Source organism: Arthrobacter sp. 2RAF6 (assembly GCF_052115205.1).
In the GTDB taxonomy this organism is placed as follows: domain Bacteria; phylum Actinomycetota; class Actinomycetes; order Actinomycetales; family Micrococcaceae; genus Arthrobacter.
This window is the reverse complement of sequence record NZ_JBFRGF010000006.1, coordinates 1-105,799: the sequence shown is the minus strand read 5'-3', so window position 1 is coordinate 105,799 and position 105,799 is coordinate 1. Positions and strand designations below refer to the sequence as shown.

At 63.0% G+C, this 105,799-nt stretch carries 122 protein-coding genes and 1 pseudogene; 61 read left to right on the top strand and 62 right to left on the bottom strand.

The features are described 5' to 3' along the window. Positions 1-24: 24 nt before the first annotated feature. The 22 genes from AB4Z38_RS06965 to AB4Z38_RS06860 all read right to left on the bottom strand — a co-directional run bounded on the left by AB4Z38_RS06965 (position 25) and on the right by AB4Z38_RS06860 (position 7,012). The gene (locus AB4Z38_RS06965; protein ID WP_441429041.1) at positions 25-384 is read right to left on the bottom strand and encodes a hypothetical protein; all 360 of its coding nucleotides are present in this window, start codon (positions 382-384) and stop codon (positions 25-27) included. After that, positions 381-752, bottom strand: coding sequence for a hypothetical protein (locus AB4Z38_RS06960; RefSeq protein ID WP_441429040.1), 372 nt, complete (start codon positions 750-752; stop codon positions 381-383). The genes AB4Z38_RS06965 and AB4Z38_RS06960 overlap by 4 nt, the downstream gene beginning before the upstream one ends. Positions 753-939: 187 nt before the next feature. Continuing rightward, the gene (locus AB4Z38_RS06955) at positions 940-1,275 is read right to left on the bottom strand and encodes a hypothetical protein (protein ID WP_441429039.1); all 336 of its coding nucleotides are present in this window, start codon (positions 1,273-1,275) and stop codon (positions 940-942) included. Positions 1,276-1,300: 25 nt separating this feature from the next. Next, positions 1,301-1,594, bottom strand: a complete 294-nt coding sequence (locus AB4Z38_RS06950) for a hypothetical protein (protein WP_441429038.1) — start codon at positions 1,592-1,594, stop codon at positions 1,301-1,303. Beyond that, the gene (locus tag AB4Z38_RS06945) at positions 1,591-1,773 is read right to left on the bottom strand and encodes a hypothetical protein (RefSeq protein ID WP_441429037.1); all 183 of its coding nucleotides are present in this window, start codon (positions 1,771-1,773) and stop codon (positions 1,591-1,593) included. The genes AB4Z38_RS06950 and AB4Z38_RS06945 overlap by 4 nt, the downstream gene beginning before the upstream one ends. A 3-nt stretch (positions 1,774-1,776) precedes the next feature. Then, positions 1,777-1,929, bottom strand: coding sequence for a hypothetical protein (locus AB4Z38_RS06940; RefSeq protein ID WP_441429036.1), 153 nt, complete (start codon positions 1,927-1,929; stop codon positions 1,777-1,779). Positions 1,930-1,990: 61 nt separating this feature from the next. Continuing rightward, the gene (locus AB4Z38_RS06935) at positions 1,991-2,146 is read right to left on the bottom strand and encodes a hypothetical protein (RefSeq protein ID WP_441429035.1); all 156 of its coding nucleotides are present in this window, start codon (positions 2,144-2,146) and stop codon (positions 1,991-1,993) included. Then, complete coding sequence (locus tag AB4Z38_RS06930; RefSeq protein ID WP_441429034.1) at positions 2,146-2,634, bottom strand: single-stranded DNA-binding protein; 489 nt, start codon at positions 2,632-2,634, stop codon at positions 2,146-2,148. Before AB4Z38_RS06930 ends, AB4Z38_RS06935 begins: the two co-directional genes overlap by 1 nt. Before the next feature lie 3 nt (positions 2,635-2,637). Then, positions 2,638-2,910 (bottom strand): hypothetical protein, encoded by a 273-nt coding sequence (locus AB4Z38_RS06925; protein ID WP_441429033.1) that lies wholly within the window; start codon positions 2,908-2,910, stop codon positions 2,638-2,640. Between the two features lie 183 nt (positions 2,911-3,093). Next, positions 3,094-3,627 carry a hypothetical protein gene (locus AB4Z38_RS06920; RefSeq protein ID WP_441429032.1) on the bottom strand — a complete coding sequence of 178 codons (534 nt, stop codon included), beginning with the start codon at positions 3,625-3,627 and terminating at the stop codon, positions 3,094-3,096. 11 nt (positions 3,628-3,638) lie between these two features. Continuing rightward, positions 3,639-4,466 (bottom strand): lambda exonuclease family protein, encoded by an 828-nt coding sequence (locus AB4Z38_RS06915; RefSeq protein WP_441429031.1) that lies wholly within the window; start codon positions 4,464-4,466, stop codon positions 3,639-3,641. Further along, entirely contained in the window at positions 4,463-4,669 is a 207-nt protein-coding gene (locus tag AB4Z38_RS06910; protein ID WP_441429030.1) for a hypothetical protein, read from the bottom strand. Before AB4Z38_RS06910 ends, AB4Z38_RS06915 begins: the two co-directional genes overlap by 4 nt. A 145-nt stretch (positions 4,670-4,814) precedes the next feature. Next, entirely contained in the window at positions 4,815-5,129 is a 315-nt protein-coding gene (locus tag AB4Z38_RS06905; protein ID WP_441429029.1) for a hypothetical protein, read from the bottom strand. Then, a complete protein-coding gene (locus AB4Z38_RS06900; RefSeq protein WP_441429028.1) occupies positions 5,126-5,302 on the bottom strand; it encodes a hypothetical protein in 177 nt (58 codons plus the stop codon). The genes AB4Z38_RS06905 and AB4Z38_RS06900 overlap by 4 nt, the downstream gene beginning before the upstream one ends. After that, positions 5,299-5,514 (bottom strand): hypothetical protein, encoded by a 216-nt coding sequence (locus tag AB4Z38_RS06895; RefSeq protein ID WP_441429027.1) that lies wholly within the window; start codon positions 5,512-5,514, stop codon positions 5,299-5,301. The genes AB4Z38_RS06900 and AB4Z38_RS06895 overlap by 4 nt, the downstream gene beginning before the upstream one ends. A gap of 119 nt (positions 5,515-5,633) precedes the next feature. Next, positions 5,634-5,762 carry a hypothetical protein gene (locus tag AB4Z38_RS06890; RefSeq protein WP_441429026.1) on the bottom strand — a complete coding sequence of 43 codons (129 nt, stop codon included), beginning with the start codon at positions 5,760-5,762 and terminating at the stop codon, positions 5,634-5,636. Further along, complete coding sequence (locus AB4Z38_RS06885; RefSeq protein ID WP_441429025.1) at positions 5,759-5,974, bottom strand: hypothetical protein; 216 nt, start codon at positions 5,972-5,974, stop codon at positions 5,759-5,761. Before AB4Z38_RS06885 ends, AB4Z38_RS06890 begins: the two co-directional genes overlap by 4 nt. Further along, a complete protein-coding gene (locus AB4Z38_RS06880) occupies positions 5,971-6,102 on the bottom strand; it encodes a hypothetical protein (protein ID WP_441429024.1) in 132 nt (43 codons plus the stop codon). Before AB4Z38_RS06880 ends, AB4Z38_RS06885 begins: the two co-directional genes overlap by 4 nt. Beyond that, on the bottom strand, positions 6,102-6,371 hold the full coding sequence (locus AB4Z38_RS06875) for a hypothetical protein (RefSeq protein ID WP_441429023.1): 270 nt from the start codon (positions 6,369-6,371) through the stop codon (positions 6,102-6,104). The genes AB4Z38_RS06880 and AB4Z38_RS06875 overlap by 1 nt, the downstream gene beginning before the upstream one ends. Before the next feature lie 9 nt (positions 6,372-6,380). Continuing rightward, the gene (locus AB4Z38_RS06870) at positions 6,381-6,533 is read right to left on the bottom strand and encodes a hypothetical protein (protein ID WP_441429022.1); all 153 of its coding nucleotides are present in this window, start codon (positions 6,531-6,533) and stop codon (positions 6,381-6,383) included. Then, positions 6,530-6,757, bottom strand: coding sequence for a hypothetical protein (locus AB4Z38_RS06865; RefSeq protein ID WP_441429021.1), 228 nt, complete (start codon positions 6,755-6,757; stop codon positions 6,530-6,532). The genes AB4Z38_RS06870 and AB4Z38_RS06865 overlap by 4 nt, the downstream gene beginning before the upstream one ends. A gap of 9 nt (positions 6,758-6,766) precedes the next feature. After that, entirely contained in the window at positions 6,767-7,012 is a 246-nt protein-coding gene (locus AB4Z38_RS06860; protein ID WP_441429020.1) for a helix-turn-helix domain-containing protein, read from the bottom strand. A 308-nt stretch (positions 7,013-7,320) separates the two neighbouring features. On the opposite strand from AB4Z38_RS06860, the gene AB4Z38_RS06855 reads away from it, so the two are divergent. The 4 genes from AB4Z38_RS06855 (at position 7,321) to trhO (ending at position 10,658) form a co-directional block, all read left to right on the top strand. Beyond that, positions 7,321-7,791, top strand: coding sequence for a hypothetical protein (locus tag AB4Z38_RS06855; RefSeq protein ID WP_441429019.1), 471 nt, complete (start codon positions 7,321-7,323; stop codon positions 7,789-7,791). A 291-nt stretch (positions 7,792-8,082) separates the two neighbouring features. After that, a complete protein-coding gene (locus AB4Z38_RS06850; protein ID WP_441429018.1) occupies positions 8,083-8,352 on the top strand; it encodes a hypothetical protein in 270 nt (89 codons plus the stop codon). A 49-nt stretch (positions 8,353-8,401) separates the two neighbouring features. Continuing rightward, complete coding sequence (locus tag AB4Z38_RS06845) at positions 8,402-9,604, top strand: tyrosine-type recombinase/integrase (RefSeq protein ID WP_441429017.1); 1,203 nt, start codon at positions 8,402-8,404, stop codon at positions 9,602-9,604. Between the two features lie 148 nt (positions 9,605-9,752). Further along, positions 9,753-10,658: an oxygen-dependent tRNA uridine(34) hydroxylase TrhO gene (gene trhO / locus AB4Z38_RS06840; protein ID WP_441429016.1), complete on the top strand. Its 906-nt coding sequence runs from the start codon at positions 9,753-9,755 to the stop codon at positions 10,656-10,658. 9 nt (positions 10,659-10,667) lie between these two features. On the opposite strand, the gene AB4Z38_RS06835 is transcribed toward trhO, so the two are convergent. After that, entirely contained in the window at positions 10,668-11,204 is a 537-nt protein-coding gene (locus AB4Z38_RS06835; RefSeq protein ID WP_441429015.1) for a hypothetical protein, read from the bottom strand. Positions 11,205-11,247: 43 nt separating this feature from the next. Then, the gene (locus AB4Z38_RS06830; protein WP_441429014.1) at positions 11,248-11,685 is read right to left on the bottom strand and encodes a hypothetical protein; all 438 of its coding nucleotides are present in this window, start codon (positions 11,683-11,685) and stop codon (positions 11,248-11,250) included. 86 nt (positions 11,686-11,771) lie between these two features. On the opposite strand from AB4Z38_RS06830, the gene AB4Z38_RS06825 reads away from it, so the two are divergent. The 9 genes from AB4Z38_RS06825 to proC all read left to right on the top strand — a co-directional run bounded on the left by AB4Z38_RS06825 (position 11,772) and on the right by proC (position 21,929). After that, the gene (locus tag AB4Z38_RS06825) at positions 11,772-13,445 is read left to right on the top strand and encodes a DUF7059 domain-containing protein (RefSeq protein WP_441429013.1); all 1,674 of its coding nucleotides are present in this window, start codon (positions 11,772-11,774) and stop codon (positions 13,443-13,445) included. Positions 13,446-13,481: 36 nt separating this feature from the next. Continuing rightward, positions 13,482-14,123, top strand: coding sequence for an ArsR/SmtB family transcription factor (locus AB4Z38_RS06820; RefSeq protein WP_441429012.1), 642 nt, complete (start codon positions 13,482-13,484; stop codon positions 14,121-14,123). Positions 14,124-14,320: 197 nt separating this feature from the next. Continuing rightward, complete coding sequence (gene topA, locus AB4Z38_RS06815) at positions 14,321-17,047, top strand: type I DNA topoisomerase (RefSeq protein WP_441429011.1); 2,727 nt, start codon at positions 14,321-14,323, stop codon at positions 17,045-17,047. 116 nt (positions 17,048-17,163) lie between these two features. Continuing rightward, complete coding sequence (locus tag AB4Z38_RS06810) at positions 17,164-17,658, top strand: SseB family protein (protein WP_441429010.1); 495 nt, start codon at positions 17,164-17,166, stop codon at positions 17,656-17,658. 71 nt (positions 17,659-17,729) lie between these two features. After that, positions 17,730-18,794, top strand: a complete 1,065-nt coding sequence (locus AB4Z38_RS06805) for a Ppx/GppA phosphatase family protein (RefSeq protein ID WP_441413202.1) — start codon at positions 17,730-17,732, stop codon at positions 18,792-18,794. Between the two features lies 1 nt (position 18,795). Further along, positions 18,796-19,632, top strand: a complete 837-nt coding sequence (locus AB4Z38_RS06800; RefSeq protein ID WP_059389509.1) for a sugar phosphate isomerase/epimerase family protein — start codon at positions 18,796-18,798, stop codon at positions 19,630-19,632. Between the two features lie 353 nt (positions 19,633-19,985). Next, complete coding sequence (locus AB4Z38_RS06795; protein WP_441429009.1) at positions 19,986-20,261, top strand: excisionase family DNA-binding protein; 276 nt, start codon at positions 19,986-19,988, stop codon at positions 20,259-20,261. Beyond that, positions 20,221-20,817, top strand: a complete 597-nt coding sequence (locus AB4Z38_RS06790; RefSeq protein WP_441429008.1) for a PIN domain-containing protein — start codon at positions 20,221-20,223, stop codon at positions 20,815-20,817. The genes AB4Z38_RS06795 and AB4Z38_RS06790 overlap by 41 nt, the downstream gene beginning before the upstream one ends. A gap of 281 nt (positions 20,818-21,098) precedes the next feature. Continuing rightward, positions 21,099-21,929, top strand: a complete 831-nt coding sequence (proC, locus tag AB4Z38_RS06785; protein ID WP_441429007.1) for a pyrroline-5-carboxylate reductase — start codon at positions 21,099-21,101, stop codon at positions 21,927-21,929. A 15-nt stretch (positions 21,930-21,944) separates the two neighbouring features. On the opposite strand, the gene AB4Z38_RS06780 is transcribed toward proC, so the two are convergent. Continuing rightward, positions 21,945-22,583, bottom strand: coding sequence for a potassium channel family protein (locus tag AB4Z38_RS06780; protein ID WP_171983496.1), 639 nt, complete (start codon positions 22,581-22,583; stop codon positions 21,945-21,947). A 40-nt stretch (positions 22,584-22,623) separates the two neighbouring features. Beyond that, entirely contained in the window at positions 22,624-24,057 is a 1,434-nt protein-coding gene (locus tag AB4Z38_RS06775) for a TrkH family potassium uptake protein (protein ID WP_441429006.1), read from the bottom strand. A gap of 112 nt (positions 24,058-24,169) precedes the next feature. On the opposite strand from AB4Z38_RS06775, the gene AB4Z38_RS06770 reads away from it, so the two are divergent. Both AB4Z38_RS06770 and AB4Z38_RS06765 read left to right on the top strand, forming a co-directional pair. Beyond that, complete coding sequence (locus AB4Z38_RS06770) at positions 24,170-25,381, top strand: acetoin utilization protein AcuC (RefSeq protein ID WP_441429005.1); 1,212 nt, start codon at positions 24,170-24,172, stop codon at positions 25,379-25,381. A gap of 99 nt (positions 25,382-25,480) precedes the next feature. After that, positions 25,481-26,062: an ArsR/SmtB family transcription factor gene (locus AB4Z38_RS06765; protein ID WP_441429004.1), complete on the top strand. Its 582-nt coding sequence runs from the start codon at positions 25,481-25,483 to the stop codon at positions 26,060-26,062. A gap of 154 nt (positions 26,063-26,216) precedes the next feature. On the opposite strand, the gene AB4Z38_RS06760 is transcribed toward AB4Z38_RS06765, so the two are convergent. Beyond that, positions 26,217-27,521, bottom strand: coding sequence for an alpha-hydroxy acid oxidase (locus AB4Z38_RS06760; RefSeq protein WP_441429003.1), 1,305 nt, complete (start codon positions 27,519-27,521; stop codon positions 26,217-26,219). 79 nt (positions 27,522-27,600) lie between these two features. Between AB4Z38_RS06760 and AB4Z38_RS06755 the strand changes: the two genes are divergently transcribed. Further along, positions 27,601-28,305 (top strand): FadR/GntR family transcriptional regulator, encoded by a 705-nt coding sequence (locus AB4Z38_RS06755; protein ID WP_441429002.1) that lies wholly within the window; start codon positions 27,601-27,603, stop codon positions 28,303-28,305. Here AB4Z38_RS06755 and AB4Z38_RS06750 read toward each other — a convergent pair. Next, the gene (locus AB4Z38_RS06750; protein WP_441429001.1) at positions 28,295-29,308 is read right to left on the bottom strand and encodes a LacI family DNA-binding transcriptional regulator; all 1,014 of its coding nucleotides are present in this window, start codon (positions 29,306-29,308) and stop codon (positions 28,295-28,297) included. The two genes, AB4Z38_RS06755 and AB4Z38_RS06750, sit on opposite strands and share 11 nt — an antisense overlap. 323 nt (positions 29,309-29,631) lie before the next feature. Here AB4Z38_RS06750 and AB4Z38_RS06745 point away from each other — a divergent pair, with 323 nt between their 5' ends. From AB4Z38_RS06745 to AB4Z38_RS06735, 3 genes are all read left to right on the top strand, one after another. Then, on the top strand, positions 29,632-30,774 hold the full coding sequence (locus AB4Z38_RS06745; protein ID WP_441429000.1) for a 3-deoxy-7-phosphoheptulonate synthase: 1,143 nt from the start codon (positions 29,632-29,634) through the stop codon (positions 30,772-30,774). A 158-nt stretch (positions 30,775-30,932) separates the two neighbouring features. After that, positions 30,933-31,145, top strand: coding sequence for a helix-turn-helix domain-containing protein (locus AB4Z38_RS06740; RefSeq protein ID WP_184738709.1), 213 nt, complete (start codon positions 30,933-30,935; stop codon positions 31,143-31,145). A 172-nt stretch (positions 31,146-31,317) separates the two neighbouring features. Then, positions 31,318-31,416 (top strand): 30S ribosomal protein bS22, encoded by a 99-nt coding sequence (locus AB4Z38_RS06735; RefSeq protein WP_003792170.1) that lies wholly within the window; start codon positions 31,318-31,320, stop codon positions 31,414-31,416. A 208-nt stretch (positions 31,417-31,624) separates the two neighbouring features. On the opposite strand, the gene AB4Z38_RS06730 is transcribed toward AB4Z38_RS06735, so the two are convergent. Then, the gene (locus AB4Z38_RS06730; RefSeq protein WP_441428999.1) at positions 31,625-32,443 is read right to left on the bottom strand and encodes an HAD family hydrolase; all 819 of its coding nucleotides are present in this window, start codon (positions 32,441-32,443) and stop codon (positions 31,625-31,627) included. Between the two features lie 77 nt (positions 32,444-32,520). Here AB4Z38_RS06730 and AB4Z38_RS06725 point away from each other — a divergent pair, with 77 nt between their 5' ends. Both AB4Z38_RS06725 and AB4Z38_RS06720 read left to right on the top strand, forming a co-directional pair. Continuing rightward, positions 32,521-32,775 (top strand): glutaredoxin family protein, encoded by a 255-nt coding sequence (locus tag AB4Z38_RS06725; protein ID WP_441428998.1) that lies wholly within the window; start codon positions 32,521-32,523, stop codon positions 32,773-32,775. A gap of 51 nt (positions 32,776-32,826) precedes the next feature. Continuing rightward, positions 32,827-33,534, top strand: coding sequence for a redox-sensing transcriptional repressor Rex (locus AB4Z38_RS06720; RefSeq protein ID WP_268818795.1), 708 nt, complete (start codon positions 32,827-32,829; stop codon positions 33,532-33,534). Between the two features lie 94 nt (positions 33,535-33,628). Here AB4Z38_RS06720 and AB4Z38_RS06715 read toward each other — a convergent pair whose 3' ends face one another. From AB4Z38_RS06715 to AB4Z38_RS06705, 3 genes are all read right to left on the bottom strand, one after another. Then, on the bottom strand, positions 33,629-34,450 hold the full coding sequence (locus tag AB4Z38_RS06715) for a hypothetical protein (protein WP_441428997.1): 822 nt from the start codon (positions 34,448-34,450) through the stop codon (positions 33,629-33,631). A gap of 234 nt (positions 34,451-34,684) precedes the next feature. Continuing rightward, entirely contained in the window at positions 34,685-35,155 is a 471-nt protein-coding gene (locus AB4Z38_RS06710) for a hypothetical protein (RefSeq protein WP_441428996.1), read from the bottom strand. A 388-nt stretch (positions 35,156-35,543) separates the two neighbouring features. Next, positions 35,544-36,092, bottom strand: coding sequence for a YceI family protein (locus AB4Z38_RS06705; RefSeq protein ID WP_441428995.1), 549 nt, complete (start codon positions 36,090-36,092; stop codon positions 35,544-35,546). A 203-nt stretch (positions 36,093-36,295) separates the two neighbouring features. Between AB4Z38_RS06705 and AB4Z38_RS06700 the strand changes: the two genes are divergently transcribed. The 5 genes from AB4Z38_RS06700 to ccsB are packed head-to-tail and all read left to right on the top strand — an operon-like array spanning position 36,296 to position 41,196. Beyond that, on the top strand, positions 36,296-36,958 hold the full coding sequence (locus AB4Z38_RS06700) for a histidine phosphatase family protein (RefSeq protein WP_441428994.1): 663 nt from the start codon (positions 36,296-36,298) through the stop codon (positions 36,956-36,958). Positions 36,959-36,960: 2 nt separating this feature from the next. Then, entirely contained in the window at positions 36,961-37,611 is a 651-nt protein-coding gene (locus AB4Z38_RS06695) for a TlpA family protein disulfide reductase (protein WP_441429100.1), read from the top strand. 14 nt (positions 37,612-37,625) lie between these two features. Next, a complete protein-coding gene (locus tag AB4Z38_RS06690; protein WP_441428993.1) occupies positions 37,626-38,381 on the top strand; it encodes a cytochrome c biogenesis CcdA family protein in 756 nt (251 codons plus the stop codon). Beyond that, the gene (resB, locus tag AB4Z38_RS06685) at positions 38,381-40,132 is read left to right on the top strand and encodes a cytochrome c biogenesis protein ResB (RefSeq protein WP_441428992.1); all 1,752 of its coding nucleotides are present in this window, start codon (positions 38,381-38,383) and stop codon (positions 40,130-40,132) included. Before AB4Z38_RS06690 ends, resB begins: the two co-directional genes overlap by 1 nt. Then, positions 40,132-41,196: a c-type cytochrome biogenesis protein CcsB gene (gene ccsB / locus AB4Z38_RS06680; RefSeq protein ID WP_441428991.1), complete on the top strand. Its 1,065-nt coding sequence runs from the start codon at positions 40,132-40,134 to the stop codon at positions 41,194-41,196. Before resB ends, ccsB begins: the two co-directional genes overlap by 1 nt. 226 nt (positions 41,197-41,422) lie before the next feature. Here the strand turns inward: ccsB and AB4Z38_RS06675 are convergent, their stop codons facing one another. Next, a complete protein-coding gene (locus tag AB4Z38_RS06675; RefSeq protein ID WP_284983379.1) occupies positions 41,423-41,800 on the bottom strand; it encodes a PLD nuclease N-terminal domain-containing protein in 378 nt (125 codons plus the stop codon). Positions 41,801-41,881: 81 nt separating this feature from the next. Here AB4Z38_RS06675 and AB4Z38_RS06670 point away from each other — a divergent pair, with 81 nt between their 5' ends. Further along, positions 41,882-42,190, top strand: a complete 309-nt coding sequence (locus AB4Z38_RS06670; RefSeq protein ID WP_441428990.1) for a DUF4229 domain-containing protein — start codon at positions 41,882-41,884, stop codon at positions 42,188-42,190. A gap of 189 nt (positions 42,191-42,379) precedes the next feature. Here AB4Z38_RS06670 and AB4Z38_RS06665 read toward each other — a convergent pair whose 3' ends face one another. The 5 genes from AB4Z38_RS06665 to AB4Z38_RS06645 form a co-directional block, all read right to left on the bottom strand. Next, entirely contained in the window at positions 42,380-43,261 is an 882-nt protein-coding gene (locus AB4Z38_RS06665; protein ID WP_441428989.1) for a 1,4-dihydroxy-2-naphthoate polyprenyltransferase, read from the bottom strand. A 60-nt stretch (positions 43,262-43,321) separates the two neighbouring features. Beyond that, complete coding sequence (locus tag AB4Z38_RS06660; RefSeq protein WP_441428988.1) at positions 43,322-44,455, bottom strand: AMP-binding protein; 1,134 nt, start codon at positions 44,453-44,455, stop codon at positions 43,322-43,324. Positions 44,456-44,464: 9 nt separating this feature from the next. Continuing rightward, positions 44,465-45,418 carry a 1,4-dihydroxy-2-naphthoyl-CoA synthase gene (locus tag AB4Z38_RS06655; protein WP_441428987.1) on the bottom strand — a complete coding sequence of 318 codons (954 nt, stop codon included), beginning with the start codon at positions 45,416-45,418 and terminating at the stop codon, positions 44,465-44,467. Between the two features lie 21 nt (positions 45,419-45,439). Continuing rightward, positions 45,440-45,877: a VOC family protein gene (locus AB4Z38_RS06650; protein ID WP_441428986.1), complete on the bottom strand. Its 438-nt coding sequence runs from the start codon at positions 45,875-45,877 to the stop codon at positions 45,440-45,442. 140 nt (positions 45,878-46,017) lie between these two features. Continuing rightward, a complete protein-coding gene (locus AB4Z38_RS06645) occupies positions 46,018-46,746 on the bottom strand; it encodes a CPBP family intramembrane glutamic endopeptidase (protein WP_441428985.1) in 729 nt (242 codons plus the stop codon). Between the two features lie 201 nt (positions 46,747-46,947). Here AB4Z38_RS06645 and AB4Z38_RS06640 point away from each other — a divergent pair, with 201 nt between their 5' ends. Continuing rightward, entirely contained in the window at positions 46,948-48,426 is a 1,479-nt protein-coding gene (locus AB4Z38_RS06640; RefSeq protein WP_441428984.1) for an amino acid permease, read from the top strand. A 145-nt stretch (positions 48,427-48,571) separates the two neighbouring features. Here the strand turns inward: AB4Z38_RS06640 and AB4Z38_RS06635 are convergent, their stop codons facing one another. Beyond that, positions 48,572-49,297, bottom strand: coding sequence for a dienelactone hydrolase family protein (locus AB4Z38_RS06635; protein ID WP_441428983.1), 726 nt, complete (start codon positions 49,295-49,297; stop codon positions 48,572-48,574). 73 nt (positions 49,298-49,370) lie between these two features. Between AB4Z38_RS06635 and AB4Z38_RS06630 the strand changes: the two genes are divergently transcribed. The 6 genes from AB4Z38_RS06630 (at position 49,371) to AB4Z38_RS06605 (ending at position 54,414) form a co-directional block, all read left to right on the top strand. Continuing rightward, positions 49,371-49,829, top strand: a complete 459-nt coding sequence (locus tag AB4Z38_RS06630) for an SRPBCC family protein (protein ID WP_441428982.1) — start codon at positions 49,371-49,373, stop codon at positions 49,827-49,829. Continuing rightward, on the top strand, positions 49,829-50,485 hold the full coding sequence (locus AB4Z38_RS06625; RefSeq protein ID WP_441428981.1) for a pentapeptide repeat-containing protein: 657 nt from the start codon (positions 49,829-49,831) through the stop codon (positions 50,483-50,485). The genes AB4Z38_RS06630 and AB4Z38_RS06625 overlap by 1 nt, the downstream gene beginning before the upstream one ends. A gap of 148 nt (positions 50,486-50,633) precedes the next feature. Then, on the top strand, positions 50,634-51,857 hold the full coding sequence (locus AB4Z38_RS06620; RefSeq protein ID WP_441428980.1) for a thiolase family protein: 1,224 nt from the start codon (positions 50,634-50,636) through the stop codon (positions 51,855-51,857). Further along, complete coding sequence (locus AB4Z38_RS06615; protein WP_441428979.1) at positions 51,857-52,663, top strand: enoyl-CoA hydratase/isomerase family protein; 807 nt, start codon at positions 51,857-51,859, stop codon at positions 52,661-52,663. Before AB4Z38_RS06620 ends, AB4Z38_RS06615 begins: the two co-directional genes overlap by 1 nt. Further along, a complete protein-coding gene (locus tag AB4Z38_RS06610; protein ID WP_441428978.1) occupies positions 52,660-53,523 on the top strand; it encodes a 3-hydroxyacyl-CoA dehydrogenase family protein in 864 nt (287 codons plus the stop codon). The genes AB4Z38_RS06615 and AB4Z38_RS06610 overlap by 4 nt, the downstream gene beginning before the upstream one ends. Before the next feature lie 345 nt (positions 53,524-53,868). Beyond that, the gene (locus AB4Z38_RS06605; RefSeq protein ID WP_441428977.1) at positions 53,869-54,414 is read left to right on the top strand and encodes a hypothetical protein; all 546 of its coding nucleotides are present in this window, start codon (positions 53,869-53,871) and stop codon (positions 54,412-54,414) included. Here the strand turns inward: AB4Z38_RS06605 and AB4Z38_RS06600 are convergent. From AB4Z38_RS06600 to AB4Z38_RS06590, 3 genes are all read right to left on the bottom strand, one after another. Further along, the gene (locus AB4Z38_RS06600) at positions 54,411-54,605 is read right to left on the bottom strand and encodes a helix-turn-helix transcriptional regulator (protein ID WP_441428976.1); all 195 of its coding nucleotides are present in this window, start codon (positions 54,603-54,605) and stop codon (positions 54,411-54,413) included. The two genes, AB4Z38_RS06605 and AB4Z38_RS06600, sit on opposite strands and share 4 nt — an antisense overlap. Further along, the gene (locus AB4Z38_RS06595) at positions 54,602-55,018 is read right to left on the bottom strand and encodes a hypothetical protein (RefSeq protein ID WP_441428975.1); all 417 of its coding nucleotides are present in this window, start codon (positions 55,016-55,018) and stop codon (positions 54,602-54,604) included. The genes AB4Z38_RS06600 and AB4Z38_RS06595 overlap by 4 nt, the downstream gene beginning before the upstream one ends. 178 nt (positions 55,019-55,196) lie before the next feature. Continuing rightward, a complete protein-coding gene (locus AB4Z38_RS06590; protein ID WP_441428974.1) occupies positions 55,197-56,141 on the bottom strand; it encodes an endonuclease domain-containing protein in 945 nt (314 codons plus the stop codon). Between the two features lie 416 nt (positions 56,142-56,557). On the opposite strand from AB4Z38_RS06590, the pseudogene AB4Z38_RS06585 reads away from it, so the two are divergent. Both AB4Z38_RS06585 and AB4Z38_RS06580 read left to right on the top strand, forming a co-directional pair. After that, a pseudogene (locus tag AB4Z38_RS06585) lies at positions 56,558-57,544 on the top strand (IS110 family transposase); the annotation flags it as partial. A 77-nt stretch (positions 57,545-57,621) separates the two neighbouring features. Beyond that, the gene (locus tag AB4Z38_RS06580) at positions 57,622-58,215 is read left to right on the top strand and encodes a GNAT family N-acetyltransferase (RefSeq protein ID WP_441428973.1); all 594 of its coding nucleotides are present in this window, start codon (positions 57,622-57,624) and stop codon (positions 58,213-58,215) included. A gap of 32 nt (positions 58,216-58,247) precedes the next feature. Here the strand turns inward: AB4Z38_RS06580 and AB4Z38_RS06575 are convergent, their stop codons facing one another. From AB4Z38_RS06575 to AB4Z38_RS06545, 7 genes are all read right to left on the bottom strand, one after another. After that, the gene (locus AB4Z38_RS06575; RefSeq protein WP_441428972.1) at positions 58,248-59,099 is read right to left on the bottom strand and encodes an SGNH/GDSL hydrolase family protein; all 852 of its coding nucleotides are present in this window, start codon (positions 59,097-59,099) and stop codon (positions 58,248-58,250) included. A 168-nt stretch (positions 59,100-59,267) separates the two neighbouring features. Beyond that, positions 59,268-60,425: a Gfo/Idh/MocA family protein gene (locus AB4Z38_RS06570; protein WP_441428971.1), complete on the bottom strand. Its 1,158-nt coding sequence runs from the start codon at positions 60,423-60,425 to the stop codon at positions 59,268-59,270. Next, the gene (locus AB4Z38_RS06565; RefSeq protein WP_441428970.1) at positions 60,422-61,189 is read right to left on the bottom strand and encodes a ThuA domain-containing protein; all 768 of its coding nucleotides are present in this window, start codon (positions 61,187-61,189) and stop codon (positions 60,422-60,424) included. Before AB4Z38_RS06565 ends, AB4Z38_RS06570 begins: the two co-directional genes overlap by 4 nt. A 116-nt stretch (positions 61,190-61,305) precedes the next feature. Beyond that, entirely contained in the window at positions 61,306-62,211 is a 906-nt protein-coding gene (locus AB4Z38_RS06560) for a carbohydrate ABC transporter permease (protein ID WP_441428969.1), read from the bottom strand. A 7-nt stretch (positions 62,212-62,218) separates the two neighbouring features. Continuing rightward, the gene (locus AB4Z38_RS06555) at positions 62,219-63,229 is read right to left on the bottom strand and encodes a carbohydrate ABC transporter permease (RefSeq protein ID WP_441428968.1); all 1,011 of its coding nucleotides are present in this window, start codon (positions 63,227-63,229) and stop codon (positions 62,219-62,221) included. Positions 63,230-63,239: 10 nt separating this feature from the next. Then, positions 63,240-64,475 (bottom strand): sugar ABC transporter substrate-binding protein, encoded by a 1,236-nt coding sequence (locus AB4Z38_RS06550; protein ID WP_441428967.1) that lies wholly within the window; start codon positions 64,473-64,475, stop codon positions 63,240-63,242. A gap of 161 nt (positions 64,476-64,636) precedes the next feature. Further along, a complete protein-coding gene (locus tag AB4Z38_RS06545; RefSeq protein WP_441428966.1) occupies positions 64,637-65,650 on the bottom strand; it encodes a LacI family DNA-binding transcriptional regulator in 1,014 nt (337 codons plus the stop codon). 325 nt (positions 65,651-65,975) lie between these two features. Here AB4Z38_RS06545 and AB4Z38_RS06540 point away from each other — a divergent pair, with 325 nt between their 5' ends. Together AB4Z38_RS06540 and paaZ are read left to right on the top strand one after the other, a co-directional pair. Then, positions 65,976-66,701 carry a tyrosine-protein phosphatase gene (locus AB4Z38_RS06540; protein WP_441428965.1) on the top strand — a complete coding sequence of 242 codons (726 nt, stop codon included), beginning with the start codon at positions 65,976-65,978 and terminating at the stop codon, positions 66,699-66,701. A 244-nt stretch (positions 66,702-66,945) separates the two neighbouring features. Continuing rightward, the gene (paaZ, locus tag AB4Z38_RS06535; protein WP_441428964.1) at positions 66,946-69,048 is read left to right on the top strand and encodes a phenylacetic acid degradation bifunctional protein PaaZ; all 2,103 of its coding nucleotides are present in this window, start codon (positions 66,946-66,948) and stop codon (positions 69,046-69,048) included. Between the two features lie 188 nt (positions 69,049-69,236). Here the strand turns inward: paaZ and AB4Z38_RS06530 are convergent, their stop codons facing one another. Continuing rightward, positions 69,237-69,557, bottom strand: coding sequence for a GYD domain-containing protein (locus tag AB4Z38_RS06530; protein ID WP_078107704.1), 321 nt, complete (start codon positions 69,555-69,557; stop codon positions 69,237-69,239). Between the two features lie 210 nt (positions 69,558-69,767). Between AB4Z38_RS06530 and AB4Z38_RS06525 the strand changes: the two genes are divergently transcribed. Continuing rightward, positions 69,768-70,175, top strand: a complete 408-nt coding sequence (locus AB4Z38_RS06525) for a VOC family protein (RefSeq protein ID WP_441428963.1) — start codon at positions 69,768-69,770, stop codon at positions 70,173-70,175. Positions 70,176-70,374: 199 nt separating this feature from the next. On the opposite strand, the gene AB4Z38_RS06520 is transcribed toward AB4Z38_RS06525, so the two are convergent. From AB4Z38_RS06520 to AB4Z38_RS06510, 3 genes are read right to left on the bottom strand one after another with little or no spacing between them, the layout of a single operon-like run. After that, positions 70,375-70,977, bottom strand: a complete 603-nt coding sequence (locus AB4Z38_RS06520; RefSeq protein WP_078107744.1) for a TetR/AcrR family transcriptional regulator — start codon at positions 70,975-70,977, stop codon at positions 70,375-70,377. Positions 70,978-71,030: 53 nt separating this feature from the next. Further along, positions 71,031-72,371, bottom strand: coding sequence for a phenylacetate--CoA ligase PaaK (paaK, locus tag AB4Z38_RS06515; RefSeq protein ID WP_441428962.1), 1,341 nt, complete (start codon positions 72,369-72,371; stop codon positions 71,031-71,033). Between the two features lie 7 nt (positions 72,372-72,378). Continuing rightward, a complete protein-coding gene (locus AB4Z38_RS06510; RefSeq protein ID WP_441428961.1) occupies positions 72,379-72,861 on the bottom strand; it encodes a hotdog fold thioesterase in 483 nt (160 codons plus the stop codon). A gap of 118 nt (positions 72,862-72,979) precedes the next feature. Here AB4Z38_RS06510 and AB4Z38_RS06505 point away from each other — a divergent pair, with 118 nt between their 5' ends. The 5 genes from AB4Z38_RS06505 (at position 72,980) to AB4Z38_RS06485 (ending at position 77,273) form a co-directional block, all read left to right on the top strand. Continuing rightward, positions 72,980-73,534: a GNAT family N-acetyltransferase gene (locus AB4Z38_RS06505; RefSeq protein WP_441428960.1), complete on the top strand. Its 555-nt coding sequence runs from the start codon at positions 72,980-72,982 to the stop codon at positions 73,532-73,534. 144 nt (positions 73,535-73,678) lie between these two features. Continuing rightward, positions 73,679-74,761, top strand: a complete 1,083-nt coding sequence (locus AB4Z38_RS06500; protein ID WP_441428959.1) for an ABC transporter substrate-binding protein — start codon at positions 73,679-73,681, stop codon at positions 74,759-74,761. A 25-nt stretch (positions 74,762-74,786) separates the two neighbouring features. Next, positions 74,787-75,620 (top strand): ABC transporter ATP-binding protein, encoded by an 834-nt coding sequence (locus AB4Z38_RS06495; RefSeq protein WP_441428958.1) that lies wholly within the window; start codon positions 74,787-74,789, stop codon positions 75,618-75,620. Between the two features lies 1 nt (position 75,621). Continuing rightward, positions 75,622-76,485, top strand: a complete 864-nt coding sequence (locus tag AB4Z38_RS06490; protein WP_441428957.1) for an ABC transporter permease — start codon at positions 75,622-75,624, stop codon at positions 76,483-76,485. Then, positions 76,482-77,273, top strand: a complete 792-nt coding sequence (locus AB4Z38_RS06485) for an ABC transporter permease (RefSeq protein WP_441428956.1) — start codon at positions 76,482-76,484, stop codon at positions 77,271-77,273. The genes AB4Z38_RS06490 and AB4Z38_RS06485 overlap by 4 nt, the downstream gene beginning before the upstream one ends. On the opposite strand, the gene AB4Z38_RS06480 is transcribed toward AB4Z38_RS06485, so the two are convergent. Further along, a complete protein-coding gene (locus tag AB4Z38_RS06480; RefSeq protein ID WP_441428955.1) occupies positions 77,268-78,161 on the bottom strand; it encodes a DMT family transporter in 894 nt (297 codons plus the stop codon). The genes AB4Z38_RS06485 and AB4Z38_RS06480 overlap by 6 nt on opposite strands. 197 nt (positions 78,162-78,358) lie before the next feature. Here AB4Z38_RS06480 and AB4Z38_RS06475 point away from each other — a divergent pair, with 197 nt between their 5' ends. From AB4Z38_RS06475 to AB4Z38_RS06465, 3 genes are all read left to right on the top strand, one after another. Next, positions 78,359-79,009 carry a TetR/AcrR family transcriptional regulator gene (locus tag AB4Z38_RS06475; RefSeq protein WP_441428954.1) on the top strand — a complete coding sequence of 217 codons (651 nt, stop codon included), beginning with the start codon at positions 78,359-78,361 and terminating at the stop codon, positions 79,007-79,009. A gap of 106 nt (positions 79,010-79,115) precedes the next feature. Beyond that, positions 79,116-79,931, top strand: coding sequence for a response regulator transcription factor (locus AB4Z38_RS06470; protein WP_441428953.1), 816 nt, complete (start codon positions 79,116-79,118; stop codon positions 79,929-79,931). A gap of 82 nt (positions 79,932-80,013) precedes the next feature. Beyond that, complete coding sequence (locus AB4Z38_RS06465; protein ID WP_441428952.1) at positions 80,014-80,181, top strand: hypothetical protein; 168 nt, start codon at positions 80,014-80,016, stop codon at positions 80,179-80,181. 187 nt (positions 80,182-80,368) lie between these two features. Here the strand turns inward: AB4Z38_RS06465 and AB4Z38_RS06460 are convergent, their stop codons facing one another. The 6 genes from AB4Z38_RS06460 to AB4Z38_RS06435 all read right to left on the bottom strand — a co-directional run bounded on the left by AB4Z38_RS06460 (position 80,369) and on the right by AB4Z38_RS06435 (position 87,938). After that, positions 80,369-82,024: an ATP-binding protein gene (locus tag AB4Z38_RS06460; RefSeq protein WP_441428951.1), complete on the bottom strand. Its 1,656-nt coding sequence runs from the start codon at positions 82,022-82,024 to the stop codon at positions 80,369-80,371. Between the two features lie 64 nt (positions 82,025-82,088). Then, positions 82,089-84,323, bottom strand: coding sequence for a S9 family peptidase (locus AB4Z38_RS06455; protein ID WP_441428950.1), 2,235 nt, complete (start codon positions 84,321-84,323; stop codon positions 82,089-82,091). A 66-nt stretch (positions 84,324-84,389) separates the two neighbouring features. Next, the gene (locus tag AB4Z38_RS06450; protein ID WP_441428949.1) at positions 84,390-84,884 is read right to left on the bottom strand and encodes a hypothetical protein; all 495 of its coding nucleotides are present in this window, start codon (positions 84,882-84,884) and stop codon (positions 84,390-84,392) included. A gap of 58 nt (positions 84,885-84,942) precedes the next feature. After that, positions 84,943-85,980 (bottom strand): signal peptidase I, encoded by a 1,038-nt coding sequence (locus AB4Z38_RS06445; RefSeq protein ID WP_441428948.1) that lies wholly within the window; start codon positions 85,978-85,980, stop codon positions 84,943-84,945. 90 nt (positions 85,981-86,070) lie between these two features. Next, positions 86,071-86,691: a TasA family protein gene (locus tag AB4Z38_RS06440; RefSeq protein ID WP_441428947.1), complete on the bottom strand. Its 621-nt coding sequence runs from the start codon at positions 86,689-86,691 to the stop codon at positions 86,071-86,073. 203 nt (positions 86,692-86,894) lie between these two features. Beyond that, positions 86,895-87,938: an LCP family protein gene (locus AB4Z38_RS06435; RefSeq protein ID WP_441428946.1), complete on the bottom strand. Its 1,044-nt coding sequence runs from the start codon at positions 87,936-87,938 to the stop codon at positions 86,895-86,897. 419 nt (positions 87,939-88,357) lie between these two features. Here AB4Z38_RS06435 and AB4Z38_RS06430 point away from each other — a divergent pair, with 419 nt between their 5' ends. From AB4Z38_RS06430 to AB4Z38_RS06370, 13 genes are all read left to right on the top strand, one after another. Beyond that, positions 88,358-89,320, top strand: a complete 963-nt coding sequence (locus AB4Z38_RS06430) for a plastocyanin/azurin family copper-binding protein (RefSeq protein ID WP_441428945.1) — start codon at positions 88,358-88,360, stop codon at positions 89,318-89,320. Between the two features lie 201 nt (positions 89,321-89,521). Then, complete coding sequence (locus AB4Z38_RS06425) at positions 89,522-90,187, top strand: PAS and ANTAR domain-containing protein (RefSeq protein ID WP_441428944.1); 666 nt, start codon at positions 89,522-89,524, stop codon at positions 90,185-90,187. A gap of 99 nt (positions 90,188-90,286) precedes the next feature. Further along, positions 90,287-93,136 (top strand): PEP/pyruvate-binding domain-containing protein, encoded by a 2,850-nt coding sequence (locus AB4Z38_RS06420; RefSeq protein WP_441428943.1) that lies wholly within the window; start codon positions 90,287-90,289, stop codon positions 93,134-93,136. A 483-nt stretch (positions 93,137-93,619) separates the two neighbouring features. Then, positions 93,620-93,865 carry a Flp family type IVb pilin gene (locus AB4Z38_RS06415; RefSeq protein WP_441428942.1) on the top strand — a complete coding sequence of 82 codons (246 nt, stop codon included), beginning with the start codon at positions 93,620-93,622 and terminating at the stop codon, positions 93,863-93,865. A gap of 80 nt (positions 93,866-93,945) precedes the next feature. Then, a complete protein-coding gene (locus AB4Z38_RS06410) occupies positions 93,946-94,191 on the top strand; it encodes a Flp family type IVb pilin (RefSeq protein WP_441428941.1) in 246 nt (81 codons plus the stop codon). Between the two features lie 124 nt (positions 94,192-94,315). Beyond that, positions 94,316-94,690, top strand: coding sequence for a TadE/TadG family type IV pilus assembly protein (locus tag AB4Z38_RS06405; protein ID WP_441428940.1), 375 nt, complete (start codon positions 94,316-94,318; stop codon positions 94,688-94,690). Further along, on the top strand, positions 94,678-95,706 hold the full coding sequence (locus tag AB4Z38_RS06400) for a pilus assembly protein TadG-related protein (protein ID WP_441428939.1): 1,029 nt from the start codon (positions 94,678-94,680) through the stop codon (positions 95,704-95,706). Before AB4Z38_RS06405 ends, AB4Z38_RS06400 begins: the two co-directional genes overlap by 13 nt. Before the next feature lie 33 nt (positions 95,707-95,739). Next, complete coding sequence (cpaB, locus tag AB4Z38_RS06395; protein ID WP_441428938.1) at positions 95,740-96,510, top strand: Flp pilus assembly protein CpaB; 771 nt, start codon at positions 95,740-95,742, stop codon at positions 96,508-96,510. Beyond that, positions 96,507-97,700 carry an AAA family ATPase gene (locus tag AB4Z38_RS06390; RefSeq protein WP_441428937.1) on the top strand — a complete coding sequence of 398 codons (1,194 nt, stop codon included), beginning with the start codon at positions 96,507-96,509 and terminating at the stop codon, positions 97,698-97,700. The genes cpaB and AB4Z38_RS06390 overlap by 4 nt, the downstream gene beginning before the upstream one ends. After that, complete coding sequence (locus tag AB4Z38_RS06385) at positions 97,701-99,221, top strand: CpaF family protein (RefSeq protein WP_441428936.1); 1,521 nt, start codon at positions 97,701-97,703, stop codon at positions 99,219-99,221. A 7-nt stretch (positions 99,222-99,228) separates the two neighbouring features. Beyond that, entirely contained in the window at positions 99,229-100,161 is a 933-nt protein-coding gene (locus AB4Z38_RS06380) for a type II secretion system F family protein (protein ID WP_441428935.1), read from the top strand. A gap of 8 nt (positions 100,162-100,169) precedes the next feature. Further along, positions 100,170-101,054 (top strand): type II secretion system F family protein, encoded by an 885-nt coding sequence (locus AB4Z38_RS06375; protein ID WP_441428934.1) that lies wholly within the window; start codon positions 100,170-100,172, stop codon positions 101,052-101,054. 127 nt (positions 101,055-101,181) lie between these two features. Then, the gene (locus AB4Z38_RS06370) at positions 101,182-101,637 is read left to right on the top strand and encodes an Hpt domain-containing protein (RefSeq protein WP_441428933.1); all 456 of its coding nucleotides are present in this window, start codon (positions 101,182-101,184) and stop codon (positions 101,635-101,637) included. On the opposite strand, the gene AB4Z38_RS06365 is transcribed toward AB4Z38_RS06370, so the two are convergent. After that, on the bottom strand, positions 101,634-102,476 hold the full coding sequence (locus tag AB4Z38_RS06365; RefSeq protein ID WP_441428932.1) for a response regulator transcription factor: 843 nt from the start codon (positions 102,474-102,476) through the stop codon (positions 101,634-101,636). The two genes, AB4Z38_RS06370 and AB4Z38_RS06365, sit on opposite strands and share 4 nt — an antisense overlap. Before the next feature lie 250 nt (positions 102,477-102,726). On the opposite strand from AB4Z38_RS06365, the gene AB4Z38_RS06360 reads away from it, so the two are divergent. Beyond that, the gene (locus AB4Z38_RS06360; protein ID WP_441428931.1) at positions 102,727-104,427 is read left to right on the top strand and encodes a sensor histidine kinase; all 1,701 of its coding nucleotides are present in this window, start codon (positions 102,727-102,729) and stop codon (positions 104,425-104,427) included. A gap of 114 nt (positions 104,428-104,541) precedes the next feature. On the opposite strand, the gene AB4Z38_RS06355 is transcribed toward AB4Z38_RS06360, so the two are convergent. Continuing rightward, on the bottom strand, positions 104,542-104,934 hold the full coding sequence (locus AB4Z38_RS06355) for a hypothetical protein (protein WP_441428930.1): 393 nt from the start codon (positions 104,932-104,934) through the stop codon (positions 104,542-104,544). Positions 104,935-105,799: the final 865 nt, after the last annotated feature.

The following is a 105,799-nucleotide window of genomic DNA, read 5'->3' as shown; positions in this document are numbered from 1 at the left end:
CACTGAAACTTTTTCGGGACAAAACTACGGCCTCTTACCAGTCAACAGGGCCACCAAATCAGCCAAGGTCATAGTCACCCACTGATCCTCAGGCCGGCCCTTACCGTGCCGCTTGTGCACGATCACACCAGCCAAAGCCCCATCATTCAGACGCTCAGCCTCGGCCTCACCAGCCCACGAACCAAGAGCCAGCTTCACGCAGTTCTTCGCCTCGAACACAACCCGCTGACCATGCGCCCGGACCCCGGCAATGTCGCCTTTGTCTTTCGCCCCGGTCTTCACGCGCCGGTCAATCCGGTCATCCACGGTCTCGGCTAGGTAGTCGGCAACGAGCCTCTCGAACGACGCCCCAGCAGCCTTGGCGCTGGCCCTGGACCTGCTCACGCGCCTACCCCAGCCGCGGACGCCCCTGAGCATTCGTGGCAGATCCAGACGCCGCGTGCCACTTCGGTCATGTCGGTCACGGCGTGTTTGCGGGCTGGGTCGCATTGGGCGCATAGGCGGGTGCCGGTCATGTTGGGTGTCTTGGCTTCGGTGGTCCAATGTTCGGGCCACATGATGGCGGCGGGTGTGAGGGCTTTTTTGTTTTGGGTGGATTTTTCCGCCGCCGTCGTTACCTGCCCGAGTGTAGCGCCGGCTTCCGCTGCTTGCTGTAGTGATTTCATGATGCCTTGGTGTGTCCATTCTGGTCGTCTGCGGCGGATCATTCGGGAGAGGTCTGTGGCGTCGTGTTCGTCGAACTTGTAGGGCATTTTTGTGAGACCTTCACACGTAAGTTAAGTGACGTTGGCGGCGGAAAGCAGCCCAATCTTTTTTAGAAGCCCGGAAGGGCTGGAAGGTGAGTTAAGTACTTGGTCTTGGTCTTGGTCTTGGACACTTGTACGTACAGCGTTACTACAGGCGTTACGAACGGTGTTTGTAACGCCGTTACACGTGGCGTTACTGACCATGTTTCTTGGTGGCACGCCAGTCGGCCAGCCTCTGCCGCCCCTTAGCCCTGTCTTCGAGGACTTTCTCTTTCGTGCGCTGGTATTCGTCCCATGAAAGGAACTGGTAACCGTCCGGGGCGTGCTCCCAAAAACCCGTCTTGACGAGCTTGTCCGCGAGATGCTTACCTTTCGGCCATGAGAGGACGTACCAGGACGGAACTTGCCCGTCTGTGAGGTAGTCGGTGCAGTATGTTCCGCAGACCACCCAGAGCCCGATAGCTTCGAGGCCGGCTGTTCTGACTTTCGGGTGCCCGTGCATTTTGTCGTCGGCGTTGAACCATGGCACTTTTAGTTCTCCTTCGGGTGTGCGCTCACGCGGCGGTCCTTTGTCGACGTTGGCGGTGCCATTGGGCGATTTCGTTGGTGGCCCGTTTGAGTCCGAGTGGTCCGCCGTGGATGGGTTCAGGTTGCGCTGGGAGTGGCGTGGTGAGTTGGCGGGCGCGTTGTTGGGTGCGGAGGATTTGTGCTTGGAGTCGTTCGTTTTCGCGGGCGAGTTTTTGGGCGGCTTTGTAGGTTTCGCGGGCTGCTTGGAGTTCGGCTTGGAGTTCGGATTGGCGGGCTTGGGCGGCTTCGATGGTGTCTTTCCCGCCGTACTGGTAGGTCACTGCTGGTCCTTCCGTTGGTAGTGGCGGCAGTCTTTGCAGTGGGTTTGTCGGGTCCAGATGGATCGGGAGTTGGAGGGGAAGTCGATGCCGCAGCGGTGGCAGACCCGGTAGCCGCCTTGGGTGCGTGGTGGTCGGATGCGGTAGCCTGCGTGGCTGGTGTGGGTGGTGGGTTGGATCAAGGGTTACTCCCAGTCCACGAGTTCGGCTACATCCGTGGTGAGTTCTTCGAGAACTTCCTCCGGAAAGTCGCTTAGGTTATCTGGCACGTCGAAGTCGTCTTCGACCTCGACGACATGCGTCGAACGCCATGTGCATGTGATGGTTATTTCTTTCATGGGTGGCTCCGGGTGGTTGTGGTGTGCCCCGCCGTGTTGACGGGGCACACCGGGGCGGGGGTTATTTGTGGAAGAACTGAACAGCGTCTTGGAGCACGACGTTGACGTTCGACTCATAAATGGCTGTCCCGATAACGTGGAGTGCGTCGCTGCCCTTGACGCGGATCAGCACCTCTACTTCAAGGGGTACGCGGACCGTAAGCGGCATATTCGCCATCAGAACGGCACCTCTTCGGTCTGGGGGCCGGTTCCCCATCCGCCCGCGTTGCTTACGCCCGGGGTCGCCCAGGGGTCTTCGGCGGGTGCGGCTGCACGAGCCGCAGCCTGCCCGGAGCCGCCCTTCTGCGTGCGGGTCACTTTCGCGTTGGCGTACTTGAGTGACGGCCCGATTTCCTCGACTTTCAGCTCAATTACGGTGCGCTTCTCGCCTTCCTTGGTCTCATAGGAACGCTGCTCCAGGTTGCCGGATAGGATGACACGCATGCCTTTGGTCAGGGTCTCGGCTACGTTCTCGGCTGTTTCCCGCCAGACGGAGCAGCGCAGGAAGAGCGATTCCCCGTCCTTCCACTCGTTGCTGTTCTTGTCGAACGTGCGCGGGGTGGATGCGACGGTGAAGTTAGCCACCGCCGCGCCAGCCGGAGTAAAACGAAGTTCCGGATCGTTGGTGAGGTTGCCGATCACTGTGATCGTGGTTTCGTTCGCCATGGTTTAGAGTCCTTCTTCGAAGCGGTCGGTTGGTGAGATTTCAAACTGCGTGTGGGTTGTATAGCTGCCGCCGCCGAATGCCCCATGCTGTTCATGGGTCAGCTCATCGAAAGTCACAGTTATGACGAGTGCGCGCCGGGATTTCTTGCCTTCCTGGTAGCTCCTTACTCGGGCGTCGAGCGTGCGGAGCGTTCCCGCAACCATCGCCCCGGTCGGGAGCCATAGGCGTATCTTTCGGTCAACGTGATACGGGGTCAGATCTACTGCAAGTGCCATGGTTATGCTGCCCATTTCTTTTTGATGTTGTAGGAGTTGCTAGTCAAATGCAGTTGCCCGCAGTCCGGGCATTTGTATGGGGCTTGGCCGTGGACGCGCCGGCCTTGGAGACGCTCAACCCGTTGCATGCGCTTGACTACACGCAGCGCGTCAGCCCAAGACTGGTACGCGTCCTTATGGCACCTAGACGGCTTGCTCATGTGGCATGGCCATGGCTTGGATGGTGTCCAAGTGTTCCTGTGGTTCCTTGGCTGCTACGGCTGCTTTCCACAACGCCCGGAGTAGGTCCACGTCACCGTTCGCTTGTTCGGCCTCTGCCAGGAAGTCACGCTTCACAGGCTCGGTCAGGGGTTGCACGGTGAACATGGCGCTTCTGCCCTGCCTGATGAGCAACGGCACCTTGAGCGGCTTGTCAATGCCGGACATGTGGCTGATACGGGAACCACCAACGGCAGCACCGCCGAACTCTACGGACGGGTCACAGTAGAGCGTGAGGCGCTTGCCGACGTAGTTCGCACCTTTTGAACCCCATGCGGCCACGATGACCCGGCGCATTGATTTGCCGGGGCGCCAAACACGTGGGAATTCTTTGAAGTGGAAGTTGAATGGTTGCTCAGCGTTGTGCTTGCTGACATTCTCGATCGTGAACGTCCGTGGCCCGCTAAGCAGGTCCACGGCGTCTAGCTGGTCACTCTTCGGGGCCAGGCTGTCTGTCATGTCGAGGTCCATCAGAAGATCTCCATTGCTGGGAAGTGGTCTATGCGTTCGGTCATGGGCAGGTCAGCGGTGGTGTAAAGGTAGGTGTTCACCATTTCGGTGGCTGTTGCCTCGAATTGCTCAACAGCGTCGATGATTGCGGCGTGCCAGTCGGGGTCAGGGTAGACGCGCTTTGTCCATAGCTTCATGCCGCCCGAATAGGAGACGTAATCGCACCAGGAGCGCCCCGATACGAGTAGTCCTGCCTGTATCTGTGCCATGTTCTCGGCGGGCACTTCATTGGCGAGGACCGTCTTTAGCTGGATCTTCTGGGCGCGGCTCTTTATCTCAATCAAGCCGTTCTCGTTGACCAGCCCATCCGGCGAAAACCCGATCTTGAAGCCATCGAACTCACGGATCATGAAACCCATCTCATTGACCGGTGCGTAATTTTCGGCGTACTTCTCTCGGGCATACGGCTCATCCAGGGTTCCGCGTTCCATCGCCCGTGATGGCTGGACGGGTTCAACGTGGCCGGTGATCCGTTCGGCTGCGAGGGTCATGGTGAGTCCGCGGGCGGTGTCGTTGGTCGTGTCCGCGGCGATCACATGGTCTAGATCGCGTGCCGCTGCTGTACGGGCCGGGTGGAGTGTTTTGAGCGGGCCGGGCGTGCGCTTCCCGGTGCAGGGGTAGACCGCTTCCGCGCCGCATTCCGGGCAGTCAGTTTCTATGGCTGATGGCTGGCGTGAAGTCACGAGTTGCCCGACAACTGATGCGGTGACGATCCCGCAACGTGCGGCCAACCATTCGTCAGTTCCTTGTTCGAGGTCAGGGAAGACTTGCAGGCTAATGGTGCTCATTTGGACGCCGCCGAAACGTACTGGCCGTCCTTCATGTGGGAATCATCTGCGTCCCACACGTCAACGCCGTCAAATTCTGCGAATGCGAAGTCGGTTTGAGGGGCATTATCGATAGCCCGCTCAACGGCTTCCTCATAGCTGTCTGCTTCGACATCGACAGCAGCAGATACGGTGCCGCTCAAATATATGGTGTAGCTGCTCATGGTTATTCGGCTTCTTTCTGGTTGATGGGTTCGGTTAGTGCTTCGTCTCTGCCGCAGGGACACTCGGGGTCGTGTTCTTGGCGGACTCGTTTGAGGCTGGCTCCGAGCAACGCCCGGTACTCTTCCGCAGCCCACTCAGCCCCGGTCACGGTGCTTGCTCCGGTTCGTACAGGACTGTTGCGGGGCCGTGTTGCACGACGTGGTGGAAGCCTTTGGCGGTCAGGATCCGGTGGGCGCGGTAGATGGTTACGGCGTGTCCGAAGCAGGTTCGGATGATGCTCCCGTCAGGTAGCGCGTCTACCTCGTCCGTGGTGGTGATCGTGCGGTGCTTGACGTAGCCAGCGGCGATGAGGGCGTCTGCTAGCTTGTAGTCCTGTGTTGCTGGCCCGAAGTCGCGTGTGCCGAAGATGCGGTCAAGGCTGGCGGCAACAACCCCAGCCAGTTCGTCACGGGCACTCATGCCGCTACCCCCAGGATCATGGCGCGCAAATCCGGTGCGTGCTTGGTGAGGTAGCGGGTCGCTGCGGCCCGGTCCACGAAGGGGACTGTCACGTTGTCCAACAGTGTGAAGTTCCGGTCAAACACGGGCGCGTTACCAAGCAGGTCATTCGAGGGAATCAGTTCGGTGCTCATTTTGTGCTCATTTCATGGTCTTTCAGGCGCTCAAGGTAGGGGTTGACTCCGAAGTCGGGATCGCTGGGGCTGAAGTTTTCGCGGTAGTGCGTCCACCCTTCGTCCCATGCCGAGGCAAGGTTGCGGAGGCGTGTCCCTTCCGCCCACTTGGCTTGCCGCTTACGGGCATCGGCTTCCGTAGTCCGGTAACAGCCGTGGCATCGCCCAGACATCCACGACTCCGGGGCCGTGTCGCGACAGAAGAGGCAAATACGCTCACGGCATTGTGGGCAGTGATTGTTAGCCTCGGTGCCTTGGTTAGTGAACTCTTCGCGGGGGTGTGTGCATTTGCTCATCGCCGGTCCTCGCAGTCGGGGCAGTTGGTCAGGTGGATCAGGTGGTAGTCGTCCCGGTCGGCCCGGACGGCCCACGGGATCAGACAGCCGCTGATGACGGCGAGAGCCAGGACGAGGGCGATCATGCTGCTTCCTCGGTGGCCGGGTAGTCCACGGCCAGCTCGTACGCCTTCTTGAGGGCTTCGGCATGGGATGGGCATGCGTGGGTTATCAGTCGCCCGCGTTCGTCAATGACATCCGCGAACCATGTGTTCAAGAACTTGACTACGGCTGGCTTGCGGGGGTTGGTGCGTCTGCGCTGTGCCTTCGGGTCAGGGGTAGGAATGTACTTGCTCATGACTCTCCTTTGCGGTACTGGTCTGCTGCTTCTTCTGTGGCGGTTTGGAATTCGTTGTCTAGTTGTTCGCGCTCGTCGTCGGTGAGTCCGTCAGCACCGAACTCCACATACCGGTCCCAGGCGCCCATCAGACCCACCCGAGTTCCACAACGCCGTAAGAGAATGCCCCGTACTTCCCGTCGATGCGGTTGCGCCGGTTGGTGGTAGCGCGGTGCTCACCGAACCCGCCAGTGATCCGACGCCCGTTCTCCACATAAGCGATGTACTCCGCATCGAACCGTGCCGGGGTCCACGGGGCGACGTGCTTGTTCTTCGTGTTGTACCCAAGCCGGCAATAGGCCGCCGCCAACTCGTCCTCAGTAACGACGGGCCGCTTGTGAACGATGATCGTGCTCATGGGTTGCTCCTAGTAGCTTTCGTTGCTGCATGCTTTGTGGAGGTCGGCGTACCAGTACTCCTGGGTTGCGCCGTCCGCTGTGGTGATCTGGACCTTGTCCGGGCTGATCCGGTCGAAGGTGATGGGCTGCGTGTGGGTGGTTGACCAGATGGTCGTGCTCATGGGTTCGGCTCCCCGATGAACCGTGCGTAAATGTCGTGGAGTCGGGGGTGCGTGGATACCGACACGGTGCGGGTCTGCAAGCCACGCCTTTTCCATGTGGCGACATGACCGGAGGAAACTCCCGTGGCGACCAATGCCCAGTTGCCGGGATTGGCTCGAAGTTCTGCGGCCATGGCATCGATGGGCTTTGTGGGTTCTTCCCAAATCATTTCAAGGTGGCTCATGGGTTGCTCCTAGGCTGCGTCGGGGTCGATGAATCGAGGGTCAAGACCAAGGATTTTGGCGAGTGGTTCGACGCGATCTTCGGGGAGTGTGCGCCGGCCTGATTCGTAGTTCGAAAGGGTTGGGTGCTTGCAGTCGATGGCGGTAGCGAGTTCCGCGAGGGTGAGGCGCTTGCGTTCACGTTCGCGTTTGATGATGTGCCCGATGCGGATGTCTGTGACTGCTGAGACGTTCCTCCGGGTTGTTGTGGTTTCCATGTACTGAAGCTTACTGAAACAAACTGAAACACGCAAGAGGGAATCACTGAAACACAACGAAGAAATGCACCAGAACGCCGGAAATCCGCTGAAAAACAGTGTAATTACAAGGCGTGGTAGCAACGAAACAGGCCAACCCGCCCCCCAAATAACTTTTGTTGTTTCAGTCGAAGGTGCGGAACGATGAAGCAAGTAGCACCGCAAGGGGCAGTCAAGTACACCAAGTAGCAGTGGCTAGCAAGCGGCCCGTAAAAGACGAGTACGCACGCGTCTATGCAAGACACTGAAAGAAAGGGAAAGTAAGGCACATGAGCGAAAAGAACACCGCCGAACTGGTGCGGCTCATACAAGCGCATCTGAGCGACAAGAGCATTGGCCCGGAGGCGTTCACCAGGGACTGGCCTGCAAGGGATAAGCGGTCGTATTACAACTGGACCCAGAAAGGCATGGTGCCGCGGAATGAATCGCGGGGCCTGCTAGAGGACGCTTTGGGGTGGAAGCGCGGCTCCGTGACGGAGGTGCTTGAGTCTCCGATCACGAGGACGTTCACACTGTCTGAGCTGAGGGACTGGGAGAAGGTTGACGAGCCACGCGTGACCAAGGCGTCTGAGTTGTCCACGGATGAACTGTTGATTGAGTTGACTCGGCGTGTGGGTGCGTTGCAGACCGAGGTCACTGTCCTGCGGGAGGGTGCCGCGCCGACGAAGCCCATGCTTCGTTTGGCGGCTGACCGTGACGGTGAGGGGTGGGATTCCGAGCACCTGGAGAACGGCGAGTGACCGTTACCGTTACGTGACCGTTTTTGGTATGAACCTGCAATGGTTAACTAGTCCATTACCCCTCTAAAAAGTCAGACCAGGACCGTACTCTTACCATCAATCGCTGCTAATTAAAAGCACGAGTTGATAACAGGGTCTCGTATGGGGGAGTGTTTTGTGGTCAAAGTTGTAAGGGTGCGGCTCGAAGACGGTTACGCGGGTTGCACGGACGGGGAAACGATTTGGCTTGACGATCGGTTGAATGCCGTCCAGATGTTGTGTGCTCTGCTTCACGAGTTGGTGCACATCGAAATGGGTCACACATCCCACCAGCCTGGCGCGGTGGAGATGGCCGTCAGGTACGAGGTAGCTAGGAGGCTCCTGCCCTTGGACCGGATCGCCGGGGTGTGCAAGGACAAGCCCCTCAAGGCGTTGGCCGAAGAGTTAGGGGTTACCCAGCGGGTACTGACGGACAGGGCGGCGACACTCACGGACAAGCAGGCCACTGCTGTGGGGTGCTGGGCTTGCCTGAAGTGCCCGGCCATCGCGGCACGATTCGCCAGCCACGCCCTAGCAGCGTGACAAAGGACTTGCGCTCATGGGATACTTGGGTGTATAAGGGGAGGTTTCAATGCCACGACCACAACTAGGCATCGGTGAATACGGGCACATCAGCGCAACCCGTGAAGGCAAAACATGGATGGCGCTCGCCCGATACCGTGACCTTGACGGGGAAACCCGCCGAGTCAAAGCAACCGGCAAATCCAAATCCGGGGCCGAAGCTGCGCTACGGGAAAAACTAGCCCAACGCTCAAACCGTGGACAAGGTCCGGACATCTCAGCCGAATCAAGAGTCACGGAACTAGCGGAGGCCTACTACACGGCCAAACTGTCCGATGACCTTGCCCCCAACACGTACTACAACATGCGGCGCGCAATCGATAATCACATCATCACGCGCATGGGCAAGCAGCGGATCCGGGAGGTAACCCCGCAACGGATCCAGAACGTTGTCACGGCGGTGACGCAAGAGAACGGACCCGGCACGGCCATGGTCGTAAGGAACACCATCTCCGGAATGTTCAAGCTGGCCGCAAGGTGGGGGGCTGTCGGGAACAACCCCGTGGCATTCACGGAACGCCCGAAACTGGAAGAGAAACCCATCCGGGCACTGACGCTGGATGAGTTGCTGGCGATGCGCAAATACGCTGCCACCGTCTTCCAGCCCTTCACCCCTGAAGAACGGTTGGTGCGGGCTGGTGGTGACCGTTCCAAAATGGGCGGGAAGAACCGCAACCCCGTCACACTGGACGTGATTGACTTCCTTCTCGGCACCGGGGCGCGGGCCGCGGAACCGGCAGGACTGTACTGGGAAGACGTACACCTGGATTCCCCGGTGCCATGGGTGCGGATCCATCAGCAAGTGCAAAGGGTGGTGGGTGAGGGGTTGCAGCGCACAGCCACCAAAGAGCACGACGTAAGGAATCTGCGGTTGCCGGCGTTCCTGGTGGAGATGCTTCGTCGCCGGTTGACTACGGCGCAGGGTCCGTTGGTGTTTCCGTCCGAGCGTGGCGGGTTGCTGGGTCCGCGGCAGGTGTTGATTTCGTGGAAGAAGGCGTTTGCCGGGTCGGAGTGGGATTGGGTGACGCCCAAGACGCTGCGGAAGACCGTTGCCACGCTGGTGGATGCTGAGCACGGTTCGGTGTTGGCGTCGAAGCAGCTTGGGCACGCATCGGATGGGGTGACGCGGCGGCACTATATTGCGCCGTCCGGGGTTCCTATCGATTCGGGGTCGGTGTTGGAGTTGTTCGAGGTGTTGGAGTTGGAAGCGTGAAACCGTCCCCTGCGGCACTGAAACGGGACGGTTTGGGGAAGCCCCTGTTTCTTGCGGCGAAAGACACTGTAACCGGGGATCCGAAGTTTCAGGGCAGTCCCAGCGTGTTGATGAAAGTTACTGAAAAGATTGGCAGGAAAGTTTCACCATGCTTCGCACGCCTATTCTAAACAGAATTGTGCTCTTCTATGGCTTTACTCCGATCGCGGACCCGGACGCCGTCCGGCTCTGGCAGCGCGCCCTGTGCGAGAAGCTCGGCCTGACCGGGCGCATCCTCATTTCGCGGGACGGCATCAACGCCACCGTTGGCGGGGAACTGAACAACGTCAAGCAGTATGTGAAGACCACCAAGGAATACAAGGGCTTCCACGGTATCGACTTCAAATGGTCCGAAGGCGGCGCTGACGACTTTCCGAGGCTCAGCGTCAAGGTTCGCGATGAGATCGTGTCCTTCGGCGCCCCCGGCGAACTGAAGGTGGATGAGAACGGCGTCGTCGGCGGCGGCACGCACCTTCAGCCTGAAGAGCTCCACGCATTCCTGGAGGAAAAGAAGGCGGGCGGGCAGGATGTGAAGTTCTTCGACGGACGCAACGCCTTCGAAGCCCAGATCGGCAAGTTCAAGGACGCAATCGTTCCCGACGTCGCCACGACCCACGACTTCATCAAGGAACTCGACTCGGGAAAATACGACGACCTTAAGGACCAGCCCGTCGTCACGTACTGCACCGGCGGAATCCGTTGCGAAGTCCTTTCCAGCCTCATGGTGAACCGCGGTTTCAAGGAGGTTTACCAACTCGACGGCGGAATTGTCCGCTACGGCGAAACCTACAAGGACCAGGGCCTGTGGGAAGGCTCCTTGTACGTTTTCGACAAGCGGATGCACATGGAATTCAGTGAGGACGCCAAGACCATTGGCCAATGCGTCCGCTGCCAGGCGCCCACCAACAAGTTTGAAAATTGCTCCAATCTGAGCTGCCGCAACCTCACCCTGTATTGCGCCGAATGTGCCTCGAGCCCGGAAACGTTGCGTTGCCCGGAAGGCTGCGCTGCCTAGCTCCGGTCATTAGATCCGGCTCACCCGGTACGCGAAGTTCGCCGGTGCATTGCCGGTGATCGTGATACCCAGGACGGCGTCCGTCTCCAGCTGCAGGACCTTGACCCGTGTGGTGCCGCACCGCAGCATCACCTCGATGAGGACTTCGCTCCCGTTTCGCACCGTGAATTCAGCGCTCCGGGCACCACGGCAAGCCAGCGTCACCGCGTACGTTCCCCCCGGAAGCTGGGTAGTCTCTTCGTCGCGGGATTCGCCGGCGGACAACAGGCCGAAGCTGCCATAGAAGGACAGCCCGTTCACGTCCGGAAGCACGTCCTGCGCCCAAGCCTTCAGCGCATCGCCCGTGACGGTTTGTCCCAGCGCCGGGTCACGGGTCAGTACCGGATCCGTGATGACCGGCGACGGCGGACTGCTCACCGGCGCACGGCCGTCGTCGTAGGTGTATTCGCACGAAGCCATGGCGCCGCACGCGAGCACACTGCAAAGCACGACGGCGGGAATCGCCGACCGCGTCGTCGGTACCTTCAGGGCGCGCACCCACCCCATAATCCGACTCTACGCCGCGCTGTAGCCCCGAACGAGGGTGCGGTTACGAAGCCGGTACCAGTTGGTACGCGTAGATCACCGGCGCATCGACGCTGCTTGCGCTGATGCTCAGCGGACCGGTCGAGGGAATCTTGATACGGGACGTTTCTCGGCTGCCATTGCATGCGGCCCCGGCCTCGGTGATCTGCGTACCGCCCGAGGAAACGTCGAAGAATGCCTTCCCGCCGCCGTCGCAGGCAACAGTCAAGACGTAGCTTCCCGCAGCGACGCTGGCAAAGCTCTTGAGCACGGGGTCGCGGTTCGGGATCTTCCCGGAGTCCTCCAGGACAACCCCGGCTGCCGAGGGCATGGTGGTCGCCTTCCACGCGGGGACGTCGGCGTTGGAGACCGATCCCCCGGAGGAGCACGCCGTCATCGCCAGGGTGGCTGCGCCAATGACCAAAGGTGCAGCGCGACGCCAAGTGGAGGGGTGAAATGCCATGATTCAACGCTACCTGCTCGAACGCCTCCCCGCCGACGCAGCCGCCGACGCAGGCGCCAGCCACCACCCCCCAATAGACTTGCACGGTGACTGATCCCGCAACGCCCGCCATCTTTGGTACCACCCCAACCGCCCTCGACGCTCCCCGCAGCGACCTTCCCGAACTGCTCACAGGGCTTGCCGACGACCTGCGGAACGTTGGCTACACCGTGGACGGAGTGGCTGGACTTCTGGGGGAGTCCGCGCACGCGGCCCTCGCCCGGGATCAGCTCATCCCTGCGCTCATCGTCACCGAACCGGCTGCCTTCACCGGAGACCCGGCGACGGACCGCGCGAAAGCCGCGCTCGCCGTCGTCGTGCGTTTGTGGCTTCTCGCTGTCCCGCAGACCGAAGACGACGTTGACACCGCCCTGCCGCACGTCCGCACCTCGGGCCTGATGGAGCTTGGCTTGGTGGAGAAGAACGACGGCGGTGCTGTCGCCGCCAAAGTGGATTTGCGGCCGTACGGCTGGGAAGGCGACTCCGGAGCAGACAGCAGTGGCAGCGGCGGCGTCGAACTGTGGGTTTCCAGCGATCTCGCCGCCCACCAGCAGCCCGGCGTGCTCCGGCATGACCATGTGCTGGGCATCGGGCAAGCTTCCACCACACTTGTCCAGACCACCATCCGCCGGCATTCGAAACGCGCCCTTGACCTCGGGACGGGCTGTGGAATCCAGACTTTCCACCTCCTGCACCACAGCGAGCACGTCACGGCCACCGACATCTCCGAACGGGCCCTTGCGTTCACCCGCTTCAACCTGATGCTCAATGCGGAGGCCCTGCACCTTGACCCGGCCGATCTCGAGTCCAGGGTGAGCTTGCGGCTGGGCTCGCTCCTGGAACCCGTGGCCGGTGAGGCTTTCGATCTGGTGGTGTCCAATCCGCCTTTCGTGATTACCCCGCGAAGCGCCGGTGAGCACTCTTCGGATCAATTCACCTACCGCGACGGAGGGCTGCCCGGCGACGACATTGTTGCCAACCTCGTCCGCACGCTGCCCGACGTCCTCGCACCCGGCGGCACGGCGCAAATGCTCGGCAACTGGGAGATCCCCGCGGGCAGCGGATGGAGCGAACGGCCCGCGTCGTGGCTCGCAGGTTCCGGCACGGAGGCGTGGTTCATCCAGCGGGAACAAGTGAGCCCGGAGCTGTACGCGGAGACCTGGCTGCAGGACGCATCCGAAGGCCGCGACCGTGAGCTCTACCGTGATGCCTACGCCGCCTACCTGGAGGATTTCGCGTCCCGCAATGTAGAGGCCATTGGCTTCGGAATGATCTGGCTGCGCCGGCCGCAGGACGCGCGTCCAGGAGCTGCGCCAGTCCGTTTCGAGGAAATAACGTACCCCATCGAGCAGCCGATCGGCCCGCACCTTGCCGCCGCCGTCGAACGCGCCGACTGGCTGGATGCCCACGAGCTTGCCGACGCCCACCTGGTGGTGGCCGAGGACGTGACTGAGGAACGCCACCAGCGGCCCGGCGCCGAACACCCTGGCGTCATCTTGTTGCGCCAGGGCGCGGGGCTGCGGCGGACGAACCTCTTGAGCACCGAGCTGGCCGGCTTCGTGTCGGCATGTGACGGCGAGCTGTCCGTCCACCAGCTGATCGGCGCCTTGGCCGCCTTGTTGGGTGGAGGGGACGACTTCGACGACGACGCTTTCCGCGCCGGGTTGCTCTCCGACGTGGGGAACCTGGTCCGCGATGGCTTCCTGCTTCCCGCGGCATAGGACAATTGCGGCGGCACTGGCGGATAAACTGTTCCGGTGAATGAAAACAACGGGGTATCCACCGGGCTGGCATCCCCGAAGCGCCGGAAACGGCCCGGGAAGACGGTGGAGATCACCGACCCCAAAGCGATCCGTGCGCTTGCGCATGCCGCCCGGCTCGAGGTCATCTCGGAGCTGTATTCCACACAGCTGAGCCGCACGGCCACGGAGCTCGCCGCGCAGACCGGGCTCACGCCGAGCGCCATGAGCTACCACCTGAGGGCCCTCCAGAAATGGGGGATTGTGACTGCTGCGGACAACGAGGGCGATGCGCGCGAACGCCGTTGGAAGGCCGCGGGTTCCGACTTCACCATCAAATCCGGCGGCAACGCTCCAAGCCCGGAGATCGCCGTCGTCGAACTCGAGCTGGACGCCTTCCGGCGTCGGGCGACCGCCTTCACCCGGGCCCGTGGTGAGCGGCGCCAGCGCGGCGAGGCCGCGAACGAGGCAGCCGCCATGGTGTTGTCCAGCGATCTGCTGTACTTGACTCCGGATCAGCGGACGGATCTCAAGGCCAAATTCCAGGACCTCATCAGGTCATATGAACTCGAAGATCCCACGCGGATTCCCGAAGGAGCGGTGCGAATCGCTACGATGTGGTCAATGATTCCGGACGACCGGACGCCGTCTTCAAGCTAGTCCCCACCGGCTCCCAACCTTCGCAAGCTCAGGTCGGGGCCCTCGCCGGCGTGGGCCCACCCACCGCCACCCTAGCCTCGCAAATCCCCACAGGCTCACAGCACTTGTGCACATGTAAACGCACGATTCTGCAAAATATGGTGAACTAGGCCAATATGGGCACGAGCCCAAGCAATTCATTTTTCTGTAGGAGAACCGTGCCCAGCAAGGCAAAAACCGGCAAGAAACTCGTGATCGTGGAGTCTCCGGCCAAGAGCAAGACCATCGCCAAGTACCTGGGCGAAGGCTTCATTGTCGAGGCCTCGATCGGTCACATCCGCGACCTTCCACAGCCCTCGGACCTCCCTGCAGAACTGAAGAAGACCTCGGTAGGCAAGTTCGCCGTCGACATCGAGAACGACTTCAAACCGTATTACGTGGTGTCCCCGGACAAGAAGAAAAAGGTTGCCGAGCTCAAGGCCCAGCTGAAAGACGCTGACGCGCTCTATCTCGCAACCGATGGGGACCGCGAGGGCGAGGCCATCGCGTGGCACCTCCTGGAGGTCCTGAAACCCAAGGTTCCCGTCTACCGCATGACCTTCGGTGAAATCACCAAGGAAGCCATCCACCGCGCCATGGACAACCTGCGCGACGTCGACAGCGCCCTCGTCGACGCCCAGGAAACGCGCCGCATCCTGGACCGCTTGTATGGTTACGAAATTTCCCCCGTGCTGTGGCGCAAGGTTGCCCGTGGCCTGTCCGCCGGCCGTGTGCAGTCGGTCGTGACCCGCATGGTGGTCGACCGCGAACGCGAACGCATGGCGTTCAAGTCCGCTTCGTACTGGGACCTGACCGGCCAGTTCGGCACCGGCTCCGTGACTTTCAAAGCAAAGCTCGCTGCCGTCGACGGCGCGAAGGTAGCCAGCGGCCGTGACTTCAACGACGACGGCGTCCTCACCTCCGCGAACGCGGTGCACCTCAACGAGGAACTCGCGACGTCGTTGGCCGCCGGGCTGGAGAACGCGGACTTCCGGGTCCGCTCGGTCGACACCAAGCCTTACACGCGCCGTCCCGCCGCGCCGTTCACGACGTCGACCCTTCAGCAGGAGGCCGGCCGTAAGCTGCGTTTCACCTCCAAGAGCACCATGCAGATCGCCCAGCGCCTGTATGAAAACGGCTACATCACCTATATGCGTACTGACTCGTCCGCATTGAGCGACGAAGCCCTCACGGCCGCCCGCCGCCAGGCTGCTGAGCTGTACGGTCCCGAATACGTGCCGCAGTCTCCCCGTGTCTACGCCAACAAGGCCGCCAACGCGCAGGAAGCCCACGAAGCCATCCGCCCCGCGGGTGACTCCTTCCGTACCCCGGCCCAGGTGGCCAGCCAGCTGACCGGCGACGCTTTCCGCCTCTACGAACTCATTTGGAAGCGCACCATTGCCTCCCAGATGGGCGACGCCAAGGGCTCCACCGCCACCATCCGCCTCGGTGCGGTGGCTAACGATGGGCGCGACGCCGAATTCTCGGCCTCCGGAACGGTCATCACCTTCCCGGGCTTCCTCGCGGCCTACGAAGAAGGCAAGGACGAGAGCCGCGGCGACGACGACTCCGACGAAGCCCGACGCCTGCCCAACGTGGCCAAGGACGATTCCCTTACAGCCTCGGACATCGTTGCCGTAGGTCACGAGACCTCGCCACCGCCGCGGTACACGGAAGCATCGCTGACGGCGGAGCTGGAAAAGCGCGGCATTGGCCGTCCGTCCACCTACGCGTCCACGATCTCGACCATTCAGGACCGCGGCTACGTCCGGAAACAGGGGTCTGCGCTGGTTCCCAGCTGGATCGCTTTCTCGGTAATCCGCCTGCTGGAGCAGCACTTCACCGACTACGTTGACTATGAATTCACGGCCGACATGGAAGGCGACCTGGACAAGATCGCCAACGGTCAGGCTGTCGGTGCCGCCTGGCTCAAGCACTTCTATTACGGTGAAGACGCCGATCCCGGCCTGCTGAGCATCGTCAACAACCTCGGTGAAATCGATGCACGCGAAATCAACTCGGTGCCGATTGCCGAGGGGATCACCCTGCGCGTCGGCAAGTTCGGACCGTACCTCGAGAGCTCGATCCCCACCGTCGACCCCAAGACCGGCGAGGTCGTTGAGTCGGCGCGTGCCAACGTCCCCGAGGACCTTGCGCCGGACGAGCTCACTGCAGCCAAGGCTCAGGAGCTGATGGAAACGGCTGCCCCCGAGGAGCGCGTCCTGGGCGCGGACCCGCACACGGGCCATACCGTGGTTGCCAAGAACGGCCGCTACGGCGCCTATGTCACCGAGATCATCCCGGAGATGACGGAAGAGCAACTGGCAAACCAGCCGGTGGAATACTACAAGAACGGCAAACCCAAGCCGCCGAAGAAGCCGGTCAAGGCCAAGCCGCGTACGGGCTCGCTCTTCAAGTCAATGTCCGTTGACTCGGTCACGCTCGACGAAGCCATTCAGCTCATGAGCCTGCCCCGCGTTCTCGGCGCGGACGCCGAAGGCAACCCCATCACGGTGCAGAACGGCCGCTTTGGGCCTTACTTGAAGAAGGGCACGGACTCGCGGTCCATCGGATCCGAGGAAGAGATCTTCACGATCACCCTGGAACAGGCACTGGAGATCTACTCCCAGCCGAAGCAGCGCGGTGCCCGTGCTGCCGTGCCGCCCCTGGCTGAGTTCGGTCCGGACCCTGTTTCGGAGAAGAACATCGTGGTGAAGGAAGGCCGTTTCGGTCCGTACATCACCGACGGCGTCACCAACATCACGGTTCCGCGCGCCACCTCCTTGGAGGAGCTGACCCGGGAGCAGGCAATCGAGTTGCTTGCCGAGAAGCGCGCCAAGGCCCCCGTCAAGCGGACCGCCTCGGCCCGCAAGGCGCCTGCGAAAAGGGCTGCTGCGAAGAAGTAGTTCTGGGGACGCACAGACGCGGGAAATATCGGTGTCCTCGGTGCAGGCCGCGGCGGTTTCGACGGCGAGCGGGCCGGGAATTGCTTCGAGCCGGGGAACCGTGATCGAGTGGAACCATGACTGATCAGCCTGCAGCCCCGGAATCCTTGCCATTGAACGACCTCGAATCCAAGCTCGCAAAGGCCGGGCAACCCGACGCGAACCCGGTTGACGTCATCCTGGCCTTCCTGAACAACGAGGTTTACATCCTGAGCACCGACTCCTTGGATAAGCCTGACGCCGCCGTGGAGCCACTTGTCCTGGCCAACTCGGAGGGCCAGCCTGTCCTCGCCGTGTTCAGCCACCCGAGCCGGGTGGAATCACACTTCCTCGAGGCCGCGCCCAACGTCCTGGGCACCCACGGTTCTGCGATTCTGGACAGCATCGGCGACGAGCTGGGCCTGGTGATCAACCCTGGCAGCGAGCACGGCTTCGAGATGGGCCCGGAAGGCATCGCCAGCGTTCGCCGCGACTTCACCCGCGCCGATGAAGCCGACCCGGCCGCCGACGAAGCGGCCGACCCGGCCGCCGATGCGGCAGTAGAAGCAGGCACCGACGGACCCCGAGGCTAATTGACTAGCTGCCGGCACGAATCGGCGGTCGAACTTGCTTCACACGCTTCGAATCGGGGAATAATGGCAGAATGCGTCTTGGCGTCCTAGACATCGGTTCCAACACCGTCCATTTGCTTTTGGTGGACGCGCATCCAGGCGCACGCCCGGTCGCGTTTGCCTCCCACAAACGACCACTTTCGCTGGTTCAGTTCCTGGACGCCGAGGGTAACATCAACGACGCCGGACAACACGAGTTGATTGAGTTCGTCCTCGAAGCCTGGGAGTTCGCGGCCCGCCACAAGGCCGAGGACCTCCTGGCTTTTTGTACTTCAGCCATCCGCGAGGCGACGAACGGCGTCGAGGTCCTTGCCCGGGTGAAGCACGAGACCACCGTGACCTTGCAGGAACTGACCGGCAGCGAAGAAGCCTCCATGACGTTCTTCGCGGTTCGACGCTGGTACGGCTGGGGGGCCGGGCCGATCCTGGACCTGGACATCGGCGGCGGCTCTTTCGAAATGGCGTTTGGCCAGGACGAACTGCCCGAGCTCGCAGTGTCAGTACCGCTTGGCGCCAGCCGTTTGACTAGGGACTGGCTCCACAATGACCCGCCCACGGCCAAGAGCGTCAAAGAGCTCCGCAAGTACATCCGCCACACACTCAAGCCCGTCGTGCGTGAGTTCAAGCAATTGGGCCGGGCCAACCTGGTGGCCGGAACCTCCAAGACTTTCCGTTCGCTTGCACGCATCGCAGGCGCGGCCCCGAGCGGCGCCGGTCCGTACGTCAAGCGCGAACTCCACGCCACGGACTTGGGACTCTGGGCGCAGCGGATTTCCGCCATGACCGTCGAGGATCGGCTGTACCTCCCGGGCGTCTCGGATGCACGGGCGGCGCAGATCCTTGCGGGTGCCCTCGTGGCCGAGGCCGCATTGGAAATGTTCGAGTTTCCCAGCATGGAGATCTGCCCTTGGGCCTTGCGCGAGGGATTGATCCTGCGCCGGCTCGACCAGCTGATCTTCGACGGCCCGCTGGCCCCGGCTCCGCATGTCGGGCTTGGGGGTGCGGTACCGGTACCACGCCTGGGCGCCAACACCGGAACGGCCGCGCCCGCGGCAGTATCTACACCAATCCCCATCGCCGGGAGGCAGGCCAACTAACATGAGCACCGACGTCGAGCACTCCGAAGAAGACACGCCGAGGATCCCGGTGGCGCTATCCAGCGCTTCTGTCTATCCGCTCAGCGTCCATGACGCCTTTGCCGTGGCCCAGGACCTGGGTTACGACGGTGTCGAGGTGATGGTGACCAACAATGCCACCAGCCAGAACCCGGATGCCCTCATCCAGCTCAGCCATCGCTACGACCAGCAGATCGTCTCCATCCACGCGCCCACCCTGCTGCTGACCCAGCAGGTTTGGGGTCCGGCGTGGAACAAGATCGAGATGTCCTGCCAGATGGCGCGCGAGGTCGGCTGCAACACTGTCGTGGTCCATCCGCCGTTCCGTTGGCAGTCGAACTACGCGGAGAACTTCGCCGCCGGCGTGCGCGAGATTGCGGCGATGTACCAAGTGCACATCGCGGTAGAGAACATGTACCCGTGGCGTGTGCGCGGGCGGGAGGCGCTCGCTTACCTGCCGCACTGGGATCCGATGGGCCAGGATTACGACGACGTCACCTGGGACTTCTCGCACGCGGCCACCGCGGGGGCCAACAGCCTTGAGGCGATACGGGCGCTCGGGAGCAAGCTGCGTCACGTCCACCTGACGGACGGTTCGGGCTCGGGTAAGGACGAACACTTGATCCCCGGTTACGGGACCCAACAGTGCGCCGAGGCGCTGCAGTATCTCGCGTCCAACGGGTTCGAGGGCACCGTGGTTGCCGAGATCTCCACGCGCAAGGCCAAAGCTGCCGGTGAACGCGAGGAGTGGCTCGCCGAAACGCTGCGCTTTGCGCGCCAGCACTTGGGGGCGCCGCTCGTGGGAGCCTTCGAGATCTAGGTTGGAGAGCCAGGGCCCGACGACGTCGGGCGGCTGAGTCGCGCGGTCGTCTAATTCAGCCAGTCCCCTCTGCTTCGATTGCTTCTTTTATTTCGTTTGTTTCGATTGTTTCGTTTGTGGGGTAGCGTAAATACATACACAGATACAGGCGTCGACAAAAGGGGAACGCGACAATGGCGACTCAACTACCATCCCCGGCCTATCCTCACGGAAATGATTCTGAGCTAGCGAGGGAGGCACTGAAGACGCTGCGTCGTGCCGTTGAGGCGCACTCAGATCCGCGGCAGCCGGTGGAAATGAAGGTTACCGACGGGGGCCAGCTAGAGATGCCTCGCGCAGCTGCGGATCTAATGATGAGAATCCTTGGGAAGATGGCGGCCGGGCAAGGGGTCACGGTGGTTCCCATGAATGCCGAACTCACGACGCAGCAAGCAGCCGATCTCTTGAATGTGTCGCGCCCCTATCTGGTGGGGCTCTTGGAGTCGCAAGAAATCAAGTACCGAAAAGTCGGAACGCACCGACGGGTACTCGCCGAATCGCTCTACGATTACAAGCGCCGCACGTCCGTTGCTCAGAAGGACGCCGCCGATGAGCTGTCAGCGCTCGGTCAGGACATGGGGATTATCTAGAGTGGTTTTCACGGTCATTTACGATGCAAATGTCTTGTATCCAAGCATGCTCCGCGATCTCCTCCTACGAGTTGGTCAAGCGGGATTAGTTCGAGCCCGCTGGACAGAAGCCATACTTGACGAAACATTCCGAAATCTGAAGGAGAACCGGCCAGACCTGGATCCGTTGAAGCTCGACCGCACTCGCGAGTTGATGTGCGGCGCGATACCGGATTGCATCGTGGACGATTACCAGCCTCTGGAACAGATCTTCGGAGACCTTCCGGACCCGGGGGACGCGCACGTAATGGCGGCCGCCCTGAAGGTGCAGGCTCAAGTAATCGTCACAAACAACCTCAAGCATTTTCCAGCGGAATCGCTCAGTCCTTGGGGCGTGGCGGCAAAACATCCCGACGATTTCCTCATGGATCAGTTTTACCTGGATTCTGTAGAACTCCACGTTGCCGTGCGCAACATGTCCGAGGCCTACAGGAATCCACCGCTGGATGTTAACGACGTCTTGGACCGGCTCGATTCCGAAGGAATGCCTCAAATTGCGGCAGCTCTTCGCAGATAGGCGATAGTCACTGCCCGTATCTGCCAGCACCCCTTTAAACGAGAAAGCACCGGCGGTCGATACGGGAAAATGGGGGGAAACCCGTTCGACCACCGGTGCTTGTGGCGGACATCCCCATGCCCGCCTCATCACTCGCACCCTCAATGAGGTAACTACTAAGTTACGGAGCGATTTTGGGTGCAGCCTGCAATAACCTTGGGAACTAGCTGGGAATCCTGGGCCCTCCAGGGAACCCCGCATCTGGTTCTGCAGCGGCGGAGCTGAACTGGCATTATGGAGCCATGAGCAACCGAATCGCATTCCTTGGCTGTGGGTCCATGAACGAGGCCATTCTGGGCGGCCTGCTGGCCGCCGGCACGGATCCCTCGGACGTCGTCGCCACCGTACGTCGAGCAGAACGCGCCGCCGAACTGGCTCAGCGCCACCACGTGATGACCATCGCCGGAGCCGAGGAACCAGACAACAACAAGCTGGCCACGAAGGGCGCTTCGGTTGTCATCCTGGGTGTCAAGCCTGTGGGCATTACCGATCTCGCCCGGGAGATCTCGCCGTCGCTGGCCAAGAACACCATTGTGATCAGCGTTGCCGCGGCCGTGTCCATCGCCCAGCTGGAGGCTGCCCTGCCGGCGGGCCAGCCTGTCATTCGCACGATGCCCAACACGCCTGCCAGGCTCGGACGTGGAGTCGTCTCCGTTTCGCCCGGAACCAACTGCACTCCCGAGCAGCTCCAACAGGCCAAGGACATCCTCGCCGCCGCAGGCACCGTCGTGGAAATCCCCGAGGAACAAGTGGATGCCCTGTCCGCCATCAGCGGCTCGGGCCCCGCGTACGCGTTCTACCTTGCCGAAGCCATGGCGGCCGCCGGTGTCGAACTTGGCCTTGATCCTGAGCTCTCCCTCATGATTTCCCGCGAGACCGTGGCAGGCGCGGGTTTCATGCTTGCCGAACCCGGAGCCGACCCCACTGCACTCCGCATCGCAGTGACCAGCCCCAACGGCACCACGGAACGCGCCATCGCGGCATTCAACGACGGCGGCATACCCGCGATCATCGCCGACGGAGCCCGGGCAGCCGCGGCCCGGGCCGCGGAAATCACGCAACAGCTCGCCTAGTTCCTCCCGGGGGAACTACGGCCGCGCCGCGAACCGTTCCAGCAGGTCCACGTGCCCGGACACAATCAGCATGTCGCGGCCGGAAACCTTCGTGTCCGGCCGGGCGTAAGTGAAGTCCTCGCCCGGGGACTTCACGCCGACAATGGTCACGCCGTACTTGGAACGGACCTTGGACTCATCCAGCGTGAAGCCCACGGTTTCCTTGGGCGGGTACATTTTCACGATGGCAAAATCGTCGTCGAACTCGATGAAGTCCAGCATGCGCCCGGACACCAGGTGTGCTGCACGGACGCCCGCGTCGGCCTCGGGGTAGATGACATGGTTGGCGCCGATGCGCGTGAGGATCTTGCCGTGCGAGGCCGTGATCGCTTTCACCCAAAGGTGTTCGATGCCCAGATCCACGAGGTTCACCGTGATGAGCACCGAGGACTCGATTGACGTTCCCACACCCACCACGGCAGAGCTGAATTCCTGCGCGCCGAGTTGACGGAGGGCATCGATGTTGGTGGCGTCCGCCTCGACGACGTGGGTCAGCACGGAAGCCCAATTCTGGACGAGCGTGCGGTCCCGCTCGATGGCCAGGACTTCGCGCCCCTGTTTGACGAGCTGCTCGGCGGTGGCTGCACCGAATCGGCCCAAGCCGATCACCAGCACGGGCGCGTTGTGCGCCGGCCGGTTGGGGGCGCCTGTTGAATTAGCCAATGATCGGCCTCTCTTCCGGATAATGGAATAGCTGCCTGCGCTGGCGGAGGGCCAGGGCGGAGGCAAGGGTTATGGTGCCGATGCGGCCGGCGAACATGAGGGCGGCGAGGACGTAGACCCCCGACGGCGGCAGTTCCGCGCTGAGGTTCGTGCTGAGTCCCACGGTTGCAAAGGCCGAAATGGTTTCGAAGAGTACCCGGTCCAGGCTGGCGCCGCTGATAGCCAAGAGCAAGAATGCGGATGCGCACACCAAGGTGGCGCCGGCGACGATCACCGAGATGGCTACCCGCATGGTGCCTTCGGGGATCGTGCGGCCGTAGACCTTGACGTCGTCGTCGCCCCGGGCCTCAGCGACGATGGCGAGGAACATGACCGCGATGGTGGTCACCTTGATGCCGCCCGCCGTCGACGCCGATCCACCGCCGGCGAACATGAGCGCGTCCGACAACAGCCTGGTGGTTGAATCCATATGGCCCTGGTCGACCAGGTTGAAGCCACCGGAGCGCGTCATGACCGAGGCGAAAATGGAATGCGTGATCTTGTCCCCAAAGCTCATGTTGGCGATGGTGTTGGTGTTGTCCCACTCCATCAAGGCCCAGAGGACCGCACCGGCGACGAGCAGGATCAGGGAAACCTGGATGGTCAGCTTGGTGTGGAGGCTCCACTTCTTCCAATTGAGGCCGTGCCGTCGGAGCACAAGCATCACCGGGAAGCCGAGGCTGCCGAGGAACACGCCAAGCATGAGCGGCACAAGAATCCACAGATCGGTCTCGTACGGCACGATTCCGTCGGAATGGGGTGTGAAACCGGCATTATTGAAGGAAGAAATCGAGTAGAAGACCCCGTGCCAGACGGCCTGCCAGAAATCCTCGCCGAGTGTCAGGAACCGGGGAATCATCGCGACGGCCAGTATGGCCTCGATGGTCACGGACGTCGAGATGACGATCCGCAACAATGTACCCACTTCGCCCAAGCGTCCGGCGTTGTTCATGGCCTCCTGGGCAATGAGCTTGCCCCTCACGCCCAGCCGTTTGCTGACCATGAGTGCCAGGAGGGATGCGAGTGTCAGGGTTCCCAATCCACCCACGAAGATGCCGACGAGAATCACGAGCTGGCCGAAGAAGGTCCAGTGCGTCGCTGTCGACACAACCGTCAAGCCAGTGACGCAAACGCTGGAAACAGCTGTGAACAAGGCCTGGTGGATGGGTGTGACCGCACCGTCGGCCGATGCCGCTGGCAGGGAAAGCAGGCCGGTGAACAAGAGAATCGCGAAGACGTACGCCGTCAGCGCCAATCGCGCCGGTGAGGAGTTGGCGATGTTGTCGATGAAGTCGCGGATACCCGTGAAAATCCACAGGCCTCCCCGCTCCGGCTGGACGGTTTGCCAGCTGGCCGGGTCTCGGGACCTCGACTGGCTCTGAGTCATGGCAGTGCTGTTCGCTTCTGGTCGATTGATTCTGCTTTCCTGAGTAGTAAACCACTAATCGCCCGCCGTAACGGGGCAGGTGCGTTCCCGCCGCTCGGGTAGCCTGTCATTGATGACTTCCTGGGCAGGCCTCCGTCCGTCCCCGCTGCCAACGACGGTGGCGTGGGACCCCGCCATGACCGCATACAATTTCGGTCCCTCGCATCCGATGGCCCCCGCGCGGCTGGAACTGACGGCCAGGCTCGCAGCGGCGCTCGGACTCTTCGACCTGGAGCATGTGTCCGTCCAGGCGCCCGAGGTCGCGTCCGACGTCGAACTCCAGGCAGTTCACAGTGCCGAATATGTCGCCGCAGTGCGGCGTGCAAGCGAAGACCCGACGACGCCGGACCCCGAACGCGGTCTCGGCACCGAGGATGATCCCGCTTTTGCCGGAATGCACGAAGCCAGCGCCCGGCTTGCCGGAGGGTCGTTGCTCGCGGCCGAGGCGATCCTGTCCGAGACCGCGGTCCGCGCCGTCAACTTCGGCGGCGGCATGCATCACGCCTCCCGTGGGCGTGCCAGCGGCTTCTGTATCTATAACGACGCCGCACTCGCCGTGCAGAGGCTGCTCGACGGCGGTGTCCGCCGGGTCGCGTACATCGACGTCGATGCCCACCACGGCGACGGCACCCAGAGCATCTTCTGGAACGACCCGAGGGTCCTGACGATTTCCCTGCACGAAAGCGGCCTCTCGTTGTTCCCAGGAACGGGTTTCGCCAACGAGATCGGCGGCCAGGATGCGCTCGGCACAGCCGTCAACGTCGCACTGCCTGCGTGGACGGGCGACGCCGGGTGGTTGCGGGCCTTCCACGCCGTGGTGCCGCAACTCGTGCAGGCCTTTGAACCGGAAGTCATCGTGAGCCAGCATGGCTGCGACTCCCACAAACTCGATCCCCTCACGCACCTCAACCTCAGCGTGGACGGCCAACGCGAGGCGGCCACCGCCGTCGCGGGCCTCGCCGCCAGGTTCTGCCAAAACCGTTGGATCGCCACCGGGGGTGGAGGGTACGACATCACGGGAGTGGTACCACGCACGTGGAGCCACTTGATAGGCATCGTGGCCCAACATCCCGTCCAGCTGACGGCTCCGGTCCCGGAGGCTTTCCGGAGCCATGTCGCGGAGAAGTACGGGGAATCGGTACCGGAACTCATGGGCGACGGCGTCGACACGTGGTGGCGTTCGTGGGAGGTCGGGTACGACCCCGCGGATGCCGTGGACCGCACGATCATTGCCACCCGCAAGGAGATTTTCCCGCTCTACGGACTGGATCCCTGGTTCGACTGATGCGTGTTCGTCCAGCTGGCGTGAGGCTGGGGGGCAACGGCACGCACATGTGCGAAATAGTTGATGCCTTTTGGCGTATATGTCGCTAGGGTGGGAGGCATGGTGACTGACGACGTATTTGCCGTCATTGCTGAGGCAACCCGGCGTGACATTCTGGTTTCCCTCCGCTCTGGGGATAAGGCTGTGGGGGAACTGGTGGAGGAGCTCGCCGCGAGCCAGCCCACCATTTCAAAGCATTTGAAGGTTCTCCGCGAGGCGGATCTCGTCAGCATGCGCGCGCAGGGGCAGAAACGCTATTACGCGTTGAACCCGAAGCCGCTCGCCGGGGTTGCCAGCTGGCTGGAGACGTTCGACGTCGGTTCCGCCAAGCCTGCGGCCGAAGCCGCTACGCCGGCTCGCAGCCCCCGCGCACGTCAGGGTGGCCAGGGTGCCGGGGGCCAGGGCGCAGCGCGGACGCAGCCCGACGGCGAGGCAAACGGCACGTCTCCGGCGAGCACCGACGTCGAGCGCTCGCCTGAAACCGTTCCCGCCTCCGGAACTGTTGCCTCCGCCGCAGGACTCGACGACACCAGGCCGCAGCAGATCGGCCGTTCGGTTGGGCGTGCCGCCACCAAGGCAGCGGACCTCTTGGCGAACCTGCCGAACCTACCCAACCTGCCGAAGTTCGGGCGGAAGAAGTAGCGGCACTTTGGGTTGATCCCGGTCACGCCGCGATTCGGTCCTGCTCAGGTCGGGCGGGAGACTGAACTTCGAAGCCCTGCTAGGCCCAACTGACTGACAGTAGGTGTCGTTTTGAGGGCTCAAAACGACACCTACTGCTAGCTAGTTGGGGACTTTAGTGCTGCAGGAGGCGCACGTGGTCCGGGTTCAGTTCCGAAATCCGGGTGACTCCGAGCAGGGCCATGGTGCGGGCCATGTCCTTCTCCAGGATCTGGATGGTGCGGTCCACGCCCGCGCGCCCGCCGGCCATGAGCCCGTAGAGGTAGGCGCGGCCGATCAACGTGAAGTCGGCGCCGAGGGCCAAGGCTGCCACGATGTCGGCGCCGCTCATGATGCCCGTGTCCAGGATGATGGCGGCGTCGCTGTTGTCCGCCTTCAGCGCCGCGGAGACCTCCGGAACGAGGTGCAGTGGAATCGGTGCCCGGTCCAGTTGGCGCCCCCCGTGATTGGAGATTACGACGCCGTCCGCGCCGTGGTCCACCACCTTGCGGGCGTCTTCCACCGTCTGGATGCCCTTGACTACCAGCTTGCCCTTCCAGGTTTCGCGCAGCCAGTCGAGGTCGTCAAAGGTCAGGGTGGGATCGAACATGGAGTTGATGAGGTCGGCCACGGTTCCCGTGTAGCGGGAGAGCGAGGCGAACGTCAGTGGCTCGTGCGTGAGGAAGTTGAACCACCATGCGGGCCGGTACGAGGCATCCAGGACGGTCTTCACCGTGAGGGCCGGCGGAATGGTCATCCCGTTGCGGACGTCCCGCAGCCGGGCGCCCGCGACGGCGGTGTCCACCGTGACCATGAGGGTGTCGTTTCCGGCCTTGGCGGCACGCTCGATCAGTTCCAGGGAACGGTCCCGGTTTGTCCAGAGGTACAGCTGGAACCAGTTGCGGCCGTTCGGAGCCGCGGCCGCCACGTCCTCGATGGAAGCCGTGCCCATCGTGGAGAGAGTGTACGGAATGCCGGCCGCTTCGGCCGCCTGCGAGCCCGCGTACTCACCCTCCGACTGCATCATGCGGGTGAATCCCGTAGGCGCGATGCCGAACGGGAGCCGGGATTCCTTGCCCAGGATCCCGGTCCTGAGGTCGATGCTGGAGACGTCGCGCAGGATTCCCGGCCGGAACTCGATGTCCTGGAAAGCCTGGCGGGCCCGGCGAAGCGTGATTTCCGCCTCTGCTGCCCCGTCGGTGTAATCGAACGGCGCCTGGGGAGTGCGTCGCTTCGCCATGTCCCGCAGTTCCCAAATGGTGGATGCGCGGCGCAGCTTCGCCCCGTTGCTGAACTCGGGCTTCTTGAACTTCATGAGCGGCGCCAGGTCGGCGTATTTGGGAACCCGGCGCTTGAGTGCTGCGGGGCGCCCGACGGCGGCGGGGACGTTCGCGGGCACCTCAAGGGAAGGGGCGTTGCTCGGCTGGACGGTCTGCGTCATGGTGCTGTCTCCCGTGTGCTTCTGTGGTTAGACCACACTCTATGCCATGTGGTCCAACCACATCAACTACTATTTATCCATGCGAACGCACGAGCTCGTCCTGAGTTGGATCGAAAAGCAATTGTCCGACGGGCACTTGGTGCTGGGTGGACGGCTTCCCGCCGAGCGGGCGCTGGCCGAACAGTTGGAGGTCTCAAGGACATCGGTCCGCGAAGCCATCCGGATCCTGGAAGCCATGGGCCTGGTACGGGCAAGTGTCGGTTCCGGCAAAGACGCCGGGACCGTAGTCATCGCGGAACCGGCCACGGCGCTCGGCTCCGCGCTCCGCCTCCACGTTGCCACGCAGCATTTGCCCGTCGCCGACATCGTGGAAACACGCGTCCTGCTCGAATCGTGGGCGGTATCCCGCGCCAAGGCCGACGCCCCCGAACTCGGGGAAGCAGCGAGGCTCCTGGACGAAATGGACGCGAGTGCCGCCGTCGACGACTTCCTCGCGCTGGACGTCGCCTTCCACCTGGCACTGGCGGAAGCCGCCGGAAATGCCGTGGTGAGCACCATCATGGGATCGCTGCGAGAAGCGATTGAGGGTTACGCCGCGGCGCTCACGGCAAACCTGCCGGATTGGGATAGCACCGCCCAGCGCCTGCGGTCCGAGCACCACGCCATCTTGGAGGCAGTGAACGACGGCGACGGCGGCCGGGCAGCGACGCTCGTTGCCGCACACATCGAGGGGTACTATCGTGAAGCCGGGCTGGGGCTGGCCCCAGTCAAACCTAGGCCTTGACGGGCCCGGTGCTGCCCCTGAGCTCAATCCGTGGCGGGAAGTAGTTCGTGGGGGAAGCGGCGTCCTTGGTCTGGATCTGCTCCCGCATGCGGCGCCACGCAAGGTCCCCGAGGTCGGAGATCGGCACGGCTGCGGTGGTCAAGGGAGGCATGGTGTACCGGGCGAAGGGCATGTCGTCGAAACCGGTGAGCGACAGGTCTTCCGGCACGCGGATCCCGCGCTGGCTTAGTCCGCTCAAGAGCCCCATCGCCGCGACGTCGTTGAAGACGAGGATCCCGGTGGCGCCGCATGAGGCGACCGCATCGCTTGACTCGAATCCGGCGTCGAACGTGTTGCCTCCGGGCAGGAACTGCAATTCGACGTTCGGGAATTCGGCCGTGAACTTCTCGAGCCCGCGGAGGCGCTGCACGTTGGACGCGCTGCGGTCCGGTCCCGTCAGGTAGGCCAGTTTGCGATGGCCCAGCTCCACCAGGTGGGCGGCGAGCTCCTGGATGCCTTGGCCGTAGTCCACCACGAGGCTGGGAGTCGGCACCGACTCGGTGGTCCGGTTGATGAGGACGAGCGGATAGAGCGTGGGGACGAGTTCTTCCAGTTCCGCGTCGCTCATGCGGGGGGCGCAAAGAACGACGCCGTCGCATCGCCTCCGCGCTTCCCCGGCGAGGATCGCTTCTTCGCTGGAGACTTCTGACGAGTCCGCGATCAACACGCGGTAGCCGTCGCGGGCCGCGGCAATACTCAGTCCGCGGAGAATGGCCTGGAACGTGGGGTTGGACAGGTCCGGCACCACGATTCCGATAGTGTCGGTTTTTCCCAGGGCCAGGCTGCGGCCTACCGGGTTCGGCTTGTACTTCAGCTCCAAGGCGGCCGCGCGCACGCGAGCGGCAATGTCCGCGTCCACGGTCGTATTTCCGTTCATGACGCGGGAAACCGTGGCATGCGAAACACCGGCCATGGATGCCACATCTGCGATGCCCACCCGCCGGGTGTTCCTTCTGCCTGGCATGGTTTCCTTCCCTGAGCTGCGGCCGCCCTGCCCCAACGGGGCGGCAACAATTGTCCTGAGGTGAAGTTTATAGTGCGTGGGGAAACGGTTTCCCTTGATGTCGTTGCATTTCGATTTGCGGGCATCCGGAGCCTGACGCTATGGTTTGGCTATGACTAACCGTTGGTATGCGTATTTTTCGTTGGCTCTGGAGGGGCCCGCGTCTAACTGACACGCATCCAACTTCCTTCAGAGCCAACAGGGCAGAGATCATTCTCTGCCCTTCGCCATTTCCAGGCGGGCTCTGAGTAGGGTCCGCTCCTCTCCGGAACAGGACCCCTTTCATGACCAGCATCGCCGCAGAGCCCACCACACATAACGTCGACGTCGAGAATGCCGCCGCCCAGTCGACGTCGAACCTGCGCGTCAGCCGCTTCGAGCCGCTCCCCACGCCGCAGGAAATCAGCGCCGAACTGCCGCTCGACGCGAGGTCCGCCGCCGTCGTCGAGCGCGGACGCGATGGAGTCCGCGCGATCATGGACGGCGTGGACGATCGCCTCCTGGTGATCGTGGGCCCGTGCTCCATCCACGATCCGAAGGCCGGCCTGGAATACGCACGCAGGCTGGTCAGCCAGGCGGAGAAGCACAAGGAAGACCTTTTGATCGTCATGCGGGCGTACTTCGAGAAGCCGCGGACCACGGTGGGCTGGAAGGGCCTCATCAACGATCCCCACTTGGACGGCAGCCATGACATCGCAGCCGGACTCCGTGCGGCGCGTGGATTCCTGCAGCAAGTCACGGCCCTCGGCTTGCCGACCGCCACCGAGTTCCTGGAGCCCATCAGTCCGCAATACATGGCCGACCTCGTGGCGTGGGGGGCCATCGGTGCACGGACCACCGAAAGCCAGATCCACCGTCAGCTCGCCTCCGGTCTGTCCATGCCGATCGGCTTCAAGAACGGGACCGACGGCGACCTCCAGGTAGCGATCGATGCTTGCGGTGCCTCTGCCGCGCCCCAGGCGTTCCTTGGGATCGACGGCGATGGCCGCGCCGCCCTGGTGGCGACTTCGGGCAACCCGGACACGCATGTGATCCTGCGCGGTGGCCGCAAGGGTCCTAACTACGCCGCTGACCAGGTTGCTGCTGCCTCGGAGAAGCTTGTGGCGAAGGGGCTGAATCCGCGGCTGATCGTTGACGCGAGCCATGCCAACAGCGGTAAGAGCCACCATCGCCAGGCCGAAGTCGCCTTGGAGATCGGTGCGCAATTGGAAGACGACGTTGCTTCGCCGATTGCCGGCGTCATGCTGGAGAGCTTCCTTGTCGGTGGGGCGCAGAACCTGGATGTGGAGCGGCAGTCGGTCGGCAAACAAGAGCTGGTGTACGGCCAGAGCGTTACTGACTCCTGCATGGAATGGGACGTCACAGTGTCCGTCCTGGACCAGCTGGCCGCCTCTGCACGCAAGCGTCGAATTGCCGTCTCCAACTAAAGGAGACGGAGTCTCCAGTTGGCCGAAAGACTTTCACTTTGGTACCAGCTGCCTCTAGAGTATCTAGCACATGGTTGTTTGATGGCTCAGCATCGGCACACCAGGTAATGAATGCTGGGGTTCGCCGCTAACCGCTGAGAGCAAAGGAATATGGAGAAATGTCCGCAGAGGCTAACTTCTCGAACGCGCGTTTCATGACAGTGGCTGAAGTCGCCGAAGTCCTCCGGGTTTCCAAAATGACCGTGTACCGCCTGGTCCACTCGGGAGAAATGCCGGCCGTCCGATTTGGACGATCATTCCGTGTCCCCGAAGAAGCCGTGAGCCAGTACCTCAAGGGCGCGGTCGTCGACGGACACTCGGAGACGGCTTGAGTCTTGCTTGGTTCCCTAGGGGCCAACGGTCATTGGGTGCCCCCGATAGGCGGTACCCTGTTAAGGAACGTTTTACGTCATTGTAAGAATCTGTCAGTTGTAAAGTCTGTTGCTCAGTTCAAGGACCTCACCCAGCAGACAGAGTCTCAATCTAGTTTGGTTAGGAACTTACGTGGGTTCAGTTATTAAGAAGCGCCGCAAGCGTATGGCCAAGAAGAAGCACCGCAAACTGCTTCGTAAGACCCGCCACCAGCGTCGCAATAAGAAGTAGAGATACTTCCTACAGCGTGAATGCCCGTTGCCTCCCGAGGCGGCGGGCATTTTTGCGTGCACGGGTGGGATGGCGATGGCGCGCTGAGTATCTCGCGACGCGCAAATTGCCTGGCGACGCGCAAAATCTCTGACGACACCCGGACCCGGGTGTCGCCAGAGATTTTCTGTGTCGCACAGCTCCTTGCGTGTCGTAGGAAGAGCTGGGGTCAGGCCCTCGGGCCGCGGAACTTGGAGAAACCCCGCCACAGACCGTAGACGGCGCCTCCGACGGTCGCGGCTTTGAGGCCGAGCGTGGCTGCCCTGCGGCCGGAACGGAAGTCGTAGACAGGCCAGTTGTTCTCCCGCGCATGGCGGCGCAGCCCGGCGTCGGGGTTGATGCACACCGGGTGGCCCACCAAAGTGAGCAGAGGGATGTCGTTATGTGAATCGCTGTACGCCCAGCAGCGCTTCAGGTCCAGGCCTTCTTCGTCCGCTATGCGCTGCACAGCCACCGCTTTGGCTGGTCCGTGGAGGATCTCGCCCACCAGCCTGCCAGTGTAGGCGCCATCTTCAACTTCGCCCACGGTACCCAGGGCGCCCGTCAGGCCGAGCCGTGTCGAAATGACGGTGGCGACTTCGATGGGCGTGGCGGTCACGAGCCAGACCTTCCGGCCGACACGCAGGTGCTGTTCTGCCAGGGCCTTGGTACCAGGCCAGATCCGCGACTCGATCATCTCGTCGTAGACCTCTTCGCCCAACTCCTTGATATCGGACACCTTGATACCAGCAGCGAGGATCAGCGCGGAATCCCGGACGGAATGGACGTCCTCCATTTTTTCGCCCCGCAGGACGAACTTGAACTGCTTCCAGGCAAATCCCGCGGCTTGGGAGAGCGTGAAGGCCTTGCGTTCATACATCTTCCGGGCGACGTGGAAGAGGCTGGCACCCTTCATCAGGGTGTTGTCGACGTCGAAGAATGCGGCTTCGCCGTGTTGCTGCGTTGCAGCCGGCGCGGTGGCCACAACGGCGTTCTTCTCGACGGGCATGCCTTGAGTCTAGTCAATCGCTCGGCCCCCTGCCGTTCGCGGAGGCTGTGCCGACGCTGAAGCGATACCGTTGAACCATGGCAAATCCCGACGTCGTACTCCTCACCAAAGCTGACTGCCACCTTTGCGCCGCGGCGCGTGACGCCGTCGAACGCGTGACCTCAAGCCTTGGGCTCACGTGGACGGAACAGTCGATCGACACTGACCCTGTACTGCGTGAGCGCTACGCCGAGGAGATCCCGGTAGTATTCGTGGACGGAATCCAGCGGGATTTCTGGAAAATCGATGAGGCACGATTGGTGCGGGTCCTGAAGAAGGCCATCGCCGCCTGAACATGCGTGCAGAGCTTTGTTGGCAATAGAGTGGGAAAACAAAGCGACGCAATGGAGAAGAACGTGACTGCGCTGGAACCGTCTGCCGAAGCTGTACCCGGGGACAAGGACTCTGCCGCGAAGCAGATACCACCCGCGGCTGTGGCCCGGATGACGCTCTACCTGCGCGCTCTGAACTCCCTGCTGGGCGAAGGCGTGGAACGGGTTTCCTCCGAGGCTTTGGCCGAGGCATCGGGAGTCAGTTCATCCACTTTGCGCAAGGATCTCTCCTACGTCGGTTCCTATGGAACGCGTGGCGTGGGATACGAGGTCCAGTACCTGAGCCGGCACATCGCGGCGGCGCTCGGCCTGACCCACGACTGGAAAGTGGCCATTGTGGGCGCCGGAAACCTTGGCAAAGCCTTGGCACGGTACGGCGGATTCGAATCGCGCGGTTTCGACGTGGTGGCGATCCTCGACGCCGATCCCATGATCATCGGGAACGAAGTCGGCTGGCTGCGGGTCAGCGACGCCGCGAATCTTGAAACGGTCCTTCAGCGGACCGGCACCAACATGGTTGTCCTGGCCCTCCCGGCCGCGGTGGCACAGGACGTCTGCGACCGCGTGATCAGCGCTGGTATCCGCAGCATCCTCAGCTTTGCTCCTGTGCTGTTGCAGGTTCCGCCGTACGTGAATCTGCGCAAGGTGGACATGGCCACTGAGCTTCAAATCCTGGCGTATCACGCACAACGGGCGCAGACTCCGCGCCAGGCCCTCTAGGCCAAGCCGGGTCTGCGCCCGTTGTTCGTTTTGTTCTCAGCTATTGGCCCTGTGGCCGTTCGCCGTCTGGACTAGCGGCCGTAAGGCCCTGTCCTTAGCGGCCGTACGGCGCCTGGCCGTAGGGGTTCGCGAACGGCTGGGCTTTCCGGAAATACGGCGCCGAGGCCGGCAAGTACAGCAGCACGATCGCGGCGATGCCCAAGAGGATGGTGATGGTGCCCATGCCGATCTGGGTCAGGCCCAGCAGGGAAATTCCGGCAAAGACCGTGCCCAGGATGCGGGCCCAGTTCTTTCCTTTGCGGACATTGAACGCAACCAGTGCGTAGAGTCCGGCAAAGATCACCGAGAAAATAACCAGGACGGTGATCAAAATGCTGATAAAGCTGCTGGTGTCTATGCCAGAAGCGTTGCTTCCTTGCGCCGACAAGGCCTGATCGAGCATGTTCTTGCCCGCGGGCGAGTTCAGCTGAGCGATCGTGAACGGAATGCCGATCAAGGTCAGCAAGCCGGCGGCAAGTATGAGCCAGAAGGAGATATTGACCAACTGCGGGACTCCGGACGTCGCGGCAGGCTGCTGGCTCGGCCAGGCGACCGGTCCGCCCTGGCCGTATTGCGGGACGGGAGGCTGGCCGTACTGCGGCTGCTGAGGTGCCTGCTGGCCGTACATCGGAGCCTGCTGCCCGTACTGGGGTGCGGAAGGCTGTCCGTATTGCGGCGCGGGAGGCTGGCCGTAAGGGGGCTGCTGACCCTGCTGCGGTGACTGTTGGCCGTATTGAGGTGTCTGCTGCCCATACTGCGGAGCTTGCTGGCCGTATTGCGGCTGCTGACCCTGCTGGGGTGCCTGCTGGCCGTATTTCGGCTCCTCAGGGGTGGGATTCTCGCCGGGAGTGGACGGCGGGTACGGAGGGGTGCTCATGGCATTCCTTTGCGTGTCGACTGCAGATACGGCTGCCGGGTGCAACGTGCCCTGCCCCCAGCTCGGCTTAATTCCACCGTACCCCGGCGGCACAGTGCTGGTGATGATTCACGGGAAGAATTCTCGCTAAACAAGCTTCGACGGATCTCCCGTGGATTGTGCGGCGACAAAGGGAAGGCCGCGGGGTCCTCCCGGGACCTGCCGCGGCCTTCAGCTCGGCTTGGAACGGTGCGGCTAGACGGCGCTCTTCGCTGACTTGAACCACGCCTGCGAATTGGGCAGCCACATCAGGATGGTTGCGATAAGGCTAATGACGAAGCTGAACCAGTTGTTGCTCTGTCCATTGGCCATCGCGCCTCCCACGATCGAGAGAATCAGGGAAATTCCGGCAATGACAGTCAGCGCGAGGCGGGCCCACTCCTTGCCTTCCTTCATCTTCATCGCGAAGACGATTTGGGCGGCCGCCACAACCAGGGCTATCAGTACCAGAAGGAGGACGACGACGGCGACCCCCGGTACGAGCGTGAAAAGCACAATGGAGCCAAAGAGGCCGAGCAGGCCACCCAGGAGGCCCAGGAGCCCGCCAATAAGCCAGATCCAGTACGAGACCTTCAGCTCTATCGGCATGCCGGCGACGCTGAACATGCCGGAAAAACCGCCCTTGGGCAGCACATCGTTGAAGCTCTTGGGACCGTCGGTAGGCATCTCGAAGTGGAAACCTTCGCCGTGCCCGGGTTGGCCCGGCTGCTGGTTTCCAGGGGTGGGCTGCTGGTAGGAGGGGGGCGCTTGGTAAGAAGGAGGTGCTTGGTATCCCTGCGGAGGTTGGTAACCCGCAGGAGGGACATTGCCGGGCTGCGGTGGCTGGGCTCCGGGCTGCTGAGGCTGAGGAGCTTCGTTTGGGTTACTCATGGCATCACTTTAGACCTGAGGTTTAAGGATTCATAGGAAATTCTAGGCTAATTCGCCGCTAAGTATCGGCTTTTGGCCGAACAATAGGCGGGTGACACCGCAAGCAAAGAAATGGCGCCTCCGGGGCTGCACACGGAATCGCGTGCAGCCCCGGAGACGCCATTCAGTCCGGGAAACCGGTGGATTAGGCGGCAGGCGCGATGAAAGCCAGTTCGAGGTTGATGACAACCTTGTCGCTGACCAGCACGCCGCCGGCCTCGAGCACTGCGTTCCAGGTCAGGCCGAAGTCCTTGCGGCTGATGGTGGTCTCACCGGAGACGCCAGCGCGGGTGTTGCCGAACGGGTCAACAGCCACGCCGTTGAACTCGGTCTCGATGGTGACCTCTTTCGAGACGCCCTTGATAGTCAGATCGCCCACGAGGTCGAAGCTGTCGCCGTTGGCCTTGACGTGGCGGGAGACAAAACTGATTTCCGGGAACTTCTCCACATCGAAGAAGTCCTCGCCCTTGACGTGGCCGTCGCGGTTGGCGTCGCCCGAGTCGAAGCTGGCGGTCTGGATGGTTGCGGCGACCTTGGAGTCGGCCAGGCTGCCTCCGAGTTCCAGGGTGGCCTCGGCCTCGGTGAACTGGCCGCGGACCTTGCTGATGCCTGCGTGGCGGACGGTAAAGCCGATCTCGCTGTGGGAGTTGTCGAGGGTCCAGACGCCGGTGGTGACGTTTGCGGGAAGAGTCATGGGGTTCTCCTTGGGAAGGTGTGATCGTAGCTTCATCGGGCGTTCGGCCGCACTTAGTTGAAGTGTCAACCGAACCTTGTGTCAAGTATAAACATGCAAATGCATCTTTTATTCCACCTTCAGGGAACATTCTGGAGAAACTTTCAGTTCTACAAAACGTAGAAGATTTCGGATCGCCCGCCTTCTTTGAGAAACTGGTAAACATGCCCCAAGCAACTGTCCATCTGCTCCGCCATGGCGAGGTCTACAATCCCGACGGCATTCTGTACGGCAGACTGCCCGAATTCCACCTCTCCGAACGCGGCCGCGAGATGGCCAAGATGCTCGCGGACCACTTCGCTGCCCGCGTCGCGCAGGGGGCGAACATCGTCCACCTTGCCTCCTCGCCGTTGACCCGCGCGCAGGAAACCGCGCTGCCCACTTCCGAGGCGTTGGACCTCCCGATCCACACGGAACCGCGGATCATCGAGGCGGAGAACCATTTCCAGGGGCTCAGAGCCAACATCTCCGAATTCATCAAGCCCAAGCACTGGTTCGAGTACCGCAACCCTCTGCGTCCGTCCTGGGGTGAGTCCTACCAGGACCAGGTCACCCGCATGCGTGCCGCCGTCGAGGATGCCCGGCTGAAAGCGATCGAACTCGGCGGCGATGGCGCCGAAGCCATCCTCGTCAGCCACCAGCTCCCCATCTACGCCACGCGCCTCAGCGCCGAGGGTCGGCCCCTGTGGCACGATCCACGCAAGCGCGAGTGCACTCTGGCGTCCCTCACATCCCTCGTGTTCGACGACGGCAAGGTTGCGCGGGTGGAGTACAGCGAACCCGCCGCCGTGCTGCTGCCCGGCGCCGCGAAGACACCCGGAGCATGACAATGGACCGCAACACCACGAGCCGCAAGACCAGCGGCCAGAAGATCAATGCCGCCTTGACTTCGCGCCGCAGCTTCCTCGCCGTCGGGGGAGTGGCACTCTCTGCATTGACCATGGGCCTGTCCGCCTGCGCCCAGGAAGACGCCCTGGCCCAGCAGGCCAAAGCCGGCGACAACAAGAACTACGTCGCCGGGGACGGCTCGGTGACCGAATTCGCCAAAGCGGACCGCAAGGCCGCCGTCGGGATCAAAGGCACTTTGTTCGACGGAACTGCCGTGACCCCGCAGGACCTGCTCGGCAAGGTAACCGTCCTCAACTTTTGGTTCGCCGCGTGTGCGCCGTGCCGGGTTGAAGCGCCGATTCTTGAGGAACTCCACCAGGAGTTCAAGAGCAAAGGTGTCCAGTTCTACGGCGTGAACCTCCGGGACGAGAAGGCAACGGCGGACGCGTTCGACAAGACGTTCAACCTCACGTACCCCAGCTTCGATGACAAAGACGGCGCCGTGCTGCTGTCTGTCTCCGGCATTGTGCCTCCGGGTGCGGTGCCGACCACCCTGGTGCTCGACAAGGAAGGCAAGGTTGCTGCCCGCGTCCTGGGCGAGATCGAGAAGAGCACGCTCAAGGCACTCATCACCACCGCGGTTGCCGAGTAGGTGGCCCCGACAGCGTGAACAGCCCTTTTGCCGAGACCATCCTGAGCGGTTCCCTGCTGCTGGCCATCCCCGTGGCTTTGTTGGCCGGACTCGTGTCCTTCCTGTCGCCTTGCGTCCTGCCCTTGGTACCTGGCTACCTTGGCTACGTGACCGGGCTGACCGGCGTCGACCTCCAGAAGCAAAGGCGCGGGCGCATGCTCGCGGGAATCGGCCTGTTCGTCCTCGGATTCTCCGTGATTTTTGTCCTGCTCGGTGGTGCCTTCGGCCAACTGGGGACCCTTATCACCGGCCCGCAGAACGCGTGGATCACGCAATTGCTGGGCATGCTGGTGATTATCATGGGCGTCGTCTTCCTGGGCGGCTTCGGGTGGTTGCAGCGCGACGCCAAAATCCATGCCAAGCCGCCTGCCGGGCTGTGGGGTGCCCCTTTGCTGGGCATCACGTTCGGACTCGGCTGGGCGCCCTGTATCGGTCCCACCTATTCCGCCGTTCAGCTGCTGAGCCTTTCCGGGGGATCGTCCGCGGCGAAGGGGGCTCTCCTGGCGTTTGTCTATAGTCTTGGCCTTGGCATTCCCTTCCTGTTGATAGCCCTCGCAGTCCGCCGGGGGATGGGTGTGATGTCCTTCTTCCGCAAGCATCGCCTCGCGATCCAGCGGATGGGCGGGGGCATCCTGATCCTCCTGGGAATCCTGATGGCCACGGGAGTGTGGGGCGCCTGGGTAACCGGGCTCCAGTACTGGTTCCAAACCGATGTGAAGTTGCCGATCTGATGAGCGAGCCCGTGCAAGGTAAAAAGAAGTCCAACAAGTCCGCCGGCGAATCCGCGGGAGCTGACGACGCAGCTGACAAGGCGAATGACAACGCAGCTGACAAGGCGAACGGCAAGGCGATCGACAAGGCCAGGGCCGAGGCGGCACTCCCGATCCTGGGGATCGTAGGCATGCTGCGCTGGGCCTGGACCCAGCTGACCAGCATGCGTACTGCGCTGTTCCTGCTGCTGCTCCTGGCCGTCGCGGCGGTTCCCGGCTCGCTGTTCCCGCAGCGCCCGGCGAACCCTTCGATCGTGACGCAGTACATCAGCGACCACCCGGACTACGGCAAGCTCCTGGACTCCGTGCAGCTCTACGACGTGTATTCCTCTGCCTGGTTCTCGGCGATCTACATTCTTCTGTTCATCTCCCTGATCGGCTGTGTCACGCCACGGGCCATCGCCCACTACAAGGCAATGCGGTCCCAGCCGCCGCGGACCCCGAAGCGACTCTCCCGCCTCCCGGAGTACGGCACGCTTGTGCTGGCCGCCGACGCCGGGATCCCGGCGTCGAAGGCTATCTCGGACGCCGCCGCGGTGCTGAAGAAGCGCGGCTACCGTGTGGAGGTGCGCGACGTCGACGCCGCCATGCCTTCCTTGGGTGCCGAGCGCGGCTTCCTCAAGGAAGTGGGCAACCTCGTGTTCCACGCTTCGCTGATCGGAGTGTTGGTTTCGGTAGCCGTCGGCGGGCTGTTCGGCTACAGCGGCCAGCGCATCCTGGTGGAGGGTGACACCTTCGTGAACACCTTGGTGGGCTATGACCAATTCAGCCCCGGCACCAACTTCCAGAGCAGTTGGCTGCAGCCGTACTCCATCCAGCTGAACAAGTTCGACGTCCAGTTCGACCGGGAATCGCCGGCGCACTTCGGCCAGCCCATCGACTTCACGGCCGATGTCACCACCAAGGACACCCCGGACGCGCCTGCCAGGAAGCAGGTCCTCAAGGTCAACGATCCCGTGACACTTGGCGATACCAGCATTTACCTGACGGGCAACGGCTACGCTCCCGTCGTCACCGTCCGGGACGGCGCCGGCAACGTCGCTATGCAGGGACCTGTCGTAGCCAAGCTTCAGGGTGACAACTACTATTCCTCAGTGGTCATCAAGGTTCCCGATGCCAAGCCCGATCAGCTCGGCTTCGCAGGGTTCTTCCTGCCCACGGCAATGGTGACGGACAAGGGTGTCGCCTACAGCGGCGATCCCGAACTCATCAACCCGCAGCTGAACCTCAACTCGTACTACGGCGACCTCGGCCTGAACAAGGGCACCCCGCAAAACGTCTTCGAGCTCGACGTAGCCAAGCTGACCCCGCTCAATGGCCGCGGCATGGCCGAGAAGGCCATCGCGCTCGCCCCCGGAGGCACTTACACCCTTCCGAACGGCAAGGGCAGCATCACCTTCGACGGCGTCAAGAAGTACGTGGGCGTCGACATCCACCACAATCCGGGCCAGGCCACCGCGCTCGTGTTCGCCTTGCTGGCGGTCGCCGGACTGATTCTCTCCCTCTACCTGAACCGCCGCCGCGTCTGGGTCCGGACCGGAACCCACGACGACGGGCGCACAATGGTGGAGTACGGTCTCCTTGCCCGCGGCGAGGACCACAGGCTGGCCGGCGAAGCTGCCGCGATCCGCGAACTGCTGCAACGAGAATGGCTGCTCTCCACGGAGAAGTCCACTGACACCGTTTCTTCCTCAACCTCGAAGGACCAGTAATGTTCCCCATCAACGAAACCATGGGCCAATACAGCGAGCTTTTCATGCTGCTCGCGGCCGGCACCTACACGGTGGCGTTCGTCGCTTTCGCGTGGGACCTCGCCAAGAGCAGCAAAATGCTGAAGGCAGTGGACCTGAAGGCGGCCTCTTCGGTGGCAGCCGAGGTCAAGGTTCCGGTCGCCGCCGGGCGTGCCGGTGGAAACGACGTCGGGGGACCTGCCGGCCGTACCGAGCGCCCGACGTCGGCGATCACCTCCGTCAGCCAGACCGCCGGCGGTGACATGAAGTACGCCGCCGAGCGCCGCATTCCCGCCCGCGCGGCAGTGGCAGTCGCGATCATCGGCGTGGCAATCCATGGTGCCGGGGTCATCACCCGTGCGATCGGCGCAGGCCGCGTGCCGTGGGGCAACATGTACGAGTTCCTGACCACCGGTGCTTTCCTGGTGGTTGCAGTCTTCCTGCTCTCGCTCATCCGCCGTGACCTGCGCTTCCTGGGCACCTTCGTGCTGGGCCTCGCCGTGATCATGATGGTGGCCGCGTCGGTGACCTATTGGACCCCGGTCGGTCACCTGGTTCCGGCACTCCAAAGCTACTGGCTGGTCATCCACGTCTCCATCGCCGTGATGTCGGCTTCCCTGTTCACCTTGACCTTCGCCATGTCAGCCCTGCAGTTGCTGCAATCGCACCGGCAGAAGACCCTGGCGGCTGGCGGCGTGGACAAACTGGGCTTCATGCGGCTCGTCCCCAACGCGCTGAGCTTGGAAAACCTGTCCTACCGCATCAACACTGTGGGATTCGTGGGGTGGACCTTCACCCTCATGTTCGGCGCTATCTGGGCCGAGAAAGCCTGGGGCCGCTTCTGGGGCTGGGACACCAAGGAAGTCTGGACGTTCGTTATCTGGGTGGTCTACGCAGGCTACCTGCACGCGCGCGCCACCCGCGGCTGGACGGGAACCCGTGCGGCCTGGTTGTCGATTGCAGGCTACCTATGCGTGATCTTCAACTTCACCGTGGTCAACGTGTTCTTCAACGGCCTGCACTCTTACTCGGGGCTCTCGCAGTAGGACTTCTCCGGCGGATGTCCGCGGACCGGGTCCGCGGGCATCAGTGCCTTGCCGTCGCTTAGCGTTCCGCCCTTTCCCAAACTTCGCAAGCTCAGTTCGGGACCCTCAGGGCGTCTCTTCCTCCCGACGCCTCATTCGGCCGCGGGCGGCCTCATTCAGCTCTGGTCGGCGATGCGCTCCTTAGCAAGACCCTGAGGCCCTCTCGTGCGGCAGGTTCAGTCACCTGTCAGCTGTTGACGTCGCCGCTGTCGTCGGCCTTGGATTCGCCCTTGAGCTTGCGTTCCTTGGCTTCGAGTTCGGCCTTGAGCTTCTTCAGCCGCTCGGCTTCGGCCTGGTTGCGACGGCGGACCTCCAGGTTGCGGAGAAAGTCGGGGTCGTCGTCGGGGGCGGTGGGGTGGCTCGCGGGCTGCGGGGTGGGCCGGATGTTGTAGGGACGGCCGATAAGGAACCAGAGGACCGCGCCGAGAACCGGCAGCAGGATCATGACGACAATCCAAGCGGTTTTGGAAATTCCCCGGGTAGAGCGGCGGTCGGTGCGGATGACGTCCACCAGCCCATAGACGAACACAAGCAGGACGGCGACAACTGCAACAACGCGGAGCATACCGTCAAGTCTAGTCGCCGCCGGGTCCAACGATAGCTGTGCGATCAGGGTGCAATCAGGCTGGGAGGCTAAACTTGATCCGTGGCTTTCCTCAAATACTCCCTGATCCGCCTGGCGATCTTCGTACCGCTCTTCGTCCTCTTCGCCCTCCTGCAGACGGGTTTGTTCCTGGCAGCGATTTTCGCGGGCCTCATCGCGTTCGCGATCAGCTACCTGTTCTTCCAGAAGCAGCGCGACGCCGCCACTGCCGCCATGCGCGAACGTTTCTCCGGGAAGGCCAAGCCCATCCGCTCCGCATTGGAGATCGAAGATGCCTCGATCGAGGACCGGCTGGTCGATGAAAACCCGGCGGTAAAGGTCGAGAACGACCGACGCCCCAAGGAAGCCTAGAAGCTCAAAGCTGAGCGAGGGTTCGGGGAAACCGGGCTATATGTGAGCGGGCGTTCGGGGGAAAGACGCTCGCTCACATATAGCGCATCCCCGAAAGACGCTCGCTCACTTTTGGGGCACTTTCGGCCAACGCTCGCTCACATCATGTGAGCGAGGGTTCGGGGAAACCGGCCTATAGGTGAGCGGGCGTTAGAAGCCGTGGCTCAGGATGAGGCCCAACGAGAACAGCACGCTGTAGCCAAGGTTGATCAGTCCGGTCTGCTTGAGCACCGGGATGAGGCTCTTGCGCTTCCGGCCGTTGACCATGAGCCAGGCCGGCATGAGGCAGGCGGGGATCAGCAGCAGCACTATGAGCATCCAGGGCTTGGTAGGCGCCAGAACCACGACCAACAGGATCGCGACTGCCAGCATCAGGACGTAGCTCTCGCGGGCATGGCGGTCGCCAAGCCGCACGGCCAGTGTCCGCTTGCCGGCCACCATGTCCGTCGGGATATCGCGCACATTGTTGGCCATCAGCAGGGCACAGGCGATCAATCCCGTGCCTATGGCGCCGATGACGGCCGGAAGGCTCACTTGCCCCGCCTGCGTGTAGGTGGTGCCCAGTGTTGCCACCAGGCCGAAGAAGACAAACACGAACAGGTCGCCAAGGCCCAGGTAGCCGTACGGGTTCTTGCCGCCGGTGTACCCCCAGGCAGCGAGGACGCAGCCGATGCCCACCAGGATCAGCCACCAGCTCTGCGTGATGATCACCAGCACCAAGCCGAAAATCATGGCCAAGCCGAACGCACCGAAGGCAGCCCACTTGACGTGGCCCGGGCGTGCCGCGCCGGATCCGACCAGCCGGAGCGGACCCACGCGATCCTCATCGGTGCCGCGGATGCCGTCCGAGTAGTCGTTGGCGTAGTTGACCCCGATCTGCAGCAGCAGCGCCACGAGGGCGGCGAGGATGGCATTCAAGAGCCGGAAAGATTGCAGCTCGTAGGCAGCCGCTGTGCCGATCAGTACCGGCGCGATTGCTGCCGGCAGGGTGCGCAGGCGGGCGCCTTGAATCCATTGTGCAGCAGTTGCCACGTTCAGTACCTCGTGTTGTTTCGCGTTGGGGAAGGCAAATGACGGTTGGGGAGGACGTGTCTATTCTCCCTGATGCACCTCGGTGAGAAGCTCGATCATGGCCAGCCGGTCAGGCTTTCCATTGGGGAGCATGATGAGACCATCCGTCGTGAGCACTGTTTTCGGAGCGAGATTCCCTAGCGATTCCTGGCAGTGGGCCTTGTAGTCCGCGATGCTTTCCGGGGAGCTGTCCTCGACGGCCACATAGGCGGCTACCGCCTGGCCCCACTCACGGGAAGGCACCCCGGCCACGAAAGCCGCCGTGACGCCGTCGAACTTTTCAAGCTCCGCCTGGATGAACGCGGCGGAGGCTTTGACGCCGCCGGTGATGATGACGTCGTCGGCGCGCCCCAGCACTGTGAGCGTGCCGTCGTCGGCGAGCTCGCCGAGATCGTTGGTGCGGTACCAGCGGATGCCGTCTTCCTCGAAGAACGCCTCGGCACTCGCTTCGGCGGCCTCCAGGTAGCCGGAAGCCACGGTGTCGCCGCCCAGCAGGACCCGGCCGCCGTCGTCGAGCATCACCCTGACGCCCTCCAGCGGGCTTCCGTCGTACACGCAACCGCCGCACGTCTCGGCCGAGCCATAGGTGGTCACCACCTTCATGCCGGCTTCCTTGGCGGCGTCCAGCAGCCCTGCAGGGGCCGGCGCTCCGCCGAGGAGGACGGCGTTGAAGCGGCGAAGGACCTCAAGGGTCTGCGGCGAGGGCGAATCCAGGAGCCGTTGCAGCTGCGTCGGCACCAAGGAGGTGAAGCGGATCGTATCGGTCAGTTCCTCGGCGGCGGCGGTGAAGGCCTCCGGAGTGAAGCCGTTCGTGAGGTCCATGGCCCACGGACGCGTGCCCGCGAAGAGCGAGCGGACCAGAACCTGGACCCCGGCAACGTATTGCAGCGGCAGGGCCAGAAGCCACTGTCCCTCGCCCCGGAGCGCGATGGCCGTGGCCATCGAAGAAGCAGCAAGCTCATCGACCGTGAGCACCGTGGCCTTGGGCGTGCCGGTGGAACCGGACGTGCGGACCACCACGGCGGCGTCCTCGAAACCGGGCGTTTCAACGGGGACCGCCACCGGGGTGCCGTCCTCCGAGACGGTGATTTCGACGGCGGGGCCCTCGTCGTGCAGGGCGGCGGCCAGGGCTTTGAGAACGGGATCGATGTTCACGGGCGAGTCCTAGAAGTAGTAAGGGAAATTGGACCAGTCCGGATCGCGCTTCTCGAGGAAGGCTTCCTTGCCCTCCACTGCTTCGTCCGTCATATAGGCCAGGCGCGTGGCCTCGCCCGCGAAGACCTGCTGGCCGGCCAGGCCGTCGTCGGCGAGGTTGAAGGCGAACTTGAGCATGCGGATGGCCTGCGGGGACTGGCGTGCGATGTCCGCAGCGTACTCCAGGGCGACCTCCTCGAGGCGCTCATGGTCCACGGCTTCGTTGACGGCACCCATGCGCACCATGTCTTCCGCGGAATACTCACGTGCCAGGAAAAAGATCTCTCGGGCGGCTTTCTGCCCGATCTGGCGGGCCAACAGCGCAGAGCCGTAACCGGCGTCGAAACTTCCCACCGTGGCGTCGGTCTGCTTGAACTTGCCGTGCTCGCGCGAGGCGATGGTGAGGTCCGAGACGACGTGAAGCGAGTGCCCGCCACCAGCGGCCCAGCCGTTCACGACGGCGATGACCACCTTGGGCATGGTCCGCATGAGGCGCTGGACTTCCAGGATGTGCAGGCGGCCGGCCCGGGCGGGATCGATGCTTTCCTGCGTCTCGCCGTCGGCATAGCGGTAGCCGTCCCTTCCACGGATCCGCTGGTCCCCGCCGGAACAGAAGGAATGGCCGCCGTCCTTGGCGGAGGGCCCGTTCCCCGTGAGGAGCACTGTGGCGACGTCCGGAGTCATCCGGGCGTGGTCCATGGCGCGGTAAAGCTCGTCAACGGTGCCGGGGCGGAAGGCGTTGCGGACTTCCGGGCGGTTGAAAGCGATCCGGACCGTGGGAAGGTCCCTTGTCACTTTTCCGTCGGCGTCGCGCTCGACCTGCCGGTGGTACGTCATGTCCTGGAAATCGTCGAAACCGGACACTGCGCGCCAGCGCGACGGGTCAAAGACGTCGGATACCTTGGCGGGGAAGTCGTTGCTCACCCTCAGAGTCTAGTAATCCCCTCAGCTGATGCAGAACTCGTTGCCTTCCGGATCCGCCATGGTGTGCCATTCGTGCGGCCCTTGCTTTGCCGTCCAGAGGTATTTCGCGCCCCGTGCCTCCAGGGCCGCGCGGACCTCGTCCTTGTCCTTTCCGTTCAGGCGAACGTCCCAGTGGACGCGGTTCTTGACGGTCTTGTCCTCCGGAACGGTCTGGAACAGGAAGCGGCGGCGGGTGTCTTTGTCCTGGTCTTCCGCCGGGCCAATGGCTGCGCCGTCCTTCCAGACCAGCTTGCCGTTGTGGGTGGTCGTTTCAGCCTCCGTGGCGAAGCCTTGATCGACCATGGACCGAATGAACGCCTCGTCCTGGGGCTCCACGATCCACTCGAGCGTCTCGGCCCACCAATCGGCCAGGACGTGCGGATTCCTGCAGTCGACTACTACCTGAAAGTTCAGTGCCATGGACTGAACCTACGACGACGGCGCGTGCCCGGGGAAGTGCCTAACGGACAGTTCCGGTCCGGGTTGCCCAACTGACTCGCAATTGTTGTCGCTTAGCGGCCTGAAAACGACACCTACTGCGAGTTAGTTGGGTGGGTGGGTTAGCCGCCCAGGAGTTGCGGCGGGATCGCGTAGATCAGCACGACCGCCAACAGGTTCTTGGCGGCGTGAACGAAGTAGGAGAACATCACGTTCTTGCCTGTCCAGACGTAGACGGCCACCAGGACGACGCCCATTCCGAGGTACGGGGCCAGGGCGGGAAGCACCAGGCCTTCACGTCCAACGACGTGGATGGCGGCGAAGCAAAGCACGGACAGAACGCAACATAGCCAAATATTGACGCGCCGGGACAGCTTGCCGATGAGCAGGTGCCGGAAGAGGTATTCCTCCACGAAGGGGCCCAACACCACCAGCAGAGGCACCACGAACCACGCCGGCAGTTGCAAGACCAGGGACTGGATGCCCAGTTGGTTCTGGGACTCCTTGGCTGAGCCGGTGACTGTCACCAGAATGGCGGTGATCACCAGCATCGCCACGATGGACAGCGGAATCATGGCAAGCGTGAACCACGGACGGGTGGCCAGGATCAGGACGTCGCGGGCTATGACGCGCCACGCAGCCGCAACCGCGAACAGGCCCACCGAAGCGTAGAAAGCAAGGTTGATGGCGAAGACGGCGGTTGCGGGGTCGGGGAAGACCTGCTGCACGAAAGTCGTCACCGGGGCCGTGGCCAGGCTCAGAACAGCCGCCAATGACACATAGAGTCCGAAAGCCGCAGCGTCCAAGCCCGTGAAACGGTATAGCCTGCCGGCTGGCGGAATGGTGCCCATATGTCCAGCGTAACGCCCCCGTTTGTTGCCCGCGTCACGCTCCGCCGAAATCACCGGGTAGGATGGTTTTGCCGGATTTACCTTCGACCCTTCCGTGTTTTTGCTACTGATTCGACTCGCCAACAGGCCGAAAGTGCGAATTGTTCGTGCCGATGCGCGTGAAGCCAGGGCCGGCATCTCCTCAACCCACAAGGAACAGCTGTGCCTCAAAACACCACAACCGACCTTCAGCGTGAGCCGGGAACCCTGGCTGCGCCCAGTACCACTACAACTTCCGAAAACCTCAGCGCCGAGGGCTACCAGAAGACCCTGAGCCGCCGCCACGTCACGATGATCGCGATGGGCGGTGCGATCGGCGTCGGCCTCTTCATGGGTGCGGGTGGACGCCTCGCTTCCACCGGCCCGGCCCTTATCTTCTCCTACGCCATTGCCGGCGTCATCGCGTACCTGCTGATGCGGGCACTCGGCGAACTGATCATGTACCGTCAGACCTCCGGCTCCTTTGTCAGCTACGCCGGTGAAATGTTCGGCAAAAAGGGCGCCTTCCTCTCCGGTTGGATGTACTTCATCAACTGGGCCATGACGGGCATCGCCGAACTCATTGCCATCGGCCTGTACTTCCAGTTCTTCTTCCCGAACGTTCCCGTTGAACTGTCCGCCATCGCCGCGCTGGTGCTGCTGGTGGCCGTGAACCTGTTCAGCGTCAAGGCCTTCGGCGAGTTCGAATTCTGGGCTTCCTGCCTCAAAGTAGCCGCGATCCTGATCTTCCTGGCCGTGGGCACCTTCATGGTGGTCACGAACGCGCAGGTCGGCACCGGCCACGCTTCCGTGGGGAACCTCTTCGCTGCCGACGGCGGCATGTTCCCCAAGGGCGGACTGGTGATGATCCTGGTCCTCAACGCCGTGATCTTTGCTTACAACGCCATCGAATTGGTCGGCATTACCGCCGGCGAGATGCAGAACCCGGAACGCGAAGTGCCCAAGGCGATCCGCGCCGTCGTGATCCGCATTGTGGTTTTCTACGTCGGTTCCGTCATGCTGCTGGCGATGCTCCTGCCTTCGGACCAGTACCACGCGGGGACCTCCCCGTTCGTCACTGTCTTCGGCCAGATGGGCTTGCCGTGGATGGGCGACGTCATGAACATGGTGGTCATCACCGCCGCGCTGTCCTCATGCAACTCGGGCCTGTACTCGATCGGCCGCATCTTCCGCACCATGGCCAACAACGGACATGCCCCCAAGTGGCTCACCAAGATGTCCACCCGCCACGTACCGTACGCGGCCGTCCTGGCAATCGGCGCCGTGTACCTCGTGGGCATCCTGCTCAACATCTGGTTGGGCGGTTCCCACGCCTTCGACCTCGCGCTGAACACAGCCTCGATCGGCGTCATCTTCACGTGGGGCTCGATCTTCGCCAGCCAGATCGCGCTGCGCAAGAAGAAGGGCAACGTTTCCAGCCTGCCGATGCCGGGTTCGCCGTGGACCAGCTGGGTTGGCCTGCTCGCCCTCTTGGCCATCACCGTGCTGATCGGCATGGACACCATGACGGACAAGGCCACGGGCGAGGTGTTCCTCCTGGGCCTCTGGACCCTGGCCACCATCCCGTTCTTCGCCTTGGTGCTGTGGCTGGGCTGGCAGAAGGTCAAGAACAACGAGCCGAAGAGCGAGCTGTTTAGCTAGGCCCCCACGCTGAGCAGAATTCGACTGCTCCGTAACTGCCGTCTTGAGCGTTCAGAACGGCAGTTACGTGGGCCCACGCCGGCGAGGGCCCCGGCCTGAGCTTGCGAAGGCTGGGAGCCGGTGGGGAGCAATCGATGCAAGAAGGTCAGTCCTTTAGGTGCTTCGCGAAGTGGTCCTCGATCCGCTGCCAGGCTTCCGGAGCCGCAACTGGATCGGGTTTGATGCCCATCACGCGCATCAACGGCCGCAGTGGCCGGGGCCCGACCGGAACGTCGTTCATGAAGGCATGGCCCGCCGTCGGGAATTCCTTGACGTCGTGCTCGATCCCGAGGTTCGTCAGCGCGGCCTCCAACTTCGCGGCCGCTCCCCGCAACGTCCGGTCCTGACCTCCATAGTTGGCCACCACTGGGCACGCCCCTTCCAAAGCCTGCTCGAGGTGCCGGGGCAACTGGCCGTAGTTCACGGAGGCGGCGTCGAAGTCGTCGTGGGCCGCGAGCAGCGCGAAAGCACCTCCCATACAGAAACCGATGACCCCCACCTTCCCTGTGCATCGGGCATCGCCGCGGAGCCAGGAACGTGCCGTGGACACATCCGTGAATGCCCGGCCCGTGCCCGACCCAAGGGCTCGCATGGTCGCCACGAGGCAGCGCCTCGCGCCGCCGTCGCTGTAGAGGTCGACGGCGAGCGTCAAGTAACCGGCCGCGGCGAGCCTGTCCGCGTGCCGCCGCATCACATCGTCGAGCCCAAAGGCTTCATGGATAAGTACGACGCCGGGAAACGGCCCCTCGCCGTCGGGCTCCGCCAGGTACCCTTGCAGGGTCCGCGAGCCTCCTGCCGCCGCACTGTCCGCGCTCAAGTCGATGTGCACCATGGGTGCAATCCTGCCAGACCGCGCAAGTGTCTTGTCGGCTGTTTTTGTCAGCGGTCGCAGTTAGGCTCGATGCATGGACCACAGCACCACTCTCAGCCAGCACGTCAACGCCTCCCCGGAGAAAGTCTGGGCCGTCATCTCCGACATTCCGGGCTCGGCCAAGACCCTCTCCGGCGTCAAAGCCATTCAGATGCTCAGCGAGGGACCTTATGGTGAGGGCACGCGTTGGAAGGAAACCCGCGCCATGATGGGCAGGGAGGAAACCGTGGAAATGCACGTTTCCGAGAGCGATCCTCCGCGCGCCACCACAGTCAAGGCCCGGCAGGGCGGTGCGGACTACACCACCCGATTCACCCTGGAAGAGCGCGACGGCGGCACCGAAGTGGCGCTGTTCTTCGGCGCCGAAGTCTTCAAGCCGACTTTCTTCAGCAAGGTCATGATGGCCGCGTTCGGGAAGCTCGGGATGAGCGTCACGCGCAAGGCGCTCGCGAAAGATCTGTCCGCGATCGCGGCGAAAGCGGAGGCGCTCTGATGGCGGCCGCCAAGGTGACGGCACCCCGGATCTCCCCGATCAGGCTCGACGAGCTCCGCGACGACCCAGCCCCCGATTTCCAGCGCGGGGAACGGTACGACGGCGTCCGCCTCACCCGTGCCGTGGCCGACGGGGCGGAGCTGAGCGGAGCGGACTTCATCGAGTGTGAATTCAACGGAGTCTCCTTCAACGAGGCACAGCTGCGCGGCGCGACGTTCCGCGACTGCATCCTGAATGAGCCCTACGCGCCGGTGTTTACCGCTGCACGCACCTCGTGGCGTGAAGTGGAGATCAGCAACCCGCGTTGGGGTTCCGCGGAAATGTACGAAGGCGCCTGGCATTCGGTGAAGATCGACGGAGGCAAGCTGGACTTCCTGAACCTGCGTGGATCCAAGCTCACGGATGTGGTGATCACGGGCTGCATCATCAACGAGCTCGACCTCGGGGCTTGTACCGCGACTCGGGTGGTGCTGAAGGACTGCACGATCGGGACGCTGGATGTCACAGGGGCCAAGCTCAAGGATGTGGACCTGCGCGGCTCGGACTTCCGGATGATCAACGGGCTAGGTGGACTGTCCGGCGTGGTCATTGACGATTACCAGCTCAGTCTGTTGGCACCCCTTTTGGCCGGGCACCTGGGCATCCGGGTGATCTGAGTGGAGCAACGGGGTCGCGAAGTGACGGTTGGCCGGGTGGCAGTTGACCGGGTGACGGTTGACCGCGGGGCGGCGCCGTGTAATCTTTATAGAACGAACGGTCGGTAAATTATTCACCGACCCCGCTCCCTTCGCGAAGGATGTTCTCATGGTCGAGGCTTTTCTTGTTGGCGGTGCCCGCACCCCTGTAGGCCGGTATGGCGGCGCCCTTTCCGCGGTCCGGCCCGATGACCTGGCAGCCCTCGTGATCCGCGAAGCCGTGGCCCGTGCCGGCGTCGACCCCGACGCGATCGATGAGGTCATCCTCGGCAACGCCAACGGCGCCGGCGAGGAAAACCGCAACGTTGCCCGCATGGCCACCCTTCTCGCGGGACTGCCCCTCCACATTCCCGGCATCACGGTCAATCGCCTATGCGCCTCCGGAATGAGCGCCATCATCATGGCCAGCCACATGATCAAGGCCGGCGCAGCGGACATCGTGGTGGCGGGCGGCGTCGAATCGATGAGCCGGGCCCCGTGGGTGCAGGAGAAACCAACCACAGGCTTCGCCAAGCCCGGCCAGATCTTCGACACATCCATCGGCTGGCGCTTCGCCAACCCCCTTTTCAGCAAGGGCGAGCTGTCCCGCGGCGGGAAGATGACCTATTCCATGCCGGAAACTGCCGAGGAAGTCGCCCGGGTGGACGGCATCTCCCGCGAGGACGCCGATGCCTTCGCCGTCCGTTCCCACGAACGCGCGCTTGCTGCCATCGCAGGCGGTCGCTTCAAGGAAGAGATCGTGCCCGTCACCGTGAAGACCCGCAAGGGCGAAACCGTCGTGGACACCGACGAAGGCCCGCGCGAGGGAACCACCATGGAGGTCCTCGCCGGGCTCCGTCCAGTGGTTGCCGGCGGATCTGTTGTCACGGCGGGCAACTCCTCCTCGCTCAACGACGGAGCCTCCGCCATCATCGTTGCGTCCGAGGCTGCCATCGAAAAGTTCGGCCTCACTCCGAGGGCCCGCATCATCGACGGCGGCTCGGCGGGCTGTGAACCGGAAATCATGGGCATCGGCCCTGTTCCGGCCACCCAGAAGATCCTGGGCCGTTCCGGACTCACAGTCGGTGACCTTGGCGCCGTCGAACTCAATGAAGCCTTCGCGACGCAATCGCTCGCGAGCATGCGGCGTCTGGGGCTGGATCCTGACATCGTGAACCTCGACGGCGGTGCGATCTCCCTGGGGCACCCGCTCGGTTCCAGCGGCTCACGTATCGCCATCACTTTGCTGGGCCGCATGGAACGCGAGCTGGGCACCGCCGACCGTAAGATCGGCCTCGCAACCATGTGCATCGGAGTCGGGCAGGGTGCCGCCATTCTCCTGGAAGGCATGTAATGGCGTTGAAGCCCGAAGAATTCGGAACGCTGCTCATCGAGGAGCGCGAGGACCGCATCACCGTGCTGCTGAACCGGCCCGAGGTCCGCAACGCGATCGACCAGCAGATGGTGGACGAACTCCATCGGGTGTGCGATTACCTTGAACGCGAGCCGAAAATCCTGATCATTGCCGGCGTCGAAGGCGTCTTTGCGTCGGGTGCTGATATCGGCCAGTTGAGGGAGCGCCGCCGCGACGACGCCTTGCGCGGCATCAACTCGAGCATCTTCGTCCGGATCGCGAAGCTGCCCATGCCCGTCATCGCGGCCCTGGACGGCTTTTGCCTGGGTGGCGGGGCCGAACTCGCCTACGCCGCGGACTTCCGCATCGGCACGCCCAGCCTGCGCATCGGCAACCCGGAAACCGGACTGGGCATCATGGCCGCAGCCGGTGCCACGTGGCGCCTCAAGGAACTCGTGGGAGAGCCGATCGCCAAGGAAATCCTCTTGGCGGGCGCCGTCCTCCGCGCCGAGGAAGCCCTTCGCATCAATCTCATCACCCAGATCCACGAAGCACCCGTGCTGATGGAAGCGGCCCACAACCTTGCCGACCGGATCGGCCGGCAGGATCCCCTGGCCGTGCGGATCACCAAGTCCGTGTTCCACGCTCCGGCCGAGGCGCACCCCGTGATCGACACTTTGGCCCAGGGCATGCTTTTCGAATCGCAAGCCAAGTTCGACCGCATGCAGGCGTTCCTGGACAAGAAGAGCGCCAAGCAGCCCAGCGACAACCCCTCCAGCGACAACCCGGACAGGACCCGAAAATGACAGCAACGCCCGCTATCCCGCATGTCGTCGGTGTCCTCGGCGGTGGCCGCATGGGCGCCGGCATCGCCCATGCCTTCCTGACCAAGGGGGCCACCGTGATCGTCGTCGAGCGCGATCACGAATCCGCCGCCGGTGCGCAGGGTCGCGTTGCTGAGGCCGTGGCCAAGTCGGCCGCCCGAGGCACCCTGACGGAAACCGCTGAAGAGGCCTTGTCCCGGTTCAGCACCTCCACCGACTACGACTCCTTCGTCCATTGCGGACTCGTCGTCGAAGCCGTGCCCGAAGACTACGAACTCAAGGTTGCGGCCCTCAAGGCTGTGGAGGAGCACCTCTCTGCTGACGCCTTCCTGGCCTCCAACACCTCGTCGCTCTCCGTGACAGGCCTCGCTTCGCAGCTCCGGCGGCCTGCCAATTTCGTGGGCCTGCATTTCTTCAATCCGGTCCCGGCTTCCACGCTCATCGAGGTGGTCCTGGCCAAGGAGACTTCGCCGGAGCTCGCTGCCGCGGCGAAAAGCTGGACCGAGGCACTCGGCAAGACCGCCGTCGTCGTCAACGATGCGCCCGGCTTTGCCTCGTCGCGGCTGGGCGTCGCGATCGCACTCGAGGCGATGCGCATGGTGGAAGAAGGCGTGGCCTCCGCGGAGGACATCGACGCCGCCATGGTGCTTGGCTACAAGCATCCCACGGGACCGCTTAAGACCACGGACATCGTTGGCCTGGACGTGCGCCTCGGCATCGCCGAGTACCTGCATTCGACGCTGGGGGAGCGCTTCGCCCCGCCGCAGATCCTGCGCGACAAGGTTGCCCGCGGCGAGCTGGGCCGCAAGACCGGCAAGGGATTTTTCGACTGGGCTGACTAGCGTCTCGGGGAAGTCCGCGAACATCTGTGCCACTGCAACAGATGCCGTGGTCAACTCACTTTCGACCGGGCTAACGGTGGGACGAGGGTGGCTAGCCGGATGCGAAACCTACAACCACGGACTCGGATGATGCATAAACGATGAAGCAAATTCTCCCGTTTCCCCTATAATTGAGATAGGTCTATCGCTTATGCGAGAGAGTGTTTTTCGTGTTGGGGGACACGTCCGTTCCTCAACATCTTAGGAAATTGGGGATCTCAAGGCTCATCGACTTCATGCTTCTGCCTTTGATGAAGGGGTTCGTATCCCAGCGAGCCGTGACCTGATCGAGCCGGAACGGGCAGTATGAAATACTTTCGAAGAAAGTTGTCAGCTCTGATCATGACGATTGGACTGGCCTTAATTGCCTCTCAGTCTTCAATGGCAGCACCCGCGCAAGCCATCGTGCCGGCTATAGGCCCCACAGTGGGCCTGACTGCCGCTCAGTTCAACGAGGCCATCAGGGAATTGAAAGAGTCGCCGCTCAAACGCAGCGTCGTGACGACCGCAGTCGATACGCGAACGACATTCGATTTGCCTGAGGGCTTTACGATGACCGTAGTGGAGCCCAAGAAGGCCTCGGGTGGAATTCAACCCCGAATTGGCGGCGGCACCGACGGCGGTGGAGTCTATGTTCTCTTCAACCAATGGGAACAGGACATGCTGTATATGGGTTCTGGAGCTCTCCTTGGAGCTGCCCTCTGCGCCATTCCCGGCGTCGGCTGGTTTGCATGCCTGGGTGTCTCGCTCATTGTCGGCGCGGCAACAACGGCGGTTGCAAATAAAGGAAAATGCACGAACAACCGACAGCTGAAGATGTATGTCAGTACCCTGTACAGCTCCTGTGTCTAGTCGTCTAGCTCAAAAATGTCTTCGACGCTGACCTTGAAGAACTTGCCCAGGCGCAGACCCAAGGGAAGGCTCGGATTGAACCTGCCCTTTTCGATCGCGATCACTGATTGCCGTGAGATGCCGACGGCCTGGGCAAGTTCTTCCTGCGAAAGACTTTTTGAGGACCGCAGTTCGGCTACCCGATTCTTCATCGAGCGAGCTTCTTCAAGATGACTGCGTGCCGGATGAAATACATCACGATCAGCGTCACCAAAAGGGCAAGTGTCATCAATGCCGGGTGCGCATAGTTACCAAAAATCAGATAGGACGCCCCAAGGGCGGTGATGAGAATGAGAGCGTCGTAGAAGACAGCCGATGAGGCTTTGAGTGACACTTCACTCTCGATCCCCTCGGTGGAATCCGAACGGACCATCCTCGCGTCCTGTTTCTTGATGGCCATCACCCCGGGGCCTGCGACTATAACGACACAAACCATCAATACCCGGGGGATGCCGTTCCATGGTCCGTCCTGAACGGCAGCGCTCCATGCGGCCAGCACGGCGATAAGCGCGAGAGCGGCGACAACAACGCCAAGGTATTTCAGGGCCAAAGGGGAACTCTTCATGCAATGTAAAGTACACTTTACATTCCATTTTTGCAAGGAAACTGCGGTGAGTCTGCTTGGCCCAGGCCCCGCACGAATCAGTGGCTGGAAGCCGCTTGAGCCTGCCCCCAAGTAGCCTGCCCCCAAGTAGCTCGCATTAGATGTCGTATTCAGGCCCTATAACGACAACAAATGCGAGCTACTTGGGGGTCCAACCTCGGTCCAGGAGCACGGCACGGACTTTCGCGACGGCGGACCGTGCATCGTTTGCCATGTGCCGTTTGGAGATCCTCACTAAGTGCCAGCCCGCACGGGCGAAATCCTCTTCTCGGGCGATGTCCCGGACTATCTGGTCCGCCTCGGAATGCGGCTCGCCGTCGTATTCGACCGCCACACGGTGTTCTGGGTAGGCGAGATCCGGTTGACGTACGACGCCGGCACCTAGCTCAGTGGCTACGTTCAGTTGGGGTTCCGGCAGTCCGCCGTTTTCAAGGGCCAGCCGGAGCCGCGTTTCGGGGGCCGAATCTGAGCCGATCCGTGCCTGCTCGAGAGCCAAACGTGCTTTCCGGATCCCCGGAGTGCCTTTGTGCCGGTCCAACATGTCGGCCAATTGTTCCAATGTTGCGTACGGCTCTGTCCGGCCTTCAAACTCCGGCCGAGGGTTCCGCAACAGGTGGTCGGCCACAACGGTCAGTTCATCCACGCTCATCTTCCTGGACACATCAAGCCAGGTCCTGGTGCGCGTAGTGACCAGAATACGGTCAAGACTGGTGATTTCGTCGTCGAAGAACTGCCCCACATGCCCAACCACTCCGGTTCGCCGAGGAATGGCCATGGTGTCCGGACGCGAAATGTGGATGCGCGGATCATCGCTACCGGGGAGGAACCCCGGGAACGACCACAGACTGAAGGCCGTGGCGTGCGACGCAGCCGAGAACTCGGTCACCGCGGTGAAGGGCCGGACGAAACTGACGTCCGTCGGCTGCCCTTGGACCAATGCCTGATCCGGAGTCCTGATGCCGCGGCTTGGCGAGGGCAGCGATCGGTGCCTTAACCGCCGTCGGCTCACACCGGCGTCGGACGCTTCTTGAAAGGTGAACGGGGCGCACGCCAGCAGCGCCGGCAAGGGTTGCGGGGTCCTCATCGCCCTATCGTTGCAAATCCTGGAACGCCATTTTGAGTTATCCACAGGCAACCGCCCCGGAACCCCAACTGACTCGCAGTTGTTGTCGTTTACAGCCCCCAAAACGACTGTGAGGATTGTTGTGGCTGGTCCGGGACTGGCTGGCAGAGTAGGTACCGGCCGTGCCGCCCTGTGGTCGTGACTCACAAAACGACTGGCCCCGTAGGGGTGCCATTTTGTTGACTTGTCCGTCCGCCGGGTGGGCGGCCGGTACCTGCCCGGCCCACCTCGGTAACTTGATCAGAAGGTTGCCCGCCCCGAATGACGGGGGCGTGGCTCGTCACAGTGTTGTTCCGAAGTGACCTCTACCCGGACTGGTACCGGCCGCATGCGGCCCTGACCATATCCGCGAAACAGAGGAAGCTGCCAGAACCGCTATGACTATCGTTGCGCATTCGCGCCCATTTGTCGTCGGCGTCGACACCCACGCCAGGAACCACGTCTACGCAATCATCGCCGCCGGAACCGGCGAACTGCTCGAAACCCGGGATTTCCCCACCACCAGCGCCGGCATCAACCGGGCCATCGCCTGGGTCGCGCGCCGCACCGGCGCCGACCTGGGAACCCTGTGGGTGATCGAAGGCGCCGCCTCCTACGGGGCCCTGCTCGCCGGCGCCGTCGGCGCTGCCGGCTACGACGTCGCCGAAGCCGCGCGCATGGATGCCCGGTCCCGGCACGGGGTCGGCAAGTCCGACCCCCTGGACGCGCACCGGATCGCCGCCGCCGTCCTGCCCCTGCAGGAACAGCAGCTGCGCCGGCCACGGCTCAACGACGGTATCCGGGCAGCCTTGCGGGTCCTGGTCACCGCACGGGAATCCATGACCACCGGGCGCACCCGGGCCGTGAACGCGCTGACCGCCCTGGCCCGGGCGAACGACCTGGGCCTGGACGCCCGCAAACCCCTGACCGGGACCCAGATCGCCGAAGTGGCCCGCTGGCGTGCCCGTGAAGAACCCTTGGCACTGTCCGTTGCCCGCTCCGAGGCAGTCCGCCTGGCCAAACACATCACCGGACTCGACACGGACATCAAAACCAACAACTCCCGGATCACCGAACTGGTCGAAATCAGCGAAGCCGCGCCGCTACTGCGGGAAACCGGGTTCGGTCCCGTCACCGCAGCGATCTGCCTCACCGCGTGGTCCCACCACGGCCGGGTCCGTTCCGAGGCCGCCTTCGCCTCCCTGGCCGGGGCCAGCCCGATCCCGGCCTCTTCGGGGAACACCGTCCGGCACCGGCTCAACCGCGGCGGCGACAGAACCCTGAACAAAGCCCTGCACATGGTCGCCCTCAGCAGGATGACCTTCGATGCCGAGACCATCGGATACGTCGAGAAACGACAAGCCGAAGGCCGGTCAACGCCCCAAACCCTGCCTCTTGCAGCGCTTGACAACCATAGAAGGGTCAACAAATGCGAGCTAGTTGGGTCGGTTAGGCTGGCGGGGTGACTCTCATTGCACCCGTGACCCTGGATGGCCGCTTCGTCACCTTGGAACCCCTTAGCCCCGAGCACCACGACGGCCTTGTGGATGCCGCCAAAGACGGCGAGTTGTGGAAACTCTGGTACACCTCGGTCCCGACGCCGGAGGCCATGGCCGCGGAGATCGACCGCCGGCTCGGGCTGCAGGAGCAAGGATCCATGCTGCCTTTCGCCACCCGGCTGAAGGCGAACGGCAAGCTGATCGGCATGACCACCTACATGAACATCGACGCAGCCACCCCGCGCGTCGAGATCGGTTCCACGTGGAACGCCGCCTCCGCACAGGGCAGCGGGAGCAATCCCGACTCCAAGCTGCTACTGCTGCGCCACGCTTTCGAGACCCTCGGCTGCCCCGCCGTCGAGTTCCGTACGCACTGGCTCAACCACCAGTCCCGCGAAGCCATCGCCCGTCTGGGCGCCAAGCAGGACGGCGTCCTCCGGAACCATTCGCGAACTTTGGACGGTGTGCTCCGCGACACCGTGGTGTTCTCCATCCTCGAACACGAGTGGCCCGCGGTCCGCACCGGCCTCGAGTTCAGGCTCGCGAAGCGGCCCTGAGCGCGCGCCGGCGCGTTCGCGACTGACGCCAGCTACTTCTTGAGCGCGCTATTGACGGCCGTGCGGTAGCCCTGGGAGTAGCCGGCGTCGTTGGGATGGAAGTTTTCCAACGCGAGCTCCGGCGGATCCAGGGGCGAAGGCTGGGCGTAGTGGATCCACGGATTGTTGGAACCGATGCCGTGCCCGGTGAACCGCTCCGTCACGCTCACGTAGCCCACGCCTGCGGCGGAGGCCGCGCCGGCGATGGTCGCATTCAGTCGGTCAGCCATTCCGTTCAGGGTGATGGCCAACTGTTTCTGGGCGGTGGGCATCTTGGGGCCGACGGTGAACAAGCGCGGGTAGCCGGTCAGTACGATGTCGGCGTGGGGTGCCTTCTGCCGGATGGACTGGACCATGGCCACGATGTTGCCGGGTAGTGCGGGCAGGGCGTTCGCCACATTCTGCACGGCCGAAGCGCAGGCCAGGGCATCGGCACTGGTGCAAGCCACCGCGACAGCTCCCGTCCCGACGTCGTTGCCGCCAACAGTGACCGAGACTTCTGTAGCGGACCCCAGGGCCATCGCGACAGGGTCGGCAGTGGACAGGTTGTCCAGACCTGCCTCGACGGCAAGCGACGTGGCGCCGAAGCAGCCCAGGTTCAGCCCGCCCAAAAGGGCTGCGTAACTGTCAAGGCTCTGATGGCAGCCCGGCAATGAGGCCGGAGCCGGAGTGCTGCCGCCCGTGCCAGCGGCATAGGAATCGCCCAAGGCGACATAGACATCGGCCGGTTTCGCTGTGATCGGGTTCGCCTGGGCAGGTCCAGTTCCGAGTCCCACCAGGAGGACGACGGCGGCGACGGCGCCCACCAGGCGGCCATGCCGCCGTCGCGAATGAGCTGCTTGCATGATTGATATCCCCTCGTGTCGATCTGCAGTGCCGCTTGGCGGCGCGGGCTACCCCAGCCCGGCAGTCTTGCGGCCAGACTACGCGAGCAACGCGCCCACGACCACGGAAACCCCAACTGACTGACAGTTGTTGTCGTTATGAGCCCTCATAACGACAACAACTGTCAGTCAGTTGGGTTGGCGGGCGGGCGGGCAGTCGGGTTGGCGGGCGGTCGGGGCCAGGGCGCTGCGGACCGAGGTCCAGGACTTGAGGACCTCTAGTACGTCCGGGTCGCGTTCCGTGAGGACGGCCTGTCCGTAGGATTCCTCGAGCAGGGTGTCCACGGAGATCCGGGTGCCGGTTGAAGCGCTGAGGATGGCCGCTTCCACCATGGCAAGGCTCATGATGTTCTCGTGGACCTGGCCCATGGGAGTGCTCCCGGTACGCAAGGCCACCACGAAGTCACGCAATGAACCGGCGATTTCCTGCCCGGGATCCTCCGAACAGGCTCCCGACGGAAGCGGCGCCGAGGACACAGGATCGCTGTCGCCGTCCCACAGGACCGTGCCGTGTTCGCCGCTGATCCGCCATGCCGCGTTCCACGAGGTCTCCTGGCCCGGGCTGCACCAGCTCCCGGTGAACACGAAACGCTCCCCGCCGGTCATTTCGAAGATGGCGGTGGCCCCTGCGTCGCCGCGGTACCAGCTCCAAGCCGGGTTGTATTCCTCGCAGAACACCGAGACGGGATCCGCGTCGAGCAGGAACCGGGCCATGTCGAACTGATGGATGGCCATGTCCAGTAGCAACGGGTGGTCCATCGCGTCCCGGAAACCACCGAAACGCGGGGCCTTGAAGAATTCCGCAGACACAATGCCCACACTGCCTAAAGAAGCAGCGAGCCGCTTGGCCTCGAACAAGTGGCGGTTGTACCTGCGCGACTGGCTGACCATGAACAACTCGCCGCTAAGCTCCGACGCCGCGGCCAGCGAGAGCCCTTGGACCACGGTCGAGGCCACTGGCTTTTCGCCGAGCACCGGGAGCCCTGCCGCCAGCGCCTCGGTGGTCACCGGATGGTGGGCTACCGGAACGGTGACGTTGATGACCGCTTGGGCGCCGACGTCGGACGCCAACTGCGCGGTCCCGGTGCCCACCGGCAGATCCGGGCGCCCGATAGCCGCCGCCCCCGCGCGGGCGGCGTCCAGATCCAGGTCAACGATGCCTGCGAGCTCCACGAGCGGCGACTCCTGCACCGTCCGCAGCCACGCGCGGCCCATGCCCCCGGCGCCGACGACGACGACGCGGAGGGGAGTGCCGTCGTCGGGAATGGTAGCGAAGGGGGTGCTCATGCGTTGGCTCCCTGGTAGCTCTTGCCGTTGAAGAAGTCGTTGGTCTCGTAGCGCAACAGTTCTGGGTAGGCGCGCTCCGGCCGATCGGTCACTGCCCATTCGACGGCGTTGGAGATGACCCGGCGGACATCCTTGTGGTGGTAGACCGGGTAGTCCTGGTCGCCGGGGCTGAAGAAGAAGATCTTGCCGTGGCCGCGGCGGAAGGTGCATCCCGAGCGGAAGACTTCGCCGCCGCTGAAGGAACTGATGAACACGAGCTCCTCGGGGGTGGGGATGTCGAAGAATTCGCCGTACATTTCCTGCTGGTCGATCACGATGGGGTGCGGCACGCCCTTCGCGATGGGGTGGGTGGGGTCCACGGTCCAGACCAGTTCGCGGTCCTGCTCACTGCGCCAGCGCAACGTGCACGAGGTGCCCATGAGTTTGGTGAAGATCTTGGACCAGTGCCCGGAGTGCAGGACGATCAGGCCCATGCCGGACAGGACGTGGCGGTGCACGCGCTCGACGATTTCGTCGTCGACATCACCGTGGGACATGTGCCCCCACCAAGTGAGGACGTCCGTGTTGGCGAGGACTTCCTCGGTGAGGCCGTGCTCGGGCTCGTCGAGGGTGGCGGTGCGGACGCTGACCTTGGCGCCGAGGTTCTCCTCGATGCCGGCCTTCACGGCACCGTGCATGCCCTCGGGGTAGAGGCGGGCCACCAGTTCGTCGCGCTTTTCGTGCCGGTTTTCGCTCCACACGGTGACGCGGATTGGTTCGGACATGGGTCTCTCCTTGGTGATGAGTTTGGTTTGGTGATTAGTGCCCGACGGCGGTGCGGTGCCGCGGGCGGCGCGCTGGGCACCGGCGGTGCGGTGCCGCCGTCGTCGGCTGGCTACTGCTATTTGACGGCTCCGCCGGCTGTGCCCGCCGCGATGTATTTCTGGGCGGCGACCAGCAGGATGATGGCCGGGATGGACGCAAGCACGGCGGTGGCCATGACCGAGCTCCAGTCGTTCACGTAGGCACCGATGTACTGGAAGATTCCCAGGGTCACTGGCCGCACGGCCTCGGTGGTGGTCAAGGTCAGGGCAAACAGGAAGTCGCTCCACGTGAACAGGAAGGTGAAGAGTCCCGCGGTGATGAGCGAGTTCCTGCTGAGCGGCACCACGATCGACCAAAACGCCCTCAGGTGCCCGGCGCCGTCCACCCGTGCAGCCTCGATGACAGACGCCGGCATGCCGTTCATGAACGCCCTGATGATGAGGATCGCGAACGGGATGCCATGCGCGGAGTCGGCCAGGATCAGGCCCGGGATGGAATTGAGAAGGCCAAGGTCGTTGTAGGCCGTGTACAGCGCGTTAGCCACCACGATTCCGGGGATCATCTGGCTGATCAGGATCGCGAAGAGAACCACGCCAGCGCCCTTGACCTTGAAATAAGCCAGGGCATAGGCCGCCGGTGCCGCGATGGCCAGGCTGAGTACCACGCTGCCCAGCGAGATCACAAGGCTCGTGGCCAGGTTCCCACCCTGCTCGCTGATGGCCGTGGCGTAGCCCGAGAAGTCCGGCTTGAGCGGCAGCCACGAAGTTTCCAGCGTGGTGCCGTTCGGCTGCAGCGAAGCGTTGATCATCCAGTAGACGGGGAACAACATGATGGCCAGGAAGACGATGGCCAGGACGGTATAGCCCCATTGTTTGCGCCGGGGCCCGTTCGCGGCGTGCTCGGGTCCGGCGCCTTTGCGGGCGCTCGGTTTGCGGGCGCTCGCCGGCGCCGAACGGCGGATGGTGATTTTCGTCGTCGTCATGGTTTCCTCACTCATCGACGGAGCTCCGGCTGGCACGCAAGTACAGGACCGCGAAGACGAGGGAAATGACCACCAGGACATTGCCCAGCGCGGCCCCCTCGCCGAATTTGAACTCGTGGAAGGACAGATCGTAGGACTGGGTGGCGATGGTCTGGGTCGAGTTCGCGGGGCCGCCGTTGGTCAGGCCCAGGATGATGTCCAGCACCTTCAGGGTGTAGACGACGCCGAGCACCAGGACCACGCTCACCACCGGACGCAGCATCGGCCAGGTGATGTGCCGGAACGCCTTCCAGCCGGTGGCGCCGTCGAGGGAACCGGCTTCGTAAAGCTCATCCGGAATTTCCTGGAGGCCGCCATAGAGAATGGTCAGATTGAACGGGATGCCGATCCAGATGTTCACTCCAACTACCGCGATCAGCGCCAGCGAGGTGCTGGTGAGCCACGGAACGCCCGTGTTCACGATGTGCAATTCGCCGAGGAAGCGGTTCAAGGCTCCGCTGTCCTTGTCCAGGATCCATCTCCACACGGCGCTGGACACGATGAGCGGCAGCAACCAGGGGAGCAGGAGCAGCGAACGCAGGATTCCGTTGAGCGGGAACTTGCGCTGGAAGAAGATTGCCAGCGTCAGCCCGATCACGAACTGGCCAAGTATGGATCCCAAGGTGAACAGGGCGGTGTTCACTAAAGACGTTGAAAACAACGACGACGACAGCACCTTCGCGTAGTTCGCCAACCCCACCCAAGGGGCCTCGCCCGTGAAGAACGTAGCCGTGGTGTAGTCCTGGAAGCTCATCACGATGTTCTTGACCACGGGGTAGCCGAAGAACAGCGCCATGTAGGTCACGGCAGGAACCAGGAACAGCCATTGGAAGAGGCGCTCGCGGCGTTTGCGGCTGCGCCTGCGGGGTGACGGGCTTGCTTCCCGGGCCCGCGTGTTGTCCGACCCGGGCTTTGCGCGCCCTTTGGCGCGCTGGTTGGCGCGCGACTTGGCCTGCGACAAATCAGTTGTGAGGGACATGTCCAGCCGCTTACTGGCCTTGGGCTTGCTTGAGGGCGTCGGCCGGAGAGGCTTTGCCCGTCAGCGCGGTCTGGATGGCGGTGTAGATCTTGGTCGCTTGTGCCGGCCATCCTTCTCCGAGTTCGCCGGTGCGGGCCCGGGCGGTCTTGATGAGATCGGTGAAAGTGGCGAGCTTGGGGTTGTCAGTGGCGAACTTCGCCGCCAGCGAGGTCTTGGACGGGATGGTGTTGCGGACCTTGGCCATGGCCAGCTGGTTTTCGTCGCTGTTCATGCAAGCCACCACTTCCGCGGCCTTGGCCTGACGGGCCTTGGCACCCGTCTGCGGAACGGTCCACACTTCGCCGCCAAGCGGGGCAACGGCTGTCTGGCTGGCGTCACGGACCGGAATCTTCACGACGCCGTACTGCAGCGTGGTCTTCTTGTCGAGCGCCGGGATCTGCCAAGGGCCGTTGACCATCATGGCTGCCTTGCCTGCCATGAACTGGTCCTTGACGTCTGCCTGGGTCCAGTTCAGCGCCGAAGACGATACGGATCCGTCCTTGACGAGGTCGGTCCAGAGCTGGAGGGCCTGGGCGGTCTCGGGGGTGTCGATGTTCTTCTCGTCGCCACCGTTGGACCACATGACAGGAAGGAACTGCCACGTGCCCTCATAGGTGGGGTTGGCGTTGAAAGCCAGGCCATACTGCTCGCCCGAAGTGAGCTTGGTGGCCGCAGCCTTCAGCTCGTCCCAGGTGGTGGGCGGGGTGACTCCGGCCTTGGCCAGAATGTCCTTGTTGTAGAAGAGCGCGATCGTGTTCACCGTGGGGGCGAGCCCGTACACCTTGTCCTTGTAGGTGCCGGCGCTCAGGACGCCGGGCGCGAAATCGGCGGTGCTGATGTTGAAATCGGACAACGGTGCCAGCGCCCCAGTAGCGGCAATCTGCTGCAGGTCCGGGTTGTCGAGCATGAGTACATCCGGCAGCGTCTTGGAAGACGACTGCTGGAGCACCTTCGAGATCAACGACTTGCCCGGCACGGTTTCGCGTTTGATTGTCACGCCGGCCTTGGTGCCGCAGGCGGTCAGGGCGTCGCCGATGAAGGACTTGTCCGGCTCATTGTTGTAGTAGTCCATCACGGAGATTTCCTTCACTGCATCCGTGGAGGAGGCGGAGGCAGTGGTGCCGCAGCCCGAGATGGCGAGCGGGAGTCCGACGAGTGCTGCCACGGCCAGGGCGAGCGGGCGGCGTGTCCTGATAGCTGACTTCATTGTCTGTTCCTTTGTTGGTGGAGGAAGGGCATGGTGCGTTTGTTGGTGGGAAGCGAATTGTCGATGCGTATCGACGATGCTGAAACGAAAGGATTTGCTGAAACGAAAGGATTATGGAGCTGGAACAAAAAGAGAGGGCGCGGCGAACCAGGGGTGGCGATTCACTGCGGACGGAGCGTGCTGGAACGGTGCGTGATGACCGTGGGCACCAACTCCAAGGATTCGTGTGGTCCGTGTGAGTCGGCTTCGAGGAGTTGGCACATGATTTTGACCGCGCGCCGGGATACTTCTGCCGGCCGCAGATCGATGGTGGAAAGCGGTATGGGTTGGAGCTCGGCAACGGTGGGGGAGGCGCTTCCAATGACGGAAACGTCCAACCCCAGGGTCAGGCCGCGGCTGCTCAAGATGCGGCGCAGAATGTCCTGGATGGTGCGGTCGGGGACGATGAATGCGGGCTTGCCTGTTGTACTGGCGAGGGCCTTGTCCACCGATTCGGAGATGGTGGCGCGGTCGGTCCCGCCTGGAAGATGGAGCACGGTCACGCCGAGGGCTTTGGCCGCGACATCCGTGCCGTGCAGGAACCGGTCGACGTAGTTCACATGCCGGTCCATCACTGCGGGCTGCCAATCAATGACGGAAATCACGGAGTGGCCGGCGGCCGCAAGGTCCCGGACGCAGTGCTCACCGGCCATTTCGAAGTCGGCGTCGATGCAGACAAGTCCGGACGGATCGCGGGGGATGCCGATCAGCACCACCGGGACGTTCAGGCTTCGGGCCACGGGGAGGCGCTCGTCCTCGTCCTCAACCTGCATGAGGATCAGGCCATCGCAGATCTGCTGCCCGACGACGCGGCGCAACCCGGCAGCGCCTTCGTCGTCGGTGACCAGGAGAATGTCGTGGTCGAATTGCCGTGCCGTGCTGGCAATGACCGAGACGAATTCCATGATCGATCCCATTTCCAGCTCCGGGATGAACGGAATGACCAAGCCGATGACCCGCGTTTTGCGGCTTGCCAAAGCTCTGGCGCCCGCATTGGGCTGGTATGTCAGCTGGTCAATGGCGGCCTCGACCTTTTTCCGGGTCTTCTCGGAAATGGGCCGCTTGCCGCTGAGCACATACGAAACGGTGCTTTGGGCTACGCCGGCCACCTGGGCGACATCCTTGCTCGTGGGCACTTCCAGGCCTCCTCGCCGGGTCCAGTGGTCTTGGTCTGATGTGTGACTCTGTGTTATCGATACGCATCGTCGATACGTATCGAAAAAAAGTATGACATAAGTCACGTATAGCGCGCAAGACCCAACCCGCGCTCACCTATGCCGCCTTTCCCCCCGACGCTCGCTCACATATGCCGTCTTTTCCGCTGACGCTCGCTCACATATCTAGGCCTCCGTGGAAACCCTCGCTCACATATCTAGGCCTCCGTGGAAACGCTCGCTCACATATCTAGGCCTCCGTGGAAACCCTCGCTCACCTATGTCGCCGTGTGGTTAGCTGTCCGGTATGGATGGGATCTCAACCGCCGCCGAGCAACGGGCCGTCCATTGGGACGGTGCGGTGAACGCCTGGCATATCGCCGGAGGCGTGTATCGGATGGGCCGGCGGGAATGGCTCACCGACGCTGGTTGGCAGCAAATGTACGACGCCGGCATCCGCACTGTGATCGATCTGCGGACCTTGCGCGAGCAGCAGCCCAGGGAGGTCGATCCCGAAGTTTCAACGGAGGCGACTGCGCGCTTCGACATCGTTCATTGCCCCACCGAGGACCCGGAGGACAAAAACTTCACCGAGCTCTTTGGCCCCTACCTGAAAGACCCTGCGCACTATGCCGACTATCTGCGGCTCTTCCCGGACAAGCTCGCCGCGGTCTTCAAGGCCATAGCCGCAGCGCGTGGCGGGGTGGTGGTGCACTGCGCGGCCGGGCGCGACCGCGCTGGGATCATCGCCGTGATGCTGCAGAACCTGGCCGAAGCCAGCGACGAGGAAATCGTACGGGGTTACCAGCAGGGAATGCGAGGAATCAACGAGCGCCACCGCCACCATCGCGCCCCGCACGCCCATGATGCCTTTCTCGAGGAGGATGCCCTTGAAGCCATGCTGGCAACACGCAGCGTGAGCCTGTTGGAATTCGCGCATTCCTTGGAAACGGCCGCCTTCCTGAGAACGAACGGGGTCTCACAAGCCGAAATCGCCGCCATCCGCGCGAAGCTCAACGCTCCGGCGCGGTAGAAACAGAGACGACCACGCGCCGTCGTGACCTTCTTTGATTTCGGAAAGCGCTTGCGACGCGGCGAGTCGCAACTCCCGGGCGTCAAAACGCGTCAAAGAAGGTCAGGAAGGGCGCAGTCCGAAGAAGCATCTAGTGTGCAGATCGGGGCTCTCATGTATTCTGGGGATATTACCGAACGGCCGGTCAGTAATTTGCGGCCGTTCCGTCCATTTCGTGCCCGTGCCTTGGAAGGACCCGTCGACGATGACCAGTACCGCAGTCGCTCCGGAAGCCACAACCGTTGAAACCGTGCCCAGTTTCGTCCAGGGCGAGTGGTGGACCCCCCGCGCCGACGCCTCCGCGGGCGTTCCCGTTCGCGACGCCAGCACAGGCGAGATCCTCGCAACGGTCAACACCGACGGGCTGGACCTTGCCGGCGTCGTGAACTACGGCCGCACGGTGGGCCAGCGCGAGCTCGGCAAGCTCACCTTCCACCAGCGCGCCCTCAAGCTCAAGGAACTGGCCCAGTACCTGAACGGACGCCGCGAGGAGTTCTACACTTCGTCCTTCAAGACCGGCGCCACCAAGATCGACTCGATGGTGGACATCGACGGCGGCATCGGAGTGCTCTTCACCTTCGCTTCCAAGGGCCGCCGCGAACTGCCGAACTCGCAGGTTGTGGTGGACGGTCCCATGGAAGTCCTGTCCAAGGACGGTTCATTCGCAGGCGAGCACATCTACACCCGCATCCCGGGCGTCGCGGCGCAGATCAACGCCTTCAACTTCCCCGTGTGGGGCATGCTCGAGAAGTTTGCGCCCGCATTCATCGCCGGCGTCCCCACCATCGTCAAGCCAGCCACCCCCACCGGTTACGTTGCCGCCGTCGTGGTCAAGGCAATCGTCGAGTCAGGCATCCTTCCGGAAGGCTCGCTGCAGCTCATCTCGGGATCCGCCCGCACCCTGCTGGACCATCTCGACTACCGCGACCTGCTCGCCTTCACCGGCTCCGCCTCCACCGCCAACTCGCTGAAGTCCCACGCCAACGTGGTCCAGGGCGGCGTCCGGTTCACCTCCGAAACGGACTCGCTCAACGCCGCCATCCTCGGACCCGACGCCGTTCCCGGCACCCCCGAGTTCGACGCTTTCATCAAGTCGGTCGTCACCGAAATGACGGTCAAGGCCGGGCAGAAGTGCACCTCGATCCGCCGCACCATCGTGCCCCAGGCCCTGGTGTCCGACGTCGTCTCCGCCATCGGCGCGCGCGTCGACGAGCGCGTTGTGGTCGGCGACCCCCGCGCAGAGGGCGTCACGATGGGCGCCCTCGCGTCGCTCGAGCAGCTTGCGGACGTTCGCGCCGCAGTGCAGTCAATGCTCGACGCCGGTGGCGAGCTAGCGTACGGGACGCTCGATTCGCCGTCGGTCACCTCGCTCGACGGAACCGTGGGCGTCGTGGAGGATGGCGCGTTCATGTCGCCCGTCGTCCTGAGCTGGGCTGATGTGGACTCGGAAGCTGTCCACTCGCTCGAGGCCTTCGGTCCGGTATCGTCCGTGATCGGGTACTCGGACCTCGACGACGCCGTCCGCCTCGCCGCGCGCGGTGGCGGCTCCCTGGTGGCCTCCGTTTGCACCAACGATCCTGCTGTCGCCCGGGAATTGGTGACCGGAATCGCGGCGCACCACGGCCGTGTCCTGATGCTCAACCGCGAGGACGCCCGGTCGTCAACCGGGCATGGTTCGCCCGTGCCGCACCTGGTCCACGGTGGGCCTGGCCGCGCCGGTGGTGGCGAGGAACTCGGTGGTATCCGCTCCGTCATGCACCATATGCAGCGCACGGCCATCCAGGGCTCGCCGAACATGCTTACTGCGGTGACCGGCGTCTGGCACACTGGCGCGGACCGCAACTTCACGGTGGAGACGGAAGGTACGCACCCGTTCCGGAAGTCGCTCGCTACCCTGCGGATCGGCGACGCCGTGCGGTCCGAACTGCGCCAGGTCACCCTGGACGACATCACTGCCTTCGCCAACTCCACGGGCGACACCTTCTACGCACACACCAACCAGGAAGCGGCGGAGGCCAATCCGTTCTTCCCGGGAATCGTGGCGCACGGGTACCTGCTGCTCAGCTGGGCCGCAGGTCTGTTCGTGGAACCTGCCCCGGGCCCCGTCCTGGCCAACTACGGCCTGGAGAACCTGCGCTTCATCACTCCCGTAGCCGCCGGGGATTCGATCCGGGTCACGCTCACGGCCAAGAAGATCACGCCGCGCGAGACCGACGAATACGGCGAAGTAGCCTGGGACGCCGTACTGACCAACCAGAACGAGGAAATCGTAGCCACCTACGACGTCCTGACCCTCGTGGAGAAGTAACGCTCGCTCACTAATATCGGGTTTCCTGCCGACGCTCGCTCACTTATGTGCGTGTCTGGCCGGACGCTCGCTCACTTATATCGGGTTTCCTGTGGACGCTCGCTCACTGCATGCGTGGAACGCTCCCCATCGATGGGGAGCGTTCCGTGTCTGGGCTGGCGTGAATCCCTCTGGCCCGCTGGTTGGTTCTATTGTCCGGGTGCGCGGTATGCCGGCGTCTTCTTGGCAGCTTCGTCGAGATCCTCCACGGTCATGAGCGGCTTCAAGTGCAGGCGCACAGCGCCTGTCGCATTGATCATGAGTGAGAGGGCGGCAGCGCTAGCTGCGTCCGGGATTTCGAAGACGCCGACGACGTCGGTCTCGCCGAAAGCGTAGTAGAAACATTCGAGGGATCCATCGACGGATTTGAGTGCATCGACCACAGCATCACGGCGCTTGGTGCCGCCCTCGCGCAACAGCCCGTTGATTCCGTCGCCTACGTAGTTTGCTTCGAATAGATATTTGGTCATTATCTTCCCGTCCCGTGATGTCCAGGACTCGGGCCTCCTAAGGTGCTCCCATCACCCGTTGAGGGAAGGTCCCGGAGTTGTTCCCCTGCGAGGGGGCTGTGCACATATTAGGCCGAGGTCGTCGCCCTGACAACGGTCTAGGCTAACGCTCGCTCACAAGGTCTTTCCGATCCCGCCCGGCGTAAGATTTTTTGCGTAGGAGGTGGCGAAATGAACCTAGCACTCAGGACAGCCACAACCGTCTTGCCCGTTGACGACGTAGCCCGAGCCCGCAGCTTTTACGCAGAAAAACTCGGCCTCCCTCATCGCGGCATGACCTGGGATGGAAATGATCTGTTCGGCATCGACGGCGGTCCCATGCTGCAGTTGATGCCCATCAAGGACGGCATGCACTCATCGCACACCGCCCTTTCCTTTGAAGTCAGCGACATCGAGCGGACAGTCGACGAAATGGAGGCGAGCGGCGTCGAATTCCGGGATTACGACCTCCCGGATGTCAAGACACAACACCACATTTGCACCACCGACGCCGACCGTTGCGCATGGTTCATGGATACGGAAAACAACATCCTCTGCGTCCATGAAAGCTTGGGTATCCAGGCCGAATACCAGCTCTGATCGGCTGGAAATCACTCACGAACCGAACAGCACGCAGAACGCTCTCTCACATTTGTGAGAGAGCGTTCTGTCAATTGGCCATATATGTGAGCGGGCGTCGGGGGAGAGCGCCGTATATGTGAGCGAGCGTCGGGGGAAAGCGCCGTATATGTCAGCGGGCGTCGGGAGAGGAGGGGGAGAGGAGGGGGAGGAATGGCGGCTACGCCGAGGCGTGGAGGCCGTCGAACGCCATGGTGATGACGTCGTCGGCCAGGCGCTGGGGGGAGAGTGAGCCCCCCGGCTTGTACCACTCCACGATCGAGTTGATGGTGCCGAACAGGAGCCGGGTCACCGTGCGGGGGTCGATGTCCTGGCGCAGGGTGCCTTCTTCGCGGGCGGCCGAGATTAGCGCGGCCACCTTGTGGTCAAAGGCACGACGCCGTTCCAGGGCATCGCGCTCTATGTCGGTGTTGCCGCGGAGCCGCAGGAGCAGCGTGACGAACGGCAGCCGGTCCACCAGCACGGCGATGGTCTGCCGGAGGACAAATTCCAAACGCGCATCCGCCGCCCCAGTAACAGCCTCGGGCTGTTCCAGGATGGCCTCGAGCCCACCGAGTGCGTGCTCCAGGGCGAGCTTCAGGAGGTCGCCCTTTGACGGCACGTGGTGGTAAATGGCCGACTTTGAGATCCCGAGGTTTTCGGCCAGAATGCCCATGGACGTGGCGTCGTAACCGTGGCGGTTGAAGACGTCGACGGCGATGAGCAGCACTGATTGCTGGTCGTATCCGGGGCGTCCCCGCTTGGTTACTGTTTCACTAGGCATGCTGGCCATTTTCTCATGAACGGTCGGTTGATTCGTGCACGGGCACGGCCACGTTACCTCTTGGGTCGCATGTCGTAGACGCGGCGCAGCTTGCCGTTGGAGCGCTCGAGCGAACCCGGCTCCACGACGTCGACCACGCACGAAGAACCCACGTGGATCTTGATCTGCTCGCGCAAGGCGTGTGCCGCCGTCGTGCCTGCCTCGATGGAAACGTTCTCGCGGCGCTCAATCTTGACCGTCAGCGAGTCCATGCGCTTGCCCTCGGGGCGGGTGAGTTCGAGCTGGAAGTGCGGGCTGAGCTCGGGGATGCGCAGGGCGATTTCCTCGATCTGCGAGGGGAAGAGGTTCACGCCGCGCAGGATGATCATGTCGTCGCTGCGTCCGGTGATGCGGCCCATGCGGCGGTGCGCGGGGCGGGCGGTGCCGGGCAGCAGGCGGGTGAGGTCCTTGGTGCGGTACCGGATGATCGGCAGCGCTTCCTTGGTGAGCGAGGTGAAGACGAGTTCGCCCGGCTCGCCGTCGGCCAGCACAGCGCTTACCCCGCGGGAGGGGTCGAACGGATCGATGATCTCAGGGCGGAAGTGGTCTTCCCAGATGTGGCACCCGTCCTGGGTCTCCACGGCCTCGCCCGCGACCCCCGGGCCCATGACCTCCGAGAGCCCGTAGATGTCGCAGGCCTTGATGTTCATGGTGGTCTCGAGCTCGTGCCGCATTTCCTCGGTCCACGGTTCAGCGCCGAGCACCGCGTACTTGAGCGAGGTCGACGCCGGATCCACACCCATGTGCGCCATCGCGTCGGCGATGGTGAGCAGGTAGGTGGGGGTTGCCAGGATGGCGTCCGGCTTGAAGTCCTGGATCAGCTGGATCTGGCGTTCGGTCTGACCGCCGGACATCGGGATGACCGTGCACCCCAAAGCTTCGGCACCCGCGTGCGCACCCAAGCCGCCGGTGAACAGGCCGTAGCCGTAGGCGTTGTGGACCTTCATGCCCGGCCGGACACCGGATGCGCGGAGCGAGCGGGCCACCAGCGTGGCCCAGTTGGCGAGGTCGTTCTTGGTGTACCCGACGACGGTCGGCCGGCCTGTGGTGCCGGAACTCGCGTGGATGCGGGCTACTTCGTCCTGCGGCACGGCGAACATCCCGAAGGGGTATTCCTGGCGGAGGTCTTCCTTGGTGGTGTACGGGAACTTGCCGAGATCGGACAGCTCGCGGAGATCGGAAGGATGGACGCCGGCGTCGTCGAACTTGCGCTTGTACAGCGGCACCCGATCGTAGGCGTAGGCCACGGTGTGCTGGAGGCGGCTGAGCTGCAGGGCCTCGAGCTCGTCGCGGGAGATGGTTTCTTCGCGGTCCAGCACGGGTGCGTCGGGAGCGGCGACGGTGTTCTGTGTCATGGTGTTCCTACTTCTTGGAGATGGTGCGGCTGCGGCCACGGAACTCGGCGATGAGCTCGCCGTAGCTGCCCGGATCTATGGGCGACGCGGAGGCGGCCAGTTCCGTTGCGTCGATCGCGAAGATCTGGATGTCGTACAGGCCGCTGCGGCCGTTGTGTGCGCGACGGTTCGCGACGGCGGTGATCACTTGGCCTTGGTAGGCCGGCTTGAGGAAGTTGATGTCGACGCCGGCGGCGACGGTGATGTTGTCGGCGTCCGACGGCGATAGGACGGCCGGGTTGCACGCGAGGGCAAACGCTGAATCCGCGAAGGCGAAGATCATTCCGCCGTGGGCCATCCCGAAGCCGTTGAGCATTTCCTGGCGGAGGGTCATCCGAACGGTGGCGTGGCCGTCGTCGATCTTGAGCACCTCCAGGCCCATCCACTCGGAGGCGTAGTCGTTCTTGAGGATCTGGTGCTGCGCTGCGCCAGAAAGGGTGGTCTCAACCATGCGTCATTGCCTCCAGCTTTATTTACCGAATGTTCATTAGGTAATCCCAGTTTGCTTGAACTGTCAAGAGGTGACCGCCCGGCGGGACGGTTCCGGACCCCCGTAGTAGCCTCGAGGCATGCCGCTTATCGAACTGCCCATCCGGACTCCGAGGCTTGTGCTTCGGCGATTCGAGGCCACCGACCTGGAGCGATTCCACGCCTACCAGTCATTGCCCGAGACTGCACGATTCCTGCTCCGGCAGGAATTGACCCTCACGCAGTCCATGGAAGCGCTGGGCCGATACGCCAACTTCACCTTCGAGCAAGAGGGCGACTGGGTGTGCCTCGCCATAGAGCGCGCGGACTCGCCGGGTTTGCTCGGCGAAGTGGTCCTCAAGTGGCTGCCGGGCACGGGGCAGGCCGAAATCGGCTGGATCCTGGCGCCGGAAAGCCGAGGCCAAGGTTACGCCGCCGAGGCAGCGGAGGCCGTGCTCCGCTTGGGTTTCGAAACTCTCATGTTCCACCGGATCGATGCCAAGCTGGATTCCCTGAATACCTCGTCGTCGGGATTGTGCGAGCGGCTTGGGATGCGCCGCGAAGCGGAGCTCGTGGACAACTGGCACTACAAGGGCCAATGGTCCACTGAAGTCATCTACGCCATGCTCGACTCCGAGTGGCGCGCCCGGAAGTAGCCCTCTCGGCCCCGGCGCCGATGGAACTTGTTACCCGCCAGAAACAAGCCACATCCATTCGCTGAAACATTTGTTCCATAGCGTGAAGGTCGCGGGACGATTGTGTCCCGATTGAACCGGAGGCATCCCGATATGGAGATCACTATGAGCAGCAGCATTCAGGAACAGGCCACTGCCCGCCCCTCGCGCAGAGCGGTAATTGCGGGCATTTCCTCGCTCGGCTTGCTGGCTTTGGCCGGCTGCGGTACCGGCTCAGCAGCCACCTCGTCGGGCGCTCCGTCCGCTGCCTCGTTCGGAACTCTCGAAGTCCAGCTCTCCTGGTTGAAGAACTCTGAGTTCGCCGGCGAGTACTTTGCCGACTCCAAGGGCTACTACAAGGCAGCCGGCTTCGAGAAGGTCAACCTGATTGCCGGTGGCCCCGGCGGTGCGTCTGCGGAGACCATGGTGCTCTCAGGCAAGGCATTGGTTGGTACATCGTCGCCGGTGGGCGTTGCGCCGGTCATCCTCAATGAGGGCGCTCCGCTGAAGATCATCGGCTCTACCTACCAAAAGAACCCTTTCACCATCGTCTCGCTCGCCGCGAAGCCGATCACCAAGCCCGAGGACCTGATCGGCAAGAAGATCGGGGTGCAGGCCGGCGTGAACGAAACACTGTTTGATGCCCTCCTGAAGGTCAACAAGATCGACGCCGGCAAGGTCACCAAGGTGCCGGTCCAATACGATCCCCAGCCCCTGACCAACGGGGATGTCGACGGCTTTTTCGCTTACCTGACCAACGAAGTCCTCACGCTGGAGCTCGGCGGACACAAGACGGCCGTGTTGCCGTTCGCCGACAACGGCCTGCCGTTCATTGCCGAGAGCTTCGTGGCCATAGAAGACGCCATCAAGAACAAGCGCGCAGAGCTAAAGGCCTTCCTGGCCGCTTCCATCAAGGGTTGGAAGGACGCCGTAGCCGATTCCACGGAGTCGGCGCGTCTCGCCGTGGAGGTCTACGGTAAGGAGCTTGGCCTGAGCGCAGCCAAGGAAAAAGGCCAGGCTGAAGCCCAGAACACCAAGCTGATCGTGAGCGATGAAACCAAGGCGAATGGTCTTTTCACGGTTTCAGATGCGCTGATGGCCAAGAACATCGAGATCCTCAAGCTGGCCGGCTACGACACCACGGCGGACAAGATCTTCGACATGAGCCTCCTTGGCGAGGTCTACAAGGAAAACCCGGGCCTCAAGTAGGACCCGGGGCAAGGACGGCAGCCACATGGAAACCAGCGCTCAAACTACTTCGACATCGGGAGCAGGGTTCCTCTCCGGCACCGGCATCTCGCTCAGGGACCTCAACAAGACATTCGCCGTGGGCCGGCGAAAAGTCGTGGCCTTGGAAGACGCCAATCTGCAGACTTCCCGTGGATCCTTCCTCTCCCTCCTGGGGCCATCCGGTTGCGGAAAATCCACCATCCTGAGGATTCTGGCCGGGCTGGAGGATCCAAGCAGCGGTGAGGTGGTGGTCGACGGGCACACCCCGGCCGAGCTTCGGGCCGGCCACGAACTCGGCATCGCTTTCCAGGACTCCGCCCTTTTGCCGTGGCGCAGCGTGGAAGCCAACATCCGTCTGCCTTTTGAAGTGGCAGGACGGCCCGTGGACCAGGAGTTGGTGGACGAGCTGATCGATCTGATCGGGCTGAAGGGCTTTGAAAAGGCGAAACCGGCAGAACTCTCCGGAGGCATGCGGCAACGCGTGTCGATCGCCCGTTCGCTGGTCCTCAAGCCCTCGGTGCTGCTCCTTGACGAACCGTTCGGTGCACTCGATGACATGACAAGGCAGCGGCTCAACCTGGAGCTGTTGCGGATCTGGACCGAGAAACCGGCCACGACGCTCATGGTGACCCATGGAATTTCCGAGGCGATCTTCCTTTCGGACGTGGTTGCCGTGATGAGCGCCCGACCCGGCCGGATCAAGGAGATCATCACGGTGGACCTGCCGCGCCCCCGCACGCCCCAAATGATGCGCACGCCGGAGTTCCACGCCTATTGCGACCGCGCTTCCGAATTGCTCTTCGGCGATGTCGGGCTAGCCGCGGAAACGAGGCACTGACATGACCGAGATCACAATGGGCGCGGGTCTCCGAGGCCGCCTTGGCGGCCTCCCGCCGTGGGGCATTGGCCTTGCCGGAGTCTTTGGCGCGATCGCCTTGTGGTGGATCGCCGCAGTAACGGTACTGGCGGGCGTCGGGGCCTCCGCCGGCGGCGGGGGTGGAGCCATTCCGACGCCGTTCGACGTCGTCCGCCAGCTCGTCACCGATGGCGTCAGCTTCTATTGGCCCAATGTGAGCGTCACCGTAACGGAAGCCGCCATCGGATACTTCTGGGGAAATCTCGCCGCGTTATTGCTCGCCGCCACGGTCTTGGTGGTCCCGGCGCTGGAACGGCTGGTCACACAGCTGGCGGTGATCAGCTACTGCCTGCCGATCGTCGCCATCGGCCCGCTAGCCTTCATCGTTATCGGCTCGCCCGGGCACGGCGAATCATCGGGGACCGCGGTGCTGCTGGCGGGCATCTCGGTCTTCTTCACCACCGTGGTGGGAGCAGTGGCGGCGCTAAAGAGCGCGGACGAGTCCAGCCTTGACCTCATCGCCGTCTACGGTGGTGGACGGATCAAACAACTGTTCAAGGTCCAGCTCATGTCTGCACTCCCGGGGATCCTGACCGCCCTCAAGATCGCCGTTCCAGCCGCCGTGCTGGGCGCTGTGCTCGGCGAATATGTAGGTGGCGTGGACCAGGGCATCGGCCCCGCGATGGTCAATGCGCAGCAGAACCTGCAAATTGCCAGCGCCTGGGGAGTTGCGTTGATGGCAGGGTTGCTCGCCGGTCTCGGCTACGCGGTTTGCGGTGTACTGACGAGGATCCTGGTCCCCTGGGCAGCCTCAAGCACCGCCGGACGGAAGGGCGGCTCTCAATGACTGGCTCACTGCTTAGAGGCCTGGGACGGGGACTGATTGGCCTGGCGGTGTCGCTGGGAGTCGTCCTGCTGCTGTGGATGGGGCTCCTGCAGCTTTTCCATATCTCGCCGTTCGTCGGCAAGGGTCCAGGCGATGTGTTCAATTTCCTGTTCACCGTTCCGGCCGCGGAGGCTAACAGGACCTCCATCTTCCTGAATCTCGGTCAGACGCTCATTGACGCCTCCATGGGCTTCGCTTCGGGCATCGTGGGCGCCGTGGCTATCGCGGCCCTGTTCGTAGTCTTTCGCGGCGTAGAGCATGCACTCATGCCCATCGCCATGCTGCTGCGTTCCGTTCCGCTCGTGGCCCTCGCACCCATCATCATCCTGATTTTCGGGCGGCAGGAACCCGCGGTGGCGGCAATCGGCGGCATCGTGGTGCTGTTTCCGGCGCTCGTGACCGTGGTGTTCGGGCTGCGATCAGCTTCGCCAGCCATGCTCGAAGTGATTGAGGTATACGGGGGCTCGCGCTGGACCTCCCTGCTGAAAGTGGCTCTTCCGTCTTCGTTGCCAGCATTCTTCACGGCCTTGCGCGTCTCGATTCCGGGAGCCATCACGGGCGCGCTCCTGGCCGAATGGCTCGCGACCGGCAAGGGGATCGGCTACGCCATCATCTCCGCCGTCTCCCGGGCCAAGAACAATGAGGTGTGGGCCGCCGTTGTGGTCATCACTCTGGCGTCCATCATTCTCTACTCGCTCGTTTCGCTCCTGGAAGAAATGGTCCTGCGCCGCACCGGGCACCAGTCATGATGCGGGCTCCAGTTCTTTCTCGGGTGCGATGGAGGCGGTTGCCCGGGAGAGCAAAATGACGCCGGCCAACGCGGCCGTGCCTCCGAGGAGTGAGGCGACACCGGGGACTTCGCCCAGCAAAATCCAGCCGAGCAGCAGGGACAGCACTGGCACGACGTACAGGAGTGAACCGCCCTCCGCCACGCTGGTCCGCGACAGCGAGACGTTCCAGAAACCGTAGCCCACCACCGTGCAGATCACCACGAGCACGGCCAACGCCAGCCAAGCGCTCCATGTGAACCCGGCCGGCGTCACGGCGAACCGGGCAGTCGGCAGGGTGGCCACTCCTCCGATGAGGGTTCCCCAGAAGACCACTTCGAGCGCAGGGACGCGTGCCAGCAGGGGCTGTTGGACGATGAGGAATGCCGACAGGAGAAGTGAGGCTGCCACGATGTACAAAGCATCGCCGTTGAAGCCGACAGCCGCGGAATCGCCCAGCGTAATGACTACGACGCCTGCTACGGCAAGCAGCATCCCCCAGTAGCCCAGGCCGGACGTTCGCTCCCGCAACATCACATGACCGAGGACGAACGCGAAAACGGGCGAGATGTTCAGCAGGAGACTTGCGGTTCCGGCCGGAACGGTCATCTGCCCCAGGTTCAGGAGGAGGCCGAAGCCGGCATAACCCAGCAATCCCGCGACCAGCATCCGCGGAATGTCACGACCCTGCAGCGTAAGCCGCTGCCGCCGGAACAGCAAGACCAAGCCAAGCACGACGGCGGCACCCAGGTAGCGCAGCGGCGTCAGGTCCTGAGGCTCCATCACCTTGAGGGCCTCGCGGGTAGCCACGTATGTGGGCGCAGAAGACAGCACCATCAGCACATCCGGTCTTCGGTACCATCCGGTCACAATGGGGGCCTTCCCGCTGAAATGCCCCTTTGTTTCAGGGCGGTTAAACTATTCAGGGAACTATTGCTCTCCCAGACGATTTATTCGTACAGTACATGAATTAGATCGTTCGCGGAAGAAAATAGATAGGATTGGGCACCATGGATTCACGGATCGAAGCACCATCGGCCTGACCAGGGGAAACGAGGACGAGCCACATGACAACTACAGCCAAGGATCACGAAGAGCGGCCCCGCGCCAAGACTGTCGGCGAACGGCAGCGGCATCCTACTGAAGTGCGGCGTCAGCTGGTGGTTGACGCCGCACGGGACCTGATCGCGGACAAAGGGTTGTTCAATGTCCTAATCCGCGACATTTCAAAAGCCTGCGGAGTCTCACCCGGGACCATCACCTACCATTTCAAGAGTCTCGACGAAGTCCTGATGGAGGTAGTCAAGGCAGAAACCGCGGACTTCTACGTTCCGCTCCAGGAGAGCGCCAGAGGATCGGGCGACCCCACGAGGCAACTGCTGTATTTCCTGGAGGGAATGTTCGGCACTGACGCGAACTCCCGCCGGCACTGGCTGATCTGGTTCGACTTCTGGTCCGCCGCGGCCAGGGACGAAGCTTACGGACGCTGGATGAGCGAACACTACGACGGCTGGCGCAGCGCCCTGCGCGAGATTACCGAGCGTGGCGTCAGCGAGGGGTCCTTCGTCTGCGACGATCCCCAAAGCTTCGCCATCGAAACGGCCGCTATGGTGGATGGCCTCGCCGTCCAATGCTATGCGCGGGGTTCATCCCTGCCGGTGGAAACATCGCGGAGCCAACTTATAGCGTTCGTGAGGCGCGAGCTCCAGATCAGGTGAGTGGCGCCGCGCGCAAGGGGTGAGCGGGACTTACGCTGACATGCGGGAGAATAGCAGGTACCGCTGGTGTTAAGGTGGGCTGAGCATAAGAGATGGGGATCTTGACGTGGGCGCATCGGGCGTGGCTGTAGTAATCGAGGATGACGATGACATCCGTGAGGTGGTCCATGCCGTCCTCGAGGCGTCGGGCCTGGAGGTTTACGCGGCCGGGAACGGCGTCGATGGCGTGGACGCGGTCCGCCTTCACAACCCGGATGTGATCACCCTGGACCTCGGCCTGCCCGACATTGACGGGATCGAGGTCACCCGCCGCGTCCGCGAGTTCAGTGACGCCTACATCATCATGCTCACAGCCCGCGCGCGTGAAGTGGACACACTGCAAGGGCTGGCCGTCGGCGCTGACGACTTTGTCACCAAGCCCTTCCGCCCCCGTGAGCTCCTGGCCCGGGTTGAGACGCTCCTTCGCCGGCCGCGCGGCAGCAAGCTTTTGAGCGGTTCGGGAGGGAGTACGACGGCGGAGCTGCCGCCGGCCCCGGCACTGAACTCGCCAACCGCGCCCACGCCCGTGCAGCTGGCGGCCGAGCCGTCGGGGCTGGAACACAACGGCCTTTACCTGGACGTGGCCACGCGGACAACCCGGGTGGGCGCGGAGGAGGTCCAATTGACCCGCACCGAGTTCGACCTTCTTCAAGCCCTCATGGAGGCCGGGCGCGTGGTCCGAAGCACCACGGGCCTTGCCCGCTGGCTCCATGCCAGGGAGTACGAAACCGGAGGCTATGTGAGCGAATCCGAAGAGCGCGCGATCCAGGTACACATCGCCAATCTGCGACGGAAGCTCGGCGATTCGGCGCAGTCGCCGCGTTGGGTCGAAACAGTCCGTGGCGTCGGTTACCGCCTGGCCGCAAAGACTGGGGAAAACTGAGGCGATCTTAAGGGAACCTTTAACAAGGCTCTTTAAGCTGGGAAAGTCAACTTCGGATTTTCACGGCTCAAAGGAGCACTGCATGAAAAAATTCGCCGCAACACTTCTCATGACGGGACTGCTCGCTATTGGCGGATTTGTCACCCCCGCCAATGCCGCCCCGAAGCACGACACCACGAGCACTTCAGTAACGACGGTTACCACCGGCACTGTTGTGAACTACGCGCAGATCGGTTGGTGGCCCAACTGACTCGCATTAGATGCCGTTTAGACGCCTCATAACGACATTTACTGCCGGGGCCCACACCGCCTGGGTTCCCTGGCCGAGCTTGCGAGGCGAGGGTGGCGGTGGCGACTAGTTGGGTAGACGACAGCAATTCCAGACACCGCCTCCGGGCTACCGCTCAGGGGCGGTGTTCTTTTTGGGCCGCGGCGCCTCAGCTCTCCGTATCCAGGGGGAGCCGGACTGAAACCGTGGTTCCTATGCCCAGGGCGGACTCTACATCTAGCCGGCCGGAATGGCGTTCCACAATGTCGTGGGCTATCGCCAGGCCAAGCCCACTCCCGGGGATCGCCGCGGTGGAGGCGTTTGAGGCGCGGAAGAACCGCGTGAATACCTGGTCGATTTCCGTTTCGGGGATCCCGACGCCGGTGTCCTCCACGCGGACCACCACACTGGGAACCGTGCCGGGATCCGAGGTGATCCCGCTGCTGACGGCGACGTGGCCCCCGGTGGGCGTGAACTTGATCGCGTTGCTGATGATGTTGGCGAAGACTTGCTCGAGCTTGGCCTCGTCAGCCTGGACAGTCGTCGTTCCTGGCGCATGCATCACGGTCAGGGACAGTGAACGGGAGTCGGCGAGCGGCTGCAACGTCGAGACAACAAGCCTAAGCAGGGTGCCCACATTCACCCGGCTCAATTGGAGGTCGCCGGACGTGTCCTGGTGAGAGACGGTGAGCATGTCTTCGATTAGCCGTCGGAGCCGCTCGGCATTTCGCGAAATGACGTCGACCATCCGCTCGACACCCGCGGGAAGAGGTCCTCCGGCGCCAGTGCGGATCATGTCCAGATAGGCCGTGATGGACGTCAGTGGGGTTCGAAGTTCGTGGTTCACAGTTGTGAGGAAGTCGGTCTTGGCTTGGTCGAGTTCCTGGAGCTTGTACATGACCTGCTGTTGCGCACCGATCAGGTGGCTCTGCATCAGGCCATACGCCAAGTTTCCGGAGACGTGCTGAATCAGGCCTATTTCGGCGCGGGTCCATTCCTGCGCGGTGTCCGGGCGGGCGATCCAGATGACTCCCAGAACGAGATCTCCCTCGCCTACCGGCACCACAACAGACGCCGACGGCGCACCCGCACCACCGGCGCGCCCTGCGGGGCCCGCACCCCCAGAGCCGCCCGCGGGGCCCGCACCGCCCGCGGGAGCCCGTCTCGGCAGCGGTTGCACGTCGGCTTCCGCCCACAATCGCTCCGCCAGTTCGAACGTGGCGATGTCGTCGGTGAGTTCGTCCGGCAGGACACCCGGTACCAGTCCCGGAGCGTTCCATTCGGCGGTGACCTGCGGCACCCGGGTGTCCGGGAACGTGGTGAACCAGACGTGTTCTGCGCCCAGGGCCTCGCCGATTCCGTCCACCAGATGCCGGGCAATCAGCCCTGGATCAATGGTTGACCGGATCGCCGCCGACACCTTCCTCAGGCTCTCCCTCAGCGACTCGGCTTCCGAACGTCGGCGCGTCCGTTCAGCGGCTCGGGCTATCAGTACAAGTGCCCTGTGCGCCCGAAACTCGGGAGGCTGGCCCCTGTAGGCAAAATCCGCAATGGTCCACGCTTCCAGGACGGCAACGTCGAGCTCGTCCTCGGGATCCAACAGGAGCAAGACGGGGGCGCCATTCCGGGGAAGGAACTCGCGGAGGTCGTTGTCTACCACCAGCACGTCGCTCGGTTCACTTTCCAGCGCGGCCGCAAGCGAACCGGCGTCGTGCGCTGAACGAACCATGAACCCTGCCGCCGCGAGCGCTGCAACCGTCTCCGAGCGACGGACCGGGTCAGGGTCGGCCACCAAGGCGCGGTTTGGCGACGATGCGTTCGCCACAGAACTCTCCACAACGCTCCTAGTGTCCGGATTGGCCCCCACGGAGAGCCTACTATCGAGAACGTTACTTGAGCCCTGCCCCAGGCAGTAGTTCGACGGCGCCGAGCGAGTCCGCGACGAAGGCATAGTCCCAAGCGCGTTCGCGCCACTGCACGTATCGTCCCGAGGCTCCGCCGTGTCCGCCGTCCATCTCGATCTTCATCACGATGGGCGCCGTGCCGGTGGTCTCGGAGCGTAGCACCTGGACCCATTTCGCTGGCTCCACGTAGAACACGCGGGTGTCGTTGAACGAGGTCACTGCGGCGATCCGCGGGTACGAAACGGCGCGGATGTTCTCGTACGGAGTGTACGACTTCATGTACTCGTACACCTCGGGATCGGTGATGGGGTTGCCCCATTCCTCCCATTCGAGCGCGGAGAGCGGCAGTTCCGGGTCCAGGATGGTGTTCAGCGCATCCACGAATGGCACGGCGGCCACGATCGCCGCGTACTTTTCCGGGGCAAGGTTGGCTACGGCGCCCATGAGCAGGCCGCCTGCGGAGCCACCCATGGCGGCGATCCGCCCCGGCGCCACCCAACCGGAGGACGCGAGCCAGTCTGTTGCTGCGATGAAGTCCGTGAACGTGTTTTTCTTGTTGAGCTTCTTGCCGTCGTCGTACCAGCGCCGGCCGAGCTCGCCGCCGCCGCGGATGTGGGCGATCACCATGACGATTCCGCGGTCGAGGAGGGACAGCCGGGCCACCCCGAAGCCGGGATCCATACTGACCTCGTACGAGCCATAGCCGTAGACCAGGCCCGCAGCGCTTGAGTCCTGCGAAAGGGAGGCATGCCGGAGCACGGAAAGCGGCACGCGCGTGCCGTCCTCCGCCGTCGCCCATTCCCGGGTGGCCACGTAGTCGGATGCGGTGTACCCGCCCAGCACGGGGCTTTCCTTCCGCAGCAGCAGTTCGCCGTTCGGCAGCGCAGCGGTGGGCAGTACGAAGTCGTACACCCTCGACGGCGTGAAGAAAGACGTGTATCCGATGCGGATCACCGGGGCTTCGTAGTCCGAACCTGCCACCCCTGCCGTATACAGCTCCTCATCGAAGGCAGGCTCAACGGCGGCGCCCTGCGCCGCGGTTCCCAGCCCGGCGAGGGGCAGCACCTGCACGCGTTCGATCGTGTCCTGCCGTACGGCCACCACCAGATGCGTCGAGGTGACGCCGGCACCGTTGACGCGAACGGCGTCGGAATGCTCGACGACGGTGCGCCAGTGCTGCTCAGCCAGCGGCTTGGCGAACTCGGCCGGGTCCGCGATGGACACCATGGAGTTGATGGCATTCTTGTTATGGGTAAGGAGGATGGTCTCCGCTTTTTGTCCATCAGGGCCATCAAGCAGGAACGGCTCGGCCTCGTAGAGGATGCGTTCGTCGCGGGAAATCACGGTGGACAGGCCGGCGTCGTAGTCGTCAAAGGGCAGCAAGCGCGTCTCGCTGAATTCCGAGCAGCCGATGCTCAGCACGAGGTACCGCCGGTCGGAGGAGAGCTCGAATCCGAGCCACATGGCGACGTCGTCCTCTTGGTAGATGACCTCGTCCTCGCTGACCGGGGTGCCCAGGACGTGAGATTTGACTTGGTACGGGCGCCAGGAATCGTCCACCACGGTGTAGAAGATCCGGGTTCCGTCGGGGGAGAAGGCCACACCGTAGAAGATGTTCTCGATGGCGTCGGGTAGCAGTTCGCCCGTCTGCAGGTCCTTGATGCGGAGCGTGAAGCGTTCTTCGCCCGAGTTGTCCACAGCGTATGCGTAAAGATCGCCGTCCACTGTCACGGCGCTGCCGCCAACGGAGAAGAACGGCTTGCCTTCCGCCTCGGCATTGCCGTCCAGCAGGACTTCTTCGCCCTGGAGTTCGACGCCGGGTTCCACCGCCGGCGGGGTCCAGTCGGCTACGGCATCACCGGAGTTCGCGGCCCGGACGCGGCAGTGGATGCCGTACTCCTTGCCCTCGACGGATCGGGTGTAGTACCACCAGCCGTCCTTGCGGCTGGGGACCGAAAGGTCCGTCTCCTGGGTGCGCCCCTTGATTTCCTGGAAGATGGCCTCGCGCAGCGGTTCCTGGTGTGCGGTGACGGCTTCCTGGTAGGCATTTTCAGCCTTCAAGTGCTCGACGACCTCGGAGGATTCCTTGTCCCGCAGCCATTCGTAGTTGTCCACGAAGACATCGCCATGGTGCTCACGGGTGTGCGGCACCTTCTTGGCGACGGGAGCCGTTGGGTCTTCGGCGTGGGATGGCTGGGCGGAACCGGAAGTCTGGGTCATGCTCTCAATATATAGAGCCTGACCGACACCGGCGCCCCCGTTCGCTGCGGGGGTAGCGGCCCGCGCTTAGGTGCAGGTGAACTGGCCAGTCTTGGCCGTGCCAGTCCAGACGTTGCTGGTCCCGGGAACCGCGTATTGGTTTTGGACGGACCAGTTCCAGGTTCCAAGGTGCGGAACGATTTTCGCCGTGTAGGTTCCGCCGCCGCTTTGGTTGCTGTTGCCGGTAAAGACGACGATCCCGAGGCTCGAAGTGACGGTGAACTGTCCTACAAATCGGGGGTCGGACAGGGCCCAGTTCGTGACGCTGATGGTGAGGCTCGATCCGGTGCAACTCGCGCTGACCGCGGCGGTCGACGCCAGGGTGGCGGAGGAGACGGGGAGTGAAGCACTATCTGACCCATTGAACGCGGCCTGCGCGATGCCGGGGGCGAAGATCAGTACCGCTGCCGCCGCCAGAACCGCGGCGACGCGCCCGGACGCAGGCGTCCGCCCGGCGTCTGCGGTGCTCCGGCTTCTACGCAAGGTCAGCGGCTTTCTGTCAGGCCTGGTGGTCCGTTCCATTCTTACCGCTTTCATGCGGTAAGGGCAGGGCACCCGGTTTGGTTCTGTGAAGTCATTTTCATGCGGCGCGGCGGGTGGTGTGACCGCCCAGGGCCTCTTCAAGCTGTGGTTGGTGTTGGCGGACGAGTTCCCCGGCTTGAATCGCCGCAGTGTGGTCGGTCATGACCAGGGCGTGTTCGAGGAGGACGCAGTGCTGTTCCATCCGGAGCGCACCGACCATCGAGGAGCTGGTTTTCAGGCTGAGCACCGCATCCATCGCGAGGTCGCTGTTGCCGGTGCTCAGGGCGTGGCTGATCTTGTCTACCCGCTGCGGCAGCAACTTGGCGTAGGCGGCCGCGAACTTCTCGGCGGCCTCCTTGCTCTTCATTTCCCTGGCCAGGCGCTTGAGCGGGCGACGGTCAAAGGCCGGGAGGGCCCGCCTTTGACCGGCATCCCCAGCGGTGCCGGCGTCCACGGCGTCGTCGCCTTCGGGCTTTTTCCGCCAGATGGAGACGAGCACCATGACCACCAGGGCGGCCGGAGCTCCATACATCAGGACCTTCAGGACCACAGGATCACGAAGAGCGCGGATCGCGTTGCCCAGGTACGGGACGGTGAACACCTGGCGGTCAACCTGACCGCCAGCCAACGTTGCTGTCCAGGGGTCGGCGCCGTTGTTCGCGTCGCCCTTGGTGCGGACGGTGGCAGTGCCTTGGCTGTTCACGGCCAGGTCGATGATCCGGTGGGTCTCCACCCGCTGGTCCTCCACCGGAATGTGATAGGTGATGATGTCCCCGACCTTCAGGTTCTGGACCGCGACGGGAACGGTGACAACCACGTCTCCCGGGTTGATCAGCGGCGACATCGAGCCAGTGAGCATGGTGCTGGTCTGGTAGCCGAGGACGCGGGGCCCGACGGCGAGGAACAGGAACGCAGCGACCGCAGCGACCATGACCGTGGTCGTGATGACGCTGACGATGGCCCGGGCAAACCTGGACCGGGCTCCCGGGTTTTTACCGGCACCGGGCTTGTCGGTGCCGGGCTTTTCGGAGCCGGGGGTCGCCGTCGTGGTGGCTGTCCGGGAGACCCGCCGGTGGCGGACCAGTGATGCGGTCATGGCTGGGTCTCCGTTCGTGGGGGAGGCCCTCCGCCGCCGTTTTTGAGGGGGGCTCGACGGCGGAGGGCTGGCTGGGTGGTGGGGGCGGTGTTACTGGTTGGTGGCGGTGCGCTGGGTGCCGGTGAAGTTGAACGCGATGGTGCTGTTCTGGTTCTGGAGGGTGTTGTCGGCCGTGGAGGGCAGGGTCAGGGTGACCCGCAGGTTGTCGGTGTGTCCGGCCGTGACCGAGGTCAGGTTGGCCAGGGCCACGTTGGCGCCGATCACGGGGCGGGAAGCGAGCACCGAAGTGGTGGTGCCGGAGCAGGTGTAGGTGTACGCGGGGGAGGTGCCGGCTTCGGTCCATGCCACGGAGCAGTCATCGACGGCTACTTGCAGGCCCATGGTGGTGTTGGTGTCCAGGAGGGAGGTCGGCAGGGCCGAGGTGGTCAGGGTGATTGCTGACAGGGCCTGGTTTCCGGTGGCGTTGCTCAGGGTGGCTACGCGCTGGACGGTGTCGCCGGGGACCAGTCCGGAGGCGGCGACGCTGAGCCGGTTCGTGGTGCCGGAGGCGCCCAGGGCGATGTTCACGATGCCGGAGGCGACGCTGGTGCTGGCGGAGGTGCTGGAGGTGAAGGCACCGTAGGTTCCGAGTCCTGCCACGCCGGCAGCAGTGCCGACCAGGGCCAGGGAAGCAATGACTTTACCGGTGGTGGTTTTCAGGTTGAGACCCATGATGATTTCCGTTTCTTGAAGCCCGTGAGACCGGGACTTTGCTGTCCGATGTCCCCTACTTTCCGGCAGGAATTTTAGGAAGCCGCAAGGATCCTGCAAGCTTTTCTCAAAGATTGGTTAAATATTCAATCAAGTAGTTTTCGAGTGGTGGGAGGCGAATGCTTGCAGACCCCAAGTAGTGGAAACGAGTGGCCCGCGGCGGCTCAGTAGCCGTGAGCTGCCACATACTGCGGGAGTGTGTCGTCCCGAAGTGCCGCGGCCACTTCTCCGATTCCCGCGTAGTCGGGCAGCACGATGGATTGCCCGTCCGGGGAAGTGCCCGTTCCCGCGGTCGGAAGGGTGAAGAAGACGGAAGCGCCGGGATCCACCGTGCGGAGTCCGTAGGCCAGGATGGCGACGGACATCGGGTCATAGCCGTCGTCCACGGTGAGGTCATTGGCTGCGAATTGGACGAGTCCCAACACGCTGGCAGGATTATGGACGCCCGCGGAAAGCTTGACTAAGAGAGCGCGGAGGAATGTCTGCTGGTCGCGGACGCGCTGGTAGTCGCCGTCGACGAAGGCATGGCGCTCGCGGACGAACTCAAGCGCGGCCTGTCCGTCCAAGTGGTTGATGCCAGCCACGAATTGATGCTGGGTCTCAATAGTGGACGTGAACGGCAGCGTGACATTGACGTCGATGCCACCTAAGGCATCCGTGAGGAGCTTGAAGCCGTGGAAGTCAAGCATGACCGTGTGGTCCACATGGGCGCCGAGAAGCGATTCCACCGTCCGGACCACCAGGGGGGTGCCTCCCAGGCCAAGGGCCGCGTTGACCTTTGATGCGCCATAGCCGGGGATGTCCACCCAGTTGTCGCGCATGATCGAAATTCCATAGACCTTTTGCCGATCTGCCGGAACGTGGATCAGCATGAGGCAATCGGAGCGTTGGTCCGAGGCCTGGCCTGTTGTGATGGTCTGGTTGTTCGCTTCTTTTGCATTTTCACGGCTGTCGCTGCCGATCACCAAGATGTTCATGGGTGCCGCCGGAAGCTCCGGGATTGTCGGCGGGGCCGGTGCGGCAGCGGTTGGCGCGGGAGACTTGGTGGGGGAGGGAGTACGGGTAACGGTGGCACGCGCGGGGGCGCTTGAGGGCGAGGGTCCGGACGAGGTCTTGCTGGATCCGGCGATGACCGCGGCCAGAACCACCCCGAGGGCCAGCAGAATTGCCAGCCCCGCCGCAAGCCACAGTCGCCGTCGTCCGTCCATGTCCGGAACGTATCACCCGGGTGAGTTAAAAACGCATCAGGCAAGGCCTCATTTCGGCCACAAAAATCGCCCGCGTGCAGTCCAGGTGTCTCGACAAAATAACGTCCTGGTAGCACGATGAGAGATAAATCTCTCGCCTTCACATGGGCCGGCTTCGCCGTGTCCTTTCGGTTCCGTAATGGGGGGCTCTTAGCCCGCGGAACCGGACGTTGTCCCTGCGAGCAAGGGAGGATCCTGCATGGCCCCAACGTCGTGGCGCCGCACCGCATGCGGGGGACGGGCAGCAGTTGCGAGCTGAAGTTCATAGGGAATTCAAAAGAAACCGAGTCACCGTCAAACGACGCCATGGTCTCCGGCGCCTCAAAATTTCCAGGCTAATAACAGCCGGTCAGCAAAGATTTTCCTAAGGAGTGAGTCTTATGACTGCTCATCCGAAACCCCTTCTATTGCCGCGCCTTCGAGCGCTGATGATTTTGCTCCTTGCCTTGGTGTTGCCGGTGGCGCTCAGCGGCACAGCGGCAGCGGATAGTGGCAAATCCGCAAGGACGTGGACTGTCCAGGTCGGCTCCGAATCGTCGGACCAGGCCATCCAGGGAATGTCCTTCCTGCCGAAGAACATTTTCATCAATGCAGGTGACAAGGTCACCTGGGAGGCCAACTCGGCCGAAATCCATACGGTCACGTTCCTGGCCGCGGGGCAAACCATCGAATCCACTCAACCTTTTGATCCTTTCAGCCCCCTCTATATATCCGCGCAGGGCGGCACGTCCTACGACGGGCACTCTTATTACAACTCCGGCGTGATGTCGAACGTCTCGAACAGTGGGTTCGCCGAAGTCGGTTCCTATACCTTGAAGTTCGCGGATACCGGCGATTTCACGTACTACTGCCTGGTGCATGGCGCGGCCATGAAGGGAACCGTCCACGTGCGGTCCAAGGGTACGGATTACCCGTACAGCCAGGAGCAATACAACAACCGGGTAGAGCGGGCTGAACGGGCCATCATCCGTGACGGCTACCAGCTATGGAGCGACGCCCGCGACCAGGCGGACAACCACACCGTGATTGCCGGAGCCGACGACGGCGTGGCCTCGGTCATGCGTTTCATCGAACCTAAAGTGGTCATCCACGTTGGTGAGAAGGTGAGCTTCGTGAACAACGGCATGGGCGAGCCGCACACGGTGACCTTCGGTACCGAGCCCGCCAACCCGTTCGCTCCGCTGGGCGATCCGACGAATTACACGGGCGGGCAGCTCAATTCTGGCATTTTGCCGCCGGGCGTGACATTCACGGTGACCTTCAACAAGGCAGGTGTCTACGACTACATCTGCGCACTCCACGACTACTTTGGAATGGCTGGCAAGGTGGTGGTGAAGGACTAAGCTCCCGATTTGAACACACACCGGGGCTTGTTTCCCGTACCGGCGCTACAAACGCCCGGCTGGGAAACAAGCCCCGGGGCGCGGGTGGGGGCGGGGCGCGGGTGGGCCGAAGCGCCGACCGTGCGGGCCGTCGTCGGGCGCGCTGTACTCTGTACGCTTAGCTGAATTAATAAGCAACCTTAGGAAATGAGTCTTTGCGTCATGTTGGACAGCCCTCATACGTACTCGAGTGCACTGGGCGCCCCCGGCTTTCTGGCCGGAACCTTCCTCTTTGACCCGCTCACGGGGAAAGCGGAATGGTCCGACGGGCTCTTCAATCTCCACGGCTACCAGCGAGGGGAAGTAGTGCCCACGCTCGAGCTGCTGATGTCGCACAAGCACCCGGAGGACAGGCCGCGGGCCATGGAGATCCTGGCTCAAGTGTTCCGCGACGGCGGACATTTCTGTATCTACCACCGGATCATTGACGCGCAGGGACATGTCCGTCGTGTGCTGACGGCGGGGAACGCGCAACTGGGTCCCTCGGGGACCGTCAGGCTCGACGGGACCACGATCGACCTGACGTCCACGCTGCGGCGGGAAACCGAGCAAGCGGCGCGCGACGCCGTCGCGGGCGCCAATGCTACGCGGGGCGTCATCAATCAGGCGCGCGGCATCCTGATGGGGCGGTTGCTCCTCAGCTCCGACGCCGCCTTCAAACTGCTCGTGAGTTGCAGCAGCATGACGAACGTCAAGGTCGCAATCCTGGCCTCGCACCTTGTTCGTGTGGCCGACACCGATCAGGGGCCGGAAGCAATGGACGAGTTCATTCGCGTTCTCCAGGCTTGCGACCAGGCGGCAGTAAAACGCTCGTTGGACCAGCAGTAGGAAGCCGGCCGGCCCAGCCATCGCCTCTCGCTCAACGGCGTGGCAGTATGTTGTGAGTCAGGCTCGATGAGGGCGTCTCCGCGACAAGGAGCGACGGTCATGACCTACATCTACAACTTCGCCGATGTGCAAGCAGGCGACGTCGCCGTGGCCGGCGGCAAAGGCGTCGGGCTGGGCAACCTGGTTCGCGCCGGGTTGCCGGTCCCTCCGGGGTTCGTGCTGACCACCGGGGCGTATGGGGCTTTCGTGGATGCCAATGGAATTCAGGCGCGCATCCAGGAACTGGCGACGCTCCCGTCGGAGGCGGCGCCGCAGGATTACGAGGAGGCCTCCGCCGCAATCCGGGCCCTTTTCACGGGCGGCACCATGCCCGCGGCCATCGCCTACGAGCTCGCCGCCGCTTATGAACGCCTCGGGGCCGACGACGGGGCCGACGGCGGGGCCGACGACGGGGATGACCGCGACGACGACGACGGCGCGCCCGTAGCGGTGCGCTCGTCCGCCACGGCCGAAGACCTCGCCTCGGCCAGCTTCGCCGGGCAACAGGAGACCTACCTCAACGTCCGCGGGGCGGAAGCCCTGGACGCGGCAGTCATTGATTGCTGGTCTTCCTTGTGGACGGCGCGAGCCATGGCCTACCGGGCCCGTGAAGGCATCGCGCCGGGAGATGTTCGCCTCGCGGTCGTGGTCCAGCGGATGGTCGAGGCCGAGGCGGCCGGGGTCATGTTCACCGCCAACCCCGCCAACGGTCGCCGCGACCAGATCGTGATCAGTGCCGCTTGGGGTCTGGGGGAGTCCGTGGTCAGTGGAACCGTCACCACGGATGACGTTGTTGTCGAGGCGGGAACCGGCCGCGTGCTCTCGCGCCGGACGGCCGACAAGGAAATCATGACTGTCTACGCGGACCACGCTGCGGACGGCGAAACTCCGGACGGCGCTGCGGACGGCGCTGCCGACGGCGCTGCCGACCGCGAAACTCCCGATCGCGCTGCGGACGGCGCTGCCGACCGCGGAGGGACGACGGAGCGGCCGGTCCCTGCGGCGCTTCGGAAGCAGGCCGTGCTCGACGACGGAGCTGCCGCCGCGCTGGCCCGCCACGGAACACGGATTTCGGACTACTTCGGAACTCCGCAGGACATCGAATGGGCACGGGCCGACGGCAATTTCTTCATCCTGCAATCCCGGCCCGTCACGGCACTGCCTGAACCCGTAGCTGACACCCCGGACACCTGGCCGTTGCCCTACCCGAAGGGGCTCTACTTCCGGGCGAGCATAGTGGAACAACTGCCGGACCCGCTCTCGCCGCTGTTCGCCGACCTCATTGACGGCTCGGTCACCCGTTCGCTCAAGGCCCTGATGAACGAGGCCGTCGGGAGTGACGTCGTCAGGGACGGCGACGTCGGACTGCCCACCATCAACGGGTACGCCTACTACTACTACCGCACTTCGGCAATGTGGCGGGTGATGGGCAAGTCGCCGGCGGCCATGGTCGCCTTGGCTCGCGGCAAGGCGCACATGGGCATGGATGGCTGGCGGGAATTCTCCCATCCCCGCTACAAGCAGGTGCTCAAGGGGTGGTCGGCAAAGTCCATGGGGGAGCTTTCGGGAGAGGAGCTGCTTGAGGGCGTCCGGACGTTATTGGACGCAGGAACTGTGTACTACACGGCCGTGGAGTCAGTCATCCCGATCGCTGCCACGAGCGAAATCGCCTTCCGGGCATATTACGACAAACTCATCCGGCGCGCGGGAGATCCCCCTGCCGAGACATTCCTCCTCGGCTACGACAGCGAACCCATCCGCGCGGAGAAATCGTTGTACGACCTCGCGGCATGGGCCCGGGAAGTTGAGGGACTGGCCCCGGCGATCCTCAATCAACCGACGGCGGCACTGGCCGAGTCACAGCGCAGCTGGCTCCCGCCCGCCGGCATGGAACCGGCACTTTGGCAGCAATGGCATCCACGTTTCCAGGCCCACCTCGATCGCTTCGGCCATGCGGTCTACAACCTGGACTTCGCCAGCCCGGTACCGGCGGACGATCCTTCGCCGCTGTTGGATACAGTGAAGTTCTACTTGCGTGGACAAGGCAACGACCCGCATGAGCGCCAGCGGCTCTCGGCCGCCCGGCGGGAGGACCAAACCGAGCGGATGCTCGCCCGGCTCGGACGGACCCGGCTCGGGCGGAGTCGTAGGGCGCCGTTCATCCGTCTGCTCCGGTGGGCGCAGAAGTCCGCACCGCTCCGCGAAGATGCCCTGGCCGACGTCGGGCTCGCCTGGCCGCTGATCCGGCGGATGCTCCTCGAGCTTGGACAACGGCTGGTCTACTCCGGCGTCATCGCCGGTCCCGCCGACGTGTTCTGGCTGCGCCAGCAGGAGCTGCAGAGCGCCGTCGAGTTCGGCCTCGCCGCACCGCAACCGCCGGGCACGGCGGAACCGCTCGCACCGGTGGCGGTGGCAATTACGGGGGCGGCGCGCCCCGTCCGCGCCGACGTCGTCGAAGAGCGCAAGATGCTTTGGCGGGGCCAGGCGAAAGCGGCCGCCCCGCAACTGCTGCCGGAGACCCGTTGGATGAAGCGCGCTTTCGAATCTATGATGCCGGCACGCTCCCAGGACCAGCCGGGCGACGTCATCAAAGGGGTCGGCGCCAGTGCGGGCCGGGTCAGTGCCCCTGCGCGCGTCCTCGGTGGGCCGCAGGATTTCGGGCAGATGGCGCCCGGTGAGGTCCTGGTTGCCCGTATCACCACTCCCGCGTGGACCTCGCTGTTTGCCATGGCCTCCGCCGTGGTCACCGACGTCGGCGGCCCGTTGAGCCACAGTTCGATCGTGGCCCGGGAGTACGGCATCCCCGCTGTGCTCGGCACCGGAGTCGCCACCCAGCGGCTCACGAGCGGCCAACAAATCACCGTCGACGGCGACGCCGGCACCGTGACCGTCGAGCACCCACCCGCCTAGCCCCCTGCGACGCTCGCTCACTTATGTGGTGTTTCCGGCGGACGCCCGCTCACTTACGTGGGGGTTTCGGCGGGGCACGACGGCGGCAGTCCCGTGCGCTGTTTCTGACCTTTTGGGGGGTGCCCCGTCAGACGCTCGCTCACCTATGTGGTGTTTTCGCCGGACGCTCGCTCACTTGATATGAGCGAGCGTCCCGGCAAAGGGCCATATATGTGAGCGAGCGTTGCTTGGATGTGCGCGGGCCGATCGGTTGGTGCACGACGGCGGCAGTCCGGTTGCGTTGTTTTCCCGCCTTTGGTCGGCCTCGGCAGGGAAGCCCAAGATCGCTGGGTTTCCCTAGGTTTAACCCAAGAAATGCGCAGGATCGCGAGTCTTGACACAGGTTGTCCCAAGGACTGCTCCACGGGGTATTGGGCGTTGCTAAGTTTCTTGTGAGCTGGTGCTGGACCAGCCCACATTCCCCAACTCGCTCAGGAGTTTCACATGTTTTCTCTGGTCTCAAACACCGCGTCTCGCATCCGTCGTGACGAAAAGGGCGCAACCGCCGTCGAATACGGCATCATGGTTGCCCTCATTGCTGTTGTCATCATCGTCGCTGTCACCCTGCTGGGTGGAACCCTGAAGGAAACCTTCAACAGCACCGCCTGCAGCGTCAAGGGCGGCGTGTGGACCGGCACGGTCGCAGCCTCCGGCTCGACGGCGGCAGTCCCCGGCAGCTGCTCGAAGTAAGTCCAAGTGAGCGATACCGGATCAACTGACATCCTCTGCTCATGCAGGATCACCCGTTCTTACCTCAGCAAGGAGCTTCAATGCTTTCCAAGGTCTTAAAGTCCGCAATCCGCGCGCAGCGTGACGAAACCGGTGCCACTGCCGTCGAGTACGGCATCATGGTTGCCCTCATCGCTGTTGTCATCATCGTGGCTGTGTCACTGCTCGGCGGCAATCTCGTCGAGACTTTCAATAGCACGGCTTGCAGCGTCAAGGGCGGCGCTTGGACCGGCACGGTCGCAGCGTCCGGCTCGACGCCGGCAGTCCCCGGCAGTTGCTCGAAGTAGCCGTCACCACAGGAGCCAGTTCGGTGGGTGGGGCTCAAGTCCCACCCACCGATTTCCCTTCCTTCTAGAGGCTCATTTCTTGTTTCACCCGCACGTGACTCCACAGGACGAAAGGCAGACTCTCATGGCCAGGGCATCAGAGCGCGGTGCCGCGGCGGTCGAGTTCGCCATCCTGGCACCCGTCTTGATCATGCTGCTCCTGGGCATCATGGAATTCGGCAGGGCTTATAACGCGCAGGTGTCGCTATCGAACTCAGCCCGCGAAGCGGTTCGGGTTATGGCAATCTCGAATGATCAAACGGCCGCAAAGACAGCGGCCAAGAACGCCGGCGCCTCGCTGAATCCAAAACTACAGGACGTGAATTTTGTCTTCACTCCCACCAGTTGCACCTCGGGCGCCCAAATGTCCGTGACCATCAACTACACCCTCAGCACCCTCACGGGAATTGCGGGTCCGTTCGCGATGCAAGGCGTAGGAGTTATGGTATGCAGCGGATAAGGGGCGGGGACGACGGCGAGCGCGGAGCGGTAGCGGTCCTCGTCGCTCTCTTGTTGGTCGTCTTGCTCGGTTTTGCAGCCATGGCAGTGGATGTCGGAATGCTCTACTCGGAACGGGCGCAGGTCCAGAACGGGTCCGACGCCGCGGCCCTCGCGGTAGCACAAAAGTGCGCCGCCAACACGAGCGATCCGAACTGCTCATCGACGTCTCCAATTGCAACCAGTATCGCAAACAAGAACGCCATCGACGGCTTGAACAACGTCAAGTCGGTCAGCCTGGACCTGACAAACCGGAAGGTCACCATCACCGCCGGTGCCCAGCAGGCGGGCGGTGCGCCGAACGCCGTCTCGCTCTTCTTCGCGCGCGTCCTTGGATCCAATACAGCCGACGTCATAACCACCTCGACCGTTCAGTGGGGGAGCGCCGTCGCCGGCAGGACTCCGTTTCCCCTCGCGTATTCCATCTGCCAGGTGCAGGGATATATCGGCGGAGCGCTCCAGCTTCTTCAAGATCACGGCTCGGGCGCCAATCCCAGCTGCAATTACGGCCCTTCAGGTGCCACGGTTGCCGGCGGATACGGCTGGATTGTCCAAGATCCCGGTGCGTGTGGTGGCACGATTAACCTCGCGCTCAGCGAAGGTGGGAGCGCCCCGGGTAACAGTGCGCCGGGTAACTGCGCAACCACCCTTCAAAAGTGGGCCGACACCATCAACGCTGGCCGCGACGTCGTCGTCCTGCTTCCGGTCTTCGACGCCGTCACAGGTACGGGAAGCGGCGCTGTCTACCATCTGGTGTCCTTCGCCGCATTCAAAGTGACGGGGTGGACGTTCAGCGGCAACAACAACCTCCCGGACAGTTTCCACAACACAAGTCCCTATGTCCCTTCGGCAGTTTCCTGCAACGGCAACTGTCGCGGAATCATCGGGAGTTTCGTCAAGTACGTTTCGCTGGCGGATGGCTACTCGCTGGGGCCCGTAGACGCGTTTGGGGCCACCATTGTCCGCCTCACCAATTAGTTTTCGTTCGTTCTTTGAGCACAGGAGTAGTAAGTGAAGTCACGCTTGTTGGCTGGATCGGCAGCGGCACTGCTGGCCGTCGTCGGGGTGATTCTCGTCTTCTCCTACGCTCAGGGCGCGGACCAGCGGGCTGTCCAGAACCTGGCCCCTGTTGACGTATTGGTGGTCAAGACGGCCATCCCGGCCGGCACCTCTGTTGACGCCATGAAAGATTCCCTCGTTACCCAGCAACTACCGGAATCGGCCGTCCCCAAGACAGCGTTGCACACCCTGGGGGACTCAGCAGGCAAAGTCGCCGCCGTCGACCTTGTCCCTGGAGAGACGTTGGTGGCCGAACGTTTGGTGGCCCCGGATGCACTCAAGTCTCCCGGGGACGTCAAGGTGCCCGCAGGGCTTCAGGAGGTCTCGTTTCAGTTGGAGCCCCAGCGGGTAGTCGGGGGACTGCTGGTTCCTGGCGACCACATTGGAATCTTCATCTCCATGTCGAGCGGCGGAATCGAGGCGAAGCCGGACAAGGCAACCACTGAATTGGCCATTCACAAGGTCCTTGTGACCATGGTCCAGCGCGCCCCCCAGCCAGCAGCGAGTGCACAAGCGACGCCGAATCCCACACCCGGTGCGGCCGGCTCAAAGGACAGCTCACTTCCCACCGGTTCTCTCTTGCTGACCGTTGCCGTGAGCGATGTGGACGCATCCAAGATTGTCTTCGCTGCCGAGTTCGAAAAGATCTGGCTCAGCAAAGAGCCGTTGGATGCCAAAGACAGTGGCCCCACCGTCATGCAGCAGAGCGGGGTATACAAGTGAGCCGCTTTGTCTTGATAACGCCAAATACCGATTTTGACCAACGGTTGCGCCAAGCTGTCGCGGGTGGCCTTCCCGGAAGCGTGCAGACCTTCTTCACGAGCGTTTTGCCGGCCGACCCAGCCGAATTGTTCGGCGCGCTCAATCAGGAACAACTCGAAGTCTTGATTCTGGGACCCGACGTGCCCGTTGAGGACGCCCTGCGCCTTGCCAGGGTTTTCGATGTGCAGTTGCCGGAGCTGAGCGTGATCCTTGTCAGTGAACTGGATCCCGAATTCGTGCTTCAGGCCATGCGGTCCGGCATTCGTGACATCATGAGCCCGGCTGCGGACCTGGCTCAGATAAGGGTCATGCTTGAGCGCGCTTGCCAGTCTTTCGCCAGCCGGCAGCGCACCGGGGAACCCAAGCAACCGGGCTCCCCGAAGGGCCTGGTGATCGGCGTCTTTTCCCCCAAAGGCGGCGTGGGCAAGACCACCATTGCAACCAACATCGCAGTGGGGCTGGGCAAAATTGCGCCAATGAGCGTGGTGATCGTGGATCTGGACCTGCAATTCGGTGACGTCGCCTCCGGGCTTTACCTCAATCCGGCGCACACTGTCACCGACGCCGTTTCTCCTTCAGCCAGCCAGGATTCCCTGGTGCTCAAAGCCTTTCTCACTGTCCACCCGGCGAGCATCTATGCCTTGTGCGCGCCCAAGGATCCCGTCGAAGCAGATGAGATCTCTCCGGAACAGGTGGGCAGGCTCCTCGAACAGCTGGCCCAAGAGTTCCAGTACGTGGTGGTGGACACAGCACCCGGACTGCCCGAAATCGGGCTCGCTGCCCTCGAACAATGCTCGGACGCCGTCTGGGTGACTGGCATGGACGTTCCAAGCGTCCGAGGCCTCCGTTCCGGCCTGGACATTCTCCGCAGGCTGAACCTCTTGCCGGAAACCCGGCACGTGGTGCTCAACATGGCTGATTCCAAGTCCGGTCTCTCGGTGCAGGACGTCGAATCGACCGTCGGTGCTCCGGTTGACGTGAGTATCCCTCGATCAAAAGCCGTGGCGTTTTCCACCAACCGCGGGATTCCCGTGCTCCAGGACTCGGTGAAGGATCCGGCCGTCAAAGGACTCAAGCAACTGGTAGAGCGCTTCAATCCCACGTGGCGTGCCACGGCGCAGCGCAAACTGCACAGAAGGGTAGTGGTCTAGATGAAGCTGTCTGAACGCCTGCATGCTGCCGAGGACACGGCCGGATTGTCCCTCGGCCCGGGGGGAAAACTTGGCCCGAGCATGCTGTCTACGCCGAAACCGACATTCGCTGAGTCCACTCAGCAAGTCAGGCCAAATCCCGCCGGGAAGCCTAGCGTTACCGCAAAACCCCACACTTCAGTCAAGCTGTCCGACGTACCTGACTCGCCGAAGCTCAGGGCCCAGCAACCGGTAGACGCCTTCGCTGCCCTCAAGCAGCGCGCCGCCACTGCGCTTTTCGAGCGACTCGGGGCAAGGTTCAACGACTCGAGCGTCAGCGAACAGGAGTTGCGGTCAACTGCTCGGGAAGAACTCATCCGGATCATCGACGCCGAGCAGGTCCCGCTGTCCGCGGACGAGCGCAGCAGGCTCGTGGCCGACGTGGCAGATGACGTCCTTGGGTATGGGCCGCTCCAACGATTGCTGGACGACCCAGAGGTCACCGAAATCATGGTCAACAGGATGGACCAGATCTACGTCGAGCGAAAAGGCAAGCTGACCCTCACGGACTCCGGATTCAGCTCCGAGGACCATCTCCGGAGGGTCATTGAACGCATCGTTTCGAAGGTGGGGCGCAGGATCGACGAGTCATCCCCGCTCGTCGATGCGCGACTTGAGGACGGCTCGCGCGTTAACGCCGTGATCCCTCCCCTCGCGGTGGGCGGCTCGTCGCTGACCATCCGGAAATTCAGCAAAATACCTTTGACCATCAGGAATCTGATCGATTTCGGCACCCTCACGCCCGAGATGGCCGAACTACTCAACGCTTGCGTCAAAGCGAAACTGAACATCATTGTTTCCGGAGGTACGGGAACAGGCAAGACAACGTTGTTGAACGTTCTTTCTTCCTTCATCCCGGAGGACAACCGCATCGTCACCATTGAGGATGCCGTAGAACTGCAGATCCAGCAGCAACATGTGGTCAGGCTTGAGAGCAGGCCGCCGAACACGGAGGGTAAGGGGGAAGTGACCATCAGGGAGTTGCTCAGGAACTCACTTCGGATGCGGCCGGACAGGATTGTCGTCGGCGAGGTCCGCGGCGGAGAATCCCTCGATATGCTGCAGGCGATGAACACGGGTCACGACGGTTCCCTCTCGACGGTGCACTCAAATTCCCCTCGCGACGCCGTGGCACGCCTTGAAACACTGGTGCTCATGGCGGGCATGGACCTGCCATTGCGAGCAATCCGCGAGCAAATCGCGTCCGCCGTGAATCTCATCATCCAAATCTCCCGGCTGCGGGACGGAACGCGCCGAATCACGCATGTTACCGAGGTTCAAGGGATGGAAGGCGACATCGTCACCCTGCAGGACGCTTTTGTTTTCGACTACTCGGCAGGTGTCGATGCCCACGGGATGTTTCTTGGAAGGCCCGTCCCAACGGGTATCCGTCCGCGGTTCATCGACCGCTTCGATGACCTGGGTATTCGCGTTTCTCCCGGGGTATTTGCCGCTCCGTTGGCAACAGCAGAAAGGACATGAACGAGACATGATGCTCATCACCGGAATGGCCTTAATGCTCTCAGCCATCCTGTTTTTCGGGGTGGCCGTGATCTTGCCGAAAACCCCGGAAGTTCCGTTCGATAGGAGGCGGCCCTTCCAAGTAGGTTCAGGATCCCAGCTGACGCGCATTGCGGGTTCCACCGCCGAGGGACTTCATGGTTTCCTAACCAGCCGCAACGTCCGGCTCTTCAATCGTGAAGAACTGGAAAACGCCGGACTGAAAATGAGCCAGGCGGAATTCTTCATTCTCGTGATTGCCGGCGCACTCGTGGGTGCCTTGATCGGGCTCGTCATCGGGGGCCCGTTGGTGGCATTCCTGTTCTTTATCCCGGCACCCCTCGTAGCACGGCTCGTCCTCAGTTCCCTGGGCGGCAAAAGGCGCGCGAAATTCGACTCTCAGCTCGGTGATACCCTCCAACTACTGTCCGGTGGCTTGCGGGCCGGGCACAGCATCCTTCGTGCCATCGACGCTGCGGCCAATGAATCGGCCAGCCCCACGGCCGAGGAAATGCGCCGGATCATCACAGAGACGAGTCTTGGCCGCGATCTCCAGGCCTCGCTCAATGATGCGGCGGAGCGAATGCGGAGCGAGGACTTTGTGTGGATAGCGCAAGCCATCCAAATCAACCGCGAGGTGGGCGGAAACCTGGCGGAGGTCTTGGACCAGGTCAACGAGACCATACGCGAACGCAGCGAGATCAAAGGACATATCAAATCCTTGGCCGCGGAGGGAAAGTTCTCGGGATACATCCTGATGGCACTTCCCTTCGGCATCGTGACCATGCTCATGGTTGTCAATCCCGGCTACATGGACGTGATGTTCACCCATCCACTCGGTTGGGGAATGATAGCGGGTTCAGCCATCCTCATGACCATCGGCGGTCTCTGGATGCGCAAGATCATCGACTTGAAATTTTGAGGTGACGCGTGAATCCCTCTCTACTGTTGTCCTTGCTGCTGGTGTCCCTGCCAGTTGCCTACATCGCTTGGTCATTCCTGTCGGTTGACCGCAAAGCCCAGCGCGCCGTCCGGGAGCTTTTGACGAGGGGTGAAAACATTACCGAGGCCGATCCACAAAGTCGTGGCGGCGCACTTGAGTTCATCGGCTACCGCCTGACCCCTGGAAGCTACGTCCAGAAGTTGGATCGGCTGCTCTCACTGGCCGGCCGTCCGCCGTCGCTCCCTTTGGGACGTGTCCTCGCAGCTAAGCCTTTCCTCGGATTGTGCGGAGCGCTTTTGGGTCTATTCATCAGTGCCAATAGCTCGAGCGGGATCATCAAGCTCGTGGGGATTTTTGTTGTGTTACTTGGCTACTTCATTCCGGATCTAATGTTGTACAGCAAAGGACAGGAGCGTCAAAAAGCCATGCAATTGGAACTCGCAAATACCATGGACCAAATGCTGATATCGGTCGAGGCGGGCCTCGGTTTTGAAGGTGCCATGGCCCGCGCCGGAGAAAATGGAAAGGGACCGCTTGCTGAGGAGTTGGTGCGGACGCTGCAGGACATGCAGGTTGGACGGAGCCGCCGCGAGTCCTATTTGGCACTGGCCGAACGCACTAACGTCCCTGAGCTCCGAAGCTTCGTGCAGGCCGTAATTCAGGCGGACACCTACGGCATTGCCATCAGCCGGGTCTTGAGGGTCCAGGCGAAGGTGATGCGGGTGAAGCGCCGCCAGCGGGCCGAGGAGAAGGCGATGAAGCTCCCGGTGATGATTCTCTTCCCTCTTCTGTTCTTCATCTTCCCCGTGCTGTTCATTGCGATCCTCGGTCCGGCTGTCATCAACACCATAACCACGTTCAGTGGCGGCTGAGCCCAATATCACATTGTCTGAATTGGGGCGAATGCGATGAAAAAGGGTCAAATCAAGAAAGGCCTAAGATTTCCTTAAGATAAGCCTAAGTTCAGTTTTTTCGGAATTCAGAAAGTAGCATTGGGCTATGTTCAGTTCAGGTTCCAGCGAGGTCAACGAGGATTCAGGTCCGAGCCATCCGGGCTCAGTTGACGACTCGAGCGCGCTGCCCATCGCGCCGCTTGCCGAACATCCCATACTGGACCTCGCGGAATTCCAACTCCTGGAAGATCAAGTGGACAATCCGCTGATCGCGCGCACGTTTGCAGGCGACTTCGCGAAACTCTGGGCGAAGCGATACGAAATCCTGGCGACCGCCGTCGAGCGCGGTGACGTGGCCGCGGCCCTGAACGCGGTCCTCAGCCTCCGAACCTCATCCGCCATGGTTGGTGGTGTTCGCCTCGCGGTACTTGCTGCGCGACTGGAGGAACGCATTCGAAAAAGTGAATTGCGTGAGGCCCGGCCCCTCCTCAAGGAAGTTGCGGAATGCGGGCACCTGACGGTCCAGGAACTAAAGGACAGCTACGTCCTCCGGAATGATTAATCCGATCTTTTGGGCGTGAGCCGATACCCGACCCCTCGGACAGTCTGTAGAAAGCGCGGCGATTGTGGATCTTCGTGGAGCTTACGGCGGAGGTTCCCGATGTGGGTCTCAACAGCCCGCTCGTCGGCGTCGCTGATGTACGCATCGTCGTCGTAGTAGTCACCGCGCGCTGCCCTGACAAGGTCTGCGCGCGTCCGCACGTCCCCTTTGGCCCGAAGCAAGTCGTAGAGCAGATCGAACTCGCTTCTCGTCAATGTCAGGGCCGAACCTTGAAGCGTCACCATGCGTGATTTGTAGTTCAGGGCCAAGCCATTGTGCTTGATCACCGCTTGCTCGGCCCCGGGCGAACCGGCCCCGGCCGAACCGCCGTCGGCCCCGGCCGACCCGCCGTCGGCCCCGGCTGAACCGGCGTCGTAACCGCCCCAACCACCCCCGCGATCCTCCTCCGGCAACGCAAGTCTGCCTTCCGCGCGAGGTCGCCGCATCATGGCGGTGACCCGGGCCCTCAATTCGCGAGGCAAGAACGGCTTCTTGACGTAGTCGTCTGCGCCCGTGAGAAAAGCCGTCAATGTGTCCGGCTCGTCGCGCCTGGCCGTCAGCATCACGACATATGCGTCGCTGAATTGCCGAATTCGCCGCAGGACCTCATGGCCGTCCATATCCGGAAGCCCGACGTCGAGCGTCACCACGGAGGCGTGATGATCCCTTACAACTTCGACGCCTTCGCGTCCTGTGGCGGCAGAGTGCACCACAAATCCAGCTTCTTTGAGGATGGCGTCAACCAGATTTCGTACATCTTCGTCATCCTCAATGACTACAGCTACCCCAGGCTCGCTCATTGGACATCCTTGAGGGTGCACATCGCCGCACAGCCCAGCGCAATGCGGTAAATGCCACCCAAATACTCACGATACAAGCATTGAAGCCATCTGGCATCTAATATGTGGATTAAGCGCTCCGAACTTCCAGTTTGATCGTTCGGATCGTCGTATTGTGGTTCCTTGGGGGGAATAGTGGACTCCGGGTGCTTCCTTCGGGAATCGCGTGGAGCAGTAATTGGTTCGCGAATCTCCAACGAAGGGTCTCGACTTGAGTGAGCAGCCATTTTTCCGCGCGGCCGCCCGTTTCTTCAGGAAGCTCACGCCTCGCGCCCGGCTGGCTGTCTGTGAATTGCCACTAACGCTCATCATCGCGGGCCTGGCCATCGCGGCACCTACTCTTTGGCCAGGGTTAATCCAAAATTGGTTGTTCGTCACGGGAGTCCTCCTCCATGGCGTCCTGTTCCTGGGCTGCCTGTTGGTCCCGTGGGAGCGATTGTCGCCAAGCGCAGGCCTGGCGATCCCTATTTTGGATTTTGTTGCCCTCTGGTTCACGCGTAACGGCGCTTTCAGCGCGATTCCAGGTCTCATCACATTGGCTATCTTTCCCGTGATCTGGCTGTCTGCCTCAGGCATGCTTTCCAAGACAAGCCTGGTCCTCAGCTTTGTGGGTCCTTTCCTCATCGCGTTTCCGCCGGTCGTTTCGCACTTGCCCCGTCCCACGTCATCGGACATTTCTTCAGTGCTTCTTTTGCCCCTCATGATGTTCGCAATGGCAGTCTCCATTCGTTTGGCTGGCTCAAATGCCCGTCTCCAGCAACGACGGGTAAGCCAGAGGGATCAGGCCCTGCGGCAATTGTTGGCCGCCAGCAGGGAACGGGAAACGCTGCTCAAGACAATCCTGGACACGATCGACGTCGGAATTGTCGCCGTCGATTCAAACGGCGAAACCCTCCTGATCAACAACCAACAAAAGGCATTCCTGCAGATGGCCATACCGGCGGAAGGCTCCCGGGGACCCGCGGAACAAGTTCCGCTGGTTTTCGGCCAGGACCGGCGGACGCCGGTTCCGCTCGAAAAGGGCCCTGTCCGGAGGGCCGTTCAAGGGGAAACATTTTCCGACTATCTCCTTTGGTTCGGCGCCGGTACCGAACAGCGGGCCATCTCCACTGCTGCGCGGGGTATGAAGAACGACATTGATGACGGGTTCGGCGGAGCGGTCATAGTTTTCAAAGATGTGACGGATGTTGTCGATGCCCTTGCGGCCAAGGACGAACTCGTTGCCAACGTTTCGCACGAATTCGGTTCGCCACTGACATCGATCTTGGGCAACATCGATCTTGTACTCCGCGGCGCGGAAGAGCTCCGGCCGGATACAAGGCGTGGCTTGGAAGTCGCGGAGCGCAATGCCGAGCGGCTCCGCGCCTTGGTTGAAGACCTCCTTATGTCAGCCGTCGCCGTCGAGAGCGTGCATCCGCGGCGCACCGATTTGGCTGGGCTGGTGGAAAACAGCTTGGTTTCTGCACGGGCGCAGGCCGACGCTGCCCACGTGGGCCTTGTCGCTGAGGTGCCGGCACCACTATGGGCAAACGCCGACCCCTTGCGACTGGGACAGGCCCTGGACAATCTGGTTTCCAATGCCATCAAGTATTCGCCGGGCGGCGGACTGGTGACGATAAGGGCGGAGCGGAACGACGGCTGGGTCCAGCTTGAAGTGCGGGACACAGGAATGGGCATGACCACGGACGAGTCGACCAGGATCTTCACCCGGTTCTTCCGGACAAACGCTGCCCGTCAGGCCCGGATTCCAGGCGTGGGCCTCGGATTGTCCATTACCAAGTCCATCGTGGAACGCCATGGGGGCAGCATCTCCTGCAGCAGCGAGCCCGGCGGTGGAAGCACCTTCACGGTGGCACTGCCGGCTGGTCCGCCCCAGGAGCCTTCGCGGACAGACGCGCCGGCGCTGTATTAGGCCGCTCCCGTACTAAGGCGGCACCTCGACTGGAACGCTCGCTCACATATAAGTGAGCGAGCGTCCGAAGAAAACTCCCTAAAAGTGAGCGAGCGTCGGAGGAGGGCCGGCCGCTTAGGCCGAGGCCGACGCCGGGGCGAAGGCAGGTCGCGGTGCCAGTTGCTTCCGCGCCCAGCGGGCCAGTTTCTTGCCTTTGCCCTTCCACCAGTTGTCCTCGTCCTTGTCGTGGTGCCAGCGGAAGATGATCATCACCATCACGAAAACGCCCATGGCCACGTCCATCCACGACCATTGGATTGCCTTGGCAAGCACGCTGATGCCCATTACGAGAATCGAGGGCACCGCCAGGGTCCTGAAGATGGTGCTGGCGACGTAGCGCCGATGGGATCGTGGCACGGACATGGCACGGACCATGTCGAAACACATGCATACCACCACCATTGCCTGGCCCAGGTCCATCAGGATCAGCCCGGGCAACGAACCCGCGAACATGGCAGCGGATTCCATCCCGGCGCTCAACGGACTGCCTCCGTCGCTGCGGAAGGCGAAAAGGACACCACAAGACTGCAGGAAACACACATACGAATAACCCCCAGAGACCAGGAACTGCGTTTGAGACCAACTGAGTTCCATTGAAGCCGCTGGCTCTAGGGCCGGTCACGAGTAGCGGGTACTCTACTTTACGCGGCGGGCTACCTGCACGGCGGGAACGTTACCCGGTCCGGGAACCGGCCTCGCTGGTCCGTTAGTGCCCGACGGCGGCAGTCCCGTCGCGCCGTCGTCCTGCCTTTGCGTCGTTCCCCCCTCAGACGCTCGCTCACCTTTGAGGTGTTTTCCGCCGACGCTCGCTCACATGATGTGAGCGAGCGTCCTGGCATTTGGCCGTATATGTGAGCGAGCGTGCCGGCCCCACCCGGCCCCGGAACGGTTCGTTAGTGCCCGACGGCGGCAGTCCCGTCGCGCCGTCGTCCTGCCTTTGCGTCGTCCCCCTCAGACGCTCGCTCACCTTTGGGGTGTTTTCTGCCGACGCTCGCTCACATGATGTGAGCGAGCGTCCTGGCATTTGGCCTTATATGTGAGCGAGCGTGCCGGCCTCAGCCCGCCCGGAACGGTTCGTTAGCGCCCGACGGCGGCAGTCCCGTTGGGCTGTCGTTCCGCCCTTTCGTCGTGCCCACTCCAGACGCTCGCTCACCTTTGGGGTGTTTTCTGCCGACGCTCGCTCAGATGATCTGAGCGAGCGTGCCGGTATTTGGCCTTATATGTGACCGCCCGCCCCGCCCCGACCGCCCGCGCCCCCCGCCCCCGCCTGCCCCGCCCGCCCGCGCCCGCCCGTCCACCCCGCCCCGTCCCCACCCCGCCCGCGCCCCTCGCC

What these genes read in the sequence shown, in the direction of transcription:
- AB4Z38_RS06960 (WP_441429040.1), bottom strand. Translation starts at nt 752, where the DNA reads ATGCCCTACAAGTTCGACGAACACGACGCCACAGACCTCTCCCGAATG.
- AB4Z38_RS06940 (WP_441429036.1), bottom strand. Translation starts at nt 1,929, where the DNA reads ATGAAAGAAATAACCATCACATGCACATGGCGTTCGACGCATGTCGTC.
- AB4Z38_RS06935 (WP_441429035.1), bottom strand. Translation starts at nt 2,146, where the DNA reads ATGGCGAATATGCCGCTTACGGTCCGCGTACCCCTTGAAGTAGAGGTG.
- AB4Z38_RS06930 (WP_441429034.1), bottom strand. Translation starts at nt 2,634, where the DNA reads ATGGCGAACGAAACCACGATCACAGTGATCGGCAACCTCACCAACGAT.
- AB4Z38_RS06925 (WP_441429033.1), bottom strand. Translation starts at nt 2,910, where the DNA reads ATGGCACTTGCAGTAGATCTGACCCCGTATCACGTTGACCGAAAGATA.
- AB4Z38_RS06920 (WP_441429032.1), bottom strand. Translation starts at nt 3,627, where the DNA reads ATGACAGACAGCCTGGCCCCGAAGAGTGACCAGCTAGACGCCGTGGAC.
- AB4Z38_RS06915 (WP_441429031.1), bottom strand. Translation starts at nt 4,466, where the DNA reads ATGAGCACCATTAGCCTGCAAGTCTTCCCTGACCTCGAACAAGGAACT.
- AB4Z38_RS06910 (WP_441429030.1), bottom strand. Translation starts at nt 4,669, where the DNA reads ATGAGCAGCTACACCATATATTTGAGCGGCACCGTATCTGCTGCTGTC.
- AB4Z38_RS06905 (WP_441429029.1), bottom strand. Translation starts at nt 5,129, where the DNA reads ATGAGTGCCCGTGACGAACTGGCTGGGGTTGTTGCCGCCAGCCTTGAC.
- AB4Z38_RS06900 (WP_441429028.1), bottom strand. Translation starts at nt 5,302, where the DNA reads ATGAGCACCGAACTGATTCCCTCGAATGACCTGCTTGGTAACGCGCCC.
- AB4Z38_RS06895 (WP_441429027.1), bottom strand. Translation starts at nt 5,514, where the DNA reads ATGTCTGGGCGATGCCACGGCTGTTACCGGACTACGGAAGCCGATGCC.
- AB4Z38_RS06890 (WP_441429026.1), bottom strand. Translation starts at nt 5,762, where the DNA reads ATGATCGCCCTCGTCCTGGCTCTCGCCGTCATCAGCGGCTGTCTGATC.
- AB4Z38_RS06885 (WP_441429025.1), bottom strand. Translation starts at nt 5,974, where the DNA reads ATGAGCAAGTACATTCCTACCCCTGACCCGAAGGCACAGCGCAGACGC.
- AB4Z38_RS06880 (WP_441429024.1), bottom strand. Translation starts at nt 6,102, where the DNA reads ATGGGCGCCTGGGACCGGTATGTGGAGTTCGGTGCTGACGGACTCACC.
- AB4Z38_RS06875 (WP_441429023.1), bottom strand. Translation starts at nt 6,371, where the DNA reads ATGAGCACGATCATCGTTCACAAGCGGCCCGTCGTTACTGAGGACGAG.
- AB4Z38_RS06870 (WP_441429022.1), bottom strand. Translation starts at nt 6,533, where the DNA reads ATGAGCACGACCATCTGGTCAACCACCCACACGCAGCCCATCACCTTC.
- AB4Z38_RS06865 (WP_441429021.1), bottom strand. Translation starts at nt 6,757, where the DNA reads ATGAGCCACCTTGAAATGATTTGGGAAGAACCCACAAAGCCCATCGAT.
- AB4Z38_RS06860 (WP_441429020.1), bottom strand. Translation starts at nt 7,012, where the DNA reads ATGGAAACCACAACAACCCGGAGGAACGTCTCAGCAGTCACAGACATC.
- AB4Z38_RS06855 (WP_441429019.1), top strand. Translation starts at nt 7,321, where the DNA reads ATGAGCGAAAAGAACACCGCCGAACTGGTGCGGCTCATACAAGCGCAT.
- AB4Z38_RS06850 (WP_441429018.1), top strand. Translation starts at nt 8,083, where the DNA reads ATGGGTCACACATCCCACCAGCCTGGCGCGGTGGAGATGGCCGTCAGG.
- AB4Z38_RS06845 (WP_441429017.1), top strand. Translation starts at nt 8,402, where the DNA reads ATGCCACGACCACAACTAGGCATCGGTGAATACGGGCACATCAGCGCA.
- trhO (WP_441429016.1), top strand. Translation starts at nt 9,753, where the DNA reads ATGCTTCGCACGCCTATTCTAAACAGAATTGTGCTCTTCTATGGCTTT.
- AB4Z38_RS06835 (WP_441429015.1), bottom strand. Translation starts at nt 11,204, where the DNA reads ATGGGGTGGGTGCGCGCCCTGAAGGTACCGACGACGCGGTCGGCGATT.
- AB4Z38_RS06830 (WP_441429014.1), bottom strand. Translation starts at nt 11,685, where the DNA reads ATGGCATTTCACCCCTCCACTTGGCGTCGCGCTGCACCTTTGGTCATT.
- AB4Z38_RS06810 (WP_441429010.1), top strand. Translation starts at nt 17,164, where the DNA reads ATGACTGATCAGCCTGCAGCCCCGGAATCCTTGCCATTGAACGACCTC.
- AB4Z38_RS06805 (WP_441413202.1), top strand. Translation starts at nt 17,730, where the DNA reads ATGCGTCTTGGCGTCCTAGACATCGGTTCCAACACCGTCCATTTGCTT.
- AB4Z38_RS06800 (WP_059389509.1), top strand. Translation starts at nt 18,796, where the DNA reads ATGAGCACCGACGTCGAGCACTCCGAAGAAGACACGCCGAGGATCCCG.
- AB4Z38_RS06795 (WP_441429009.1), top strand. Translation starts at nt 19,986, where the DNA reads ATGAGAATCCTTGGGAAGATGGCGGCCGGGCAAGGGGTCACGGTGGTT.
- AB4Z38_RS06790 (WP_441429008.1), top strand. Translation starts at nt 20,221, where the DNA reads ATGAGCTGTCAGCGCTCGGTCAGGACATGGGGATTATCTAGAGTGGTT.
- proC (WP_441429007.1), top strand. Translation starts at nt 21,099, where the DNA reads ATGAGCAACCGAATCGCATTCCTTGGCTGTGGGTCCATGAACGAGGCC.
- AB4Z38_RS06775 (WP_441429006.1), bottom strand. Translation starts at nt 24,057, where the DNA reads ATGACTCAGAGCCAGTCGAGGTCCCGAGACCCGGCCAGCTGGCAAACC.
- AB4Z38_RS06770 (WP_441429005.1), top strand. Translation starts at nt 24,170, where the DNA reads ATGACTTCCTGGGCAGGCCTCCGTCCGTCCCCGCTGCCAACGACGGTG.
- AB4Z38_RS06765 (WP_441429004.1), top strand. Translation starts at nt 25,481, where the DNA reads ATGGTGACTGACGACGTATTTGCCGTCATTGCTGAGGCAACCCGGCGT.
- AB4Z38_RS06760 (WP_441429003.1), bottom strand. Translation starts at nt 27,521, where the DNA reads ATGACGCAGACCGTCCAGCCGAGCAACGCCCCTTCCCTTGAGGTGCCC.
- AB4Z38_RS06755 (WP_441429002.1), top strand. Translation starts at nt 27,601, where the DNA reads ATGCGAACGCACGAGCTCGTCCTGAGTTGGATCGAAAAGCAATTGTCC.
- AB4Z38_RS06750 (WP_441429001.1), bottom strand. Translation starts at nt 29,308, where the DNA reads ATGCCAGGCAGAAGGAACACCCGGCGGGTGGGCATCGCAGATGTGGCA.
- AB4Z38_RS06745 (WP_441429000.1), top strand. Translation starts at nt 29,632, where the DNA reads ATGACCAGCATCGCCGCAGAGCCCACCACACATAACGTCGACGTCGAG.
- AB4Z38_RS06740 (WP_184738709.1), top strand. Translation starts at nt 30,933, where the DNA reads ATGTCCGCAGAGGCTAACTTCTCGAACGCGCGTTTCATGACAGTGGCT.
- AB4Z38_RS06730 (WP_441428999.1), bottom strand. Translation starts at nt 32,443, where the DNA reads ATGCCCGTCGAGAAGAACGCCGTTGTGGCCACCGCGCCGGCTGCAACG.
- AB4Z38_RS06725 (WP_441428998.1), top strand. Translation starts at nt 32,521, where the DNA reads ATGGCAAATCCCGACGTCGTACTCCTCACCAAAGCTGACTGCCACCTT.
- AB4Z38_RS06720 (WP_268818795.1), top strand. Translation starts at nt 32,827, where the DNA reads ATGGAGAAGAACGTGACTGCGCTGGAACCGTCTGCCGAAGCTGTACCC.
- AB4Z38_RS06715 (WP_441428997.1), bottom strand. Translation starts at nt 34,450, where the DNA reads ATGAGCACCCCTCCGTACCCGCCGTCCACTCCCGGCGAGAATCCCACC.
- AB4Z38_RS06710 (WP_441428996.1), bottom strand. Translation starts at nt 35,155, where the DNA reads ATGCCTACCGACGGTCCCAAGAGCTTCAACGATGTGCTGCCCAAGGGC.
- AB4Z38_RS06705 (WP_441428995.1), bottom strand. Translation starts at nt 36,092, where the DNA reads ATGACTCTTCCCGCAAACGTCACCACCGGCGTCTGGACCCTCGACAAC.
- AB4Z38_RS06700 (WP_441428994.1), top strand. Translation starts at nt 36,296, where the DNA reads ATGCCCCAAGCAACTGTCCATCTGCTCCGCCATGGCGAGGTCTACAAT.
- AB4Z38_RS06695 (WP_441429100.1), top strand. Translation starts at nt 36,961, where the DNA reads ATGGACCGCAACACCACGAGCCGCAAGACCAGCGGCCAGAAGATCAAT.
- resB (WP_441428992.1), top strand. Translation starts at nt 38,381, where the DNA reads ATGAGCGAGCCCGTGCAAGGTAAAAAGAAGTCCAACAAGTCCGCCGGC.
- ccsB (WP_441428991.1), top strand. Translation starts at nt 40,132, where the DNA reads ATGTTCCCCATCAACGAAACCATGGGCCAATACAGCGAGCTTTTCATG.
- AB4Z38_RS06675 (WP_284983379.1), bottom strand. Translation starts at nt 41,800, where the DNA reads ATGCTCCGCGTTGTTGCAGTTGTCGCCGTCCTGCTTGTGTTCGTCTAT.
- AB4Z38_RS06650 (WP_441428986.1), bottom strand. Translation starts at nt 45,877, where the DNA reads ATGGCACTGAACTTTCAGGTAGTAGTCGACTGCAGGAATCCGCACGTC.
- AB4Z38_RS06645 (WP_441428985.1), bottom strand. Translation starts at nt 46,746, where the DNA reads ATGGGCACCATTCCGCCAGCCGGCAGGCTATACCGTTTCACGGGCTTG.
- AB4Z38_RS06635 (WP_441428983.1), bottom strand. Translation starts at nt 49,297, where the DNA reads ATGGTGCACATCGACTTGAGCGCGGACAGTGCGGCGGCAGGAGGCTCG.
- AB4Z38_RS06630 (WP_441428982.1), top strand. Translation starts at nt 49,371, where the DNA reads ATGGACCACAGCACCACTCTCAGCCAGCACGTCAACGCCTCCCCGGAG.
- AB4Z38_RS06625 (WP_441428981.1), top strand. Translation starts at nt 49,829, where the DNA reads ATGGCGGCCGCCAAGGTGACGGCACCCCGGATCTCCCCGATCAGGCTC.
- AB4Z38_RS06620 (WP_441428980.1), top strand. Translation starts at nt 50,634, where the DNA reads ATGGTCGAGGCTTTTCTTGTTGGCGGTGCCCGCACCCCTGTAGGCCGG.
- AB4Z38_RS06615 (WP_441428979.1), top strand. Translation starts at nt 51,857, where the DNA reads ATGGCGTTGAAGCCCGAAGAATTCGGAACGCTGCTCATCGAGGAGCGC.
- AB4Z38_RS06610 (WP_441428978.1), top strand. Translation starts at nt 52,660, where the DNA reads ATGACAGCAACGCCCGCTATCCCGCATGTCGTCGGTGTCCTCGGCGGT.
- AB4Z38_RS06605 (WP_441428977.1), top strand. Translation starts at nt 53,869, where the DNA reads ATGAAATACTTTCGAAGAAAGTTGTCAGCTCTGATCATGACGATTGGA.
- AB4Z38_RS06600 (WP_441428976.1), bottom strand. Translation starts at nt 54,605, where the DNA reads ATGAAGAATCGGGTAGCCGAACTGCGGTCCTCAAAAAGTCTTTCGCAG.
- AB4Z38_RS06595 (WP_441428975.1), bottom strand. Translation starts at nt 55,018, where the DNA reads ATGAAGAGTTCCCCTTTGGCCCTGAAATACCTTGGCGTTGTTGTCGCC.
- AB4Z38_RS06590 (WP_441428974.1), bottom strand. Translation starts at nt 56,141, where the DNA reads ATGAGGACCCCGCAACCCTTGCCGGCGCTGCTGGCGTGCGCCCCGTTC.
- AB4Z38_RS06575 (WP_441428972.1), bottom strand. Translation starts at nt 59,099, where the DNA reads ATGCAAGCAGCTCATTCGCGACGGCGGCATGGCCGCCTGGTGGGCGCC.
- AB4Z38_RS06570 (WP_441428971.1), bottom strand. Translation starts at nt 60,425, where the DNA reads ATGAGCACCCCCTTCGCTACCATTCCCGACGACGGCACTCCCCTCCGC.
- AB4Z38_RS06565 (WP_441428970.1), bottom strand. Translation starts at nt 61,189, where the DNA reads ATGTCCGAACCAATCCGCGTCACCGTGTGGAGCGAAAACCGGCACGAA.
- AB4Z38_RS06560 (WP_441428969.1), bottom strand. Translation starts at nt 62,211, where the DNA reads ATGACGACGACGAAAATCACCATCCGCCGTTCGGCGCCGGCGAGCGCC.
- AB4Z38_RS06555 (WP_441428968.1), bottom strand. Translation starts at nt 63,229, where the DNA reads ATGTCCCTCACAACTGATTTGTCGCAGGCCAAGTCGCGCGCCAACCAG.
- AB4Z38_RS06550 (WP_441428967.1), bottom strand. Translation starts at nt 64,475, where the DNA reads ATGAAGTCAGCTATCAGGACACGCCGCCCGCTCGCCCTGGCCGTGGCA.
- AB4Z38_RS06540 (WP_441428965.1), top strand. Translation starts at nt 65,976, where the DNA reads ATGGATGGGATCTCAACCGCCGCCGAGCAACGGGCCGTCCATTGGGAC.
- paaZ (WP_441428964.1), top strand. Translation starts at nt 66,946, where the DNA reads ATGACCAGTACCGCAGTCGCTCCGGAAGCCACAACCGTTGAAACCGTG.
- AB4Z38_RS06530 (WP_078107704.1), bottom strand. Translation starts at nt 69,557, where the DNA reads ATGACCAAATATCTATTCGAAGCAAACTACGTAGGCGACGGAATCAAC.
- AB4Z38_RS06525 (WP_441428963.1), top strand. Translation starts at nt 69,768, where the DNA reads ATGAACCTAGCACTCAGGACAGCCACAACCGTCTTGCCCGTTGACGAC.
- AB4Z38_RS06520 (WP_078107744.1), bottom strand. Translation starts at nt 70,977, where the DNA reads ATGCCTAGTGAAACAGTAACCAAGCGGGGACGCCCCGGATACGACCAG.
- paaK (WP_441428962.1), bottom strand. Translation starts at nt 72,371, where the DNA reads ATGACACAGAACACCGTCGCCGCTCCCGACGCACCCGTGCTGGACCGC.
- AB4Z38_RS06510 (WP_441428961.1), bottom strand. Translation starts at nt 72,861, where the DNA reads ATGGTTGAGACCACCCTTTCTGGCGCAGCGCAGCACCAGATCCTCAAG.
- AB4Z38_RS06505 (WP_441428960.1), top strand. Translation starts at nt 72,980, where the DNA reads ATGCCGCTTATCGAACTGCCCATCCGGACTCCGAGGCTTGTGCTTCGG.
- AB4Z38_RS06500 (WP_441428959.1), top strand. Translation starts at nt 73,679, where the DNA reads ATGAGCAGCAGCATTCAGGAACAGGCCACTGCCCGCCCCTCGCGCAGA.
- AB4Z38_RS06495 (WP_441428958.1), top strand. Translation starts at nt 74,787, where the DNA reads ATGGAAACCAGCGCTCAAACTACTTCGACATCGGGAGCAGGGTTCCTC.
- AB4Z38_RS06490 (WP_441428957.1), top strand. Translation starts at nt 75,622, where the DNA reads ATGACCGAGATCACAATGGGCGCGGGTCTCCGAGGCCGCCTTGGCGGC.
- AB4Z38_RS06485 (WP_441428956.1), top strand. Translation starts at nt 76,482, where the DNA reads ATGACTGGCTCACTGCTTAGAGGCCTGGGACGGGGACTGATTGGCCTG.
- AB4Z38_RS06475 (WP_441428954.1), top strand. Translation starts at nt 78,359, where the DNA reads ATGACAACTACAGCCAAGGATCACGAAGAGCGGCCCCGCGCCAAGACT.
- AB4Z38_RS06465 (WP_441428952.1), top strand. Translation starts at nt 80,014, where the DNA reads ATGAAAAAATTCGCCGCAACACTTCTCATGACGGGACTGCTCGCTATT.
- AB4Z38_RS06455 (WP_441428950.1), bottom strand. Translation starts at nt 84,323, where the DNA reads ATGACCCAGACTTCCGGTTCCGCCCAGCCATCCCACGCCGAAGACCCA.
- AB4Z38_RS06450 (WP_441428949.1), bottom strand. Translation starts at nt 84,884, where the DNA reads ATGGAACGGACCACCAGGCCTGACAGAAAGCCGCTGACCTTGCGTAGA.
- AB4Z38_RS06445 (WP_441428948.1), bottom strand. Translation starts at nt 85,980, where the DNA reads ATGACCGCATCACTGGTCCGCCACCGGCGGGTCTCCCGGACAGCCACC.
- AB4Z38_RS06440 (WP_441428947.1), bottom strand. Translation starts at nt 86,691, where the DNA reads ATGGGTCTCAACCTGAAAACCACCACCGGTAAAGTCATTGCTTCCCTG.
- AB4Z38_RS06435 (WP_441428946.1), bottom strand. Translation starts at nt 87,938, where the DNA reads ATGGACGGACGACGGCGACTGTGGCTTGCGGCGGGGCTGGCAATTCTG.
- AB4Z38_RS06430 (WP_441428945.1), top strand. Translation starts at nt 88,358, where the DNA reads ATGACTGCTCATCCGAAACCCCTTCTATTGCCGCGCCTTCGAGCGCTG.
- AB4Z38_RS06425 (WP_441428944.1), top strand. Translation starts at nt 89,522, where the DNA reads ATGTTGGACAGCCCTCATACGTACTCGAGTGCACTGGGCGCCCCCGGC.
- AB4Z38_RS06420 (WP_441428943.1), top strand. Translation starts at nt 90,287, where the DNA reads ATGACCTACATCTACAACTTCGCCGATGTGCAAGCAGGCGACGTCGCC.
- AB4Z38_RS06415 (WP_441428942.1), top strand. Translation starts at nt 93,620, where the DNA reads ATGTTTTCTCTGGTCTCAAACACCGCGTCTCGCATCCGTCGTGACGAA.
- AB4Z38_RS06410 (WP_441428941.1), top strand. Translation starts at nt 93,946, where the DNA reads ATGCTTTCCAAGGTCTTAAAGTCCGCAATCCGCGCGCAGCGTGACGAA.
- AB4Z38_RS06405 (WP_441428940.1), top strand. Translation starts at nt 94,316, where the DNA reads ATGGCCAGGGCATCAGAGCGCGGTGCCGCGGCGGTCGAGTTCGCCATC.
- AB4Z38_RS06400 (WP_441428939.1), top strand. Translation starts at nt 94,678, where the DNA reads ATGCAGCGGATAAGGGGCGGGGACGACGGCGAGCGCGGAGCGGTAGCG.
- AB4Z38_RS06385 (WP_441428936.1), top strand. Translation starts at nt 97,701, where the DNA reads ATGAAGCTGTCTGAACGCCTGCATGCTGCCGAGGACACGGCCGGATTG.
- AB4Z38_RS06380 (WP_441428935.1), top strand. Translation starts at nt 99,229, where the DNA reads ATGATGCTCATCACCGGAATGGCCTTAATGCTCTCAGCCATCCTGTTT.
- AB4Z38_RS06370 (WP_441428933.1), top strand. Translation starts at nt 101,182, where the DNA reads ATGTTCAGTTCAGGTTCCAGCGAGGTCAACGAGGATTCAGGTCCGAGC.
- AB4Z38_RS06365 (WP_441428932.1), bottom strand. Translation starts at nt 102,476, where the DNA reads ATGAGCGAGCCTGGGGTAGCTGTAGTCATTGAGGATGACGAAGATGTA.
- AB4Z38_RS06355 (WP_441428930.1), bottom strand. Translation starts at nt 104,934, where the DNA reads ATGGAATCCGCTGCCATGTTCGCGGGTTCGTTGCCCGGGCTGATCCTG.